This is a genomic window from Methylobacterium sp. M6A4_1b (assembly GCF_053345175.1).
The window spans coordinates 1-113,275 of sequence record NZ_JBKEZQ010000010.1 but is presented as its reverse complement, the minus strand read 5'-3'; the positions used below and the strand labels follow the sequence as shown (position 1 = coordinate 113,275).

The following is a 113,275-nucleotide window of genomic DNA, read 5'->3' as shown; positions in this document are numbered from 1 at the left end:
CACGGCCGGCGGGCTCATGTGGAGCTGGCGCGCCGCGCCGGCGAAGCCCCCGCTCTCCGCCACCCGGACGAAGACCCGCATCGCCTGCCACCGATCCATGCCGCCTCCCGCCGGGTCTCGATTGTTCCATTCTGCGGAACAGTGGCTTGCGGGGAAAGCGCATTCTCGCCGCGCGGGTGATGATCTTGACTGCGGATGTCGCCGGCGCCCCGGCCCTGTCCCGAGGAGACCCCCATGAAGCTGTTCCACGTCGCCCTGTCCGGCCACGCCCACCGGGCCCGCCTGTTCCTGTCCCTGGTCGGCGAACCCTGCGCGATCGTCGAGCTCGACCTCGCCCGGGGCGAGCACAAGGCACCGGATTTCCTGAAACTGAATCCCTTCGGACAGGTGCCGGTGCTCGTCGACGGCGAGACGGTCGTCCCGGATTCCAATGCCATCCTGGTCTACCTGGCCAAGCGCCTCGGCCGCGCCGACTGGCTGCCGGAGGACGCGGCCGGCGCGGCGCGGGTCCAGCGCTGGCTCTCGGTCGCGGCCGGCCCCATCGCCTCCGGCCCGGCCGCCGCCCGCCTGATCACGGTGTTCGGCGCCACCTTCGACGCGGCCGAGGTCATCGCCCGGGCCCATGCCATCCTCGGACGTCTCGAGGCCGAACTCGCCGGCCGGTCCTGGCTCGCCGCCGATCACCCAACCCTCGCGGACGTGGCCCTCTACAGCTACGTCGCCGCCGCGCCCGAGGGGAACGTCGACCTCGCCCCCTACGGCGCCGTCCGCGCCTGGCTCGCCCGCATCGAGGCCCTGCCGGGCTTCGTGCCCTTCCCGCAGACGCGCGCGGGCCTGCGCGCCGCCTGAGCCCCACCCCGACCCGAGGAGAACCCCCATGTCCCTCCCAGAATCTCGGTCCCTCCCAGAATCTCGGTCCCTCCCAGAATCTCGGTCCCTCCCAGAATCTCGGTCCCTCTCCGAACCGCGCGCCGCGTCCCACCCCACCGCGCCCTGGCATGCGGGGGAGGTCGCGATCCAGGCGCATCTCGGCGTGGCCGAGCGGATGGCCGAACTCGGCCCCCGCGTGATCCGCGACCACCTGATCGATCAGCACCGCGCCTTCTATGGCCAGCTGCCCTTCGTGGTGCTGGGGGCGGTCGACCCGGACGGCGAGGCCTGGGCGACGGTGCGGACCGGGGCGCCGGGTTTCCTCGAGGCACCCGATCCCGGGCACCTCCGGGTCCGGGTCGCGCCCGAGCCCGACGATCCCGCCGAGGCGGGGCTGGCGGACGGCGCCGCCATCGGCCTCCTCGGGATCGACCTCGACACGCGGCGGCGCAACCGCCTGAACGGCACGGTGGCGCGGGACCGGCCGGACGGCTTCGCGATCCGCGTGACGCAGAGCTTCGGCAATTGCCCGCAATACATCCGGGTCCGGACGGATCCGGCGCCGGTCCCGGCGGCGGGCGCCGCCTCGCAGGTGTCGCACCACCTCGACGCGTGGGCCCGCGCCCTGGTGGCCGGCGCGGAGACGTTGTTCGTCGCCAGCTACGCGGTCGGCCCGGACGGCACCCGGCAGGTCGACGTCTCGCATCGCGGCGGCCCCGCCGGCTTCGTCCGGGTTGGCGCCGACGGGGTCCTGACGGTGCCGGATTATTCCGGCAACCGGTTCTTCAACACGCTGGGCAACATGCTCGCCAACCCGCGCGCCGGGCTGCTCTTCCTCGATTTCGCCACCGGCGACCTGCTGCAGATGACCGGGCGGCCCGAGGTCGTCCTCGACGCCCCCGAGCTTGCGGATTTCCCCGGTGCCGAGCGGCTCTGGCGCTTCGCGCCCCGCACCGTGGTCCGGCGTCCGGGTGCCTGGCCGCTGCGCTTCGCGTCCCCTACGGCACGATCTCGATGAGCGGCACCCGCGGGATCTCCCCCGCGGCGAAGGCCGACAGGTCGATCGTGAGGTCGTCGGTGTCGAAGCGGACCGGCACGTCGAAGCCGAAGCCCGCCGTCACGCGGGAGCCCGCCCCCGGCACGGCATCGGCCGCGAAGGTGAGGCGGCCGGTGGCGGCATCGCAGGCGACCTTGGCGGCCGGCACCGCGACGCCGTTCACCGCCACCCGCACGCTCTCGGCCACCGGCTTGGCGATGGTCCGGCGATAGGGCGCGGGTCCGGTGCCGTAGGTCTTGGTGAGCTGGAACACCCGGGTGGCCCCGTCGCCGAGGCCGAGGAACTGGTCGGTGGCCGCGATCGGGCGCGAGGGCGGGCCGGAACTCGCATCGACCCGGTCGCGGTAGCGGAAGCCGTAGAGCCGGCCCCGCCGCTCCTCGAAGAAGCTCAGCACCGCGTGCAGGGCGTCGAGGGTGCGGATGCCGAAGCCGGCATCGTAGCGCCGGCGCGAATCGGCCCAGCGGCTGTTGCGGTGCTCACGGCCCGAGGCCAGGGTGACGATCTCGGTGCGGCGGCTCGGGCCGCCGCTGCCGCGCAGGGCGACGTCGAGGGGAAAGCGGACGTCGTGGAAGTCGCCGGGCGGGTCGCTGGCCATGGTGCGCTCCTCTCCCCCCGCTCACAGGCCGCGCCGGCCCCGGGCCACGGCCCGGGCGAGACCGGCGGCCACCTGCGCCTCCGAGCGGCGGAAACTCTCCAGGTCGGGCGTCGCGATGTGGATGGTCACCGGGGCGGAGGCCTGGCCGCCCGTCGCGACGCCGAGGCGTCCGTCGCTGCCGCGCTTCAGCGGCAGGATCGCCTCCGGCCCGGCCTCGCCCATCAGGCCGAGGCCGTCGCGCATCGGGAAGTAGGTCGGCGCGGCCACCACGCCGCCGGCCGCGAAGGGGCGCACGCGGCCCTGCTGCAGCACGCCGCCACGGGCGAAGGCCGTGCCGGCGCCGCCCGCCCCCGCCCCGATCAGCCCGTTCACCAGCCCGGTGATCCCGGCCTTGACCGGGTTGAGGGCCGCCTTGATCGCCACGCTGGAAAGCTTCGTCGCCAGGGTGCCGAGCACGCTGTCGAGCTGGCGCCCGGCCCCGACATTGACGCTGAGCGCCTTCGACAGGCTCTGGCCGAAGCGCTGGGCGAGCTTGTCCAGGGTCTCCAGCTGCCGGGCGCGGGCGGCGTCGGCGCGGTCGGGTTCGGTCTCGGCCATGGCGGGGTCCCTCGGTCAGGTCGGGTCGGGGTAACGGGCGATCAGGTCCCGCAGGGCCGGCCCGTCGAGGGCGGAGCGGGACCCGGTCAGGCCGGCGGCGGCCATCAGTTCGCGCGGCGTGGCGCGCCAGAAATCGCGCGGGCGCCAGCGCAGGCGCGCGAGGCCCAGCGTCAGCGCCTCGTCCCACGGGAAGGCGGAGGATGCCTCCGGCGCGGTCCCGCCCGTGGGGCTCAAGGGCTTTCGGAGGCCTCGCCGAAGGCCGCGGCGAGCACGGCGCCGATCGCCGTCGCGATGGTCTCGAGCTCGCCGGCCAGCGGCAGGGCCGCGACGGCGCCATCGTCGAGGTCGTGGCCGCCGCCGCGCAGGGCCGCACCGAGGAGCGCGATGAGGTCGCGGCTCTTCAGCCGCCCGCCGGCGAAGCGGCCGCCGAGGTCGCCGAGGTCGGCGGCCCCGAGGGCATCCTCGAGTTCGGCCAGCGCCCCGAGGGTGAGGCAGAGGGTGTAGCGCTCGGAGCCCAGGGCCAGGGCCACCTCGCCGCGCCTGCGGTTGGCCATCAGGCGGCCGTGAAGGCGAGGGGGCCGGCCGAGTCGAGGGCCATGTCGAAGGTCACCTCGCCGGCGTGATCCCCCCGGTATTCGAGGCTGGTGATCTGGAACGCGCCCTCCAGGGTGCCGAAGCCCGGCACCACAATCTGGTAGGTCTCCAGGGTGCCGTCGAAGAACACCTGCCGCAGGCGGATATCGGAGGCCTCGTCGCGGAACACGCCGGAGCCCGAGAGCGCGGCGCGGCGCACCCCCGCACCGGCCAGGAGTTCGCGCCAGCGCCCGGCGGAATCGGCGTTCGTCACGTCCACCGTCTCGGCGTTGAAGGCGATCTGGCGGGCGCGCAGGCCCGCCACCGCGAGGAATCCGCCGCCGTTGGCGATGCGGATGAGCAGGTCCTTGCCGCGTTGCGCTGCCATGGGTGGGCTCCGGTGTTCGGGGACATCAGGCGGTCAGGCGCTCGGTGATCGCCCGCAGGGACAGGATGGCGCGGGCCTCGCCGCTGGCGGGGTCGCGCCGCACGGCGATGGCCTCCAGGTCGAGCCGCACCAGGGCGTGGCCCGAGAGGACGAGCGGCGCATCGTGCAGGAGGTCGGCGATGCGCTCGGCGGCATCGACCGCGCTGCGGATCGCGCCCGGCCGGGCGAAGACCGTCAGGCCGAGGGCGTGCCGGTGGCGCCGGGCGCCGTCGACGGAATCGTCGCGGATCTCGGCGTCGCCGAACAGGGCGTAGACCGGCGCGCTGCCCCGGGGCGGCTCGTCGGTGAGGCGCAGCGACCCGCCCATCAGCCGCGCCAGGGCGGCGTCGGTGGCGAGGTAGGTCAGGATGGCGGCGCGCAGCGCCAGGAGCGGGCTGGTGGGCGAGGGGGCCGGGCTCATGCGGCCGCCTCGGCGAGGAGTTCCTCGACCTGGCAGACGAGGTCGCGCCGGCGCCCGTCCGGATCGCCGGCGCTGCGCACGGCGAAGCGGCGCGGGCCGCTGGCGAGGCGCATGCCCGCCGTGATCTCGGGCCCGAAGCGGAACCGGACCCGGTGGGTGGGAACCGTCTCGCTTTGGCCGAACCGGACCCGGTCCATCGGGCGCAGGGGCTCGATCGCGCCCCAGAGCAGGGGGCCGGCCTCAAACCGGCGCACAACGCCGCCGAAGCCGTCCGGCGTCTCCAGGGGACGTTCGAGCACGAAGCGGCGGCGCCGCGCGCCGATCGGCGCGCGGGTCAGGGGCTGGAGCATGGCGGGGTCTCCCGGGAGAAGGGCGCTAGAGGCGCATCCGCCGCAGCGGCGTGACCAGGGCGGCGAGCGCGGGCGGGGGGACGTCGTCGCCCGACCCGTCGCCGCGATGCTCGAAGGCGTGGGCGACGAGGAGGCGGATCGCCTGGGCGAGCGGCGGCGGAAGCGGCGGGCCGGCCCCGCCATAGCCCGCGTCGACCTCGATCAGGGCGGCGCGCCGGTGGAGCGCCGGCACCGCCGGATCGATCACGAGGGCGGGCGCCTCGAGGCCGTCCTCGCCCAGGCGAACGAGCCCGGCGGCGAGATCGGTGACGGTGCCGCCGGCATCGACGAGGCCCGCCCGCGCCACCGCCACCAGGGGGCTAAGCGGCAGGGGCAGCCGGCCGTCGCCGGGCCAGGCGGTGAGCGTCAGGCGATAGCGGCCGGGCACCAGGATGCGCCGGGCGGCCACCTCCACCTGCGTCCGGGCCGCTGCGATGAGGCGCTCCACCAGGGCGTTCTCGGCCCCGCCATCGTCCGGGTCGAGGCGCAGGTATCCGCGCATCTCCGCCAGCGTGACCGGCTCGACGATGGCGCTGTCGACGCGTATCGGGGTCATCGTCGTCTCCGTGTGGGGGCCGTCCAGGAAAGGAATCGCGATGGCGCGCAACTCCGGCCGGACCCGCCGCGCGGCGCGGCGCGGCGCCGCGGCGCTGCTGGGACCCCTGCTGGGCCTGGGGCTGCCGGCCTCCGGGCCGGCCGGTGCGGTGGTGGGCGGCCGGTCCGCTCCCGAGGCGGCGGGCTCGGCCGTGATGGTGCTGTCCTCGAACGGCGGCGTCTGCACCGGCATCGTCGTGGCGGCCGACGCGGTGCTCACCGCCGGCCATTGCGTGGCGGCCCGCGCCGAGCACCGGGTGCACTACAAGGACGAGGCGGGCGCGCCGGTGCTGGCCGAGATCGCCGCCCGCGCGCTCCACCCGGGCTACGATGCCGGCGCGGTGGCCGGGCGCCGCCGCTCGGTCGACCTCGCCCTAGTGCGCCTGGCGAGCCCCCTGCCGGCCCGCTTCGTGCCGGCGGCCCTCGGCGCCGCGATGCCGAGGGCGGGCGAGCGCCTGACCCTGTCGGGCTACGGCGTCGCCGCCGCAGGCGATGCCCGCAGCACCGGGACCTACCGCAGCGTGGAACTCGACGTGGTCGAGCCCTACGGCCCGAGCCGAATCCTGGTCTGGCTCGGAGCCGGTCCCGGCGGCGCCAGCGCCTGCCAGGGCGATTCCGGCGGACCGATCGGCCCAGGGTCCGCCGTCCTCGCCGTCTCCGCCTGGGCCGCCGGCAAGGCCTGCGGCGGCGTCTCCCAGGGCGTCCTGCTCGGGCCGCAGCGCGACTGGATCGACCGCACCCTGTCGGGGTGGCGCACCGCCGCCCGCTGGTCCGGGACCTGAGCGGATCCAGGGATGACGAAGGGGCCGCGGAACCAGAGCTTGGCCGAGCCATTGCCTTCCGATACGCTTCAGTCGGTTCTCGTCCAGAACATCGCCGGACGCGGGAGAGACACGATGTTGCCGACCGCGCTGCGCCAGGCCGCCCCCAGCACGACCCCTGACCGCCGGAGCGCGCGGATCGGGGCCGCGTTCCTGGCCGTCGGTGCTCTGGCCCTCGGCGTCGTTGCCGTCCTGGCGCCGCTTCCGGCCCTGGCGGTGATCAACGGCGAGGTCTCGCGCGACCCCGACGGCCTGCGCGCCTCGGTGGTGCGGATCGAGAGCACCCAGGGCGAGATCTGCTCGGGCACCCTCATCGCGCGGGATCTCGTGCTCACCGCCGCCCACTGCGTCATGCACCAGGCCGGCTACAGCGTGGTGGTGGTCGACCGGGCTTTCCGGCAGCGCCGCATCAATGCGATCGCCGCCGCCATGCATCCCGATTTCGTGCCCGGCACCACGCCGGAGGACCAGCCGGGCATCGACCTCGCGCTGATTAAGCTCGCCGAGCCCCTGAGCGGCGACTTCCAGCCCCTCGATCCCCGCGGCGGCGCCATCAACACCGGCGACGCCGTCGACATCGCGGGCTTCGGCGTGGTCGCCGAGAACCGGCGCAACACCGCCCGCACCCTGCGCCAGGCCCATCTCGTCTCGATCGGCTCGCTCCAGGTCGCCAACCGGGTCACCGTGGTGACCGACCGCCGCCGCATGGCCGAGACGGCCGGCGCCGGCGCCTGCCTCGGCGATTCCGGCGGCCCGATCCTGCGCGGCGGCCCCGGCGGCTACCAGATCGTCGGCGTGGTGAGCTGGTCCAGCGGCGCCATGCGCCAGGACAAGAAGGCCCGCACCGCCTGCGGCGGCTTCACCGCCGTCACGCCCACCGGCGAGCATGCCGGCTGGATCAACGCCCGGGCCGCCGAATTCGCCCGCATGCCTTCCGGCGCCGCCATCGGCGCGACCCGGTCGGACTGGATGGCCAAGCCCGGCCGGAGATAAGCCCGGCCGGAGACAGGCCCGGCCTCAGGCCGGCCGGCTGAAGGTCTGCGCCGCGGCCGGGAAGGCGGCGACCTCCGGCTCGCTGAGGCCGAGATTGGCGGCGAGCAGGTGGCGGGGCGCCTGCGCCAGCCACGCCGAGAGCGAGGTCTCGGTATAGGTGGCGCTGTCGTGCACGCCGACGATCTCGGCGGTCTCCGCTCCGATGTTCTCCACCGAATGCCCGCAGGAGCGGGGGAGGTAGGCGCAATCGCCGGGGCCGAGATCCGCCACGGCCAGGCGCTTGTCCTGGCCGAACAGGGTCACGCGCGTCCGTCCCCGCACGACGTAGTGCCACTCGTTGGCGGCGGGATGCCAGTGCGGCGCGTGGATCGCCCCGGGGACGAGGGTGAGCAGAAGCCCGGTCATGCCCGACGAGACCGGGAAGGCGCTCGCCGGGGCCACCCGCAGGGCGCTGCCGCCCGCCTCGGCCACCGCACCGGCCTCGGCGATGGCGAAGCGATGCGAGCGCACCGGCGGCAGCGGCCGCGCCGCGAGGGCGGCCGGGCCGTCGCGGGACACGACGGGTCCCTGCATGATGTAGGTCTCGCCCGCGGGCATGGCGGCTAGGGTCGCGTCCGGCACGCCGAGGGCGTGGCCCAGCATGGCCGGATCGAAGCGGCTCATCCAGTCGGTCAGCCCGAAGGTGCCGTGCTCGCCGTAGAGGCCGTCGTCGAAGGCCAGGATGGCGTGGCACGGCTCGGCCCCGAGCGTCTGGATCGCGTGCGCGTGCCCGGCGGGAAAGTACCAGGTGTCCCCGGGCGCGAAATTGACGATCTCCATCGCGCCCGCGCCGTCGATCACCGTCGCCTGGCAATGCCCGGCGACGATGTAGCCCCACTCGGAGGAGGCGTGCCAGTGCATCTCGCGCACCCCACCCGGATTGAGGAACAGGTGCGCGCCCGCGATCCCCGTGGCGATGGGGAGCTGCCGGGTGGTGACGTCGCGGGCCCAGCCGCCGGAGGTCGCCTTGATCGGGCCGGCATCGAGCGAGGCCGTGAAGGCGGGCGCCGCCCCGGGCTTGCGCGGAATCGTGCGCAGGAAGCTGGAGGCCGGGGCGACGTCGGCTCCGGCGGCATGGCCGTCGTCCAGGGCGAAGGCCGGGCTCGCCGCGAGGCCGCCCCCGGCCGCGAGAACCCCGAGGAAGAAACGGCGATTGGTCTGGTCCATCGAGGTCCCCTGCGCTGACGGGCGCCGCATCGCGGCCGGCTGACGTCCACCGGTGCGCCCCGCTGCGAGGTCAGCACTCCGGTCCGGCCGGGGCATCATGCATTTGGTGGACGCACCGGCGGGTTTGCCGTCATGCACAGACGCCGGCGCCCGCCCGCATCGACACCCGCCCCCGAGGCGGGTGCCCCGGGCCCGGAGGCCCGGAGGCCGTCCGCTCACGCCGCGAAGGACAGGAGCTTGATCGCGTCGAAGTCCTGCACGCCGCCGCCGACCCGCTTGGTGGTGTAGAACAGCACGTAGGGCTTGGCCGAGTAGGGGTCGCGCAGCACCCGCAGGCCGGCGCGGTCCACCACGAGGTAGCCGCGCCGGAAGTCGCCGAAGGCGACCGAGAGGCTGTTCGCCGCCGCGTTCGGCATCGCCTCCGCCTCGGCCACCGGGAAGCCCATCAGGGTCGCGGCTTGCCCGGCGGCCAGGGGCGGCTGCCACAGGTAGTTGCCGTCCGCGTCCTTGAACTTGCGGATCGTGCTCTGCAGGCGCCGGTTCATCACGAAGGCGGCGTTCTGGCGGTAGCCCGCCCGCAGGCCGTAGACGAGGTCGAACAGCACGTCCGAGGGGTTGGCCGCCGGGAAGGCGCCGGCGGCGCCCGTCGACACGGTCCCGATCTTGCCCGGTACCCAGGCGGTGTTCGCCACCAGGTCGTAGGTGAGGAACCCGCGCGGGCGGCTCGAGCCGTTGCCGGTGACGAAGGCGATGCCCTCCTGCTCGGCGAAGGTCGTCTCGACCTCGTCGGCGAGCCAGGAATCGATGTCCACGATGGCGTCGTCGAGGAGCGTCTGCGTCGCCGCCGGCATGGCGTAGAGTTCCATCGCCGGGAAGGTCAGCTCGGACAGGACCGGCGAGTCGGTCTGCGCCCGCGGCGCGGTCTCGGCGACCCAGCCCGCGACGGCGTCGCGCACCGAGACCGCGCGCTTGTACTGCCCGCCGGAGATGACCCGCACGGTGGCGAGAGCCCGGATCGGCGACAGGTTGGCGAGCCGCGTCAGCACCATGCGCTCGACCTCGGCCGGCACGAGGTAGCCGCCGTCCGGCCCGGAGCCGGCCGAGAGGGCCTTCTCCTCCAGCCGCTTGAGGCCGCCGCTCTCGCCGGCCCGGACATAGAGGTCGAAGGCGGCCTTGTGCTCGTGGCTGGCGCCGTCGCGCGGGGCCGCGTCCCGTCCCGAGAAGCCGCCGGCCCCCAAGGGCGGGCGGCGGCCGTCGAGGGTGAGGCGGTCGAGGCGTGTGCGCGCCGTGTCGAGGGCGGCGTCGATGCGGGCGAGCTTTTCCTCGGTCAGCACGTCGCCGGGGGCGCGGCCCTCGATCGCGGCCAGTCGCGCGTCGTTGGTCTCCTTGAACGCCTCGAAGGCGCGGGCGAGTTCGGCCATGGCGGTGCCCACCGCCGGGTCGTTCGGCGCCGGGTCGTGCGGGGCGCGGCCGGCGGCCTTGTCCTCCAGGGGCGGCAGGGCGCCCTTCACCTCGGGGGCGCGCGGTGCGGTGGCGTGGGTCTCGAACGGGACGGGGACGGTCATGCGAACCTCGCGGAGCGGGCGGGACGAATGGCGGCGGGCCGGAACCCGGGCCGGGTGGAGGGGAAAGCCGCGCGCCGGGGCGGCGCCATGCGGTGGGCCAGGGCCCGGATGTCCTGCGCCAGGGCGGTGCTCGCCTGGGAGGCCGCTGCCGGGGCCTGGGAGGCCGCTGCCGGAGCCCTGGAGAAAGCCTGTGCCGGGGCGGCGATCCGCGCGCCCGTCTGGAGCGGGAAGGTGACCAGGGAGATCTCCCACAGGTCGATCGCATCCAGCCGGCGCAGACCGCCGCGCTGGGGCTGCGCCCGCACCGTGCGGAAGCCGATGGAGAGTCCGTCGAGCCCGCCCTCGCCGAGGAGGGCATCGAGCTCGCGGGCGCGACGGACGGCGAGGTTGAGCTGGCCCGCCACGCGCAGGCCGCGGGCATCCTCGCGCAGGGAGAGCCAGCGCCCCACCGGCTCGGCCGGATCGTGCTGCCAGAGCATCCGCACCCCCGCGACGCCCCGCGCCGCGAGGCTCGCCGCGAAGGCGCCCGGCGCCACCACGTCGCGCCCGAGGTCGGGCACGCCGAACAGGCTGGCATAGCCGCTGAAATGGCCGTCCATGGGAGACTCCGCCGCGTGGGTTGAGGTTCGAACGGCTTCTCGCCCGGCTCGTCGTTCGAGCCGCTTCGGTCGGGCACCCGCGAAGTGCCGGGTGCGGGCGGTGTGCAAGGCCGACGGCTTCGTCAGGCTTGGCGTTGACCGCCCGGACCCCTATGCGTACACATCTTGTGTACACATCCGAGGCGGGTCATGATCGAGGACGAGAAGGCTTTGCCCCGCGCGCCGCGGAAAGTCGGCGTGCGCGAATTTCGCGGGAATTTCGCCGGCTTCATGCGGCAGGTGCGTCATGGCGCTTCCTTCGCGGTGACAGCCCGCAACGAGGTGATCGCGCTCGTTCATCCTCCCCAGCCCGCACCGCGGCGCCGGCCCGGCGCTTTGCGCGGACAGATCGAGATGGCGCCGGATTTCGATGTCCTGTCGCCCGAGTTGCTGGCCGCCATGGAAGGCGAGGAGGGGTGAGACTCCTCCTCGACACACATGCCCTGCTCTGGTGGCTGCTCGCGGACACGAGGCTCGGCCGGGCCGCCCAGGACCTGATCGCGGACCCCGCCAACGACGTTCTCGTCTCGGTCGCCTCCCTCTGGGAAATCCAGGTGAAGGTCCGGGTCGGGAAGCTGAAGGCCGATCTCGGCACCATCCTCGACGCGGTGGGGGACCAGGGCTTCGAACTCGTCGGGATCACTCCGGCGCATCTGCTGGCCCTCGCCGACCTCCCGCGGCACCACGGGGACCCGTGGGATCACCTGCTCATCGCTCAGGCCAATGTCGAGGGCGCCGTCTTCGTCACCGAAGACCGGCACGTTCCGGCCTATCCCGTCGCTTTCGTGAGCTGCTCGGGATCCGGGCCGGCGCGGCTGCCGGGTCGGTCCGGACGGGAACCGCCGGGGTCCGGCGAACCCTGAGGCAGCGGACCCGCGGTCCGGGCCTGCGGTCCGTCCGACCCTAACGTGGCCCGTAGCCCACCGCCGCGCGCTTCTCCGCCTCGGTGAGGAAATCCGCGGCCTGGACCCGGCGCCACAGGCTCTCGCGCTCGGGGGCCAGGGCCTCGATGGCGTCGAGGTCGGGCTCCAGGCGTGCGGGGCCGAAGGCCGGCTCCAGCCACTGGGCCAGGGCCTCGGCGGTGCGCCGCACCAGGGGGATCACGGTCTGGCGGTAGAAGGCCCGGTTGGCCTCGGCGTAGTTGGCGTGGGTGTTGTCGCCGGGCAGGCCCAGCAGCAGGGGCGGCACCCCGAAGGCCAGCGCGATCTCGCGGGCGGCCCCGCTCTTGGCCTCGACGAAATCCATGTCCTTGGGCGAGAGCGCCAGGGGCTTCCAGTCGAGACCGCCCTCCAGCAGCAGGGGCCGCCCGGCATTGCCGGCGCCCTGGTAGTTCGCCTCGAGCTCGCCCTTGAGCCGGGTGAACTGCGCATCGCTCAGGGTGGAGCCGCTCTGGGTCGCGAAGACCAGGGCGCCGGAGGGGCGCGCCGCGTTGTCGAGCAGCGCCTTGTTCCAGGCGCCGGCCGCGTTGTGGATGTCGAGGGCCACGGCCGCCGCCTCCATCGGCGAGAGGCCGTAATGGTCGTCGGTGGGGTGGAACAGGGTGAGGTGGAGGATCGGCGGCACGCCGTCCCCGCCCTGGTCGAAGCGCAGGGTGCGGCCGCCCACCGCGTAGTCGTAGGCCGCCGGCCAGCCGTCGGGGCCGGGCACCACCCGCATCCGGTCGGGCCGCAGGGCGTGGAGCTCGCGGGGCACGCCGTCGAGGCCCGTCGCCTGGAGGTAGGCGTTCCCCGAGACCATCAGGTGCCCGTAGAGCGCTTCGAGCAGCGCCGCCCCGCCCTGGCGGGGGTTCGGCCGGGCCAGCAGCGCCTCCAGGGGATGCGGTCCGGCGGCGCCCGTCCCCACCAGCCCGAGCGGCAGGGCGGCGGCGGCCTCGGCCACCAGCCGCACGGCCCGGTGCACGATGGCGTTGCGCTGGAAGCCCTCGCGCGCCAGCGCCCCGATGTCGCGCGGGGTCCAGGTGGCCCGGCCCTCGCCGTAGAAGGCGACGCCGACGCCCGCGAGGGGCGCCGCCTTGGTGTCGGGGGCCGCGGGCGCGGCCCGGCGCACGAGCCGGGAGAGGAGGTTCGCCATCGGGGCCTCGCGGGAGGAACGGATCGGGGGAGCGCCTAGAGGCGCCGGATGCGCGGCTCGGGGCCGCCGCGCAGGAGGAGGTGCGTCAGCGCCCAGACCAGGGCGTCGAGGCGGTCCGGCGAGGCGCCGGAGGAGAGGCCGTCCGGCCCGAAGTCGCAGAGTTCGTCCTCCAGCGCCGGCAGGGCGCCGACATGGTGGACGCGCCCCTTCGCGTAGAGCATCGAGACCGGCTCGGCCCGCAGATACTTGCCGCGCGTGGCCCGCACGGGGGTCACCGGCACCGCGGCATCGACCTGGTGCAGGACGGCGCTGGCCATCTCGCCGCCCTGGTTGACCTCGACCACGAGGCTGTCGGCGGCCAGGCGGTGGTAGAGCGCCAGCGCCGCCGAGGCCCAGGCCTCGGGGGCGGCGCGGGCCAGAGTGGCGTCGGCCAGCACGTAGGCGTGGCCGGCGGCGTCGAGGCCGGCGGCGACGATCCCGCAGGCATCCGCCCCGGCCTTCGAGGAGGCCGGCGGGTCCACCGCCACGACGATGCGGCGCAGGTCCGCCGGCGCCGCCGGGACGCGGGCCGCCTCCAGGCGGTCGCGGGTCCAGAGGGCGTCGGCGCGGTCCTCGATCAGCTCGCCGTCGAGCTCCTGGCGCCCGAGGCGGGTGCCGCTGTAGCGCCCCACCACCGCCTCGAGGAAGGCCGGCGCGAGGTTGGCGGCGTTGTCGGCGGTGCGCGCCCGGCTGACCACCGTCCGCGGATCGGCCAGGATCCGCCGCAGCAGCGGGATCGGCCGGGGCGTGGTGGTGACGAGGCCGCGCGGCCGGTGCCCGAGGCGCAGGCCGAACTGGATCATGTCGTAGGCGGCCTCCGCGTAGCGCCACTTGGCGATCTCGTCCGACCAGACCGCGCCGAATTGCGGTCCGCGCAGGGAATCCGGCTCCTCGGCCGAGAAGGCGAGGCCGACCGCGCCGTTGTCCCATTCGAGGCGCCGGCGCGAGGGCGACCAGCGCGGCCGCCGCCCGGGCAGGCCGAGGAGGCCGGAGGGCCCCTCCACCATGACGTCGCGCACATCCGCGAAGGTCTCGCCCACGAGGGCGATGCGCCCGACCGGCCGGGTCGTGAAGGCCGGGTCGCCCAGCGCCAGCGCGCGGACCCACTCGGCCCCCGTGCGGGTCTTGCCCGCGCCGCGCCCGCCGATCACCGCCCAGGTGGTCCAGTTCGCCAGGGCCGGGCAGGGCGGAAGCTGGTCGGCCCGGGCCGTCAGGAGCCAGTCAGTCGCCAGGGTCCGGATCTGGGAGGGCGGCAGGCTCGCCAGCAGGGCCGGCATCCGCCCGCTCGCCGCCGAGCGCCTCAGCGCGGCGCGCGATCTCCGCGCGCAGGGCGGGCAGATCGTCGGCGGGCAGATCGTCGGCCGGCTGGCCGCTCCCGTCGTCGTCGCCGCTGCGGGAATCCCACCCATCGCGTCCTCCTCGCCCGTCATCCGTGGTCTCGTCGAGGAGGCGCTTCAGCCCGCCGAGGTCGCGCAGGACGCGGGCGCTGTCGAAGGCCGGGGCGCCCGCCGCTCCGTTCAGCGCGGCGTCGAAATGCAGGATCTGCCGGGCGATCTGCGCCCGGAGCGCCGCCCGCATCCGGCGGGGATCGGCGTCCAGCCCCAGGGCGCGCCCGACCTCGCCGGGCCGGCGTCCGTCCAGACCGCATTGGGCGAACAGGGCCTCGGCCCTGTGCCGGGCCACGCCCAGCGCCACGGCCAGGTCGCCGATGTCGATCCAATCCTCCCGGTAGAGCCGGGCCACCGCCGCCCGCCGCGCCGGCTTCCAGCGCTCGGGGGTGAAGGCCGTCGAGGCCGTCGCCGCGGCGGGGCGCCAGCCGAAGCGCTTGTTCCAGGTCCGGATGGTGGTGACCCGCACGCCGGTCTCGGCCGCGATCGCGGTGACGGGCCGCTGGGTGTCGCGCATGGCCGTCGCGACGGCATCCCGGATCGACGCGACGATCGGCACGAGCTTCGCCAAGGCCGCCTCCCTCGCCACTCACACTTCTTGAGCGTGCCGTATGGATACCTCAGGAGCGTCGCGCTGTCAAACATAAAATCCTATTAGGTGATTTTATTCGTAGGTCGCACGGGGCTGCCGCCCTCGCTCGATCCGGAGTCCCGGGAGCCGGGATCGCCGCCGCAGGGTGTTTGCGGGCCGCCCGCGCGGGCCGGTCGACGGCTCCGGAGAACCCGCATCGCAACCGGTGAACCTCCGAAGACGGCGACCTCGCAGCGCCGTGCCCCGACGCGGATCCAAGGGTCTTTCCGAGAACAGAGAAGGTATTCGCTGGTCTCGGTACGCTATCCGGCCCACCTTTCCGCCCGGGAGATCTTGGGCGGAAGTCTTCCGATGGCTGCCTGCGATGGCAACGCGATCTTAGCACTTTGTCTGCACGATCCCGGTTCCGATCGGCCGCTTCTCGTCTGGGTATTCCGGTGTCACGCCCGCGCACGTCGAACATGGAGAGCCCGACCCACCTCTCGCGCGTGATCACTGTTTTCAGTGTGGCGGTCGTGGTGGTTCTCTGCGCCATGACCGGCGGCGTCGTCCTGAACATGCGCGCGCATGCCTGGAGCCAAGCCACTCTCACCTCGGAGACCCTCCTCCGCAGCGCCGAGCGCACCCTCGACCGCGACATCGAACTCTACGATCTCTCGCTCCAGGCCGTCGTCGACAGGCTCCAGACGCCGGAGCTGGAGGGCATTTCCCCGGAGGTCCGGCGGCTCGCGCTCTTCGACCGGGCCTCCACGGCACCGGGTTTCGGCTCCATCTTCGTCCTGGACGCGCACGGACAAGCCTACGTCGATTCCAACTCGGTCGTTCCGCGCCCCCTGAACGCGTCGGACCGCGGCTACTTCCAGGTCCATCGGGACCGTGCGGATCTCGGCCTGCATATCGGCCGACCGATGCTGTCCAATGTGAGCGGCCGGTTCGTGCTCCCGCTGAGCCGCCGCGTCGGCTACGCGGACGGGTCGTTCGCCGGGGTCGTCATCGGAACCATCGAGGTCGCCTACTTCACGGAGATCTTCCGCCGCCTCAACACCGAGGCGACGGCCGCCATCAACCTCTTCCACGACGACGGGATCCTGATCGTCCGAACGCCGGCCGATTCCCTCGTGCCCGGCCGCGACATGTCCGCCGTGGCGAGTGTCCAGCGCTTCATCCGGGAGGAGGCGGGTCAGCTGATCGCGTCGTCGGCCATGGACGGCGTCGAACGCCTGTACACCTTCAAGCGCGTCGGACGCTGGCCGCTGCGCGTCAACGTGGCCCTCAGCATCGCCGCGATCACCGAGGCCTGGCGGCCCAAGGCCCTCGCCCTCGCCCTCGTCCTGGTCTCGATGTGTGCCGGCACGAGCATCCTGGCGATCTTCCTCCACCGGGAGCTTCGCCGCCGGATGAGCGCGGAGGACGCCGCGGAGGGGACGCGCCTCGAACTCGTCCGCCTCGCGAGCACCGATGCCCTGACGGGGCTGGCGAACCGCCGGCGGTTCGACGAGGCGCTGGCGGCGGGGCGCGCGGATGCCCGGCCGGACGCCCTGGCGCTGCTGCTGTTCGATACCGACCGATTCAAGCGCTACAACGATCTGTACGGTCACCTGGCGGGCGACCGGGTGCTGAAGGCCATCGCCGCCACCCTGATGCGCGAGGCCCGCGCCACGGGCGGCCTCGCCTGCCGGATTGGCGGTGAGGAATTCGCGCTGATCCTCTCCCCCGCGACCCAGGCGGAGGCCGTCGCCTGCGCCGACCGCGTCCGCCGGGCCATCGAATCGGAGGGGATTGCGCATGCCGGCCAGGATCACGGCGTCGTCACCGTCAGCTGCGGCGTCGTGCACGCCGCGCACGGCCCCGGCCTGACGACGGAAGCGTGGTTCGAGGCCGCGGACGTCGCCCTCTACGAGGCCAAGCGGCAGGGCCGCAACCGGGTGCTGGTCGCGGGCGCGCCGGGCGAGGGGAGTCCGTCGGGCGAGCCGGCCTCTCCGGTGCCCGGAGGGTCCTGCGGGCGCCTCGCGGGAGGCGATGCCGAGGGCGAATTGCAGCGGATCCTGAAGCGCTACACCGCCCTGATCGATGCCAGCGCCTCGACGGTCTGGCGGGCCTGCCCGGATGGCCGCATCATCGACAGCGGGGACTGGGAGCGTCAGACGGGCCAGGTCCAGGGGGCCGCCGGGGGCGACGGGTGGCTCGACGTCGTCCATCCCGAGGACCGCGCCCACGCCCTGTCGGCGTGGCGCAGGATCACGGCATCGGCGGAGACCGGCGTCGTCGAGTACCGGGCCCGCCACGCGGCCGGCGGCTACCGCTGGATCTCGGCCCGCGCCGTCCCGCTGAAGGACGAAACCGGCCGGATCGTCGAGTGGGTCGGCGTCGCGACGGACATCCACGAGGCGCGCCTGGCCACGGACGCTCTGCGCATCCAGGAGGAGCGCCATCGCCTCGCCGTGCTCGCGACGCGCGACGCCATCTGGGACTGGGACCTGGCGACCGACGCGACCCAGTGGAGCGAGACCGCCCCGCATCTGTTCGGGGAAGGCGATTCCGGAACCGATCAGGGCGGCGAATGGTGGGCCGGCCGGATCCACCCGGATGACCGGGCCCGCGTCCTGGCCTCCGTCCGGGACGCCGTCGGGGGACCGGACAGCCGGTGGGACGAGGCGTACCGCTTCCTGCGCGTCGACGACACCTACGCGGAGGTGATCGACCGGGGCTTCATCATCCGGGACGAGGCCGGGCGGGCCCTGCGCATGGTGGGGGCGATGCACGACGTCACCCAGCAGCGCGAGGCCAACTCCGCCCTGCGAAGCAGCGAGGAGCGCCTGCGCCTGGCGCTCCAGGCGGGGCGCATGGTCGCCTGGGAGCGGGACATGACGACGGGGTTGGCCACCCGCTCCGCCAACTCGGTCGCCCTCCTCGGGATCGGCTCGGGGTCGATCGCGCTGCTGATCGACCAGGTCCACCCGGCCGATCGGCCGCAGGTCGAGAATTTCGTCGCCTATGGCGGGACCGCGCACGCGGTCGAGTTCCGGTATCGGCATCCCGCGGGGCCGATGATGTGGCTCATCATGCGGGCCGATCGGGTCACGGACGACCGGATCGTGGGCATCACCTTCGACATCACGGACCGCAAGCGCGCCGAGGAGCATGCCTGGGCGGTCGCCCATCACGACGGCCTCACGGGCCTCGCCAACCGCGGCTTCTTCCTGCAGCAGCTCGAGGCGGCGCTGACGGAGGCGGAGCGGGCGGGGTCGTGCGTCAGCCTGCTGCTGATCGACCTCGACGGGTTCAAGGACGTGAACGAGACCCTGGGCCACGACGTGGGGGACGCCGTGCTCGTCGAGGTCGCCGAGCGCCTGCGGGCCGGTCTCGGCCCTCGGGATGCGGTGGCGCGCCTCGGCGGCGACGAGTTCGCGCTGCTCCTGACCGAGCCGTCGGAGCTGGCGCAGACGGTCCGGCTGGCATCGACGCTGCTGGAGCGCCTCCACGAGCCCCTGACCTATCGGGGGCAGACGCTCACCTGCAAGGCCAGCATCGGGATCACCGCGTTTCCCGACCACCACCGCGATGGCCTCGAACTGCTCAAGGACGCGGATATCGCGCTCTACCGCGCCAAGGCGTCGGGGCGGAACCGGGCCGTGCTGTTCGATCCGTCCATGCGGGCCGAAACCGAACGACGCGTCGGCCTCATCGCGGAAATCCGCGCCGGGATCGAGGCCGGCGAGTTCCTGCCCTTCTATCAGCCCAAGGTCTGCCTGCGGACCGGGGCCGTCGTCGGCTTGGAGGCTCTGGCGCGCTGGCAGCATCCGACCCGGGGCCTGGTGACGCCGGGTTATTTCGGGGCCGTCTTCGAAGATCCCGAACTCGCGACGGCCCTGGGGGATTGCCTGCTCCGGCAGATCGCCGCCGACATGCGGGCCTGGCTCGGGGACGCCCTCGCCTTCGGTCGCGTCGCGGTGAACTTCGCCTCAGCCGAGTTCCGGAGGGCGGACCTCGCCGGGCATGTCCTCGACGTCCTGGCTCAGTTCCAGGTCCCGGCCGCGTCCTTCGAGCTGGAGATCACCGAGACCGTCTTCCTGGGGCAGGGCTCCCAGTGCGTGCCGCAGACGCTCCAGCGCCTGCGCGACGCGGGCGTGCTGGTGACCCTCGACGATTTCGGCACGGGCTTCGCGTCCCTGACCCATCTGAAGCAGTTCCCGGTGGGCCACATCAAGGTGGACCAGAGCTTCGTGCGTGACATGGAGAAGGACCGGGACGACGCCGCCATCGTGGCGGCGGTGATCGGCCTCGGGCACAGCCTGGGTCTCCAGGTCACGGCGGAAGGCATCGAGACCCGGGGACAGGCGGAGCAGCTGGTCCGGATGGGATGCGACTACGCGCAGGGCTATCTCTACGCGAAGCCGATGATCGGCGCGCGCATCCCCTGGTTCGTGCGGAACGGGAGCGGCGCCGCGCCAGCGTGTCACGAGGCGCAGCGGGCCTCCGCGTGAGGCCGGCCCGCTTTCCTGACCATCCGGGCGGCGGCCCGCTCCCTCCCGCCGCGTTTTCGGCTAGGTTGCCGGAATCGGGCGAGGAACGGGAAGGACATGCGGGCGATGAGTAGGGACAGCCTGACGGCGCACGGCGTCTTCGACGTGGCGGAGCAGGCCGCGCGCCTGCCCGAGACCTCCGACACCCTGGTGGCGGATCACCGCTTCACCGACGATCCGGCGGCGAGCGCCCGGGTGTTCCGGGTCTACCACCCGACGCCGCCGCACAGCCACGCCTCCTGCGACGAGTATCTCTACGTCCTGTCCGGGCGCTGCCTGATGAAGTTCGGCGACGAGACCCCCGTGGAGGTCGGCCCCGGCAAGCTCGTGTTCTTCAAGCGCGGGGTCGTGCACTCGGTGCCGGAGATCCTCGAGCAGCCGATGGTGTTCCTCTCCGTCGACACCCCGCGGCGCGAGCCCCGCGACATCCGCTTCGTCGCCGACGGCACGGGCACGCCCGACACCTTCATCCGGCAATCGTGAGCGGCGGGCGCTCGGAAGGCGCCGGGCCTACTCGACCTTCTCGTTGGGGTAGACGCCCCAGAGCCGGTCCTGCCGGATGTAGCCGTCCACGTCGCCACGCCGCTGGGGCATCGCCACGATGATCCGGCACCAGGCGCCGGTGCAGGTCTTGACGCTGCCGATGACGCCGGCCTGGAGGCGCGCCTCCTCGCCGGAGGCCTCGTCGGCCCTGGCGTAGAGCGGCACCGGGACCTTGTCGCCCCCCTTGTCACCCCCCTTGCCGGCGGTGACGATGGAGGTGCGCCGGCCCGAGAGCAGTGAGTGCAGCACCCAGCCCTCGGTGCCCTCCGAATCGCGGATGCGGCGCCAGGTCTCGAACTCGGCCACGATCTCCACCGGCAGGCCGGCGCGCTGGAACACCCAGAGGGTTCGGTGGTCCTTGGACGGGCCTTCGCGCAGGTTGACCCGGTCGGTCTTCAGGCTGGCGTAGCGCGGCAGCGGCAGCTTCGTCACCGGCCCCAGGGCCACGTCCGGCCCAGCTCCCGGCGCCGGGGCGGCCGCGGCGGCGCCGGCCGACAGGAGGGTCGCGAGGGTGAGGAGCAGGGCAGGCGCGCGCATCGTCCGATGATCCTTCACGCTGTCCGGAGCGGTCGTCGCCGAAGGCTGGCGGGCGGCCCCGGCGTGCATTGTGTTCCGCGGCCTCTCTGGTAGAGAGGCCTTGAGGGTCGAGAGGACCCCGGGATCGCGGCCTTCCGGCCGACGGCCCGGTCGTCTCGAATGTCTTGACCGGTGCGTGGTTAACGCACGGTAAGCCTGCGGCGTCGCCCCGCATCGCCGATCGCGCCGGAGACCGGCCGGGTCGGATGCGGGCAGGCGGTGCCGTTCGCGGGGAGGGTGCATGTCGTCGTTGAAGCGCAAGCCGCTCGTGGTCGTCACGCGGCGCCTGCCCGAGGTCGTCGAGACGCGCATGCGCGAGCTCTTCGAGATCCGACTCAACACCGACGATGCCGCGATGGCGCCCGACGCCCTGATGGCGGCCCTGCGCGAGGCCGACGTCCTGGTCCCGACGGTGACCGACGAGATCGATTCGGGCCTCCTCGCCCAGGCCGGGCCGAACCTGCGGCTGATCGCCAACTTCGGCAACGGCGTCGATCACATCGACGTCGCCGCGGCTCTGGAGCGCGGCATCACCGTCACCAACACCCCCGGCGTCCTCACCGAGGACACCGCCGACATGACCATGGCGCTGATCCTCGCCGTGGCCCGCCGCGTCACCGAGGGCGCCCGGATCATCCCGGACGACGCCTGGACCACCGGCTGGTCGCCGACCTGGATGCTCGGCCGCCGAATCACGGGCAAGCGCCTCGGCATCGTCGGCATGGGCCGGATCGGCCAGGCCCTGGCCCGCCGGGCCAAGGCCTTCGGCCTGCAGATCCATTATCACAATCGCCGGCGCGTGCCGGCCCAGATCGAGCGCGACCTCGACGCGACCTACTGGGAATCCCTCGACCAGATGCTGGCGCGCGTCGACATCGTGTCGGTGAACTGCCCGCATACGCCGGCGACGTACCACCTGCTCTCGGCCCGCCGCCTCAAGCTGCTGAAGCCCGAGGCGGTGGTGGTGAACACCGCCCGCGGCGAGGTCATCGACGAGACCGCCCTCGCCCGCCTCCTGGAGGCCGGCGACATTTCCGGCGCCGGCCTCGACGTGTTCGAGCAGGAGCCGGCGGTGAGCCCGCGCCTCGTCAAGCTCGCCCGCGCCGGCAAGGTCGTTCTTCTCCCCCATATGGGCTCGGCCACCCACGAGAGCCGCGTCGACATGGGCGAGAAGGTGATCATCAACATCAAAACCTTCATGGACGGGCACCGCCCGCCCGATCGCATCCTGCCGAGCATGCTCTGAGGTTCCCACCGTTCGACGGCATCCCAGTCGGCTGAGGATAAGGCCCCTCATCACAACGTAGGATCGGAACGGGCCCATGCCCGGCACGTTGACCGGCGCTGGCTAAGGCGGGGCCGGTGCTTGGAACGGGTGGATCGAAACATCATGGCCGCGGACACACCGTCGACCGAGGCGGCATCGGTGAATGTTATGGGGTACGGCGAGTTCCGGCATTTCGCCGATTTCGTACCCCTGATGATGTGGCGTGCCGATCCCCAGGGAGCTGCCGTCCACCACAACGAATCCTGGCTCGCCTTCACGGGACGGTCGGTTGAGGAGGAACTCGGGCACGGCTGGCGCCGTGGTCTCCATCCCGACGACCTCGAGCGTCACGCCGCCATCGTGGCCAAGGCCTTCGCCGCGCAGGAACCCTTCACCTCCGAATTCCGCCTGCGCCGTCACGACGGTGCCTACCGGTGGCTCCTCGATACTGCCAAGCCCTTGCGCGAGAACGGGGATTTCGTCGGATTCCTCGGCACGTGCTTCGACATCACCGACCGCAAGCATGCCGAGGAGCATTCCGAGCGGGCACTGGTGGAGAAGGAGGCGCTCCTCGCCGAGGTCTACCATCGGGTTCGCAACAACCTCCAGGTCATGGTCAGCCTGATCGGGCTCTACGGCCGCGCCGCGCCCGCGCCCTGCCGGGGTAGCTTCGAAGCCCTGGGCCAGCGGGTGCGCGCCATCGCCCTGGTGCAGCAACACCTGCACGAGGCCCCTCACATCGCCTCGATCGACCTGCGCGACTACCTGCACCGTCTCGCCTCCGGCCTCGGCCAATTGCGCCGGGCCGGGCGGATCGGCGTCACCGTCGGCGGCCAAGGCACCAGCCTGGTCGAGCCGCGCACCGCCAACGCACTCGGAATGATCGTCGCCGAGGTGGTGTCGGAATGCCTCGACACCACGGCCGAGACGGTCGCCTGCACCATCGCGATCCAGATCGATGCGGCGGCCGGAGGCCCCGTGCGTCTGAGCATCGTCTCCGGAGCGGGCGAGGGTGCCGCGCCCGGCAAGCTCGAGGTGCCGAACCTCGGTCCCCGTCTGATCGCCGCCTATGCCTCGCAGGCCGAGATCGCGGTGCGGGGCATCGGCACCGCCGCCGAGCCGCTGGAACTGCAACTGCCGGAGGTGCTGGCACCAGCCCCTTGAGGATCGCTTTGGTGCAGGTATGGACTATATGCGTGGGGTGCCGCCGCACAGGAGCCGCTCCCCCGATCATGCTTCCAGAAATCGAGACGATCATCGACAATTTCGGCATCCTCGATGAGGGACCGGACCGTTACGAGTACCTGATCGAACTCGGGCGCGCCCTGCCGCCGTTTCCGGAAGAATTGTTGACCGAGGCAAATCGGGTCCATGGCTGTGAGAGCCAGGTCTGGGTCGAATCCCACATCGACTGTTCCGAGACCCCGCCGCGCCTCCATCTGCGCGGGACCAGTGATTCGGTGATCACCAAGGGGCTGATCGCCCTCGTCATGGCCCTGCACGATGGAAAGGCGCCGGAGGACATCGCCAAGGTCGACGTCTTCCAGACTTTCAAGGAGATCGGCCTCGGCGCCCATTTGACTTCGAAGCGTTCCAATGGCGTCCGCGCCATGGCGGAGCGTATCCATCGGGATGCAATCCGCCTCACGGCCGCTTGAACTCGGTCGCAGGCGGCGCCTGTCAGCCCCGCTGCCTCGTCGGGCTGGCCGACTCCCGCCATAGGCGGAGACGGCTCCGATCCGGCCCCACCGCCTCGCGCTCCAGTCCGTAATGCTCGGCAAGCCGCGCCAGAGCGCTGCGGGCGACCACCTTGGCCGAGCGTGGCGGCCAGCGCCGCTCCGCCTCGATCCGTTCGAGGCCCTTGAGGAAGCCGCACAGGTCGATCAGCAGGCCGGAGAGATCGCTGCCGACGGCGTCGAGCGCCGATCGGACTCTCTGGCGGGCGGACAGCATTGCGTCGGAGCCGGCCGCTGGATCGCGCGGCCCGGACCCATCGACCTTCACCCCGCTCCAATCCTGGCCCATCCGAGGCATCAGGGCCGCCCCGGTCAGATCGCGGCGCAGGCGTTCGCCCGCCTCGAAGCAGGCTGCGTCGATGAGGGGCGCGCCGTCGCGGTTCCGCCGTCGCGCCATCCACGCCAGGGGGCTCTCGGAGGCATCCCTGACCGGCCGGCCCGGTTCGGTTGAACTGACGACGAGGTCGAGATGCTGTGCGAGGTAGGGCGTCTGCGGGCCGGCCATCTCCCGTCGCAGCCGAGCCCGTCCAGCCGGGCTGATTGTCAGCCGGGCTCGGCGTCCTGCTCCCTGTTCCGCCAGATCCTGTGCGAGCAGTTCGGTGCCTGCACTCCGGTTGAAGCGGCCACCCCCAACGGAGATGCCGTTGCCGCCTTCCCGAACGATCCAACCCTCGTCCTTGGTCGGATCGGGGATGGCGTAGGCGCTCTCCTTCGCCAGGGCATCGAGCAGCCGCCGCGCTTCGGCCGTCATCGTCTCGATCTCACGGCGGGGATGCGCGGATGTCGCGGCCGGGGAGCCGTACTCCCGAGCCGGACGCAGAACACCAGCCAACGGAAAGGTCCGATTTATGTTCATGTTTCGTTCCAGTACTCAGGACAGCGACGGGGAGGGTCGTCGGCGCTACCGTACGGGAAAAATATCCTATATCAAGTCTTGACGGCTGTTTTCCGAAACGCCCACCGCCTCAGGCCATCAAGTCTTCGGCGCGGCAGGCAGGAGTTGTTCGCCGGGAAGGCAGGCTCCGGAGACCGTAGGTGCTCCGGAGCGGTCGCAGACTCAGGCGGCTTCGTCGTAGTTCCCGTTGCGGGTCTGGCCGAGGCCGATCGCCTTCGCGAGATCGGAGCGAGCTTTGGCGTAGTTCGGGGCGACCATGGGGTAGTCGGGTGGCAGACCCCACTTGGCGCGGTATTGCTCGGGGCTCATATCGTACTTGGCGCGCAGGTGACGCTTCAACGACTTGAAGGTCCGACCGTCTTCGAGGCAGATGATGTGATCGGCGGTCACTGATTTCTTGACGGAGATCGCAGGTTGGAGCGGCGCTGCGGGCGCCTTCGACTCGATTTGGCCGCTGGCAATCTGCGACAGCGCCCCATGGATGCGCGTGATCAACTGAGCCAGTTCGCCGGGAGGCACCGGGTTGTTGCTCACGTAGGCCGACACGATGTCGACGGTCAGTTCGACATAATCCGTGGAGTGTTCGATATCGTTCATAATTAGAAGAGCTCTCCTGACGCGATGCAGTGAATAAGGCACGCAAGCAATTCGACCGCCTTCGCGTCGATGCCCGCTCGTTCCCCGGACCGATCCCGCAGCGTTACCGTCTGCTCTGCATGCGCTATAGAATGCGCAGCAACTTCACCCGCTACGATTTCTTGATATGCTATTCTCCGTCACGTCGCAAGATGGGCAAGCCCGCCTCGATAACGTCAAGCAACTGTCGCGAACAATATTTCAGCCGTGCCGATGTCGTGGGATTTCCATCCTGGTGAGATGAGGTCGGCTCCGTATCCAAGCTGAGGGCAGATTGCCGCAGAAGCGGTGTCAGTCCGTTCGCTCCTCCGCCGTCTTCCCGCTTGCTTGCCGCCCGTGCCCGCGCCACATGGCACGGCCATAGGGAGCAACGCGGCTCCGCGTCTCGACCCTGCGCCAGGATTTTTTGCAATGGCCTCCCAGTCAACCAGCATTTCGGTGTCTGCCGCCGCTCCGGTCGCGGAAGTGCGCCCTCACACCTATGAAGTCCACGGCCGTGTCATCCAAGACGACTATGCTTGGCTGAAGGCTGAAAACTGGCGGGATGTCCTAAAGGATCCGACTGCGTTGCCCGCCGATATCCGGGAACATCTGAAAGGCGAGAATGCCTATTCCGAAGCCGCGCTCGCGAGCACGGCAACGCTTCGCAAGACTCTCGTCGCCGAGATGCGCGCTCGTATCCGCGAAGACGACAGCAGCGTGCCAGAACCCGATGGGCCGTTCGCCTACTACACCCGGCATCGCGAGGGCGGACAGCATCCGCTCGTCTGCCGACGGCCCCGCACTGTCGTGGTGATTCCCGGGCAGGGGGCCGAGACCGCAGCGGATGGCGGTCGGGAGGAAGGGGAGGTCATCCTCATCGACGGCGACCGCGAAGGCGAGGGGTTGGCCTTCTTCGAGATCGCTGCAGCGGTCCATTCCGACGACCACCGGCTTCTCGCCTGGAGCGCCGATACCAAGGGCTCGGAGTTGCACAGCATCCGGGTCCGCGACCTCGATGCTGGTGCGGATGTGCCGGATTGCGTCGAGGCGACGACCGGCGAGGTGGTGTGGACCGCCGACGGTCGGGCTTTCTTCTACGTCGCCGTGGACGACAACCATCGCCCCGCACGGGTCATGCGCCACCGCCTCGGCACCCCGCAGGATGCCGACACCCTGGTGTACGAGGAAGCCGATTCCGGCTTCTTCGTCCATATCGAAGAGACGCAATCGGGCGACTACCTCGCGGTCACCGCCAGCGATCACGAGACGTCCGAGGTCCATCTCCTTGACCGCCGCTCGGGGGAAGGCGCGCTCACCGTAGTGCAGCCGCGCGAGCCGCTGCTGATCTACTCTGTCGAGAATTGGGCCAATCATCTCTTCATCCTCACCAATGCCGACGGGGCCGAGGACTTCAAGATCGTGACCGCCCGGGTGGAGGCACCTGGGCGCGAGAATTGGACCGATGTCATCGCTCACCGCCCCGGCGTGATGATCCGCCACCAGCACGTGATCGCGGATCACCTCGTGCGTCTTGAGATCGAGAACGCGCGTCCCCGCATCGTCGTCCGCGACACCAAGGGCAACGAGCACGTGGTGGCCTTCGCCGAGGAGGCCTATTCTCTCGGACTGCAGCCGGGGCATGAGTTCGAGACGGCGGTGATCCGCTTCACCTACTCGTCGATGACTACGCCTGCTGAGACCTACGATTACGATTGCGTCACCCGAGCCCGTCAGTTGCGCAAGCGACAGACCGTGCCGAGCGGGCACAATCCAGAGGATTACGTCACCCGGCGCCTGTTCGCGACGGCGCCGGACGGCGAGACCGTGCCGATCTCCCTGCTGCACCGGCGCGATTGCCTCCTCGACGGATCGGCGCCGTTGCTCCTCTACGGCTACGGGTCCTACGGCACGCTGACGCCGGCGGCCTTTCGCACCAACCTGCTCTCCCTCGTCGACCGCGGCTTCGTCTACGCCATCGCCCACGTGCGGGGCGGGACCGAGAAGGGCTGGCGCTGGTACCTCGACGGCAAGCGCGAGAAGAAGCCCAACACCTTCTCCGACTTCGTCGCCTGCGCCCGGGCGCTGATCGACGCGCACTACACGGCGCAGGGCCGGATCGTCGCCCATGGCGGCTCCGCCGGCGGCATGCTGATGGGCGCGGTGGCCAACCTCGCGCCGGAACTGTTCGCGGGCATCGTCGCCGACGTGCCCTTCGTCGACGTGCTCAATACGATGCTCGACGGCGAACTCCCGCTGACGCCGCCGGAATGGCCGGAATGGGGAAACCCCGGCGAGAGCCTCGCGGCTTTCGAGACAATCCTGGCCTACTCGCCCTACGACAACGTGGCGGCCAAGGCCTATCCGGCGATCCTGGCGCTCGGCGGACTGACCGACCCCCGTGTCACCTACTGGGAGCCGGCGAAGTGGGTCGCACGCCTGCGCGCCACGATGACGGGGGGCGGGCCGATCCTTCTGCGCATCAACATGGAGGCGGGCCACGGAGGAGCCGCCGGGCGCTTCGACCGACTGGAGGAAGTCGGCCTGATCCAGGCCTTCGCTCTTCAGGCCGTCGGTAAGGCGTGAGGCCGCCTCAGGGCTGCGGCGCCCCCTCCTGGCGCGTCTGAGCTTCGCGTGCGGCTTCGTCGGCCGCCTGCTGAGCGCGCAGGCGCGCTTGGCGGGCCGCTTCCTCGGCCGCCAGCTTGTCGTCCGCGGCCTTGATGGCGAGGGTGCGGGCCTTGTCCATCTCGATGCGGGCGCGGCGGCGCAGGCGCTCGCTCTGGTCGGCCTCGAACACCTCGATCGTCTCGAGTTCGCGCTGAAGCACCAAGGCGGCGAGCCCATTGGTCGCCGGCCCGGCATCGATGCTACGCTCGGGGTTGCGGATCGGGCCGCCGAACCCGAGCTGGATCGACGGGTGCGCTCCGCTCCAGCCCTTCGGCGCCTGACCGGCCAGGAGGGTTCCGCGTGCCTCGATGCGCGCGTCCCGCAGGTCGATGCCGAGCGTGCCGTTCCAGCGTGCGGAGCCGAGGGGAAGCATGAGCGGACCCACCCGCAGGCGGCCTCCGACGAGGCTCGCGGAGGCCGTGACAGGACCCTTCATGAGGAGCGGTCCTGCACCGAGTTCCTCGACAACGAGGGTCTGCAGCCGGCCCTCCCGCAGGGGATCGTCCTCCACCAGAGCCCGCGACAGGGCGCGGTCGAGGCCGGCCGGATCGGCCCCCGGTAATTTCAGGTCGGCGAGCGTGAGGGTGCCGCTGCCGCCGAGGTTGTTCGTCAGTCCGGTCAGGCTCTCGCCCGAGCTGCCGAACCGCAGCTGGGCCGTGACCCGACCCTCGACCGGTCCAGGGCCGACCAGGCCGGGGATCGCCGCGTCGGTGATCTGGCCCTCGCCGGAGAGCGCGGCTGCGCCGCCCTGACGTGTCAAGGTCGCGCGTCCCGCGACGCGTCCGCCGGCGAGGGTCGCGTCGAGGTCACGCAGGGTCAGGGTCTCCTCGTCGAGGGCGACACCGAGGGTCGCGCCGGTGGCGGTGAGCCCGCGGCCAAGATCGAGGCTGTCGACCCGGAGGCTGAGTGAAACCGGCGGACGGCCCGTCGGAACCGGCGCGAAGCGGGCGCTCGCCGGGCTCTGTCCCGGTCCGCGCGGGGCCTCGGTGGGCAGGATCGTAGCGCCGGCGAGCAGCGGCAGGGACAGCCGGGTCAGGGTCGCGCTGCCACCGATCGCCCCATCCGGCGCGGCGGTGAGGTCGGCCGAGACGGGCTCGCCGGCGACCCGGCCGATCAGACCGAGGCGTGCCTCGCCTCCGCTGCGCGACAGACGCAGGCCGAGCTCGGCCGGCAGGGGACCGGGGACCGCCACGGCGCTGCCGGCGAGGCTGAGGAACGGAGCGAGGTCGGGCAGGCCCAGCTGGAGCTCGCCGGCTCGCGGCAAGGCTTCGGCGGCGTCGAGGAGGACCGGCTGCACCGTCGCGACGGTGATGTCGGCGACCGTCCCGCTCAGGTGCAGGGCGAGGCCGGGGCCTTGCGCGGACCCGTCGGCCGGGGCGGGGCTTCCGGAGATGCGCAGGCGGCCGGGCCGGCGCAGGGCCGGGATGTCGGTGCGCCCGAACCAGACGGCGGCGTTCGCCGTCGCGAGGGTGAGGTCGAGGGCGTCGATGCGGCCCGCCCGGCTCCGGAGGTCGAGGTCGAGGGTGCCGCCGGCCGCTTTGCCCCGCGCGCCGACCCGCAGGGTGTCGGCGGCGCCCGCGTCCCGCTCCAGGCTGACGGCGACGTCGAGAGCACCCGCCCGGAGGAAGGCCGGGACGCGGCGGGCCTCCGCCACCCAGACCCGATCGAGGAGGGCGAACAGGGGTGCGGCCACCGCTGCCGCGACCTGGCCGGCGATCCGCCCCGTGCCGTCCGGGCTGATCCGGCCCGAGAGCTTGGCGTTGGCGCCGGCGAGATCGGTGATGTCGAGGCTGTCGACCACGAGGCTCGGGCCGTCCGACTGGATGCTCGCCGCGATCGTGCCGTTGCCCGAATGTGCGCCGGCGGGTCCGTAGCGGACGTCCCGGGCCTGAAGGGTGATCCCGACATCGTGGCCGCGCAGGTCGGCGAGGGTGCCGCCGAGCACCGGCAGGGCGGCGATGTCGATGCCCTGCGCGGCGAGCTGCGCGTCGAAGCGCCCCCGGTCCGTGCCCTCGGCCGCCGTGTAGCGGGCGTTGCCGGTGATGCGGGCCTCGCCGAGGCCGAGGCGCAGGGTGCGCAGGGAGACGGTGCCGGCCGCCACCGACAGGTCGGTGGTCAGCTGCACCGGGCGTCCGTCCATCACCGTCACGGCCGGGCCCTCGAGACCGAGGCGGCGCAGGTACCGGCCGAGCCCGTCTGAGGCCGGCGTGTCGAGCGACAGGTGCCCCGTGAAGCGCGCGCCGGCCTCGGTGTCGATCTCGCCGCTGGCGCCCAGGGCGGCGGCGCCCGGGGCGGTCACGTCGAGGCGACGCAGGGTCACGCCGCCCGTGCGGTCGAGGGTACCGCTGGCGGCAAGGCCCGTCCATGCGTCGAGGCCGAGGGCCAGACTCTCCACCGCGAGGTCGAGGTCGACCATGATCGGCAGGCCGAAGCCATTGCGGCCGCCGGTGGTCGGCATGCCGCGGGCGATCAGGGCCTGCCCGGCCGCCGAAGTCAGGAAGGCGTCGAGGTCGAGGCGCCGGGCGGAGAGCGCCAGGGCGCCGCGCCATTGCCTGAGGTCGAGCTGGCCGGTGCCACCGAGCCGCAGGGCCTGCCCACCGGGGTCGATCTCCAGGGCGACGTCGGTGAACCGGGCCGTCAGGCCGCGCCCCTTGAACGTGCCGGCGAGGGAGAAAGGCAGGTAGGCGCCCGCCGCCTGGACGGGCGGGCCGACGACGATCCGGGCATTGCCCTCGGCGACGGCCGCCATCAGGCGTCGGCCGGCCGTGCCGGTGCCGGCGGGGGCGAGGCCGATGCGGGCATCCGCCTCGAAGCGGGGCTGCGTATCGCCGCCGCCCGCGATCTTCACGCTGACGCCTTCGGAGCTGAGCTCGCCGGTCGAGACCCGGAAAGGCACGCCCCGGCTGGTTCCCTCGGCCCGCCAGGGTCCGACGAGGGCGGGTGCCGAGACCTGCAGGGCCTCGGCGTAGAACTGCTCGGTCCGGCCCGTCGCCGGGACCTGGGTCGTCAGCACGAACTGCCGGATCGACAGGTCCTCGATGGCGAGGTCGCGCCGCAGGGCGGCCGAGAGTCCGCGCGCGGGCAGCAGGATCGCCTCGCCGTCGGTGACGGGGAGCTTGACCTCGGCCCGGCCGACCCGCGTCTCGGTGAAACGGATCTCGCCCTTCAGGAGGGGCGCCAGGGCGACCTCGGCCTTGATACCCTGGAGGTCGATCTGAGGCTGGTCGAGAGACGGGTTCGGGGCGGTGCCGGGTCCGAGACGCAGCCGGTCGAGCTTGAGGCGCGGGGAGGGCAGGAGCCGCAGGCCGATGCGGCCCTCGGTCTGCGCCTCGATCCCGAGGGAGCGCGCGATCGTCCGGTCGACCGTGCCGCGATAGCCCTCCCAGGCCACGAAGGGCGGAACGGCGAGTGCCGCGACGAGGAGCAGGATGACGGCGCCCGCCAGCGCGGTCAGGATGTCACGCACCGTCTCTGTTCCGCCTCGTCATCCGGGCCGGGACCCGCTTGCCGGCGGGCATAGCACAGGGAACGCCGGAGCGCGCCAGTGCCCCGCCTGACGCGTCCGCTACCCGGAGGGCGAGGCTTCAGCGACGGCCCGGAACGATGATCGGGGCCACTGGCGCGCTCGGCCGGAACAGGTCGCTCCGCTGGATCTGCATCCGGGACTGGTTGGTGTCGAACTGCTGCCGCTGCTCGATGCCGCGCAGTTCGCTGCGGTTCGACAGGCGCTCGTTGGTGGCGTTGAGGCTGTCGACGCCCCGCGACGAGACCTGGGCGAGGGCCGGACCCGCGGCGAGAACGCCGAGGCCGGCGAGGATAAGGGCGGGGGAGCGATGCATGGCGGCGTCCTTGTCGGGTGCAGTGTGATGGCATGATCTGGTGAGACGACTCGCCGGTGGGAAGGCGGGTTCCCGAAGCTGGATCTCCTCCGAGCCTGCGTGAGACCGCCGCATCGATTATCGGCAGAGAGGCCGGGGCGACAGAGGGTTGCCGGTTTCGGTTCCCGCCTGCCGAAGTCTGTGCCTGCGAAAGTCTGTGCCTGCGAAAGTCCGTACCTGGCGGACCGCGCTGCCCGAGGCCAAGGCATGGCGTGCCAGGGGCGTCCGAAATTGGGTCTCCGATATCATCCAAGCCGGGGCCGGGCGTCAGCGGGAACGCCCGCGACCCTCGACGCCGTTCGCGTTTTGGTCCAGGGATGCGCGATGACTCAACGCTTCGACGCGGCCGGCCCCACCGCCTCCGACGCCGCCCCGACCTCCATCGCCGCCCGTGCCATGGCCTCCCTGCGGCCACAGGGCTCGCCCTACCTCGAAGGGCTGAACGCCGAGCAGCGCCGCGCCGTCGAGGCGACGGACGGGCCGGTCCTCGTGCTGGCCGGGGCCGGGACCGGCAAGACCCGGGTGCTGACGACGCGCATCGCTCACCTGATCGCCACCGGCAAGGCGCGGCCCTTCGACATCCTCTCGGTGACCTTCACCAACAAGGCCGCCCGCGAGATGAAGCACCGCATCGGCGGGCTCATCGGGCCGGCCGGCGAGGGCATGCCCTGGCTCGGCACCTTCCATTCCATCGGCACCAAGATCCTGCGCCGCCACGCCGAACTCGTCGGCCTGCGCTCGGACTTCACCATCCTCGGCATGGACGACCAACTGCGCCTGATGAAGCAGGTCATCGTCGACCAGAACATCGACGAGAAGCGCTGGCCGGCGCGCGCCCTGTCCTCGGCCATCGACGGCTGGAAGAATCGCGGCCTCCTGCCCGAGCAGGTGCCGCCGGGCGAGGCGCAGGCCTTCGCCTTCGGCAAGGGCGGTGCCCTCTACGCCGCCTACCAGGCCCGGCTCCTGACCCTCAACGCCGCCGATTTCGGCGATCTCCTGCTGCTCTGCCTGAAGCTCTGGCGGGAGAACCCGGACGTGCTGGAGAACTACCAGCAGCGCTTCCGCTACATCCTCGTGGACGAGTACCAGGACACGAACGTCGCCCAGTACCTCTGGCTGCGGCTGCTGGCCCAGGGCCACCGCAACGTCGCCTGCGTCGGCGACGACGACCAGTCGATCTACGGCTGGCGCGGCGCCGAGGTCGACAACATCCTGCGCTTCGAGCACGACTTCCCCGGTGCCGTAGTGGTCCGCCTGGAGCGGAACTACCGCTCCACCGGCCACATCCTCGCCGCCGCCTCCGGCCTGATCGCGAAGAACGAGGGGCGGCTCGGCAAGACGCTCCGGACGGAGGACGTGCCCGGCGAGAAGGTGACCGTGTCGGGCGCCTGGGATTCCGAGGAGGAAGCGCGTCAGGTCGCCGAGGCGATCGAGAGCCTCCAGGCCAAGCAGCATCCCCTGTCGGAGATCGCCGTGCTCGTGCGCATCTCGGCCCAGATGCGCGAGATCGAGGACCGCTTCGTCCAGCTCGGCCTGCCCTACCGGGTCATCGGCGGCCCGCGCTTCTACGAGCGCGCCGAGATCCGCGACGCGCTCGCCTACCTGCGCGTCACCGCCAACCCCTCGGACGACCTCGCCTTCGAGCGGATCTTCAACACGCCGAAGCGGGGTCTCGGCGACGCCACCCTGCAGGCCCTGCACGCCTACGCCCGGGCCGAGCGGGTGCCCCTGCTCCAGGCGGCCCGCCTCGTCGTGGAGACCGACGAGCTGAAGCCCCGCGCCCGCTCCGGCGTGCGCGCCCTCGTCGAGAGTTTTTCGCGGTGGTCCCGGCTGGTCGGCACCCAGCCGCATCCCGAGGTGGCCCAGACCATCCTGGAGGAATCCGGCTACACCGAGATGTGGCAGAAGGAGAAGTCGGCCGACGCCGCCGGGCGCCTGGAGAACCTCAAGGAGTTCGTGCGCTCCATGGAGGAGTTCCCGGACCTCGCCGCCTTCCTCGAGCACGTCTCGCTCGTCATGGAGGCCAGCGAGCAGGAGGGGGCCGACCGGGTCTCGCTGATGACGCTCCACGCCGCCAAGGGGCTGGAATTCGACACCGTGTTCCTGCCGGGCTGGGAGGACGGCCTGTTCCCGAACCAGCGGGCGCTCGACGAGAGCGGCCGCGCCGGCCTGGAGGAGGAGCGCCGCCTCGCCCATGTGGGCTTGACCCGGGCCCGCAAGCGCGCCAAGCTGTCCTTCGCGGTCAACCGGCGCATCCACGGCCTCTGGTCCTCCACGGTGCCGAGCCGCTTCATCGACGAGTTGCCCGAGGGCAGCGTCGACGTGATCGACGCGCCTGCCCACTTCTCGGCCGGGGCCTCGCGCTTCGACCGCAACCCGACGCCCTTCGGCTCGTCCTACGGCACGCCCGGCTGGCAGCGGGCCCAGGCCAACACCGCCCAGTCCGGCAACGCCAACGGCTACGGGGTCGGCAATCGGTCGCCCGCCAGCCGGGGCGGCCCGCGCCAGATCGAGGGCGAGCTCATCGCCAAGTCGACGGGCGCGCCGTCCGCCTTCAGCGTCGACATGCGGGTGTTCCACACCAAGTTCGGCCCCGGCACCGTCGCGGGTGTGGACGGCAACAAGCTGACCGTTGATTTCGACAAGGCCGGCCGGAAGATGGTCCTCGACAGCTTCATCCAGGCGGCCTGATCGCGGGGCGCCGGAGGCTGCGGAGGGCGTCGCGCGAATGCGGACTGCGTCTTCTACGACACAGCGCCCGACAATCGGTCGCGCCGACGGATTCGCTCCCGCAGCGCAGCATCCGCGCAGACTTTTTACATCATTCCCAAGAATAGTTGCTGTCACGCCCCTGTCGCGCCCGGCGCGGCATGGTGCGTGCAACGCGAATTCCTGCGGTCAATCTGGATCGCGTCGGGAATCCACAGGCTTGATGGACCCGCCCGGAACTCGAAGGCGGTCTCCGGATTGGCTGTGGAGCGGGCGAGGCAGAAAGGTTCGCCGGAACGAGATCGGTCAAAGAATGATGCGAAGCAAGTTCAGCAAGTCAGGCTCAGATTAAATCCAGGTTGGCAAGTCCGGTTGGAGTGTTGATCGATGAAGAGACGCCGCGCACGACTTGAACTCGTTGAGGACCGTCCGGTCCGACTGCACAAGACCCGCTTCGACGAAGAACGCAATCTCAGTCCGATCCAGCCCCTCACCGACCGGCAAGCGCAATATCTCGACGCCCTCGCGCTTCACAAACAGGTCATCGTCCTCGGACCCGCCGGTACCGGCAAGACCTTCATCGCCGGGACCCGCGCCGCCGATCAGCTCCGCCAGCGCCGCATCGGCAAGGTGATCATCACCCGGCCGAACGTACCCTCGGGCCGGTCCCTGGGCTTCTTCCCCGGTACGCTGGAAGAGAAGATCGCTCCCTGGGTCGCGCCGCTGACCGAGACCATGAAGGAGCGCATGGGCGAGGCCGCCTTCGAGATCGCGGTGAAGACCGGCGACATCGAGGTCGTGCCCTTCGAGGTGATGCGCGGGCGCACCTTCAAGAATTGCCTCGTGATCCTCGACGAGGCGCAGAATACCACTACCGCCGAGATCAAGATGTTCCTCACCCGCATCGGCGACGACTGCCAGGTGATCATTAACGGCGACGTGTCCCAGACGGATCTTCGCGAGACGTCGGGGCTGCGCACCGTGATCCATCTGATCAAGAGCCGGATGATGCCGATCCCGGTAGTAGAATTTACCCTCGACGACATCGTCCGCTCGGGAATTTGTGCTGAGTGGGTGCGGGCTTTCGAGGAAACGAATCTCTGACTTGCGGGTTGTCTGCGGCGGGCCGGAACGGGGCCTGCCGCTCACTCCGGTGCGCGACCTCAGTTTCTCGGCATCCTGTGCGAGAGATCCAACCGGGTGCCGCGCTCGGACAAATGAAAATGGGAGTCTTCACGTGAGGAAACTGACCCTTGCCTTCGCCGTGCTCGCCTCGCTCGGCGGTGCCAGCCTCGCCACCTCCGCCTCGGCCGCGCCCATCGCGCCGATGGGCGTCACCGCCCCCGAGACCGTGTCCACCGTGCAGATGCGCATGGAGCGCCGGATGGAGCGTCGCATGATGCACCGTCGCATGGAGCGCCGCATGATGCGCCGGAACATGGAGCGCCGCATGATGCACCGTCGTATGGACCGTCGGATGATGCACCGGATGTGATCGGTCGCCCGATCTGACCACTCTGGAGAAGGGTCCCTCGTGGGACCCTTTTTCGTTGGGCGCCGGGCTGCCCTGCGTCGCGGCCGAGCAGCGCCTCGGGCCGCGGTCTGCTAGACAGCCTCTCCGTCGTGCCGGCGCGCGATCGAGCGGGGACCGCCGACCGTGACCTTTCAGACCTGGTGGCTGTTCCTCAGTGCCGTCTTCGTCCTGTCCGGGACGCCCGGACCGAACATGCTGCACATCCTGGCCCGCAGCGTCCGCGTCGGCCTGCGCCGCAGCCTGGCCGCCATGGCCGGGTGCCTGAGCGCGGTGATCCTGGTGCTGATCGCCTCGGCGGCCGGCCTAAGCGCCGTCCTCCAGGCTTCGCCGGTCCTGTTCGATGGCCTGCGCTATACCGGCGTCGCCTACCTGATCGTTCTCGGCATCCGGGCCTGGCGTGGGCAGGACGGGGCGCTGGGCATGCCGGGCGCGGAGGGGGCGCAGGCGCCGGTCGTCGGGCCGGCGCGCCTCTATCGCGACGGCCTGCTGATCGGCCTGAGCAACCCCAAACTCCTCCTCTTCGCCAGCGCCTTCCTACCGCAATTCGTCGAGCCGACGCGGCCGCAGGTTCCGCAATTCGCGATCCTCGTCGTCACCTTCGCCGGAGCGGAACTGTTCTGGTGCGCGGTCTACGCGCTGGGCGGGCGCCGGCTCGCCGCATCCCTGAGCCGCCCGGCGCTGCGGCGCGCCTTCGACCGGATCACCGGCGGGATCTTCCTCGGCTTCGGAGTCATGCTCCTCGGCACGCGCTGAACCGGGGCGCCTCAGTTCTTGGGCGTGGTGGAACCGGTGGTCTTCGGCGAGGCGGTCGCCGCCGCGGCGGCCTTCTGCACGGGCTTCGCAGCCTTCTCGTCGTTCGCCTTGCCGGCCTTGGCCGGGGCCAGCGCGGCGTGGGCCGCCTTCGCGGGGACGTGCTTCACGGGCGCCTTCGATGCGACGGGCTCCGGCTCGGCCGCGGCGATGGCCGGGACGGTGGCGGCGTCTGTCGCCGGGGTCGCCGGCGTGCCGTTGCTGAACAGGTTGCCCAGGAGCTTCCTGTAGGCGGCCGGGTCGCCCTCGGCATCGGCCACCATCACGCGGGCGGGCTTGGCCGGTTCGGCCACCACGGGCTCGGGCTTGGGCGCGGAGACGGCTCCCTTCCGGGCGAGGTTGGCGGCGGCCGCTTTGGTGGGGATCGGCGCGGCCGCCGCCATCATCACCGGGCGGCCCTTGGCGTCGACCTCGATCTCGCGCTCGCCGGCGGCCAGGCTCTCGGGACGGCTGACGTCGCCGAGCTTGTGCTGGGCGTAATCCTTCGGATCGTAGGGCAGTTCGGGCTCGGGCGTCGGCTTGCCGAGGCTCGCGAAGGTCAGAGTGTTGGCGGGCGTCTGCGGACCCCGGAACACCGGGTTCTGACTGCCGTCGTCGTAGACGAGGCGGGTGGCCGGGGTGCCCTTGGCGATCAACTCGGCGATCTCGCGGTTGTCGCGCTCGCGCTTCTCCGCCACCTGGGGCTCGACCTTCGGCGTGCAGGAGCCGGCCGCCGCATCGGCGCCGCCGAAGACGTACTTCGTCCCGCACAGGCCGACGCGCGGTTCATCGCGCAGGGCCTCGAAGTAGTCCGAGCCCTCCTTGAGGTTCTTCCAGAACGGGGCGTTGGGATCGTTGCGGAACTTGGCGATGTTGGAGGCCGTCATCCGGAACGGGTAGGACTGGAACTGGAACGCGCGCTGACCGCCCGCGAAGGAATCGCGCGCCAGGGCGTAGATCTCGCCCATCGACTCGTCGGTCATGGCAAAGCAGCCCGACGACGAGCAGGTGCCGTGCACCATGATGTAGTTGCCGGTGCGCCCGTTCGCCCGGTCGTAAGCGTTCGGATAGCCGGTGTCGAAGGACAGGTAGTAGGACGAGTTCGGGTTCATCTGACCCGGCGTGACCGTGTAGAAGCCTTCCGGTGCCTGCCGGTCGCCCTGCTTGGTCTTCGGGCCGAGCTGGCCCGACCAGCGGCAGATCGGAAAGGTCTTGAGGAGGGCGTACTGGCCGTTGGTGCCGCGCTTCCACACCTCCATCTCCGCTTCCCGCTTGTAGGCGCGGATCAGGATGGGGTCGTTCTGCGACATGCCCTTCTGCGCCATCAGCGCGAGGGTCTTGGGGGGCACCGGTGCAAGGGCCCGCAGCGGAACGCCACCGCCCGTCGATCCGTCCTGGCAGGCGCCGAGCGACAGGGCGATCAGAGCGAAACCGGCGGCCACGAATGGGCGCATAGCCATGGGGAACCTATCCTCAGTCACGCAGTCCCGGGCTCGCGCCCTGGCATGCCACTCCCCAACCCCTTAGCGTCGTTAAACTTACCCGGTTGTTACCGCAAGGCGACGCCATCCACGGCCCGGGCGGGATGTGGATTGCGGACATCACTGCCCCGACGGCCCGATCTCGCCGCATTTGGCGCCACGCCGGACGCGTTCGCGGAGAGTGGATTGATTCCGCAGGTTTTTCCCCGGCCACGTGCCGAGCGTGGGTATGGCGAAACCTTGGCAGAGCCCTCTGAACGAAAGTGCCGTTGGTTCCGTTGCCGAAATGCGACATAATGTCGCGGATTCAGAGCTTGCGACCGATCTCCAGGAACTTCGCCGCACGCCGATCGCGAATCTCGTCGGAACCGAGCCCCTGGAACTCGACCAGGGCGGTTTCGATGGCGGCTCCCGTCGCCGCGATGGCGGCCTCGCGTCCGCGATGGGCGCCGCCCGTGGCCTCGGGAATGATGCCGTCGATGATGCCGAGGCGCAGCAGATCCTGGGCGGTGATCTTCATGGCGGTCGCGGCATCCGAGGCCCGGCCCTGGTCGCGCCACAGGATCGAGGCCGCTCCCTCCGGAGAGATCACGCCGTAGATGGCGTGCTCCAGCATGAGCACCCGGTTGGCGGTGGCGAGGGCGATGGCGCCTCCCGAGCCGCCCTCGCCGATGACCACGGCGACGTTGGGCACGCCGAGGGCGAGGCAGGCCTCCGTCGAGCGGGCGATGGCCTCGGCCTGCCCGCGCTCCTCCGCCTCGATGCCCGGGAAGGCACCCGCGGTGTCGACGAAGGCGAGCACGGGCAGGCCGAAGCGGTCAGCGAGCTCCATCAGGCGGACGGCCTTGCGGTAGCCCTCGGGCTTGGCCATCCCGAAATTGTGCCGCAGGCGGGTCTCGGTGGTGGAGCCCTTCTCCTGGCCCAGGACGCAGACCGGCCGGCCGCGGAAGCGCCCGAACCCGCCGACGATGGCCTGGTCCTCGCCGAAGGCGCGGTCGCCGGCGAGGGGGCTGAAGTCGGTGATCAGCCCGGCGCAATAGTCGATGAAGTGCGGCCGCTGCGGATGCCGGGCGACCTGGGTCTTCTGCCAGGGCGTCAGGGCGGCATAGATGTCCGACAGGGCGGCGGCGGCCTTGGCCTCCAGGCGCCCGACCTCCTCGCTGATCGAGACCGCGCCGTCGCGGGCGGCCATGGCCCGGAGCTCCTCCAGCTTGGATTCGAGCTCGGCCACCGGCTTCTCGAAATCGAGATAGGAGCGCGTCACCGACATGGGTCAGGGATCCTTGTTCGTCGCCATCGCGCGCGCGGCGGCCGGGTCAGGGACGATCGCGGCGGAGAGCGTGCGGGAAAAGCCGCGACTGGGCGGGGGGTGTTGGCGAAGGAACTCCGCCTGTCAACCATCGAAGGGGTCCGGCCGGTCGGTCCCGACGGTGCGATGCCTGACAACGGACCCGCTTCGTCCGGTCCGCCGGATGGCGATCACCCCGGCCTTCGGTCATGGTGGCGTCACCCGCATCGGGCAACCATCGGTTGGGCGTTCGCCGGCCGGCGGGTCGGCCCCCGCGACGCGCGCAGGATGGAGTGTCCCGGCCGATGAGAGAGTTCCGCTCGTGACGACCTCTTCCGGCGGCACCAACGTCCTCGTACTCCAGGGCGGCGGGGCGCTCGGCTCCTATCAGGCCGGGATCTACGAGGCGCTGGCGGCCGACGGCCTCGGGCTCGACTGGGTGGCCGGCATCTCCATCGGCGCCATCAACGCGGCTCTCCTCGCCGGCAATCCGCCGGAGCGCCGGCTCGACCGCCTGAAGGCTTTCTGGGAGCTGGTCTCCTCCGGGGTGCCCGGAACTCCGTGGCTCCCGGGCGAGCGGGCGCGGGCGGCCTTCAACGAGGCGAGCGCCGGCTGGATCGCCGCCTTCGGCGTGCCCGGCTTCTTCAAGCCCAGATTCCCGCCCGCGACTTTCTTCCCCGCCGACGCGCCGGAGGCCCTCAGCTACTACGATACGGCGCCGCTCAGGACGACGCTGGAGCGCTTCGTCGACTTCGACCGCATCAATGCCGGCCCGGTCCGCCTGAGTGTGGGCGCGGTCAATGTCCGCACGGGCAACTTCGCCTACTTCGACAATCGCCGCGATCGCATCACCCCGGAACACATCATGGCCTCCGGGGCCCTGCCTCCGGGCTTCCCGCCGGTGACGATCGAAGGCGAGTCCTACTGGGACGGCGGCATCGTCTCGAACACGCCGCTGCAATACGTCCTCGACGTGGAGCGTGGGCGCGATCTCACCGTGTTCCAGGTGGACCTGTTCCCGGCGCGCGGAGTCATGCCGCGGTCGCTGGTCGATGCCGCCGAGCGCGAGAAGGACATCCGCTTCTCCAGCCGGACCCGGCTCAACACCGACATGAGCCTCGAGATCCGCAAGGCCAAGGCGGCCACGCGCAACCTCCTGGCCAAGCTGCCGCCGGAACTGGCCGACGATCCCGACGTCGCGTTCCTGAGGGACATCAGCCACGACAACGTCGTGACGATCCTGCAGCTGATCTACCGGCGCAAGGCCTACGAGCGGAACTCGAAGGACTACGAGTTCTCGCGCACGACCATGCTGGAGCATTGGAGCGCCGGGCTCGACGACATGCGGCGCTCCCTGCGGGCGCCCACCTGGCGCGACCGCCGGGCGGATACCGGCGGCATCGCCGTGTTCGACCTCACCCGCGACGGGGCGCACTGAACGGCCCCACCTTCCGAAGGGAGACACGCCCGTGACCCGCGACGAGATCCTTCAAGTCCCCTCGATGCCGGCCTTCAGCCCGAGCTATCCGCGCGGGCCGTATCGCTTCCTCCGGCGCGAATACCTCATCGTCACCTACGAGACCGATGCGGATGCCCTGCGCCGGGCGCTGCCCGAGCCCCTGGAGCCGCACCCGGACAACTTCGTCTACTACGAGTGGATGAAGATGCCGGATTCCTCCGGCTTCGGCGATTACGAGGAGAGCGGCTCGGGCGCCCTGGCCACCTTCGACGGCGAGCCCTGCAACTTCTCGATCCAGATGTATCTCGACGACGAGCCGCCGATCACGGCCGGCCGCGAGATCTGGGGCTTTCCGAAGAAGTGGGGCGTGCCCCGCCTCAAGCTGACCAAGGACACCCTCACGGGCACCCTGCACTACGACGACGAGCGGGTCGCGATGGGCACCATGACTTACAAGCACCGCAGCCTGGAACATGACCTGCCCGCCGTGAGGCAGGGCCTGGGCAAGCTCAACGTCAACCTCAAGCTGATCCCGGATGTCGGCGGCGGCCCGAAGATCGCGCAGCTCGTCGGCTATCGCCTGGAGGACATCACCGTCCACGGCGCCTGGGAGGGCGAGGCCCGCCTCCACCTGATTCCGCACGTGAACTGCCGGGTGGCCGACCTGCCGGTGCGCCGCATCGTCGGCGGCCGGCACATGGTTGTCGACTTCACATTGCCCTACGGGCAGGTGCTGCACGATTATCTCGCCTGACCGAACAGACTGTCCGCGTCGCGCTTCACCGGTCAGCCGGGCACGGCTCACGGATGGTGTTCGACCCCCCGAACGTCCGACGAACCCCCGCGTCGGACGAGCGCTTCCAAGGAGGCTTCCATGATCCTGAAATCCAAGACCGCCGTCGTCACCGGCTCCACCAGCGGCATCGGCCTCGCCTGCGCCCGGGCCTTTGCCAAGGAGGGGGCCAACATCGTTCTCAACGGCTTCGGCAAGGCGGAGGACATCGAGGCGGCGCGAGCCGGAATCGAGTCCGAGTTCGGCGTGAAGGCCGCCTATTCGCCGGCCGACCTGACCAAGCCGGGCGAGATCGAAGGGCTGATCCGCCTCGCGGAGGAGACCTACGGCTCCGTCGACGTGCTCGTGAACAATGCCGGCGTCCAGTACGTCTCGCCGATCGAGGACTTCCCGCCGGAGAAGTGGGAGCAGATCATCGGCCTGAACCTGTCCTCGGCCTTCTACACCATGCGGGCGGCGATCCCGGGCATGAAGCAGCGCGGCTGGGGGCGGATCATCAACACGGCCTCGGCGCACTCCATGGTCGCCTCGCCCTTCAAGTCGGCCTACGTGGCCGCCAAGCACGGGCTCGTCGGTCTGTCGAAGGCCGCGGCGCTCGAGGTTGCAACCCACGGCATCACGGTCAACTGCATCTCGCCGGGCTACGTCTGGACGCCCCTGGTCGAGAGCCAGATTCCCGACACCATGAAGGCGCGGGGAATGACCAAGGACGAGGTCATCAACGAGGTGCTGCTGAAGGCGCAGCCGACCAAGGCGTTCGTGACCATCGACCAGGTGGCGGCCCTGGCGGTGTTCCTCGCCTCCGACGCGGCGAGCCAGATCACCGGCGCGAACATGGCGATGGATGGCGGCTGGACCGCGCAGTAGGGCGGTCCCAGGGCGTCCCCGCCCCATCCGGGCGGGGACGCGGATCGGCTTAGCGGCGCCCGTGCAGCAGCAGGGCGAGGCCGTAGCCGACGGCCCCCGCAATCACGAGGGCGATGAACGGATTCTCCTCGACGCGATGGCCGACCACCCGGCCGCCGTCCCGCAGGTAGCCGCCGCCACGCTCGTAGGCGTCACCGGCGTAGTCCGAGACGTTGTCGGCGACGTCGCGCAGGGTGTCCTTGGCCTGCCCGTAGATGTCCTGCGCGCGGCCCTCAACCTCGCGATAGCGGCCCTCGGCCGAGCTGCGCGACGACCCCGCGAGGTCTCCCGCGGCGCTCTGAACCTTGCCGCCGAGCTCCTTGGCGGTGCCGACGATGCGATCCGTATCGACCATGGTCTCTCTCCTGAACGCGGATGATGCGGGCCACCCGTCCGGGGTCGGGGGTGCCCGCATCCGACGTTCACAGAACGCCCGACGGCGCGAAGGGGACCCATGCGGCGGGTGAAATTCTTCCGGTGTCGGCGAAGGATCGCGCGGCGTCCCGCTCAGCGGCCTGCGCGGCTGCGCACCACGAGACGGCGCGCCACCTCGGCGCAGCCCTGGGCGAGAGCCTCCTCGGGGGCTTGGCGTCGCGGCCGCACGGGCGCCTTCGCCGGCCGCCGTGTCCGGGGCGGCAGCGGGATGTGCACGAACAGCGCCGGTGGACCTTCGCGCAGGACGCGGAAATAGGCGGCGTTGCAGAGGTAGCGTCCCGCATTCCGCGAGGGGGTCGCGGCGATCCCGTGCCTGCGCAGCGCCGCGAGCGCGGGAATCGCCGCGGACGAGCGGCGCGCGGGCGGACCCTCCGTCTCGAGGGTCAGGCGCGACGCGATCCGTCCGGAGGCATCGGGGAAGAGCCGGCTGGTGCGGTTGCGGCCCTGCAATTCCACCCGAACCCGCTTGGCGCGGGTCGCGACGCCGAGCATCAGGATCGCGGCCGGTGCCCGGGCGAGCACCGGCTCCAGCAAGTCGGGAATCGCCGCGTAGGTGGTGCGCAGGATCAGCACGCGCACCGGGGTGCCGCCGAGCTTCGGGCGAACGAGCGCGCCGATCCGTCGGGCCAGGGCCGCGCTCGGATTGCGGGGCACGCCGGGAAACGGACCGAAGCCGGTGATCAGCAGCGGCCCCGCCATGCAGGTCAGAGACCGATCAGCGTGGCGATGGCCTCCGCCCCGGCGGCCGGCGAGGCTTCCCCGCGCCCGACCGCGGCCTCGGCCTCGGCCGTCTGCCGGCGGACGTCGGCCGAGCCGACGAGGCGCTGGTGAAGGCGCTCGTGCACGAGGGCCCACATCCACTTCACGTCCTGGGCCCGGCGCTTCGTGGCGATCTCGCCCGTGGCGGTGAGCTTGTTGCGGTGGTCGACGATCCGCTCCCACAGGCCGTCGAGACCCTTGTTGTTCAGGCCCGAGATCGTGACCACCGGCGGCGTCCAGGTCGCGCTCGGCGCGGAGAGGATGTGCAGCGCCGCGCGGTACTCGGAGGCGGCGGCGCTGGCCCGGCGCTCGCCCTCGCCGTCGTCGGCCTTGTTCACCGCGATCATGTCGGCGAGTTCGAGGATGCCCTTCTTGATGCCCTGGAGCTCGTCGCCGGCCCCCGGCAGCATCAGGACGAGGAAGAAATCGGTCAGGTCCGCCACCGCCGTCTCGGACTGGCCGACGCCGACGGTCTCCACCAGGATCACGTCGAAGCCCGCCGCCTCGCAGAGCAGCATGGTCTCGCGGGTCTTGGCCGCGACGCCGCCCAGGGTGCCAGAGGAGGGGGAGGGCCGGATGAAGGCGTTGGGATCGAGGGCGAGACGCGCCATCCGGGTCTTGTCGCCGAGGATCGAGCCGCCGGTGCGGGTGGAGGAGGGGTCGACGGCGAGGACCGCCACCTTGTGCCCCGCCGCCGTCAGGTTGGCGCCGAGCGCATCGATGGTGGTCGACTTGCCGACGCCGGGCACGCCGGTGATGCCGACGCGGATCGCCGTGCCGGTCTGGGGCAACACCGCGTCGATGAGGCCGCGCGCCGCCGCCCGGTGGTCGGGCCGCTTCGATTCGGCAAGCGTTATCGCCCGCGCCAGGGCGGCGCGGTCTCCGGCGAGCAGCCGCTCGCGCAGGGCATCGATGTCGAGGACGGGAGCGGGGGAGGCGGCCATGGCTGTCTTCTTTGCCGGTCCGGCCGGGGTTCGTCGAGGGGGGCGGCCCTGTGTGCGGGCGCTTCCCCCGCAAACCGGCGTGATCCGGGGCGCGTCCCGCCATGTGGGCTAAGGGCCACAGGGCCGCCTCTGCCCGCAATCCACATCGCTACGGCCACGCTCCCGCCCCGCCATGGTCACGATCCTGATCGACAGGGTACTGACGCGTTGCGCCCGTCCCGGGGCCACCACGTTCAGGGCCGCCTTGCACGACATGATCCGACCCATGATCCGACCTCAGCCTCCCACCCGTCGCGCGCTGCTGCGCTTGGCCGCCCTCTCGGGGGTGGCCGGGCTCGCGCCGGGCCTGGCCGGCTGCGTCGCCGACGGCCTCGTCACCGATGCCGCGGGCGGGGGCGCGCCGGAGCGGCAATCCGCCCTCGACGTCAGCCCGGTCCTGCTCGTGGCCACCACGCGCAAGCCCGCCGGCTCGCCGCCGAAGAGCCCGTACTTCACCTCCGAGCGCGGCCGCGGCCTCAGCTTCGCCGAGGTGCGCCTGTCGGCGCCCGACCGCTCGCTGATCGGCAAGGTCTCCTCCGTGGTGACCGGCGACTGGGCCGTGACGGCGGTGCCGCAGGTCGAGACGGGAGCGGGGGCCGCCGGCGCCTTCGCCCAGGCCGCCCTGGGGCGCGACGTGCTGATCTACGTTCACGGCTACCGCGAGAGCTTCCAGTCGGCGGCGGTGAGCGCGGCCAAGCTCTCCGACGGCATCCGCTTCCGCGGGGCCTCGGCCCTGTTCACCTGGCCCTCGGCCGCCGCGACCTTCGACTACGGCTACGACCGCGAGAGCGCCCTGTGGTCGCGCGACGGCTTCGAGGACCTCCTGAAGGCCCTGGCGAACTCCTCCTCGGGCGGGCGCATCAACATCGTCGCGCATTCCATGGGCACCCTGCTGACCCTGGAGACCCTGCGCATGCTGCGGGCCGAGGCCGGCGAGGCCGCCATGGCCCGCATCGGCGCCGTGGTGCTCGCCGCGCCCGACATCGACATCGACCTCTTCACCAGCGCGGTGGAGCGGATGGGGCCGGACGTGCACAAGATCACGGTGATCTCGTCGACGAACGACCGGGCACTGGAACTCTCCGGTGCCATCGCGGGCGGCATTGTCCGGGCCGGCGCGGCCGACCGCGAGCGCCTCGAAGCCCTCGGCGTGCGCGTGGCCGACGCCTCCGATTACGGCGGCGGCCTGATCAACCACGACCTGTTCCTGTCGAATCCCGACGTGCAGGGCGTGGTCAAGCGGGCGATCGCCCGGGCGAGCGGCGGGGCCTGAGGCCCGGCCACCCACGGCGAACCGGCCGCCCCGCGCCCGGGCCTTGGCCTGCGCCCCGTTCGCCCCTACACGGACGGCGGCCCCGAGGCCGCAGACAACAAGGATTCGCGATGTTCACACTCGAGATCGATGGCGTGGCCATCGCGGTCATCAACGGCTCCGAGGAGGTCGCCAACGACCTCTTCACCTGCGATGGCTTCAAGGACGACATCCAGACCATGAAGAGCGACGGCAAGGTGCTGTGGAACGGCACCTCCCCGCTCAAGGTCCGGGCGGCCACCGAGGAGGAGATCGAGATCTTCGAGGACGCCCTCGCCGAGGACGACTCCGAGGAGGACGAGCCCTACGAGCCGGATGCCCGCCATGCCGAGGCCTCGAACGACGACGAGGCGGACGACGAGGACGATGCCGACATCGTGTTCCTGGTCGACATCGACGAGGATGGCGGCCTCGATTCCTGATCGGCTGCGCGGAAGCCCCGGCCCGGGATCTCAGCCCCGGGGCGGGGTCGCGCCCGGCGCCGGCCGCACCCCCTTGATGGGGATCAGCCCCGGCGGAACCGGTCCTTCGCTCGCCGACCGGGCCGGAGCGGCACGCGCCGGTTCCGGCCTGACGGCCTCGGGCTTCGAAACATCCGGCTTGGAGACATCGGGCCTGGCCGCTTCCGGCTTCTGGGCCGGGCTCCGGCCGGTCTCGGGCCGGGCTGGGCTGGGCGGGCTCGGGGCCGCCTTCGGCTTCGGAGGCACGATCGTCCCCGTCGCCGCCACGTCCGGCATCGGCACCGCCGGGCTGTCGATGCCGTAGATGTCGTCGCGAAAATGGGCGCGGCCGTCCGGGGTCGCGTAGCCGGTGAGGTACACGAAGGTCACCGGGATCTGCTTGGGCAGCTTGATGTCGAGGCGCTCGTTGGTGGCGATGCTGGTCTCGATCTCGATCGGACCCCAGGTCGAGCCGGGACCGTTGGGGCCGGGCGTTCCCTCGAGCAACCAGCCGGCGAGTTCCTTGACCTGCGCGACGCGCACGCAGCCATGCGAGTGGAACCGCACTTCGCGGGCGAACAGCGACTTCGACGGCGTGTCGTGCATGTAGACCGCCTGCTTGTTCGGCATGTCGATGCGCACCTGGCCCAGGGAGTTCTCCAGGCCGGAATCCTGCCGCAAGGTGTAGTTGGCCGCCTTCTCGCTCGACCAGTCGATGGCGGTGGGGTCCACCTCCACGCCGCCGGGGCCGAGGATGCGGATGCGCTCCCGGGCGAGATAGCCGGGGTCCTTGCGCATCTTGGGGATGATCTCCTTCTTGATGATGGAGACCGGCAGGGTCCAGGTCGGGTTGAGGTTCACGTCGGTGATGCGGGCCTCGATCCGCGGCGTCGCCTTATCGGGCTTGCCCACCACCGCCACGTAGCGGCGCACCACGACCCCGCGGTCCACCGCCTCCACCGTGGCCGAGGGAATGTTCACCACCACGTAGCGGTCGCCGTAGGCGAAGTTCGAGCCGATCTGGCGCGCGGCCGAGGCTGCGAGCTGGCGCTGGCGGGTCGCCGCCGGCACGTTGAGGGCCGCCACCGTCTGGCGCCCGATCAGCCCGGTCTCCGGCAGGCCGTGGCGAGCCTGGAACGCCTTCACCGCCGCCACCAGGGGGGCGTCGAACTGGTCGCTCATCGGGGCATCGGCGGCCAGGTCGCCGACGAGCGCGAGGTGCTTGCGCAGGGCCGGGATGGATGGGTGGCCGGCCCCCGGCTTGAGCACGAGATCGACGGGCAGGGCGCTCCAGCCGCCGGCATCGACCATGGCCTGGTAGCGGTCGGCCATCCGCAGGGTGTCGAGGAAGGTCGAGGGACTCAAGGTCGGTACCGGGTCGGCGGAGACCCGGGCCACCACCAGCGGCGGCAGCTCGCGCGACTTCTTGGCCGGGGCGGCCGGGGCGGGCGTCGCGTCGGCCGCGCTCGGGGCGATGGCCTGCAGGGCGGGGGTCGCCGGAGCGGTGGTCGTGAGACTCTCGACCTTCGGGGGCTTCGCGGGCGCCGGGTTGTCCGGCGCGCCGGAGACCTGCGCCGTCGCGGCCCCGCCCAGAGCCAGGAGGAGGGCCAGGGGCGACAGGCCCGCGCGGAGGCGGTGCGGGCGGAGAGCGACGGTCCTGTGGCGCGAAAGCATCGCGAACCTTTCGAGTGGAATATCTCCCCGACCATGCGCACAGAGGGTTACCAATCTCCTGCCGTGCGGTGACGGCGGCCGGCGCACGCCCTAACTCCCGCCGCGAAGCGGCAGAGGAGCAGCGGCCATGACCAACCATCCGGCAATTCAGGCGGGGCGGACTGCCGTCGTCACCGGGGCCGCGAGCGGCATCGGCCGCGCGGCCGCCCGGCGCCTCGCGGCGGCCGGGATGCGGGTCTGGCTCGCCGACCTGCCCGGCGAGGCGCTGGAGGCCGCGCGTGCCGAGGTCGCGCGGAGCGGAACGGCGGCATCCGTCCACGCGATGGCCACGGACGTGTCGCGCCCCGAGGCCTTCGCGGCCCTGAGCGCGGCGGCCTGCGCCGAGGGGCCGCCGGCCTTGGTCCTTCTGAATGCCGGGATCGAGGCCGGGGGGCGGCTGTTCTCCGATGCCGAGACCTGGCACCGCATCCTCGACACCAACCTCTGGGGCGTGATCAACGGCATCCAGGCCTTCGCGCCGGCGATGATCGCAGGCACGGAGCCCGGCGCCATCGTGGTCACGGGCTCGAAGCAGGGCATCACCACGCCGCCCGGCAACACGCCCTACAACGTCTCGAAGGCGGGGGTGAAGGTCGTCGCCGAAGCCCTCGCCCACGACCTGCGCGCGCGTGACGGCTCCCGGGTCTCCGTCCACCTGCTCATCCCGGGGTTCGTCTATACCGGCCTGACGCGGGCGCGCGGCGTCACCGAGAAACCCGCCGGCGCCTGGACGCCCGACGAGACGGTGGATTTCCTGCTCGACGGGATGGAGCGGGGCGACTTCTACATCCTCTGCCCCGACAACGAGACCACCCGGGCCCAGGACGAGAAGCGCATCGCCTGGGCTGCCGGCGACATCATCGAGAACCGCCCGGCGCTGTCGCGCTGGCACCCGGACCATTCCGAGGCGTTCAAGCGCTTCACCGGTTCGTAATAGGGTGCCGTCCCGCACGCCGCGCAGGTGGCGGATGCCTTGCATAGCGCTGCGGGGAAGCCGACACAGCGGTGGCGATTCTTCGCGGTCGGCTTCTTGCCGCACAGCCGCGTGCAGCATGACCCGCGGACCGACCGCGAACCGAACGACTTGCAAACCGAACGGGAGCCACCCTTGGCCACCATCATCCCCGTCGCCTCCTTCGACTGCGTCGTGTTCGGCGCCACCGGCGACCTGACGACGCGCAAGCTGCTTCCGGCCCTCTACTATCGCTTCAAGGATGGGCAGATTCCGGGAACGAGCCGGATCATCGGCGCCTCGCGCTCGGAAATGAGCGCCGAGGCGTTTCGCGAGCGCGCCCGCGACGCGGTCAAGCGCTTCGTGCCGGCCGGGGACATCAGCGAGGACAAGCTCGCCGCCTTCCTCGACCATCTCGACTACGTCGCGGTGGACGGGGCCGGCGATGACGGCTGGGAGGACCTGGCCGCCAAGCTCGCCGAGCGCCCGGATCAGGTGCGGCCCTACTACCTCGCCACCTCGCCCGACCTCTACGGCTCGATCTGCCAGAACCTGTCGAAACACGGCCTGATCGGCGACAAGTCCCGCGTCGTGCTGGAGAAGCCGATCGGCAAGGACCTGAAATCCGCCCGCGCGATCAACGACGCCGTCGGCAAGGTGTTTCCGGAAGAGCAGATCTTCCGCATCGACCACTATCTCGGCAAGGAGACGGTGCAGAACCTGCTGGCCCTGCGCTTCGCCAACACCATCTTCGAGCGCCTCTGGACGGCGGACGTCATCGACCACGTCCAGATCACGGTCGGCGAGACCGTGGGCGTCGAGGGCCGCGCCGGATACTACGACACCTCGGGCGCCCTGCGCGACATGGTGCAGAACCACATGCTGCAGCTCCTCTGCCTGATGGCGATGGAGAGCCCGCTCTCGCTGGAGGCCAACTCGGTGCGCGACGAGAAGCTGAAGGTCCTGCGCGCCCTCAAGCCCATCACTCCGCACGATGTGCAGACCGTGACGGTGCGCGGGCAGTACGCGGCCGGCGCCATCGGCGGCAAGCCGGTGGACGGTTACCGCACCGATCTCGGCAACGGCGCCGACAGCCGGACCGAGACCTTCGTCGCCCTGAAGCTCGAGGTGCAGTCCTGGCGCTGGGCCGGGGTGCCCTTCTACCTGCGCACCGGCAAGCGGCTGCCCCAGAAGCTCTCCGAGATCGTGGTGCAGTTCCGCGCCTCGCCGTTCTCGATCTTTCCGGCCGAGTCCTTCGGGCGCGAGCCCAACCGCCTCGTCATCCGGCTCCAGCCGGAGGAAGGGATCAAGCTGGAGGTCATGACGAAGGACCCGGGACCCGGCGGCATGCGCCTGCGGCCGACCAACCTCGACATCTCCTTCGAGGAGACCTTCAAGCAACGCTACCCAGACGCCTACGAACGCCTGCTCATGGACGTGGTGCGCGGCAACGCCACCCTGTTCATGCGCCGCGACGAGGTCGAGGTGGCCTGGGCCTGGGCCGACTCCCTGCTCAAGGCCTGGGCCGACAGGCCCGAACCGCCGCGCCCCTACGCCGCCGGCAGCTGGGGACCCACCGCCGCCATCGCGCTGATCGAGCGCGATGGCCGGACCTGGCACGAGGAGATCCGCTGAGCGGCCCCCGCCCGATCGACGCGAAGGGGCGGCTCGGGCAGATCCATGCGGCGCCTGAGCGCCGGCCCCGCGCCGCTACCCCGAAGGGATCGAGCGCCGAAGGGATCGTGCGGATCTGCCAGGAGGCCTGTGCGCAGAACAGGGGTATAGTTCCGAACTCCCTCGACAGGTTCCAGTCGAGGGATTACCAAAGGGGAGTATTTTTCATTCCTGCTGCAGACGTCGCGGACCCATGAACAAGATCGAGACGGGCCTCGGCATCAACCGGCGCTATCTCCACGATGAAGTCGTCGATCGAATGCGCGACCTCATCCGCTCGGGTGAGCTGGAACCTCGCGCGCGGATCAACGAGAGCGAGCTGACCGAGCGCTTCGGCATTTCCAGAACGCCCCTGCGCGAGGCGATCAAGATCCTCGCCACCGAGGGCCTGCTGGAACTGCTGCCGAACCGCGGGGCGCGGGTCGCGAGCCTGTCGCAATCCGAGATCGAGGAGATGATCGAGGTCATCGCCGGTCTGGAGGCGACGGCGGCCGACCTCGCCTGCCGCATCATCACAGATGCGGAGATCGACCGGATCTCGCGCGATCACGACGCGATGGTTGCGGCCTGGCGCGCCGGCGAGGAGGGGGTCTACTTCGCTCTCAACCGGGAAATCCACGAGGCCATCATGCGGGCCAGCCGCAACGCCACGCTCGGGAGCATCTACGACAGCCTCTCGGGCCGTATCCAGCGCTCACGCTACGCCGTGCACCAGACGGCGGAGCAATGGGAGCAATCAGTGGCCGAGCACGAGCGGATGATCACCCTGCTGCGCGCCCGCGACGGTGAGGCGCTGGCTCCGCTCATGCGCGCCCACATCCGCGCCCGGACCCCGGTGATCGCCGAGAATTTCGGTGCCTCCAGCCCCGAGGCCTCCGGCTCGGCGGCCTGAGACCGTCCATCCTGAGCCGTTTGCGGGCCGATCGGTCCGGACCGAGGGTAGGAGCCGGGGCGGTGCCATGCTCCGGCCCGGCCCTCCGCCGCGAGGCGAGGCCCCTAGTTCCAGGTGTGCAGCACGGTGCGCCAGCCCTCGGGACCGCGCTCCATCACGTTGACCCAGTTGCCCTCGACCTTCTTCTTGGCCCCACCCTCGCCGGGTCCGTTCATCTCCCAGCGCCCGGACAGCACGAGGACGTCGCCCTTTTCCCGCGCGGATTGGACGGTGATCTTGTGATCGTCGAAGCCCTTGGCCTTCACGCCGGAGAAGAATTTCCTGATGTCGGCCGGTCCCGAAACCGCCGCGCCCTTCGGGATCACCTGCGCGTCCGGTGCATAGAGCGTTGCCAGGGTGTCCATGTCGCCGCTGTTGTAGGTCCTGTCCCAGGTGTCGGCGGCGCTGCGTCCTGCCGAGGCGGCGGTCTCGGCGCGGGCCGCTACGGGCAGAACGAGACACACGGTCAAAGCCGCACCGAGAAGTTGTCCGGTTGTCAGCATAGATACCTCCCCCGCGAGATCAGGTCGACGCGAATCGCGCGAGAGATTTGGCAACTCAAATCTTCGCAAGTAAAGAAGTTTTGCGAAGACTTTCGTGTTTTGGCCTTTCGCTCGGGGAATCGGTTCAGGCGGCCCGGACCGTGCCGAGGAATCGCGTCAATTCCTGCGTCAGATGCTCGGCTTCGCGGGAGAGTTCCGAGGCCGAGGCCAGAACTTGGGACGCGGCCGCGCCGGTTTCCTCGGCCGCTCCGGCGACTCCGGAGATATTGGCCGTGACCTCCCCGGTCCCGGTGGCCGCCTCGCTCACGTTGCGCACGATCTCCTGGGTCGCCGCGCCCTGCTCCTCCACCGCCGCCGCGATCGAGGTCGCCACGTCGCTGATCTCGCGGATGCGCCCGCTGATGCTCTCGATCGCGGTGACGGCCTGGCCGGTGGAGCCCTGGATGCGGCCGATCTGGCCGCTGATCTCCTCGGTGGCCCGCGCCGTCTGGTTGGCGAGTTCCTTGACCTCGGCCGCGACCACGGCGAAGCCGCGGCCGGCCTCGCCGGCGCGGGCCGCCTCGATGGTGGCGTTGAGGGCGAGCAGGTTGGTTTGGCCGGCGATGCTCGCGATCATGGCGACCACGTCGCCGATCCGCGCCGCGGCCGCGCTCAGTTCCTGAACCTGTGCGGCGGTCCGGGCGGCTTCGTCCACCGCCCGCTGGGCGAGCTGGGTCGAGCCGTCGACCTGACGGCCGATCTCCTGGACGGAGGCGCCGAGCTGCTCGGCGGCCGCCGCCACCATGCCCACGTTGGAGGCCGCCTGGTCCGCTGCCGCCGCGACGGTGCTCGATTGGTGTGCCGTCTCGGAGGCGGTGCTCGCCATGCTCTGAGCCGTGCCGCGCAACTGGCCCGCCGCCGTGGTCACCCGGCCGAGAATGCCGCCGACGGCGCCCTCGAAACCGTCCGCCATCTCGCGCATCGCGACCTTGCGCTGCGCCTCGGCGCCGGCGCGGGCGAGGTGGGTCTCCTCCTCCAGGGCGCGGCTGCGCAGGAGATTGGCCCGGAAGGTCTCGAGGGTGTCGGCCATGGCGCCGATCTCGTCCTGGCGGCCGACGCTGGGGATCTCGGTCCGCGCGTCGCCATCGGCCACGCGCCGCATCGCCGCCGTCATCGCGCCCAGCGGCCGGGTGATGCCGCGGATCGTGTAGGCCATGGCGGCGAGTGCCATCAGGACGGACAGCCCGAGCATGATCTGGGTGGTCCGCACGGCGCTCGCCTGCTCGTCGCGCGCCGCAGCCTTGGCGGCCTCGCCGGCCTCGCCGTTGAGGGTGACGAGCTTGCGCATGGTGGCGCTGGTGGCGAGGTAATTGGCGTTCATCGAACCCCGGAACAGGGTCAGGACGTCGTCGCGCCGGGCCGGGTCGATGGCCTGGAGCTGGGTCCAGTCCTGGCCCATCTGGGCGAGCTTGGCGCTCACCTCGTCGTAGAGGGCGGTTTCCTCGCGCGAGTTCACCAGTGCCTTGTAGGCGACGCGCCGGGACTCGAGTTCCTTGGCCAGGGTCGCGGCCTGGGCGACGCTGTTGGTGCGCTCCTCGGCGGTGTCGGCGACGACGTAGCGGAACTGCCAGAGGCGGATCCGCATCACCAGGGCGTTCATCGCGTGTGCGGCATCGACTGAGGGGAGGGCGTTGTCGGACAGCACCGCCATGCGGTCTCCGATGGCATCCATCTTCGACAGGGACAGCAGGCCCTGTCCCGCGGTGATGATGGCCAGCATGCCGAAGAGGCCGATCAGTGTCGATTTGAGCGAAAAGCGCATGGGAAGGACCGCGTGGCGAAGAGGTGCGTCGTCGAATAATCGACCTCCCTTAAGATTGACTTGCGCGCCACGTCAGTACAACCAATGATTGCTCTACCGTTTCTCGTAATGACTTTGATGGCAAGCCCGCTCGGCCGTCAGGCCGCCGCATTGATCGAGCGCAGACCGGCCACGAGATCCGAGAAACGGTCGCCCTGGACGATGACGTGCGCCCGCAACCGGTCGGAGGCACCCGCCTCGTCGCCCGATACGATGGCGGCGACGATGGCCTCGTGTTCGGCCAGCGACTGGCCGAGACGGTTGCGGGCCCGCAACTGGAGGCGGCGGAAGGGAGCGAGCCGGCGATGCAGCTGGCGCGCCTGCTCCTCCAGGAAGCTGTTCCGGCAGGCCCGATAGACCACCGTATGGAAGATGTAGTTCTCCGCATAATAGGTCTCGGGATCGGCGGCGGCGGCCGAGGCGGCGCAGGCCGCCAGGGCCGCCTTGAGAGCGGCCTCGTCGTCGGGAACGAGCCGGCGCGCAGCCAGCCGGCCGCAGGAGGCCTCGATCTCCGCCATCGTCTCGAACATCGCGATCAGGAGCTGCGGATCGGGGGCGCTGACGATCGCTCCACGGCGGGGTTTGATCTCGACGAGGCCGGTCATCGCCAGTTGCAGCAGCGCTTCGCGGATCGGCGTACGCGAGACCCCGAAGCGCTCGGCGAGCTCCGTCTCGTCGAGCCGTGCGCCGATCGAGAGGCGTCCGTCCACGATCTCGGTCTCGATGGTCTGCCTGAGGCGGCGCGACTGGTTCATGCGCTGAGGTCCCGGCTCGTTTTTAATCCCGCCGACTCGCAAAAATCAGGCGTCCACTATTATTCGATCGCATTGACAAAATATACAAGACGTCGTCTCATGTATATCGAAACGGCAGCGCAGTATAAATGGTGCGCCGCAAAACGATGCGGCCGGGCACCGGCCCAGGGAGAGACACGCCATGATGCTGACACGCCGTGCCCTCGTCGCCGGCGGCCTCGCCGCCCCCGCCATCCTGTCCCTGGGCTCGCGCGCCCGGGCCGCCACCACCCTGAAGCTCTCGCACCAATTTCCCGGCGGCACCATCGACGAGGGTGATTTCCGCGACCGCATGTGCCGCAAGTTCGCGATGGCGCTGGCCGAGCGTTCGAAGGGCGCCCTGGAAGTACAGGTCTATCCCGGCTCGTCGCTGATGAAGACGAACGCCCAGTTCGCGGCCATGCGCAAGGGCGCCCTCGACCTGTCGCTCTACCCCTCGCCCTACGCCGGCGGCGAGGTGCCGGAGCTGAACATCGGCCTGATGCCGGCGCTGGTGAGCTCCTACGAGCAGGCCATCGCCTGGAAGAAGGCGCCGGTGGGCCGAAAGCTCACCGAGATCCTGGATTCCAAGGGCATCATCCTCGTCTCCTGGGTCTGGCAGGCCGGCGGCGTCGCCAGCCGCGAGCGTCCCCTCTACGCGCCGGCCGACGCGAAGGGCCTCAAGGTCCGGGGCGGGTCGCGCGAGATGGACCTGATGATGAAGCAGGCCGGCGCAGCGACCCTGTCGATTCCCTCCAGCGAATCCTACGCCGCCATGCAGACGGGCGCCTGCGATGCGGTCATCACCTCGTCCACCAGCCTGATCTCGTTCCGCCTGGAGGAACTCGGCAAGGCCCTGACCTCGGGTCGCGAGCGCTCCTACTGGTTCATGCTCGAGCCGCTCATGATGTCGAAGCTCGCCTTCGAGCGCCTTCCCAAGGACCAGCAGGACCTCATCATGGCCATCGGCGCCGAGCTCGAGCCGTTCGGGCAGGCCGGCGCCAAGGCGGACGACACCAAGGTTGAGGAGATCTTTTCCAAGGCCGGCGCCAAGGTCCAGAACCTCGACGAGAAGACTCTGGGCCAGTGGCGCGACATCGCACGGGACACGGCCTGGAAGGACTTCGCGGGCAAGTCCGCCGGCTGCGCCGAGCTCCTCAAGCTGGCGGAGCAGGTGTCGTGAGCCACGCTTTCGACGCGGCTTCGGCCGCCGCCGAGACGCACGCCGTGTCCGAGCCCCGGGTTCCGGGGCTCCTCGGCACCATCGACCGGGCCCTGAAGGGGGTCAACCAGGTCATCATGCTGCTGGGGGGCATCGCCCTCGTCTGCGCCTGCCTGGTGCTCAGCTACAGCGTCGTGATCCGCTACGTCCTGCACGAGCCCACCGACTGGCAGGACGAGATGGCGGTGTTCCTCATCGTCGGCGCCACCTTCTTCTCGGCCGCGGCCGTGCAGGCCAAGCGCGGCCACGTGGCGATCGAGGCCCTCACCGGCCTGCTCTCGCCGCGCGTCAACCGCGCCCGCCTGCTGATGGCGGACGTCATCAGCTTCGTCTTCGTGGCGTTCTTCGCCTGGAAGAGCTGGACCCTGCTCCACGAGGCCTGGGTCGACGGCCAGGTCTCGCAGTCGAGCTGGGGGCCGCCGCTCTGGATCCCCTATGTCCTGATGGCGATCGGCATGACCCTGCTCGGCATCCAGTTCGCCCTGCAGATCGCCGAGGAGATCCTCTACGGCGCCGAGAAGGCCGGCTGGGCGAACCCGAAGATCGGCCTCGGGGCCGATCTGAACCGCGACACGCCGGCGCGCGCCGGCCTCACGCCGGAAGGCACCCGGCCCCTGGCCGATCCCCTCGCCAACACCGTGCCGGACACGAAGGTCACCGGGAGGCACCCATGAGCGTCGCGGCCATCGGCTTCCTCTACGCGGGCGCAACCCTGAGCGCGATGCTCGCCGGCATCCCCATCGCCTTCGCCCTGGGCTTCGTCGCCCTGGCCTTCATGTACGTCTTCATGCCCGGCGCCTCCCTCGATACGGTGGCGCAGAACGTCTACGAGGAGATGGCCTCGATCACCCTGCTGTCGATCCCCCTCTTCATCCTGAAGGGCGCGGCGATCGGGCGGTCCAAGGCCGGCCAGGACCTCTACTCGGCCATGCATGCCTGGATGCACCGCATCCCCGGCGGTCTCGGCATCGCCAACGTCTTCGCCTGCGCGCTCTTCGCCGCCATGGCGGGCTCGAGCCCGGCGACCTGCTCGGCCATCGGTTCGGCCGGCATCCCGGAAATGCGCAAGCGCGGCTACTCGCCGGGATTCGCCGCCGGCATCATCGCGGCGGGCGGCACCCTCGGCATCCTGCTGCCGCCCTCGATCACCATGATCCTCTACGCGGTGGCGGCCGAGCAGTCGCTGGGCCGCCTGTTCCTGGCCGGCATCGGGCCGGGTCTGCTGCTGGTCGGCCTGTTCGCGACGTGGTCGGTCTACCGCTTCCGCTCGGAATACGCCGCCGCCAAGGTGGCCTACGAGCGCCACGGCACGCCTTCCGCCATCCTGGCGGAGGACACCTACAGCATGCGCCAGCGCTTCTCGACGCTGCCGCGGGTGCTGCCCTTCGTCATCCTGCTGACCGGCGTGATGGTGGCGCTCTACGGCGGCTACGCCACCCCGTCCGAGACGGCGGGCCTCGGCGGCCTCCTGGCGCTGGGTCTGATCGCGGTCATCTATGGCGTCTGGCGGCCGCGCGACGTCAGCCCGATCCTGACCGCGACCCTACGGGAATCGACCATGCTGATGCTCATCATCGGCATGTCGCTCCTCTACGCCTACGTGATGAGCTACCTGCACATCTCGCAATCGGCGGCGGCCGCCATCGTGGCGATGCAGCTCTCGCCCTGGGTGCTGCTGGTGACGATCCTCGGCCTCGTGATCCTGCTCGGTTTCTTCCTGCCGCCGGTCTCGATCATCCTGATGACGGCGCCGATCATCCTGCCGCCGCTCAAGACCGCCGGGTTCGACCTCGTCTGGTTCGGCGTCGTGATGACCATCACCATGGAGATGGGCCTGATCCACCCGCCGGTGGGCCTCAACATCTTCGTCATCAAGAACATCGCCCCCGACATCCCGCTGAAGGACATCATCTGGGGCACGCTGCCCTTCGTGATCCTGATGGCGGTGGCGATCCTGATCCTCTGCCTCGTGCCCGGCATCGCCATGTGGCTGCCGAACTGGCTCCTGCCCACCACGCGGTGAGGGCCGGCGACCCTGCGGAACGAACCCGCCCTCGGACGGGGCGCGCGACAGGCCGAGGCCGTCGCGCGCCCCGTCCGGGGGCGCTGCGTTTGGTGGACCCGAAGCGTCCCTGGATCACCGGATCAGAGGAAAATGTGCGCCTTTAATCCTTTGAACACGGGTTGTTAACGAAGCGGTAACCATACCGGGCATCAATGGTCTGGTAAGGAATCGCGAGAGCCCGTGACTGACACAAGCCCTCCCCGCAGACCCGTTCAGCTTCGCGGCCGCGCCTTCAAGTCCTTGGTGCTGGCCCCGGAGACTCCGCTTCCCGATTGGTTCGCCGATCTGGACGAAGCGCTCAAGCGCTCGCCGACTCTGTTCGACGGGCGCGCCCTGATCCTCGACGTGGCGGGCCTGGCGCCCGCCGCGCCGGACCTCGACGGCCTGCTCGCCGAACTCGGCAGCCGGCAGATCCGCATCCTCGGCATCGAGGGCACGGACCTGCCGCTCCTCGGACCCGGGCGCCCGCCGCTCCTCGTCCAGGGACGGCCCTCGAGCACGATCGAGATCCCGGCCCAGCCGGAGCCGGAGCCCGAGGTGCCCCCGGCGCCGCCCGAGCCGGCCACGACCTCCCTCACCATCGAGGGGTCGGTCCGGTCCGGGCAATCCATCGTCCACCCCACCGGCGACGTCACCGTCATGGGGTCGGTCTCCTCCGGCGCGGAGATCCTCGCCGGCGGTTCCATCCACGTCTACGGCGCTCTGCGCGGCCGGGCCATCGCCGGCGCCGCCCGCAACCCCCGCGCCCGCATCTGCTGCCGCAAGTTCGAGCCCGAGCTTCTCGGCATCGACCGCCTCGTCCGCACGGCCGAGGAGATGGGCAACCACCTGCGCGGCAAAGCCGTGCAAATCTGGCTCGATGGCGGCGCCATCAAATTCGCATCCTTGGATTGAGGAGACAGCTCATATGGCCAAAGTTCTGGTCGTGACATCAGGCAAGGGCGGCGTCGGCAAGACGACGACGACCGCAGCCCTCGGCGCGGCGCTCGCGCAGGCCGGCAAGAGCGTGGCGGTGGTCGACTTCGACGTCGGCCTGCGCAACCTCGACCTCGTGATGGGCGCCGAGCGGCGCGTCGTCTACGACCTCATCAACGTGGTCAACGGCGACGCCAAGCTCAACCAGGCCCTCATCCGCGACAAGCGCCTCGAGAAGCTCCACCTGTTGCCCGCCTCGCAGACCCGCGACAAGGATGCGCTCACCGACGAGGGCGTCGCCCGCGTCATGGACGAGCTTCGCGAGAAGTTCGACTGGGTGATCTGCGACTCGCCCGCCGGCATCGAGCGCGGCGCCACGCTGGCCATGCGTCACGCCGACGTCGCCGTGGTGGTGACCAACCCCGAGGTCTCCTCGGTGCGCGATTCCGACCGGATCATCGGCCTGCTCGACTCCAAGACCCTCAAGGCCGAGCGCGGCGAGACCATGGAGAAGCACCTCATCCTCACCCGCTACGACCCTGCCCGGGCCGATCGCGGCGACATGCTCAAGATCGAGGACGTGCTCGAGATCCTTTCGATCCCGCTGCTCGCCATCATCCCGGAGAGCATGGAGGTCCTGCGCGCCTCCAACGTCGGCTGCCCGGTGACCCTGAACAACCCGCTCTGCGCCCCGGCCCGCGCCTATACCGACGCCGTGCGCCGCCTCAACGGCGATGCGGTTCCGATGTCGGTCCCCACCGACAAGAAGTCCTTCCTCGACAAACTCTTCACCCGGAGGGCAGCATGAGCCTCCTCAACATGTTCAACCGGCGCGGTTCGGCGCCGGTCGCCCGCGACCGCCTGCAGCTCATCCTCGCCCATGAACGGGCGGGGGTCGGCGGCTCCGATCTCGTGATGGTGCTGCGCGAGGAAATCCTCGCGGTCATCGCCAAGCACGTCGAGGTCAACAGCGACAAGGTCCAGATCCGCCTCGACCGCGGCCAGGACATGTCGACCCTCGACATCGACATCGAGCTGCCGCTCACGGCCATCACCAAGGCCGGTCCAGCGAAGGTCAAGGCGGCGAAGCTCGCCGCCGCATGAGCCTCCCCACGCCAATTCCGGCCGGCACAGCCGTCAGGCACCGATGAACAACCCGGCGAGCGTCGCGCTCGTCAGGTTGGACAGGGTGCCGGCCAGGATCGCGCGCAGGCCGAACCGGGCGATCTCCGCCCTGCGCTCCGGCGCGAGGCTCGCCAAGCTTGCGAGCTGGATCGCCACCGAGGTCAGGTTGGCGAAGCCGCAGAGCGCGAAGCACAGGATCGCGGCCGTCCGCGGGTCCAGGGTGCCGCCCTTCAGGACCGGCGAGAGCTGCGCGTAGGCCAGGAACTCGTTGAAGGCGATCTTCTGACCCAGTGCCCCGCCGACGAGGCCGGCCTGCTCCCAGGGCACGCCCATCAGCCAGGCCAGGGGCGCGAACACCGTTCCGAGGATGCCTTCCAGGCTCAGGGCGGGATGGCCGGCGAGACCCCCGGCCCAGCCCGTGAGCCCGTTCAGAAGGGCGATCAGGCCCGTGAATGCGATCAGCATCGCCCCGACCGACACCGCCACGGCCAGCCCCTTCTGGGTGCCGTCGGCCGCCGCCTCGATGACGTTGACCGCCCGCGTCTCCGCGAAGGTGACCCGCGTGGAGATGACCCGGCTCGGTTCCGTCGTCGGCACGAGGATCTTCGCGAAGAGCAGCCCGCCCGGCACCGCCATGGCGCTGGCCGCCAGGAGGTATTCCATCGGTACGCCGAGGGCCGCGTAGCCGGCGAGAATCGTGCCCGCCGTGGACGCGGCCCCGCTCGACATCACGGCGAACAGCTCGGCCGAGGTCAGGGCCATCAGGAACGGACGCAGGGCGATGGCGATCTCGCTCTGGCCGATGGCGATGGTGATCACCGCCGAGAAGGTCTCGATCCGCGACGTGCCGATCACCCGCTGCAGCACAGCGCCGATGGCCCGCGCCGCCGCCTGCATCACGCCGAAATGGTAGAGCACCGCGATCAGCGCCGAGACGTAGAGGATCTGCGGCAGGATGCGGAGCGCCAGGATGAAGCCGCTGCCGCCGAACAGTTCGAACATGCGCGGCTCGACGAGGCCGCCGAACAGGAAGGCGGTGCCCCGGTCGCCGTAGTTCAGCACGGTCTGGACGAAGGCGGCCGCCGCGGCCAGGCCCACGCGGCCCGCCGGGATGAACAGCACCAGGGCGCCGAGCGCCACCTGCAGCGCCAGGGCCGAGAGCACCACCCGAGGCGAGATCGCCCGCCGATTCGTCGAGAAGAGCACCGCGACGGCCAGCAGCAGGGCTAGGCTCGCGCCCGCGTGGAAAAGCTTCTCGACCATGCCGCCCCGCTGTTTTGGCTCACGCGGAGCAAGCCCGATGCCGGGCCGCTTGTCGCGGGGGAAGTGGCGGCATCCACTGCTGCGCGCCGCGGACGGAACGCCCACGGCGGCATTGCTCCCGTCGCCTGCTTTGTCGCGAGACCAGAAGGCGGGCGGTCGCCTCCTCGTCTCCCGTGCCGGCCACCGTCATGACAGTGTCGCCCGCACTTGCGATCCAGCGCGGCGACCGTCGGCGGTTTGCCGGCAACAGGGCCGCCCGCATGCAGCGCCTCCTTACCGACGCCACCGCCCTACCGTGCCTGCTCTTCGCGATAACGTTCGACGCCGAGGGGCGCGGGCGCCTGCTGGAGGCGGCTGGCGGCCTGCCCGAGCCCGTCGCCGAGGGATTCCTCTGGCTGCATCTCGACCTCGTCGATGCACGCCTCGACGGGCTGATCGCCGCCGGGCGGCTCGGCCCGCCCACTCTCGCCGCCGCCACCTTCGCCCGCGACGGGCATCAGCGCGTGGTGATCGAGGGCGCCGATCTCGGCCTCGTGATCGCCGATCGGGAGCGCGAATTCGGTGGCCGGATCGGGGATGAACCGGCCGGGCGCCTGCACTGCGTGCTGGGCGAGCGCCTCCTCGTGAGCGGGCGACGGCACGCGACCGCCGCAGCGGAAGCCGCCCGCGACGCGGTGCTGGCCGGGCGGCGCGTGGCCACACCGGCGGCGCTGCTCGAGATCTTCGTCACCGGGGTCGCCGCCGCCCTCGACGCCTCGGCCCGCCGCTTCTCGGACGAACTCGATGCCATCGAGGACCGGATACTCGACGAGGATCAGCCCGACGATCCCAGGCCCCTGGCGCCGATCCGCCGGCAGGCCGTGCGCCAGCACCGTCAACTCGCCGGCCTCAGCGCGGTCTTTCACCGCCTCGAGGCGGAGACCGAGGAAGAGGACGACGCCCTGCCGGAGGCGGTGGTGACCATGGCCGCCCGCGTGGTCCAGCGCCTCGACTCGCTTCACCGCGACATGCTTGTCCTGTCCGAGCGCAGCCGCCTGCTGCAGGACGAGATCGCCGGGCGAAACGCGGCCGAGACCAACCGCCAGCTCTTCACCCTCTCGATCCTCACCGCCCTGTTCCTGCCGCCGACCCTGGTGACCGGTGTGTTCGGCATGAACACCAAGGGGCTCTTCCTCGGCGATTTCGAGAACGGCTCGTTCCTCGCCCTGGTCATCTGTGCGGTGGCGGCCGTGGCGGTCTACGGCGTGATCCGCCGCCTTGGGCTCGTCAAACGCCGCGCCTGATCGTAAGTCGGCTCTCCGTCGTGCCGCGCGAGGCCTGAAAACACCGCGACCGCCGCAAGATCGTCATCGAAGCGTCACGTCCCGTCGCGAACGGTGCGCCAAACGCCCCTGGGAGCCTTTTCCGCATGGATTTCTTTCGCCGCTTCACCGTCCTGATGTGCGCGCCGAACTTCGACCCGGACGATCTCGAGGGCGTGCGCGTCCAGCAGATCATCGGCTCCGTGGAGAAGCTCGGCTTCGAGGTGGTGCGGGCCCGGCGCGTCGAGGACGCGGCCATCGCGGTCCAGACAGATTCGGCCATCGGCTGCATGGTGGTGGATTGGGGCAAGCGCGGCCTCGACGGCAAGGCGGCGGCCCTCATCAACCTGATGCGCAAGCGCGGGCTGGAGATGCCCATCGTCATCATGGTTCGCCGCAAGCGCCTGGAGGACATCCCCGTCGAGGTGCTGGACTTCATCGACGGCTACATCTTCCTCGCCGAGGAGACCCCGGACTACATCGCCCGCGGCTTGGTGAGCCGCGTGAAGCAGTACGCCGAGACCCTGAAGACGCCGTTCTTCGGCGCGCTGGTCGACTATGCCGAGCAGGGCAACCAGCTCTGGACCTGCCCCGGCCACAACGGCGGCATCTTCTACAACCGTTCGCCGATCGGGCGCATCTTCGTCGAGCATCTCGGTGAGGCGGTGTTCCGCGACGACCTCGACAACTCGGTGCTCGATCTCGGCGACCTCCTCGTCCACGAGGGCCCGGCCCTGAAGGCGCAGAAGGAGGCGGCCGTCATCTTCGGGGCGGAGAAGACCTACTTCGTCCTCAACGGCACCTCGGCCTCCAACAAGATCGTGCTCTCGGCCCTGGTGGCCGAGGGCGACCTCGTGCTGTTCGACCGAAACAACCACAAGGCCGCGCATCACGGCGCACTGTTCCTCGGCGGAGCGATTCCCGTCTTCCTGGAAACCGACCGCAACGCCTACGGTCTGATCGGCCCGATGTACCACGAGGCCCTCGACGAGACCGTCATCCGCCAGAAGATCCGCGACAATCCGCTGATCACCGACAAGGAGGCCTGGCGGCGCGAGCGCCCGTTCCGCGTCGCGGTGGTCGAGCAGTGCACCTACGACGGCACGATCTACAACGCACAGATGATTCTCGATAAGATCGGGCATCTTTGCGACTACATCCTCTTCGACGAGGCCTGGGCGGGCTTCATGAAGTTCCACCCGCTCTTCGCCGGCCGCTTCGCCATGGGGCTCAAAGGTCTCGACGAGACCTCGCCCGGCATCATCGCCACCCAGTCGACCCACAAGCAGCTTGCGAGCTTCTCCCAGGCCTCGCAGATCCACACCAAGGACAGCCATATCCGCGGCCAGACCCGGCGCATCGAGCACCGGCGCTTCAACGAGACCTTCCTGGTCCACGCCTCGACCTCGCCGTTCTATCCCCTGTTCGCCTCCCTCGACGTCGGCGCCCAGATGATGAAGGGCCGCTCCGGCGTCGTGCTGTGGGACGACACCATTCGTCTGGGCATCGAGTGGCGCAAGAAGGTCCGCGCCATCCGCCGCGAGTTCGAGGAGAAGGAGGGCGATCCCCTGCGGCGCTGGTTCTTCGACCCCTTCGTGCCGGACACGGTCAAGGGACCCGACGGCAAGGTGCCGTGGGAGAGCCTCTCCACCGACGAGCTCGCCGGCAACGCGAAGTACTGGGAGCTGACGCCGGGGGCCGACTGGCACGGCTTCACGCACGTGGCGCCCGACTACGCCATGACGGACCCCAACAAGCTCACCGTGCTCACCCCCGGCTTCAACCGGCACACGGGCGAGTATGCCGAGCACGGCGTGCCGGCGCCCATCGTGGCGCAGTACCTGCGCGAAAACCGCATCGTGCCGGAGAAGAACGACCTCAATTCGCTGCTCTTCCTGCTGACGCCGGGCGTCGAGTCCTCCAAGGCCGGCACGCTGATCTCCGGCCTCGTGGCCTTCAAGCGCCTGCACGACGACAACGTGCCCCTGGAGGAGGCGATGCCGGAGTTCGTGCGGCGCCGGCCCAATCGCTACAAGGGCGTGCGCCTGCGCGACCTCTGCGCCGACTTCCATGCCTTCCACCGCGAGCACGGCACCAGCACGCTCCAGCGCAAGCAGTTCGAGCCGGGGCACCTGCCCGAGATGGTGATGACCCCCAAGGAGGCGGTGCAGCAACTCACCCGCAACAACGTCGATTACGTGCCGATCGCGGAGGCCGAGGGGCGCGTGGCGACGACCTTGCTTCTGGTCTACCCGCCGGGCATCGGCACGGTGCTTCCGGGCGAGCGATTGGACGAGCGGGCCAAACCCATGCTGGACTACTTCAAGATGTTCGAGCGCTCCGCGAACCTGTTCCCGGGCTTCGAAGCCGAGATCCAGGGCGTGTTCCGTGATGTCGATCCGGACGGGACCATCCGGTTCTACACCTATGTCATGCGAGAGCCCCGCGTCCTGCGCGAGGCACGCTGATGGCGGGCTCGTCCGAGAGCGACCCCGACCTCGTCATCCGGCCCTCGTCGGATGCCGACGTGCCGGACATGGTCGACATCTACGCCCATCACATCCGGCGCGGCGTCGGCGATGTCGGGGATTTCGAAGCGGACCCGCTCCATCCCGACGACCTGAAGAAGCGGCGGAAAGCCATGCGCAAGAAGCGCCTGCCGCACCTCGTGGCGGATCGCGACGGCATCGTGGCGGGCTACGCCTACGCGGTGCCGTTCCGCAAGCGCCCGGCCTACCGCTACACCCTGAAGCACTCGATCTACGTCCATCACGAGCACCTGCATGCGGGCATCGGCCGGCGTCTGCTGCCGGCGCTGATCGAGGCCTGCGCGGCGGGCGGCTACCGTCAGATGATCGGCTACATCGACGCGCGGAACGAGGCCAGTTTACGCCTCCACGAGGCCTGCGGCTTCGTGCGCGTCGGGCTGCTGCCGGCGGTGGGCTACAAGTACGGGCGCTGGAGCGACAGCGTCATGGTTCAGTGCGCCCTCGGAACCGGGGCCACCGACCAGCCCGGCACCTGGACGCGCCCGGTCGAGGCGGTGGTGGCCGGCCACGACTGGATCGGGAAGTAGGGATCGACGGAATCGGTCCGGCCGCGCAGGGCACCGGACCGGAGACCCTATTGCTGCGACCGGTTGATCAGAGCCTGCAGTGCCCGGGCCACCGCCTCGCTGACGTTCTTGCGGTACTTGCGGTGGACCAGCTGGCCGTTGTGGTAGATGTCGTGCTCCACGTAGAGCTTCTCGCCGTCCCATCGGACGATGTTGTCGGTCTCGGTGGTCTCCTCGACGCCGAGATCCTCGCGAAAGGTAACGCCCCCGGCTTGCGCAAACATGGCTCGTTCCTGGTGATCGAAGCGACTTTCCGGCTTCCCGGAGCCGCATCTTAGGCAGGCGGCGCGCGCCGCGCTACCCGAAACGGGCTTCAGCGCACCGTGACCTGATCCTTGATCCGCTCGTAGACCGCCCGGCTGAGGACGCGCTTCGACAGGAGCTCGCCGACGGATGCGTAGGGGCGCTTCTGAGCGATGGCCCGCCCGATCATGCCGCCGCCCCGCAGGCCGTTCAATTCGGCGACGCTCCCGGTATTGAGGTCGACGATCGCGACGCCGCGCGGACCGGCGGTTTCGGCGGCGTTGTCGATGTCCCGCTCGCCGACCGACGGGGCCGCTGGGCGAGCCGCATCGACGAAGCTCCGGTCAGGGGGCGGGGGCGTCTGGGTCGCCGCCGAAAGGCTTGGCGGCAGGGGCACGTTCGGGGAAGGCGAAGGCACGGTCGGCGAAGACACGGTCGGCGAAGGCACGGCGGGGGGGATGGCGGCCTGTGGGGCCGGAGCAGGGCTCGGCTGCGGCGCCACCGGAGAGACCGGGCGCGTGACGGCCGGCGGCATCGCCGCCTGGGTTCCGGCCCTTCCGGTCTCGGGGGCCGTCCGGACGGCGGGGGCGTCCGCCGGTCCGCCGTCGTGCGGACGCAGGACCTGGACGATCACGGCGAGGATGGCCGCCACCACGATGAGAACGCCGACCCGCAGGACCGCTGAACCGCTGAGCATTGAGGGCGGCCTCGCGCCTGTGGACATGATGGACGCCTAACATAGGCGATAAAGTGAAGTCTCGCCGTCGAATCGGCTGTCCTCAAGAGCTTGAACACTTCGGCCGGTCGCCCACTGACATCTGCGCGACCGCGCAGGTGCGGCGTCTGCGGCATCGACGGGGATGCCGGTCCCGGTCATGGTCCCGGCCGATGCCCGACCGCCTCTCCCCCCTGACGGCCCTATCCGCGCGCCTCGGCGCCCTGCGTCACCTGCCGGCCCTGGCCCGCCTCGTCTATGCCGCCAGTCCGCGCCTTCTCGTGGCGAGCCTCGGGCTGCGCCTCGCGCGGGCGAGCCTGCCGGTCCTGATGCTCTACCTCGCCAAGCTCATCCTCGACGCGATCGTGGCCGAGCATGCCCGGCCGCATCCGGTCGGCCTCGGGGTCGAGGCGTGGCTCGCGGAACCCGCCCTGCGGCACCTCGCCCTGCTGGTGGCGGCGGAGTTCGGCCTCGCCATCCTGTCCGACCTCCTCGGCCGTGCCAGCACCTTGGTCGACGGTCTCGTGGCCGACCTCTACGGCAACGCCGCCACCCTGAAGCTGATGCGGCACGCCGCCGACCTCGACCTCGAGCAGTTCGAGGACAGCGCGCAGCAGGACCGCCTGGAGAGGGCGCGGCGTCAGGTTACGGGCCGCTCCAACCTCCTGTTCCAGCTCTTCGGCCAGGGGCAGGACCTCATCACCCTGGTGGCCTTCGCCCTCGGCCTCGTGGCCTTCGCGCCCTGGCTGATCCTGCTCCTCGTGGCGGCCCTGGTGCCGGCCTTTCTCAACGAGACCTACTTCAACCGCGAGGGCTACCGGCTCGCCTGGACCCGGACGCCGGAGCGACGCGAGATCGACTATCTGCGCTTCCTCGGCGCCAGCGTCGAATCCGCCAAGGAGGTCAAGCTGTTCGGGCTGAACGGCTACATCGCCGAGCGCTATCGCGGGCTCGCGGCCAGGATCGTGGCCGACAACCGCGCCCTGGCCCTGCGCCGGGCCGGCTGGGGCGGCGCCTTCGCGGCTCTCGGCACGCTGGCCTACTACCTCGCCTACGCCACCATCGTCTGGCGCACCGCCGCGGGCCAGTTCTCCATCGGCGACCTCGCCTTCCTGGCGGGCTCCTTCCAGCGCCTGCGCGGCCTGATCGAGGGCCTGCTGCTCGGCTTCTCGCAGATCGCCTCGCAGGCGCAGTATCTCGACGACCTGTTCTCGTTCTTCGCCGTGGTGCCGGCGATCCGCTCGCCGAAGGACCCCGTTCCCCTGTCACGCCCCATCCGGAGCGGGATCGTGTTCGAGGATGTGGGCTTCCGTTATCCGGGCACCGAATCCTGGGCGGTGCGACACCTGAGCTTCCACCTCGCGGCCGGCGAGGTGCTGGCCCTGGTGGGCGAGAACGGTGCGGGCAAGACGACCATCGTCAAGCTTCTCACCCGCCTCTACGACCCGACCGAGGGACGCGTGCTCCTCGACGGCCTGCCTCTCTCCGCCTACGATCTCGACGATCTTCGCGGCCGCATCGGCGTGATCTTCCAGGATTTCGTGCGCTTCAGCTTCACCGCCCGCGAGAACGTGGCCGTGGGTCGGATCGAGGCGTGCGGCGATGCCGACCGGGTCGCCCGGGCGGCGGGGCGCAGCCTCGCCGACGGGGTCATCGGACGCCTGCCGCTCGGGTACGACCAGCCCCTGGGCAAGCGCTTCGCCGAGGGCGTGGATCTGTCGGGGGGCGAGTGGCAGAAGATCGCCATCGCCCGGGCCTACATGCGCGAGGCCGAGATCCTGATCCTCGACGAGCCCACCGCCGCCCTCGACGCCCGGGCCGAGTTCGAGGTGTTCCAGCGTTTCCGCGAGCTGAGTCACGGGCGCACGGCGGTGTTGATCTCGCACCGCTTCTCCACCGTGCGCATGGCGGATCGCATCCTGGTGCTCTCCGGCGGACGCGTGATCGAGTCGGGCAGCCATGCCGAGCTGCAGGCGCAGGGCGGGCGCTACGCCGAACTGTTCGAGCTGCAGGCGGCCGGCTACCGCTGAGCGCGCCTACCCGCCGAGGGCGTCGCGATAGGCCGGCGCGAGGCGCAGGCCGAGGGGCACGGAGGAGCGTGGCGGCGGTTCGCGCACGCACTCGCGGAAAAACGCCATCGTGTCGAAGATGACGACCTCGGTGAAGGGCTTGGCGATCACGCCGGCGGCCCCTTCGAACCCCTCCGGCAGGTGCTGGGCATTGGCGGTGACGAAGACCAGCACCATCGCGGCCTCGGCCCGCAGCGCCCGGACGATGTCGATGCCGGACGAGCCGCCGCGCAGCTGGAGGTCGACGAAGACGAGGTCCGGCCGCACGTCACGGGCGATTCCGATCGCCTCGTCCGCCGTCGCCGCCGTGCCGACGACGACATGGCCGGCATCCTCGACCAGGAGTTCCAGCTGCAGGAGGATGAGAGCTTCGTCTTCCGCGATCAGGACCCGGAGAGGTTCGCTCACGGGCTGTCCTTCACGCCTGGCGCTTCGCGCGGGAGGCGAATGTCGATCGAGGTCCCGGGATGTCCCGGCTGCCAAGCGATACTGGCATTCAGCTGGCGGGCCAAGCTTTCGATCAGGCGCTTGCCGAAGGACCGCGTACCCACGACTTCCTGGGGCATGCCGACGCCGTCGTCGATGATCCGGATGCCGAAGTAGCGCCCGTCGGGCTGGACCCGGATCGAGAGGCGGCCGGCGCGGTTGTCGGGAAAGGCGTGCTTCAGGGCGTTGGTGATCAGTTCGTTCATCATCAGCGCCACCGGGGGCGCCTTCTCCACCGGCACCTCCACGGGTTCGAGGTCGAGGTGCAGGCTGATCCCCGAGCGGCCGGAGCCGCGCACGAGGTCGGTGGCGAGTTCGCGGGCGAACTCGGCGACGTCGAAGCGCTCCACGTCGTGGGACTGGTAGAGCCGCTTGTGCACCGTCCCGAGCGCCTCGACCCGGGTCAGCATCGATTTCATCGCGTCCCGCGCCGTCGGATCTGAGATGCTCCGGGTCTGCATGGTGAGGAGGGAGGCCACCATCTGGAGATTGTTCTTCACCCGGTGGTCGACCTCATGCACAAGCATGGTCTTGGCCGCCAGGGCATCGGAGAGTTCGCGCGTCCGCCTGGCGACTTCGCGCTCGAAATGCTCCTTCTCGTTCTGCGTCCGCATCTGCGCGTCGACCCGGTCGGTGACGTCGAGCTGCGAGGCGAAGAAGTAGTGCAGGTCGCCGCCCTTGGTGACGACCGGGCTCATGTAGAGGGCGTTCCAGAACGGACTGCCATTCTTGCGATAGTTCAGGATGTCGACGGCAATGTCGCGCCGGGCGTCCACGGCCTCGCGGAGCTGCTGGACCGCGTTCGGATCCGTGTCCGGGCCCTGCAGGAAGCGGCAGTTGCGACCCATGACCTCGTCGCGCTCGTACCCGGTGAGGCGCAGGAAGGCGTCGTTGACGAAGACGATCGGGTTGTCGTCCCTACGCGGATCCGTGACGATCATGGCCATGCGCGTCGCCCGGATGGCGGCGGCGAAGGGGTCGCCCTTGCCGTCCTCGACCATCAGGTCGTCCGTCATGTGCCACGCGTCGTCTCGTTCCATCGCCTCTGCCTCCTCCTCGTGCCGCCGACCTGCGGGGCCGCTCCGCCCGCGCCGACATCGTCAGAACCATCGGCGGCACGTGCGGCCGGCGCGGCTGGCCCGCGCGGGCGCGACCGGTCGGCGGGAGCAGATGTCGTGAGGGAAGTGGAATGTCGGACCATGACCGTGACGGTCAACCGTCACCGTATGGTGCCCCAACGGACGTGTGCCCGGGAAGTTCAATTGATGCCGCAACCGACCGCGGAGCGCCGCGATTCCGACACGCGCGCTCGCGAGTCCGGGCGGGATGCGCCGTATTGCTGCCCGAATGCCACACCGCTGCGGCATCAGGGAGCGTAGCCGGAACACGGGAACGGCCAAGCTCGTTTTCGTGCTAGGGTCGCGTCGGGGTCGGGCTCCGGAATCTTGGCTGTGAACATGTCGAACATGCGTCGTCTCCGATGGAGCCGGGGGCTCCTGGCCCTGCTCGCCGTCGGCCAGCTCGCGGCTTGCGGCACCACCCCGCGCACGCCCTACACGGCGAGCGAGGCCGCCGCCGCGGTCCTGCCCGGGCTGGATCCGAATGTCCGCGCCTACGCGGATGCCTCGGAGAAGACCTTCACGGAGATGTCGGCGCGGCCTCAGAACGGCAAGGTGCCGTTCGCCTACCTCGCCCTGTCCGGCGGTGGCGGCGACGGGGCCTACGGCGCCGGCCTGCTGAATGGCTGGACTGAATCCGGCAAGCGCCCGGAATTCTCCCTGGTCTCCGGCGTCTCCACGGGCGCCCTCATCGCGCCCTTCGCCTTCGTGGGCCCGGAATACGACGCCTACCTGAAGGACATCTACACCAGCGGCGTCGCCTCGACGCTGGTGCAATCCCCGAGCTTCGCCAACGTGCTGTTCGGCTCGGGCCTGTTCGGGGACGGGCGCCTGCGTGATCTCGTACGCCGCTACGTGACGCCGGACCTCCTGGCCGCGGTCGCCGCCCAGCATGCCAAGGGCCGTCGTCTCCTCGTGGTGACGACGAACCTCGACGCTCAGCGCGCCGTGATCTGGAACATGGGCGCCATCGCCACCAGCGGCGGCCAGGCCGCGCTCGACCTGTTTACCGACGTGCTCACCGCCTCGGCCAGCATCCCGGCGGTGTTCCCGCCGCAGCTCATCGACGTCCAGGCGGCGCAGCGCACCTTCCAGGAGATGCATGTCGACGGCTCGGTGGTGACGCCGGTCTTCACCCTTCCGCAGTCGTTCCTCCTGCGCGACGGCCGGTTCAAGGCGGGCGCCAAGTCGGATATCTACGTCATCATCAACGGGCGTCTGGAACCGGAATTCGACCTCGCGCAGAACAACACGCTCTCGATCGTCGAGCGCTCGTTCACGACGGCCAGCCGCGCCCGCAGCCGTGCCACTTTGGCCTCGACCTACGCCTTCACGCGCTCCAACGGCATCGGCTTCAACCTCGCCTATATCGACGAATCCGCGCCCAACACTTCCACGGCCCGCGGATTCGACACGGCCTACATGCGCAGCCTGTACGAGACCGGCTACCAGACCGGCCGCACCGGCAGCTTCTGGCAAAAGAACGTGCCGGTGGCGCCGCTGGTGAAGGCCTCCGTGGTCGCCGCGCAGTAGGGCCGCACCCGGCCGGCGTGTCCGGACGATTGGAAGGGCGCGTGAAGCGAGGGGGCCGGTTGCACCGGGCGCCCCTCGCGCCGGATGGTGCGGTGCGGTAGGGTCCGGGACGCGTCCGGGTCCGTCCGGTGTCCGCACCCCCAACGAGCCCCCACATGATCCAGATCGAAGACCTCACATTCAGCGCCTGGGGCCGGCGCTTCTTCGATCGCGCCAGTGTCGCGGTTCCGCCGGGCTCGAAGGTCGGGCTCGTCGGCCGCAACGGCGTCGGCAAGTCGACCCTGTTCAAGATCATCCTCGGCGAATTGCAGCCGGACGGCGGCGCCATCCTGCTGCCCAAGACCGCCCGCGTCGCCTCCGTCGACCAGGAGCATCCCGCGACACCCGTCAGCCTGATCGACACGATCCTGGCCGCCGACGAGGAGCGCGAGGCCCTGAGCGCCGAACTCGAGACCGCCGCACCCGAGCGCATGGGCGAGATCTACGGCCGCCTCATCGAGATCGACGCCGACCGCGCCCCGGCACGGGCCGGCGAGATCCTGGCCGGTCTCGGTTTCTCGGTGGAGGACCTGACCCGGCCGATGGCGGAGTTCTCCGGCGGCTGGCGCATGCGCGTGGCGCTCGCCGCCGCGCTCTTCGCCGAACCCGACATGCTGCTCCTCGACGAGCCGACCAACTACCTCGACCTTGAGGGCGCTCTCTGGCTGGAGGCCCGGCTCAAGCGCTATCCCCATTCGGCCCTGATCATCAGCCACGACCGCGAGTTGCTGAACAACTCGGTGGACGCGATCCTGCACGTGGCCGGGGGCAAGCTCGAACTCTACACGGGCGGCTACGACGATTTCGAGAAGCGCCGGGCCGAGAAGGCCCGTCTGCAAGCCTCGACCAAGCAGAAGCAGGAGGCCGAGCGGGCGCATCTGCAGAGCTTCATCGACCGGTTCAAGGCCAAGGCCTCGAAGGCCGCACAGGCCCAGTCCCGCGTCAAGCGCCTCGCCAAGCTGGAGCCGATCGCCACGACCATCGAGGAGCACGTGGCCCCGTTCCACCTGCCTTCGCCGAAGCGCCCGCTCGCCCCGCCCCTGATGCACCTCACCGATGCCACCATCGCGTATGGCGACGACGCGCCGGTGCTGCGCGACCTCAACCTGACTCTCGACGTCGACGACCGCATCGGATTGCTGGGCGTCAACGGCGCGGGCAAGTCGACCTTCGCCAAGATGGCGGCGGGCGCGCTTCAGGTACGCGACGGTCGGATGGTGCGGGAAGGCCGGGTGCAGGTGGGCTGGTTCCACCAGCATCAGATCGAGGCCCTCGATCCCAAGGACACGCCGCTGGCGATCATCCGGCGCGAGCGGCCCGACGACAGCGAATCGGCCCGGCGCGCCAAGCTCGCGAGCTTCGGGCTGTCCTTCGACAAGCAAGAGACGACGGTGGACGCGCTCTCGGGCGGCGAGCGGGCGCGGCTGCTCCTCAACCTCGTTGCGATGCAGGCGCCGCACCTGCTGATCCTCGACGAGCCGACCAACCACCTCGACATCGACAGCCGGCGGGCGCTCCTCGACGCGCTGAACGATTACGGCGGGGCGGTGATCCTTATAACCCACGACCGCTCGCTGATGGAGTTGGTGGCGGATCGCCTGTGGCTGGCCGCCGACAACACGGTCAAGCCCTTCGCCGGGGACATGGACGACTACGCGAGATTCGTGCTCGACCGGACCCGTGCCGGCCAGCGTGCGCCCGGACAGGGACGCGAGAAGAAACAGAAGCGCCGGGCGGCCTGAGCCGCCCAGCCGGCAGGACTTACTAACGCAGAATCTTGCCTTACCTGCGCAGGATCTTGGTCACGAGGCGACCGAGCGGCGTGCCGGAATCGTAGTTGCGGTCGTCGCGGACCACGGGACGGTCCTCGTTGCCGAGGAGCTTGGTGACGATGCGTCCGATCAGGCTCATGGGTGGACCCTCTGGGTGTGTGGGGCGCCGGGCGAGCCGGGCTCGCGGCCCGCGAAATGGCGCAGCTTGTCCTTCAACCCGCAGGGGTCCGTCCCCGTTCCCTCGCCCGACGCCCTGTGTGCGGTGCCGTATCAAGCCTGTCATGAATCCGTGATCTAAGCCGGGCGGTATTTCGGCAGGGACGGGGCTTCCACATGGACAGCGCGCAGCGGGCAGCGGAGGTCGAGGCGATCCGCCGGGAAGTCGCCGACGACTTCGACGAGGAACTCGAACTCGAGATGGAGGACGAGCGCCTGGAGCGCCTCGCCGACGAACTCGGTCAGCCCGCCCGTCCGCCCGGTCTCGACCGCAAGGTCTATTTTCGTGAGCTGTTCCGCCTGCAGCACGAACTGGTGCGCCTCCAGGACTGGGTTCAGGCCCACAAGCTGCGCGTCGTGGTGATCTTCGAAGGCCGCGACTCCGCCGGCAAGGGCGGCGTGATCAAGCGCATCACCCAGCGGCTCAACCCGCGCGTCTGCCGGGTCGCGGCGCTGCCGGCGCCCAGCGAGCGCGAGCGCACGCAATGGTACTTCCAGCGCTACGTCACCCACCTGCCGGCCGGCGGCGAGATCGTGCTCTTCGACCGCTCATGGTACAACCGCGCCGGCGTCGAGCGGGTGATGGGCTTCTGTTCGCCCGACGAGGTCGAGGAGTTCTTCCGCTCGGTGCCCGAGTTCGAGCGCATGCTGACCCGCTCCGGGATCATCGTGTTGAAGTACTGGTTCTCCATCACCGACGAGGAGCAGGAATTCCGCTTCAACATGCGCATCCACGATCCCCTGAAGCAGTGGAAGCTCTCGCCGATGGACGTGCAGTCCCGCCGCCGGTGGGAGGACTACACCAAGGCCAAGGAGGACATGCTCGCCCGGACCCACATCCCGGAGGCGCCCTGGTGGGTGGTCGAGGCCGTGGACAAGAAGCGCGCCCGCCTCAATTGCATCAGCCACCTCCTGACGCAGATTCCTTACGGCGACGTCGAGCATCCGCCGGTGCACCTGCCGGACCGCGAGCGCCACGAGGACTATACCCGCCACCCGGTACCGCCCGAGATGTTCGTTCCCTCGGTGTTCTGATTTCGGGAAGGGCGTACGCCGGCCGCTTGCTCCGGCGGCCCCCGATGGGCGAGAGGGTGGGGTACGCTTCCGCGCCTCGCGCCCAGGGACCTTGCATGACCCAGACTGACGAGCTCCTGTTCACGGCCGAGGGCAGCATCGCCCGCCTCACCCTCAACCGGCCGCAGGCGCGCAACGCGCTCACCTTCGGCATGTATCAGGGCCTGATCGATGCCTGCGCGCGCATCGAGGCGGACGAGAACATCAAGGCCCTCATCATCGCGGGAGCGGGGACCAAGGCCTTCGCGGCGGGCACCGACATCGCTCAGTTCCGGAGCTTCGCGAGCGCTCAGGACGCGATCGACTACGAGCGCTTCATGGACCGGGTGATGGGCGCGCTGGAGCGCCTGCGGGTGCCGACCATCGCGGCGATCGCCGGTGCCTGTACGGGCGGAGGCGCGGCCATTGCCGCCGCCTGCGACCTGCGGATCGCAACGCGCGACGCCAAGCTCGGATTTCCGATCGCCCGGACCCTAGGCAACTGTCTTTCCCTCGGCAACCTGCGCCGCCTCTCGGGCCTGATCGGCCAGGCACGGGTCAAGGACATGATCTTCACCGCCCGCCTCGTCGGGGCCGAGGAGGCCCTGGCCATCGGCCTCGTCGGCGAGGTGGTGGCCGACGCGGAGGCGCTGGCCTTCCGTGCCACGGAACTCGCGACCCTGGTCGCCGGTCACGCGCCGCTCACCCTGCGGGCGACCAAGGAGGGCCTGCGCCGCCTCCAGGGCGAGGACGCGGCGGGCGACGAGCGTCCCGGCGACGACCTCATCCGCCTTTGCTACACCAGCGCCGATTTTCGCGAGGGCATGGAGGCGTTCCTCGCCAAGCGCCCGCCCAACTGGACGGGCCGGTAGGACCTATTCCAACGCCGCTACCTTGATCGCGTCGCCCTCGAGCCGAACCTGCGCCGGCAAGCCGCGCTGGACCGGACCGAGATCGTCGGCGGTGCGGTAGAGCCCGTCGATGGCGATGAGTTCGGGCTCGAACCGGCGGCAGGTGATGCGCGCCTCCGGATTGCCCGCCGCTCCCGCGATCGCGCGGCCGCGCAGGGCGCCGTAGACGTGGAGCGAGCCCCCCGCGATCACCTCGGCCCCGGAGGCCACAGAGCCCATCACGATGATGTCGCCCTCGAGATGCAGGATGGTCTGGCCGGAGCGCACCGGCGCGTCGAGGATCAGCGAGCGGAAAGGAGCCGGCGCGGACGGTACGACGGGCGCATCCGGCCCGGCGTCCGGCGTCGCCTCCGGCGCCGGGACCGCGTCGACCGGGCGCCCGCCCGCAGGAGGCGGCGGCAGACCGGGGCCGAGCTGCCCCGGATCCGCGCCCTCGATGCCCATCACGGCGACGTCGCGGGCGGCGAGATCGGCCACGAGGGCGACGAGGTCCTCCCGCTCGAGCCCGAGCCCGGCCACGTCGAGAATGACGGGCCGCCCGACGAAGAAGGCCGGCGAGCGCCGGGCCAGCGCGTCGAGGTCGTCGAGCCAGTCCGAAACGGGCAGCACCGGGGCGAGCACCAGAGCCATGAACGAGCGGCCGCGGAAGCGGATCGGGGGACGTGGGGAGCTGGAGGTCACGATCGGGTGTCTTGTTCTCGGGCGATGTTCGCGGGAAGCGGGCGCTGGCCGTCACCTTATCCTAACCCGCGTTGCGGGTGCACAGGGCGCGACCTGCGGCTCGTCAACACGATTTCCGCCGGATCACCGGCATGGTGGGCCATCCACAGTGTGTCCGGGTCTTCGACGAAAGCGCAGGCAATCCGCAGCATGCCACAATCGAATTGGAATGATTCCATAACATAGCGTTTGCGAGCCCAAGACCAGGATCGCTATAGCGGGGCGATCCCCGTGAGATCGGGAGCCGGTCCGGCAGGTTGTCCCGGTCTGGAAAGCCGATTCTGCCTGCCGTTGCGGGACCCATCTCCGCCCGCGTCTCGCCCGCGCTCGTCTCGAAGGTGTTGCCCGTGACGGATGTTTCCAGTCCCCCCGACGGGGTCCGCCTGCGACGAGGCTGGCGCTACCGCTCGGCGGTGGCCGCGCGCGTGGGTCTGGCGGCTTTCGGCGGTTACGCGCTGGCGGCGCTCGCGACGGCCTTCCTGTCGCTGACCCTGCCGATGGTGCGCTCGGAAGCGGTGGCCACCGCGACCCTGATCAGCTTCGCCATCCTGGCCGGCGCCGTGATCTGGGTCTTCGCCGCCCGCACCGTGCTGCGTGCCGCCTTGGGCCTCGGGCTCCCGATCGTGCTGCTGGGCCTCGGCCTCTGGCTCGCCCTCGACGGCGCTGCGATGGGCCCGCCCGCATGAGGCAGGGTTTTCGCCAGTCCATGGCCTGGCTTCACTCCTGGGCTGGGCTCGTCACCGGATGGGTGATGTTCGCCGTGTTTCTCACCGGCACCGCCACCTATTACCGCACCGACATCTCGCTCTGGATGCGCCCGGAACTCCGCGCCGGCCCCACCGATCCGGTCCCGGCGGCCGAGCGCGGCGTCGCCTACCTGAAAGCCCACGCGCCGAAGGCCATGGCCTGGTACGTCTCGGTGCCGCAGCCGGACCGGCCGTTGATCGGCGTCTACTGGATGGACAGCCTGGAGGCGCCCCTCGGCCAAGCCCGGCTCGACGTCGAGTCGGGCGCGCCCACCCGGGCGCGGGACACCCAGGGCGGCGATTTCTTCTACCGCTTCCACTACGAACTCCAGATGATGCCGATGCTCGGCCGCTGGATCGTCGGTGCCGCCGCGCTGATCCTCTTCGTCGCCCTGATCTCCGGCATCGTCACGCACCGGCGCATCTTCGCCGACTTCTTCACCTTCCGGCGGGACAAGTCGGCCCAGCGCGGCTGGCTCGATGCGCACAACGTCACCGGCGTGCTCGCCCTGCCGTTCCACCTGATGATCACCTATACGGGCATCGTGACCCTCGGCGTGATGTACATGCCCTGGGGCGTGACGGCGGCCTACAAGGGGGACGAGCTGCGCTTCTACGTCGAGGCGGCCCAGACCACGGCCTGGCGTGCGGCCGCCGGCCGGTCCGCGGAGGCGCTGCCGCTGGCGCCGCTCCTGGTCAGGGCGCAGGGCGAGGTGGCCGAGCCCCTCGAGATGGTCATCGTGAACAACCCGGGCGACGCCAACGCCACGGTGGTCGCCGTGTTCGAGGAGCCCCACGGGCTGGCTCACCAGCACCCGCAGATCGCCTTCGATGCGGTCTCCGGTGCGATCGTCGAACGGGTGGGGACGCTGAAGCCGGCGGCGCACGTCTTCACCAGCTTCATGGGCCTGCACGAGGCGCATTTCGCCAGCACGGCCCTCCGGGCGCTGTTCTTCCTCTGCGGCCTGCTCGGCTCGGCCACCATCGCCACGGGCCTCGTGCTCTGGACCGTCGCCCGCGCCCCCAAAGCGGGGGGCGTGCCGGGCTTCGGCCTGCGCCTCGTCCGCGGCCTCAACATCGGCACGATCCTCGGCCTGCCCATCGGCATGGCGGCGTTCTTCCTCAGCAACCGGCTGCTGCCCGCCGATCTCGCCCACCGGGCGACTTGGGAGGGAACCGTGTTCTTCGGCGCCTGGACGCTCGCCGCACTCGTGCCCCTGGTTCGCCCGCACCGACGGGTCTGGACCGAGATGGGCCTCGCCGCAGGCCTCCTGTTCGGTGCCGTTCCGGTGGTCAGCGCCCTGACGACGGATCGCGGGCTCGACTTCCTGGCCTTCGACACCGCCATGCTGGGGCTCGGTCTCGTGCTGGCCCTCGGTTCCCGCAAGGTCGCCCGATACGAGGAGCGCCGCCAGGTCGCGAAGGCGGCGCGCTCCGTCCAGGGCCGGTCGCCCAAAGGTCTCGTCGAAGCATGACGCCGCTCTCCATCGCCCTCAACCTCGCCCTGAGCTTCGCCGGGCTCGCCGCCCTCTGCCTCGCCATGGACCGGCACCACCGGGCCATCGCGGGGCACGGCCAGAGCCGGGGGGGCGCCCGGGCGCTGCGCCTGGCCGGCTGGGCCGCCATCGCCGCGTCCTTCGCGGCGGCCGTCGTGACTGCGGATTGGAACTTCGGCCCGGTGCAGTGGATCGGCTCGCTCACGGGCGCGGCCCTCCTCGTGGTCGCACTGGTCTCCTACCGCCCGGCCTGGATCCGCCCGGCAGCCCTCCTCGCCCTGCCGCTGGCCCTCGCGGCGGCGCTGCTCGCCTGAACGCCCCGGCATCGCTATCCTGGCCGCACACGCTGCCCGCGCAGGAGATCCGATGCCCCTCGATCCCGCCCTTGCCGCCCGCATCGCCGAGGCCGTCGCGGCGGGGTTCCCCGAGCAGGTCGCCCATACCCAGGCCCTGGTGCGGTTCGGTTCGACGCGGGGTGCCGAGCACGCGATCCAGGATTTCGTCTTCCGCGCCTTCCGCGCGCGCGGCTACGCGCTCGACCGCTTCACCATGGACGGGGCCGCCCTGTCGGCTCACCCCGGCGGGGCCGCGATGTCCGAGACGCATTCGCAGGCGCCCCTCGTCGTCGGCATCCACCGGCCGCGGATCGAGACGGGGCGCTCGCTGATCCTCCAGGCCCATGTCGACGTGGTGCCGCCTGGCCCCGCCGACCTCTGGACCCACCCGCCCTTCGAGCCCGTCATCGACGGCGACTGGATGTACGGACGAGGCGCCGCCGACATGAAGGCGGGCCACGCCGCCAACCTGTTCGCCCTCGACGCGCTGGCCAGGATCGGGCTTCAGCCGGCCGCCACCGTCACCCTGCAATCCGTGGTCGAAGAGGAGTCCACCGGCAACGGCGCCCTGATGACCCACCTGCGCGGCTACCGCGCCGACGCCGTGCTGATCCCCGAGCCCGAGGAGGAGAAACTCGTGCGCGCCAATGTCGGCGTGCTCTGGTTTACCGTCGAGGTCCGCGGCCGCCCGGTCCATGTCCGCGAGATGGGAGCGGGGGCCAACGCCATCGACGCCAGCTACCGGGTGATCGGCGCCCTCAGGGCGCTCGAGGCGCGATGGAACGCCGAGAAGGCGGCCCATCCCCACTTCGCCGACCAGCCCGACGCCATCAACCTCAATGTCGGTCGGATCGAGGGCGGCGATTGGGCCTCTTCGGTGCCGGCCTGGTGCCGGATCGACTGCCGGATCGCTCTCTATCCTGGCCTCTCGGCCGGGGAGGCCGCCCGCGCGGTGGAGCAGGCGATCACCGATTTCGCTCGGGACGACGCCTTCCTGTCGAACACGCCGCCTCGCATCGCCTTCGACGGCTTCTTCTCCGAAGGCTACGTGCTGCCGGAGGGGTCGGAGGCCGAGGCGGTGCTCGGCCGCGCGCACCGGGTCGCGACGGGCTCGGAGTTGCAGAGCTTCATGTCGCCGAGCTACCTCGATACCCGGGTCTACGCCCTCTACGACCAGGTGCCGGCGCTGTGCTACGGACCGATCAGCCAGAACATCCACGGCTTCGACGAGCGCGTCAGCCTCGCCTCCGTGCAGCGGACCACCACCGCGATGGCGCTGTTCATCGCCGAATGGTGCGGGACGGAGAGCCGGGACGCCGGCTGACCCGGCGGCCATCCGCGACATTGTGAGGACCGGTGGTGTGGATGGCGCCACGGCGAAGCCTTGCCGAACCGTGGGGCTACGCTAACCCTCTCTCCCGTGACACATTCGCGTAACCGCCCCCCCGCCACGCCGCCCGGCGTCCTCCGCAAGCGGCTGCTCCCGTCGGCGTTTGTTGCGCTCCTCCCTGGGCTCGCGGCCGGCGGTGCGGGCGCGCAGACAACCGATACGAGCTGCTACGTCACCGGTGGCGGCACCCTGGAGATCTGCCGCGGAAGCGAGGCCGAGGGAGTGTTCTTCGCGCCCCGACCCTGTGAATCCGCCAGCGGCGTGCAGGTCGTCCGAACGACGCCCGGCACCGGTCCGCTCCAGGCGGTGTATCAGGCCGAGACCCCGTTGGCGGCCGGGAAACCCCGGCGCGGCGAGGCGGCCGAGTCCTGTGCGCCGCGCCGAGCCACCGACCCCCTCGACGGCGGCTCGGTCCGCTCCGGTGCGATGCCGGAGCAACTCGCCACCACAATGCCGCCGACCCAGGGACGCCTATGGGAGATGGCCCGCGAGGTCACCCGCAGCCAGGAGGGTCGCCGAGAGCGTGGACGTCGCGGCCGTCGCCGTGCCGAGGTGTCGCCGCCCCCCGAACCGGTCACAGAGGGCACGGCCGCCCGCCACCCGATGATGGTGTCGGGACGCGCCTGGGGCGGCGACGCCTACAGCTACGTGTTCTTCCTCGCGGCGGTGCCCACGGAGGTGGGCAACCGGCACGCGCTGCTCCAGGCTCGCACGCTGGACTTCACCAGCTTCGACATCCGCGGCCGCACCGAGGCGGGGACGGTCTGGACGCCCTTCGGCGGGGACCGGCCGGAGGGGCGCTCCCGCCGGGGCCGGTCCCGGCCGCAAGAGGCACCGAGCCCCAGCGCCGTCCTCGACGAGACCGGAGCGGCGATCATCGGCAACTGCGCCGGCCAGGGCTTCGACCGCACCGATCTGGTCGGCGCGATCAGCGTGGTCGATCAAGTCTACCACTACCATTACACTGACGTGCTGCCCTCCGACTGCAACGAGCCGGTGGCGACGCGGCGCATGGGCCTCTACCTGCGCACCAGCCGCGACCTCGCCGCCGACCGCGTCTGGTCGCCGGCCCGTACCATCGTCGAGCCGCTGCCGGCCCAGAGCCTGGTGCGGGTGGCCAAGGCGCGGGACATGGACCGGTGGGTCGCGGCCTATCGCTGCAACCGCCCCGCCAACACCATGGACGGGCCCGTCGCCGATATCTGCGTGCAATACACCGCCGACCTCGCGCCCGGCTCCCTCGCGGCCCTGACCTGGTTCTCGGAGCCGCAGGCGATCATGCGCTCCACCGCCTATCTCGGCCTGCGCTCGGGCGGCGACGGATCGGGACGATTCGGCCGCAGCCAGCACTTCTGGATGACCGACCGCTTCGGCAACCTCGCGACCCCCACGAACTACCGCGCCAAGGCCGGCTTCCTGACCTGGCTCGACCGGCTCGCGCCGGGACCAGGCGGCGCGAGCGCGTCCAGCGTGTTCGGCCGCCCGGTCTACTGGGCGACCTGGTCCGTGCGGCCGGTGGCGGTAAAGTAGCGCCTCAGGCCCGGGCCGGGGCGAGCACCGCCCCCGCCTGCGCGGGCGCGTCGGTTCCCGTTTTCCCCTCGGCATCCATTTCACCCTGCCACTGGGCGACGGCCGCCGTGGCGAGGCCGTTGCCGAGAACGTTGGTGACGGTGCGGCCCATGTCGAGGATCTGGTCGACGCCCATGATCAGCAGGATGCCGGCGGCCGGCAGCCCGAACATCGGCACGGTCGCGGCCACCACAACGAGGGAGGCGCGCGGCACGCCGGCGATGCCCTTGCTCGTCACCATCATGACGAGGAGCATGGTGAACTGCTCGGCGACGCCGAGATGGATGCCGAAGGCCTGGGCGATGAAGAGCGCCGCCATCGCCTGGTACATCATCGAGCCGTCGAGATTGAACGAGTAGCCGAGCGGCAGCACGAAGCCGGTGACGCGGGGACGCACGCCGAACTTTTCCAGCACCTCGACGGTGCGGGGGAAGGCGGCCTCGCTCGAGGCGGTGGAGAAGGCGAGGATCATCGGCGCACGCAGGAGATCCAGGAGGCGCACCACCCGGTTGCCGAGGACGAGCCAGCCGGCGCCGATCAGGATCACCCAGAGGACCGCCAGGCCGAGGTAGAACGCGCCGATGAACTTGCCGTAGTCGATGAGGACGCCGAGGCCCTGGACCGTGATCACCGCCGCGATCGCGGCGAAGACCGCCAGCGGTGCCAGCCGCATCACCGCGTCCGTGACGGCGAACATCACGCGGGCGAGGCCGTCGATCATGTGCACCATCGGATCGGCGTAGCGCCGGTCGATCACGCTGAGGCCGGAGCCGAAGAAGATCGAGAACACCAGGATCTGCAGCACCTCGTTGGTGGCCATGGCCGAGACGATGCTGGTCGGGAAAACGTGGGTGAGGAAGTCGCGCAGATTGAGCGAGGCGCCCTTCAGCCCGGTCTGCGCGCCGGTATCCGGCAGCGGCAGGTCGAGCCCGGCGCCGGGCTGGAACAGGTTGGCCACGAGAAACCCGAGGGTCAGCGACACCACGGAGGCGGTCAGGAACCAGCCCATGGCCATGGCGGCGACCCGCCCGACGGAGCGGGTGTCGCCGAAACTCGCAATGCCCGACACGATGGTGGCGAAGACCAGGGGCGCGATGATCATCTTGATCAGGCGCAGGAAGATGTCGGTGCAGAGGGTGAGGTATCCGGCGATCTCCTTGGCTTCCGCCGGCCCCGCCGCCATTCCGTGCAGGATCGCCCCGACAAGGATGCCGAGGACGAGGCCGATCCCCGTGTAGAGGGTCAGACGGCCGGGTTTCTTGCCGTCCGCCTTGGTGTCGCCGTGGGTCATGGTGTTCCTCCCGAGTATTGATCGGTGCGCGTCAGCGAGGCGCTTGGGTTCGAGACCTCGTCGCAGGTCATGGCGTGACCCGAAGTGTCGAGCTTGGCGGTGCACGGCTCTCCTCACAGCGGATCTCGGACCTGTCCGACATCCGTCGAGCGTGTGGAGGGAGCGGTTGGAGGCGAGGGCGGTCGGGCGGCCCCGACTGTGAGGAAGATGGCTGACCATCCCCACCTCCTGCCCCTCCCCGCGAGGGGGGAGGGGAGGTCCGAACTGTGACCGAAGGCGCCTGCCTCAGGCCCCTGCGAAGGCCTGCGGCCGCGTCAGGCGGTCCGGCTGGAGCACGGCGTCGAGCTGCGCCTGGGCCATCAGGCCCTTCTCGAGGACGAGTTCGTACACCCCGCGCCCGGTGGCATGGGCCTCCAGGGCCACTTCGGTGGCGTTCCGGTAGCCGATATAGGGGTTGAGGGCGGTGACGATGCCGATCGATTGCTCGACGCTGGCACGCAGGCGCTCGCGGTTGGCGGTGATGCCCTGGATGCAGTGGACGTCGAGGGTGATGCAGGCCGCGCGCAGGTGCGTGAGGCTGTTGAACAGACTGTAGCCGATGACCGGTTCGAAGGCGTTGAGCTGGAGCTGGCCGGCCTCGGCCGCGAAGGTGATGGTCACGTCGTTGCCGATGACCTCGAAGGCGACCTGGTTGACCACCTCGGGGATCACCGGATTGACCTTGCCGGGCATGATCGAAGAGCCCGCCTGGCGCGCCGGCAGGTTGATCTCGTTGAAGCCGGCCCGCGGGCCGCTGGAGAGGAGCCGCAGGTCGTTGCAGGTCTTCGACATCTTGACGGCCACCCGCTTGAGCACGCCCGAAAGCTGCACGAAGGCGCCGCAATCCTGGGTCGCCTCGACGAGATCCTCGGCGGTCTGCAGGGGGATGCCAGTGATCTCGGAGAGACGTGCGCAGACGAGCGCGGCGTAGAGCGGATGCGCGGTGATGCCGGTGCCGATGGCGGTGGCGCCCATGTTGATCTCGCGGATCAGCAAGGCCGCCTCCCCCAGCCGTGCCTCGTCCTCGCGCAGCATCAGCGCGTAGGTGCCGAATTCCTGGCCCAGCGTCATCGGCACCGCGTCCTGCAGTTGGGTGCGGCCCATCTTCAGGATGTCGGCAAACTCGGTCGCCTTGGCGGCGAAGCTGCCGCGTAAGGCCGCCATCGCCTCGATCAGCCGACGGATTGCGCCGGTGGCGGCGATCTTCAGGGCGGTCGGATACACGTCGTTGGTGCTCTGGCCCATGTTGACGTGCTCGTTCGGGTGCAGGTGTTCGTAGGCGCCGCGTCCGTGGCCGAGGATCTCCAGCGCCCGGTTGGCGATGACCTCGTTGGCATTCATGTTGGTGGAGGTGCCCGCCCCGCCCTGGATCAGGTCCACCACGAACTGGTCGTGCAGGGCGCCGGCGCGGATCTCCTCGCAGGCCGCCACGATGGCGTCCGTGCGGGCCGCGTCGAGGAGGCCGAGCTCGCGGTTGGCCAGCGCCGCCGCCTGCTTGATCGCCGCGAGCGCGTTGATGAGGTCGGGGCAGTCGGCCAGGGTCCGGCCGGTGATCGCGAAGTTCTCGACCGCCCGGAGGGTGTGGACGCCGTAATAGGCCCCCTGCGGCACCTCCCGGTCGCCCAGGAGGTCGTGCTCGGTGCGGGTCGGATGGTCGGTCACGGTTCTCTCCTGGTGTCCGGGGGCGATCGGCGTGCGGATGCGATCGGGCACGGTGTGCCCGGCGGGAAACGGCCACGCGGACGCGTCGGCGCAGCCGCGCGGGCGGCCTCGCCTGGGGTCTTCGTGGAGGGTCGGGATGGTGTCGCGCCCGAGGTTCGTAGGCGGGGCGGCTGCGGCTCTGAGCGCCGCTGATGAGGGCAGTAGTCCCGTGCCTTGGCAGACGCCAATGCTAGTTTCGACCGAGTTTATTCCTGCAGTGCATAGTTCGGTTCATCAAGGGCGGCAGCGGCCCAGACTGCGTCGAGGAAGGGCCGGGCGCGCTCGGCGCTGCGGTAGAGCCGGATCTCCATCAGCATCTCGGAGCTGACGACCTCAAGGGCACCGGAGGCGATCTCGCCCGCCACCAGACTGACGGGGAGCCAGGCCACGCCGTGGCCGGCCAGCGCCATGGAGCGCAGGGCCTCGGCCATGGAATTCTCGTTCGTATGGATGGGGTAGGTGACCGGTGCGCCCTCCCTGGACTGGGCGATGGCGGCCAGGAGACCGAGGAAGGAGCCGCGCGAATATTGCAGCAGCGGCAGCCGGCCCGCCCGGTCGGGGGGCAAGCCGTTCGGGGCGGCCACCGCCACGAGGCTGTCGCGCCCGATGACCCGGTGGGGATAGCGCTCCGGATCGAGCGGCATCGGGATACCTGGATGGTGATAGGTCAGCAGCAGGTCATAGCCGCCTTCCACCAGGGCCTGGACGCAGATGTTGAAGTTGTCGGGTAGGACCCGGCTCGCCATCGGCCCCACCGCCTCGCGGATGCCGTTCAGCCAGCGGGGCAGGACGGACAGGCAGAGGGAGTGGAGCGCCGCGATCGTCACCACCGGCAGGCTGGAGCGCTCGCTGCGGTTGCGGAAGTCGGTGCGGCTGAGGGTGAGGAGGCGGAGGACCTCCTCGGCGGTCTCGAGGAACTGGCGGCCATCCGCCGTGAGGGTGATCGGGTAGGTGCTGCGGTCGAGGAGCACGGTGCCGAGCCAGACTTCCAGGGAGCGGATGCGCCGGCTGAAGGCCGATTGGGTGACGAAGCGTGCCTCTGCCGAGCGCGAGAAGCTGCGGGTCTCGGCGAGGCTGATGAAGTCCTCGATCCACTTGAGTTCCATCGTCGTCCTTCGTCGCCGCCCGCTGCCGCTCCGGAAACCGGCCGCGAACTCTCGCATCCGGGCGCGCGAACCGGCAAGGTGGAGGCCGCTTCGATGCCGTCCGGTCGATCGGTCCGTCCCTTGCTGGGTGCCACGGCCTTGATGCCCCGAGAGAAACGCGCATGCGTCCGACCCCGATGACAGACCCTGCGCCGCGCCAGCCCGCGCGGGCCGCCATCGCCGCCTTCGTCGGCACCACCATCGAGTGGTACGACTTCTTCATCTACGGCACCGCCGCCGCCCTGGTGTTCGGACCGCTGTTCTTTGCCGAGGCGACGCCCTTCGTGGCGACGCTGGCCGCCTTCGGCACCTTCGCGGTGGGCTTCCTCGCCCGACCCCTCGGCGGGCTGGTGTTCGGCCATGTCGGCGACCGGCTCGGCCGCAAGAAGGCGCTCGTCGTCACCCTGGTGATGATGGGGCTGGCCACCACCGGCATCGGCTTGCTGCCGACCTATGCCAGCATCGGGATATGGGCGCCGATCGCGCTGGTCTGCCTGCGCATCCTCCAGGGCATCGCGGTGGGCGGCGAATGGGGCGGGGCGGTGCTGCTGGCCGCCGAACACGCGCCGAAGGGGCGCTCGACCTTCTTCGCCTCCTTCGCGCAACTCGGCAGCCCGGCGGGGCAGATCCTGTCGCTGCTGGCCTTCCGCCTCGCGGGGCTGATGGACAAGGAGAGCTTTCTCGCCTGGGGCTGGCGGCTACCCTTCCTCGTCAGCATCGTGCTGCTCTTGGTCGGCCTGTTCATCCGCCTCGGCGTCGGTGAATCACCGGACTTCCAGGATGATCGAAAGGCGGGGAGCCGGAGGGCGGAGCCGGCTCCCATCCGAGAGGTCCTGGCCACCAGCCTGACGCCGCTGGCGCTGGCCGCGGGGGCCAACACCTTCGCGATCGGCTCGGTCTACCTCTTCAACACCTTCATGATCACCTACACCACGCAATATCTCGGCCTGCCCCGGGCGACGATCCTCGACGCGCTGCTGGTGGCGGCCTGCGTCCAGCTGGTGATGACGCCGGTGGGCGCGCGCATCGCCGAAGCCATCCGCAACGAGCGGCTGTTCCTTCAGGGCACCCTGATCTGGGCGATGCTGGCGCCCTATCCGCTGTTCCTCCTCGTGGACCTCGGTTCGGTGCCCGCCCTGATGCTGGGTCTCGCCCTCAACGTGGTGGGCAGCGCCACTTTCTACGCGGTCATCGCCGGCTACGTGGCCGGCGCCTTCCCGACGCGGGTGCGCTACACCGCGATCTCGGTGGCCTATCAGGTCTGTGGCGCGGTGGCGGGCGGGCTCACCCCGATCATCGGCACCGTCCTGGCCGAGCGCTTCCAGGGGCATTGGTGGCCCATCGCCGTCTTCGGCACCACGCTCGCGGCGATCTCGTTCGTCTGCGTCACGGCACTCGGCCGCTACCGGGCGCGCACCCCGCTCCCGGAGGTCGCCCGCACCTGACGAGGGTGGGGCATGTCCGGCCTTACGGCGCTCGCCCCTTGCCCCGGAGCCCCACACCTTATATTGCGACGCGATAGCTCGATCCCGTGACCCGGCGCTGCCGGCCGCATTCCTGCGGCCCGTCGCGTGACGGGCTCTTCTCGCTTCCGGATACCCTATGAAGCTTCGCAACATCGCCATCATCGCCCACGTCGACCACGGCAAGACGACGCTCGTCGACAAGCTGCTGTCGCAATCCGGATCGTTCCGCGAGAACCAGCGCGTCGAAGAGCGCGCCATGGACTCGAACGATCTCGAGAAGGAGCGCGGCATCACCATCCTGGCCAAGGCGACGTCGGTCGTCTGGAAGGACACCCGCGTCAACGTCGTCGACACCCCCGGCCACGCCGATTTCGGCGGCGAGGTGGAGCGCATCCTCTCGATGGTGGACGGCGTGATCGTGCTCGTGGATGCCGCCGAAGGCCCGATGCCCCAGACCAAGTTCGTGGTCGGCAAGGCCCTCAAGATCGGCCTCAAGCCGATCGTGGCCATCAACAAGGTCGACCGTCCGGACGCCCGCATCACCGAGGTGGTGAACGAGGTGTTCGACCTCTTCGCGGCGCTCGACGCCACCGACGACCAGCTCGACTTCCCGATCCTCTACGGCTCGGGCCGCGCCGGCTGGATGGCGACCTCGCCGGACGGCTCGCAGGAGGATGGTCTCGCGCCGCTGTTCGACCTCGTGCTCGCACACGTGCCCCAGGCCAGGGTCGAGGACGGCCCGTTCCGGATGCTCGGCACCCTTCTCGAGGCCAACCCGTTCCTCGGCCGCATCATCACCGGCCGCATCGCGTCGGGAACCGTGAAGCCGAACCAGGCCATCAAGGTCATGGACCGCACCGGCAAGCTCGTGGAGACCGGCCGCGTCTCGAAGATCCTGGCCTTCCGCGGCCTCGAGCGCGCGCCCATCGACATCGGCGAGGCCGGCGACATCGTCTCCATCGCGGGCCTCGTGAAGGGCACCGTGGCCGACACGTTCTGCGACCCGCAGGTCGACACGCCGATCCAGGCCCAGCCGATCGATCCGCCCACCGTCACCATGTCCTTCATCGTCAACGATTCGCCGCTGGCCGGCACCGAGGGCGACAAGGTCACGAGCCGCATGATCCGCGACCGCCTGTTCAAGGAGGCCGAGGGCAACGTCACGCTTAAGATCGAGGAGGCGGCCGACAAGGATTCGTTCTTCGTCTCGGGCCGCGGCGAACTCCAGCTCGCCATTCTGATCGAGACCATGCGCCGCGAGGGCTTCGAGATCGCCGTCTCGCGTCCCCGCGTGGTGCTCTCCAAGGACGAGAACGACAACGTTCTCGAGCCGGTCGAGGAGGTCGTGGTCGACGTCGACGAGGAGTATTCCGGCGTCGTCGTGCAGAAGATGTCCGAGCGCAAGGCCGAGATGATCGAGATGAAGCCATCGGGCGGCTCCCGCCTGCGCCTCGTCTTCCATGCGCCCACCCGCGGCCTCATCGGCTACCAGGGTGAGCTCATGACCGACACCCGCGGCACCGCGATCATGAACCGCCTGTTCAAGGCCTACGAGCCCTACAAGGGCGAGATGCCCGGCCGACGCAACGGTGTGCTGATCTCGAACGACAAGGGCGAGGCCGTCGCCTACGCCATGTGGAACCTCGAGGACCGCGGCCCGATGATGATCGAGCCCGGCGCCAAGGTCTACCAGGGCATGATCATCGGCGAGCACAACCGTGAGAACGATCTTGAGGTGAACGTGCTCAAGGGCAAGAAGCTCACCAACATCCGCACCACCTCGAAGGACGAGGCCGTGCGCCTCACCCCGCCGATCCGCATGACCCTGGAGCGTTCGCTCGCCTGGATTCAGGACGACGAGCTGATGGAGGTCACGCCGAAGTCCATCCGTCTGCGCAAGACCTACCTCGACCCCAACGAGCGCAAGCGCTTCGAGCGCTCGGGCGGTGCCGCGTAAGCAAGGCTCTTCAAATCTAACGTGACGAAAGGCCGGGCCCAGTGCCCGGCCTTTTTCGTTCTGGTGCTGCCGGTGAGAGGGGCGGTTTCGCAGGGGCGAAGCGATGCATCGGGCACCAGGAGAAATAAACCTAGAATTTAGATAAAACAAACGTTAGGTTGGATCATGCGCACCGTGTTCGTGATCATTGGTCCCGGATCCCCAAGCTTCACAGGCCTGGAACCGCATCGGCACGGGTCGTCTGCCAGATGCAGTGGCATGGATCCGCGGTCGCCCGAAGCGCGCGATCCAGATTGGGCCTGTATCGGAAGGAACCGTCGCCGACCCGGCACCGCGGGTTCGGGCGACGGCGCGCCATCGGCCGTCAATCGCCGGGTTACGAATTTCGTCATGCCAGCCCCTTTGGATTGTCCGAGAATCCGGTCGGTGCCGGCGCCGCGTCGTGCTGCGTAGTCCATCGAGCGACGAGGCCTGAGAAACACGGCTCTGCTTCGTCCCTTCGGACCGTCATCCGGTCGGCATCCATAGCGCTACCGGACCATCGAGACAGGGCGTCAACGGAAACGAAGCGAATGGACCTGCAGCGCGGACCCGACTTCGATCATTTCTTCGATGTCCTGCGCCGGTTATGCCAGCGCTTCGAGAAGTATCGTCCGGAGTACCGCAGGGGACTCGATGAGTATTCCTTGCGGAACGAATACCTCGATCCGTTCTTCGAGGCTCTGGGCTGGGATGTACGAAATACGAAGGACGACCCGCCCTTCATGCGGGACGTGCGGGTCGAGTACAGAGCCTATGACGGGATTATCAATGGAAAGGCCGACTATGTTTTTCGAGTCGGCGGGTTCGACAGATTCGTCTGTGAAGCGAAGAAGTTTCCCGAGAAGCTGGAGAACCATCGGTTCCAGGTTCAGAACTACGTCTACAACCTACGTCTCTGGATCGGTCTGACGACGAACTTCGACGAATTGAATCTGTTCGTCGTCGGAGGAAAGCCGAGCCGCGAGAAACCGTTCAGCGTCGTCCCGGGCTGGCGCCTCTGCTATCAGGACTATCTGGCTGCGGCTCCGAAGATCTGGGACCTACTCTCCCGCCAGGCAGTCGCCGCCGGGTCCCTCGAAGCGTTCATCCAGGACCTTCCCAAGGTCACCTCCCGAACCGAGCGGCAACTCTGGCTGATTAAGCCGGACCGTAACAGGGCCGTCGACACCGATTTTTTGCAGTACCTCGAAGGCGAGCGCGCTCGGCTCGCCAAGTCGCTGATAAAGAACAACGCTGCTTTGCGCTGGGACGTCGACTCCATCAACGAAGCCGTCCAAGTCATCCTCGACCGCCTCATCTTCCAGCGGGTCTGCGAGGACCGCGACATCGACACCTTCCAGCCGCTGCGGCAGGCCCTGCTTCTCTGGGAACGGCACGGACGCCGGAAGGGCGATCTCTGGACCCGCATCGTCGGCAACCAAACGAACATGCGAGCCGCCTTCAATGGCGGGCTCTACGGGCGGACTGGGGCGCCATCGCACTTCGTCGAGGCTTGCTTCGTCGACGACCGGTGGCTCGCCGACTTCATCGAACACCTAGGAGCCCGTCCGAGTAATTCTCTCGACGGCGAGGCGGGAGGGTGATTCACTTGGCTCATGGCCAAGGTGTTTCGCGCGTGGGATGTTGATCAGGGTTGGCTTTTGCCGCCCTCGCTGTACGAGTTCGTGCCGCCCGGGCACATGGCACACTTCGTACGCGACACAGTGCGGGAAGCGCTCGACCTATCGGCCATCCTCGGCACCTATAGTGAGGAGCGCGGCTACCCGCCCTACCATCCGGGTATGATGGTGGCGCTCCTTCTCTACGGCTACAGCCGGGGCCTGTACTCGTTGCGTCAACTCGCCAGGGCCTGCGAGGAGCGGGTCGACGTCATGGCGGTGACGGGCCTGAACCGCCCGGACTTCCGCACCATCGCCGACTTCCGCAAGCGCCACCTCGTGGCCTTGTCCGACCTGTTCGTGCAGGTTCTGCGCCTGTGTCGGGCCGCCGGTCTGGTGCAGTTCGCGCATGTGGCAGTGGACGGCACCAAGGTGAAGGCCAACGCCTCCCGTCATAAGGCGATGAGCTACGGACGCATGAAGACGGCCGAGCCCGCGCTGGCTGCCGAGGTCGACGCGTGGTTGGAGCGGGCGCGTGAGGCCGATGCGGCCGAGGATGAGGCCCAGGGCCCGGACCGGCGCGGGGACGAGACGCCGGACTGGATGGCCGACAAGCAGCGACGCCTGGAGACGATCCGCGCCGCTAAAGCCGCCCTGGAAGTGGAAGCGATCGATCCGCCCGACCCCGAGGACGAGAGCGGGCCGGGTGCATCCTCGGGCATGCGCTGGCAGGGGCGGCCCCTGCGCGGGGAGGACGGCGGTCCACCCGACCGGGCGCAGCGCAACTTCACCGACCCAGACAGCCGCATCCTGCCGACCCGCGACGGGTTCGTGCAGGGCTACAACGGTCAGATCGCCGTTGATGCCGCGCATCAGATCATCGTGGCGCATCGCCTTGTGACGAACGCCTCCGACGCTCGCGCCCTCGTGCCCCTCATCGACGACGCCCGCGCTCATCTCGGGCGCAAGCCGTACGAGGTCTCGGGGGATTCCGGTTTTGCCAACGAGGCGAACATGACCGCCCTGAAGCAGCGCCGGATTGCCGCTTATCTTGCTCCCGGTCGGGTCCGCCATGGCCAAGCGAATGCGGCCGGTCGTCGGACGCTGACGAAGACGCCCCTGATGCACGCGATGGCCGCGCGCCTGAAACGGGCTGGCCGCCGCAGCCGCTACCGCCTCAGGAAGCAGGTCGTCGAGCCGGTGTTCGGGCAGATCAAGCAGGCCCGAGGCTTCCGCCAGTTCTTACTCCGGGGCCTCGATCAGGTCCGGGGCGAATGGGCGATGGTCTGCACCGCCCACAACCTTCTCAAGCTGGCCAAAGCAGGGCGATGAGCTCAAAGCCGACACACCCCTCTGACCAGCCCTCGACGCTCAAACCATCCCATAAACTCGTTACTCGGACGGGCTCCTAGCCGGAGACGAGTCTCCCTATCTCTTCAGCACCCTGCCGATCGAGATCCTCGGATCGGTGTACGAGCGCTTTCTCGGCTCGATCATCGACGACAAGGGGAACGTCACCCCGAAGCCCGAGATCCGCAGGCAGGGCGGCGTCTTCTACACGCCCGAACACATCGTCGCACACATCGTCGACGCTGCCCTGACGCCGCTCCTCGAAGGCAGGACGCCGGAACAGATGCGTCGGATCCGGGTCCTCGACCCGGCGTGCGGATCCGGAACCTTCCTGATCCGGGCGCTGGAGAAGCTGTTCCAGGCGCACATTCATTATTACCATCTCAACGCTGACAAGCGTGACAGAAAGTTCGTCTATATCGACCCACACGGCGACCTAAAGCTCACGAGCGAACTCAAGAAGCGCATCGCGAGGGAGTGCATCTTCGGCGTCGACATTGATCGTCAGGCGGTCGAAGTCTCGGAAATGTCGATCTATCTCAAGATCCTTGAGGGCGAGACGCAATCCACGTTGGGCCGGCAGCGGGTGCTCTTCCCGAACGAGACGTTCCTCCCGGATCTGTCTGGCAACATTCACGTCGGGAACAGCCTCATCGGAACGGATGCCTACGCACTTCTGCCGGCAGGCCTTCGGACCGTTGAGGCGAAGCCGTTCTCCTGGGAGACGGCGTTCCCGGAGGTGCACGCGCGGGGCTGGTTCGACGCCGTCATCGGCAACCCGCCCTACGACGTCATCGAGAAGGAACGCGGGGCAGCGTCCTGGCCGCACGATGTTTTTCGCGCCTATCTCGCGAAGACGGACCGGCTGGATGCCGCTAAGGGCGGCAAGCTGAACCTGTTCCGGTTCTTCCTGATCCAAAGCCTGCAGCGCGTCAGGCCGAACGGTTACCTGGGCATGATCGTGCCCCTGGCGCTTCTGGCGGATTTCAGCTGCAAGAAGACCCGCCTCTCCGTCCTGGATCAACTCGAGGACCTGAACGCGCGCGCCTTTCCGCAGAAGGATATCCGCCAGCATCGCGTTTTCTACGATGCCAAGCTGTCGACCGTGGTCGTGGGCGGCCGCAAGCGCCCGTCGTCGCGGCGCAGGCACAATGCACGCATCGGGCTTCACCTCTATCCCCGGGCATCCTTCGACGATCCATCCCAGAACGTCGCGATGCGGCGCTCCGAGTTGGCCGCCATCGATCCGCTCGGACTACCGATCCCGATCACCGATCAGGACTCATGGGAGCTCGCGAAGAAGCTCCACCAGTCGAACTCGGTCGCGCGGCTCGATGGCATTCGGATCACTCGCGGCGAGATCAATCAGACGACCTACCGCGACTACATTACGGACAATCCCGGACACAGCAGGCTCCTGAAGGGCGTCGAGGTCTCCGCCTATGGGATTCACCGCACCTTGAGCCAGGGCCGGGTCGAGTGGTTCGATCGTGCCCGGTACGAGCGCAGCCGCGTCACGCCGGACGCGGTCGACGTCCGGCGCATCGCCACGCAGAGGATCACCGGCGTCGACGAGCGGCACCGGATCGTCGCGACCCTCTCAGAGCCGGGCTGGTACTTCGCCGATTCGACCAACTCGGTGGTGGTCGCACCGACCTGTCGCCTGTCGCTGGAATACATCCTCGCCTGTCTGAACAGCCGGCTACTGCAGTGGCGCTTTCAGCTGACCAGTTCGAACAACAATGTCGGGACGAACGAACTCGCCGCCCTGCCGATCCGATTGCTCGATCTTGGGGATGCCAGCGAGGCGCGAACCCATGCCGCGATCGTCGCGCAGGTCGGTCACCTGATGCAGCTTCGCGACCGTCTCAACACCACTCCGAGCGTGAAGGTCCGGGCGGAGGCAATTCAGCGCTTCAAGGAGGTCCGGTCCGGTCTCGATCGGACGCTCGGGACGCTCTACAACCTCACCGCGAACGAAGCGGCCCTGGTCGATCGCCGGTTCGGAGTGCCTTAGCGATGCGCCACGGAGACGCCTTCCGTCCGCTCATTCCTCCTTCGCCCGCTCCCTGAGTAGATACTTCTGCACCTTCCCCGTCGAAGTCTTCGGCAGTTCCCCGAACACGATGTGGCGCGGGAGCTTGTAGCCGGCCAAGCGTTCGCGGCACCAGGCGATAAGGGCGTCGGCCTCCACCGCGGCGTCGGCTTTGAGTTCGACGAAGGCCATCGGGGTCTCGCCCCATTTCTCGTCGGGACGGGCGACGACCGCGGCGGCGGAGACGGCGGGGTGGCGGAACAGGGCGTCCTCGACCTCGATGGAGGAGATGTTCTCGCCGCCCGAGATGATGATGTCCTTCGAGCGATCTTTCAGCTGGATGTAGCCGTCGGGATGCTTGACCCCGAGGTCGCCGGAGCGGAACCAGCCGCCCGCGAAGGCCGCCTGCGTCGCCTTCGGATTCTTCAGGTAGCCGCGCATCACCACGTTGCCGCGGAACATCGCCTCGCCCATCGTCTCGCCGTCGGCCGGCACGGATTCGCAGGTTTCCGGATCGCGGATGTCGAAGCCTTCCAGAACTGGGTAGCGCACACCCTGGCGCGCCATCTTGGCGGCCCGCTCCTCGTCGGCGAGGGCATCCCAGTCCCGGTGCCAGGCATTCACCACGGCTGGGCCATAGGTTTCGGTGAGGCCGTAGAGGTGGGTGACGTCGAAGCCCGCGGCGCCCATGGCACCGAGGACCGCCTGGGGCGGGGGGGCTGCCGCCGTTAGGAAGGCGACGCGCCGGGGCAGGGGGCGTCGCTCGGCGTCCGATGCGTTGAGGAGCAACTGCATCACGATCGGCGCGCCGCAGAGATGGGTGACGCCGTGCTCGGCGAGGGCTTGGTAGAGCGCGCCGGCGCGGACCTGGCGCAGGCACACATGCGTGCCGGCCACCACCGACAGGGTCCAAGGGAAGCACCAGCCGTTGCAGTGGAACATCGGCAGGGTCCAGAGATAGATCGGGTGCTGTCCGAGGGCGCCCGTGATGACGTTGCCGAGGCAGAGCAGGGCGGCACCGCGATGGTGGTACACCACCCCCTTCGGATCGCCGGTGGTGCCCGACGTGTAGTTCAGGGAGATCGCGTCCCACTCGTCGCCGGGCATTGCCCAATCCCAGGCCGGGTCCCCCTCTGCCAGCAGGGCTTCGTAGCCGAGACTGCCCAGCGACTCGCCGGAGCCGGTGAATTCGGGGTCGTCGACGTCGATCACCAGGGGCTTCACCCGCGCCCGGGCGAGGGCCGGAGCGACGATCTTCGAGAACTCACGGTCGGTGATCAGCACCTTGGCCTCGCCGTGGTCGAGGCAGAAGGCGAGTCCGGCGGCGTCGAGGCGGGTGTTCAAGGTGTTGAGGACGGCGCCGGTCATCGGCACTCCGTAATGGACCTCGATCATCTCGGGTGTGTTGGCGAGGATGACCGCGACGGTGTCGCCGCGCCCGATGCCCCGCGCCGCGAGTGCGGCGCCGAGGCGGCGGCAGCGCGCGTACAGCTCGGCGTAGCTGCGCCGCAGGGGGCCGTGGATGACGGCGCCATGGTCGGGAAACACCCGCGCCGCCCGGTCGAGGTAGCTCAGGGGCGTCAGCGGCTGGTAGTTCGCCGGATTCCGGTCGAGATCCCGGTCATAGATCGATGGCGCGGCCGTGTCGGCCGTCGTTGAGGTGGTCATCGGCGTATCTCCCTGGAAAGAAGAGTACTCCGCTGGGACGATCCGACAAATCGTTCCGGACGACCACCCACAGCGAGCGTCGCCAGGCGGAAGGATTCAGGATTTGGCGGCGGCGCGGCGCCAGATCAGGTGGTAGGTCACCTCTCGGCCGCCGGACCGGATAGGTGCTGCAGTGCTCAAGCGAAGAACATCTCCTTCGATGGAGACGAGGCGCGGCTGGGTCTGCCCAAGCCAGTTCGGGAACAGCGACACGGCCATTGTGTGGGTGAGCTGCCCGGTATTCGCCTCCGTCCCGAACGGTCCGGAATAGGCGATGTAGCCTGTCGCCTCCGCGGCGAACTCCTCCGGCGTACCCACGAACCAATCGCCCGATGCGAAGTCCGGCCGGCCCGGCCGCATCAACTGGGCCGACATGTATCCGTCCGGCGTGTACAGGATCAGCCCCTGCGGATTCTCGCCCATCGGATAGGACGGCGCCGAGCCGTCGGCGGGCTTCTCGACATAGGACTCCAGCGTCCAGGCTCCGATCAACTGCTCGCGCAAGGTCTTGGTCATCCCACTCCCCATGCCGGTCTTGCCGGTTCCGTCATGAGCGGATGTCCGGCGGCCGCGCCGGCGGTCATCGACACGCGTTATCGAAGAACCTGCTCCGCTCGGCAGGAGTCGTATCGCTTCCGGCCCAGCTTGGAGCCGCGATGGTGCCGGCGATGATGTTAGGCCCGACAGGTCAGGCGCGCGAGAACGCGAATCCCGACCGTCATCGCTTTCGCGTGACAGCCTTGTATCATTGCAGACTAATTGATAGGATTATAATATATCAATGTACTAGGAATTTTAACGTCGAACGCGAAGGGGCTGACATCGCGATCGCGATCCTCCGTCCATTCCCGACGATCGACCGGCGGACCGATGCGACATCCTGGAAGGCGGCTGCATGACCTTTCCGGAATGGCGCGACTGGCCTTTTCCCCAAAACCGAGATCCCGCTCCGTTGAGAGATCCGCACGACGCACCCCGCATCGCGGGCGAATGAATCGAATTCGGCCTCGTCTGCGCACCGTGTCGGTGCCGGGGCCATGGTCTCGCGCGGTCCGGCGTTGCCCGCCCTGCGGGGACGCGGGCCAAACTCGGTCGAGTCCGGCGACGCGTTCGTCCTGCGGGACCTTCCGGGGACCCGCCTGCACCTGAGGTGCGCCATGGAACGGGATGCGGGGCCCTCACCGAAAGCCGCCGACCTCGCCCCATCGGCATGGTCGGATCGCGATGCGGACCATCGCACCGCCGATCCGCGATCCGGCCTAGTTGGCCATCGGACTCCCGTTGGCGGTCAGGGTCATCTTCACTTCCACCACGTCACCGGGTTCGAGGGGTGTGTCCGCATCCGCGGAAAGCGATTTGGCGGAGCCCGAGACCTGTCGGACGACGGAGATCTGCGGGGAGTTTACCCCGGACCCGAGCAGTTGCGACCGGAGGGCGCTCGTATAGACGAGCTTCTCGGTCAAGGCATCGATGCGGGACTGCGTCTTCGAAATCAGGTCGATGGTTTCCTTGAGATCCTTCAGGACCTGCTCGGATCGATCGCTGATGAGCTTCTGAAGTGCCTGCTGCGCGTCGCTGCGCACCCTCCGGTCCGCCTCGTACTGGGAGTTGACCTGGAGTAAGCGGGTCGCCGACAACAAAGCCAGGCGGCGCGCATCGGCCACTCGGTTCGCAGGCAAAGTCCCCTTCGCGAAGAGATCGTTGATCCGGGCGGCTTCCGAGTTGTCGAGCTTCGCGTTCTCGTCCTCGTTCTTTTTCTGCTTTTCGAGCGCGTCGAGACCATCGTTGAGGAGCGTGATCTTGCGCTCGAAGGCGACGCGCTCCGCGTTGAAGGCATCGAGGCTCGCTCGCAACTGGTCTGTTTCGGCCTTCGCGGCCTGGTCACGCAGGCCTTTGGCCAGGGGAGATCTCAGGGCGAAGGGTTGAGCGGGTTCCTTGGAACGATCGAGGAGTTTCTGCAGGAAGTCCCGACGCGCATAGGCGTGCTCGAGATCCATCCACTTCGTCCTGAGCTCGTCCTCCAAGTCGACATTCGCCAACATAGGATTTTCGACGCGGAATCTCACGACGTCGTAGCCCCCTGCGAGCGAGACCGATTGACGAACGGTCATGCCGGGCCGGAACTTCTGTTCGCCCGGACGGCTCACATCGCCGTTGACGTAGACCGGGACATAGTCGGCGATCGAGAGAGAGATCTCCTGGGGATCGATGATCGTGATCTGGTCTCGTCCCTCGGGAGTCCTCAGGTTCAGCGACTTCTTGGGCAGTTCGCGCCGAAGGTAGGTGAGGATTTCCGTCAGGGTCTTTCCCTTCGCGTCCAATGGGCCGACGAGCGGAAGCGACACGCGGCCATCCGTGTCGACGGTCGCGGTTCGCTGGAGCGATACGCCGGCCACCGAGAAATCGAGGGTGTCACCGATGTGCAGGCGATACTCGTCCGCCCGGACTGCCGATTGCAGGCACAAGGCAACCGAAACACATAGGACGAAGCTCCAGCATCTCATCGAAGTCTCTCTGTTCATGCGTTTCCGCCCGAACCTGGATGCACGCGCGCCGAGCCCAGAAGCAAGGGGTCCGAAACGGTGATCGGCTAGCGGCGGATCCCGGCATCGATTGGAACGATATTTACATAATACAGGCGCAGCCTGCCTTATCTTTCATTGTCGAGATCGCTTGTATCATGTATCCTAGATCTCGCTTGCTTGGGATATAAAGCCGGCTTCTACGGCCACATCGCCCGGAGCATTGAAACGACGCTCACGCTCACATGGAACTCCGTGCACATCAAGCTGCCGGAGGGTCGTCGTCGATCATGTGTCCGGAGGGAAGGCGTATGGCCGCTCGCCTCCGATGGCGGAACTTGGCCGCCCATGGTTCAATCGTGCCCGACCCGGGCGCCGTTCGCTCGGGACTGGACCTTCGCGCGGCCGCAAGGCCTTCGGGATCGGCTGCCGTGCGCGCACGAATTTCACAGAGAGCGACCAAGCGATGTCGGCGCCACCGATCCCGCCACACCAGCGACCTGCACTCAGCGCGGACTCGCGATCCCCCTACCCGGGTCACGCCGGTTCGCATGAGGCAGGCGCATTCGATGCGAGCGGAGTGGTTCCACCGATACCCATCGCTTCGACGTCGGACGCCGTCCCGAACCTTCGGCCATCGTCCCGGCATCCTCGACCCCTCGGGCTCGGGTCAGCCAGGACGGTGATCGAGCACGGTTGAGGGGGTCTGAGCGCCGTGGAAGAGATCGGCCTGACCCGGCTGCTCAGCCGCCAGCGATCGGGCGTGCCGGGCGCGCCGGCGCGGAGCCATGTTGAGGACCAGCGCGAGGATATCGACCTGAGCGGCCTCGAAATGGGCGGAGAGATCGCCGAAGACGCGCCGCTGAGTAACCCCGGACCGGGCAACCAGGATCACGCCGTCGAGCATGGGGCCGAGGATGAGCGCATCGGCAACGTGATTCGTGGGTGGAAGGTCCAGGATCACCGTGTCGTAAGTCCTGCGCGCCTCTTCCAGAACCTGCTGCATCTGGCTGGACCCCAGCAGATCACTGGAATGGGCGATCAGGGTGCGCTTGGGCGCTGGAAGGATATCGAGCTTCGGAATCTGCGTCCGCTGGACCACGCCGGCGAGACCTTCGCCGCCCAGGAGCACCTCGACGAGCCCCGCATCCGCCTTCGGAGCGAAGCGGTGCGTCAGTGCACTGTCACGGATGTCGGCGTCGATGACGAGTGTGCGCGCGCCTGAATAGGCGAACAGGGCAGCGAGATTGCTGACGATCGTACTGCGGCCCTCACCCTCCGCGCAGGACACGACGCCGATGATCTGTGCCGTTCCGCGGGACCTGCGATGCATCGCGAAGGCCTTGACCCGGCGAAGTTCGTCGCTGAATTCCGAGAAGGGGGCGATCAAAACCTCGATGAAGGCGGCGCCCGCCTTGCGCCGCAGCTTGCGCAACCGAGACGGGTCCCCGGAGACGGAGCCGATCTGAGGCAACTCGACCGTTCCGATATGACCCGAATTCGCCGTCATCTGTCGCGCGTTCGAAATGCTCGAGTCGCGACCCTGCCGAACGATCGCGCAAATGATTCCGCACACGCCACCGAGGAGGATCGCGAGGGCGAGGATGAGGATCGTCCGCGGGTGACTGGGCATCAGCGGACGGGTCGCCTGCGTGATCACGCGGGCGCCGGCAATCGGAAAGCTCTGACGCTGCACCGAATCGGCAAAGGCCTGAAGGAAGCTCTCGTAGATGCGCCGCGAAGTCTGCGACGCGGTCTCCAACTCCTCCAATGTGATCGACTCGTCCGGATCGAGCAGATTTGCGGGCTTGGTGCCGTTCGAGGCGTCGGATGATTTCCGCGTGGGGATCCTGTAATCGTGACTGGCCTTGAATTCCTGGACGAGCCGGGACGCCGCATTCATCTCGCGCCGAAGCTGTTGAATTCGCCCCTCGAGCCACGCACTGCCCTGACGAGCGGCTTCGGACCGGCTGTCGAGCTGGTCCCGGACATAGGCATCGGCAATCGCGTTCACGATCTGGGCCGAACGCTCCGCACTGGGGGACGTGAAGGCGATCTCGAAGGCGTAGGAGGTCCCGAGCCGCCTGACACTCAAGCCGTTCTCGATCATCCCGATGGCGTCGCGCATCCGCTCATAGGGGGTAGGCGGGGGCGGGGGCGGGTAGTCCAGCCAGCGAAGCACGTGCTCCTTCAGCTTCGCACGCAGGCCCACTTCCTTGGGGAGCTCTTCGATGCGCAGGGTCTCGACCACGGCCGTCGCGATCGTTTCGGACCGCATGACGATCATCTGGCTCTCGACGAGCGCGGCGTCCATGGAGGCTGCGATCTCCGGAGTCTGATCCCGAGTCGGGATCTGCGGCATTCGCGGATCAACGATGATCTGTGCTCGGGCCTGATAGAGCACGGTGGTTTGATGGACGTAGATCGCAGCCGCGACGACGGCGAGAAGCACGAAGCCGAGGATCGTCCAGCGGTAACGCTGGAGGAAGGCGACCATGTCGACCTCCCTGGCGGCGATCGCGTCGCTCATCGCTCCGGCGCGTCGATCGTCGAGCAGTTCGGTCGGTGTTAGCTTCAGCACGGTCTGCTATCCTCAGCTGCGTCGAGCAAGGAGCGTCGGCATCGCTTCGGTCGAGATCCGTGACCGGCCGGTGAAGGGAGCCGCGTCGACGACGACCGGGTAACCACCGCGCTGCGATCGCTCCGCCGCCCGCACCAGACGAGCCGAGCCGTCCGGGCCAAGATGCGCGGCCAGGAGCAAGGCGGAGGCGTCGGCGGCTGCGTTCGGCAGGCCCGCCGTCGATCCGGTGATCAGGTCTGCCAAGGGTTCCGCCAGGCAGGGCGGAAGGAGGGCGGGGCGCCCGCGAAGCAGATGGCCCATCCAGGCGCCGACGGCGAGGGTCTCCTGCAGGGGCGCGAGGTCCTCATAGACATAGGCCGCGTTGATCCCCGAATGGATCGACCGGAACATGGCCTGGGCGCCGGTCGTCGGACCCCGTCGTTCCGCCGCGAGGCATGCGTCTTCGTGGAACCGGTCGAGTTCGGCCATCACCAAGCGGGCGAATGGATCCGCGCCGGCGCGGACGATGACACCGGTCGGCCATTCGGACACCCGGCTCTCGGCAGACGGCACTGTCAGGTGCGCAGCGTCGATGCGCCGGTTTACACGCGCCGCCGGCGGCCGAACCTGAGTTCCGGAGCGCGCGCGGGAGTCCAGGACGCGCCGAATGCGGGCGGCGGCGCCGTCCAGGCTATTCGCCTCGGCACGGACCACGCCCGGAATGAGGAAGACGAGTTCATCGTCGGATACGTCGCTCCAGCCCCGCGCCGACCAGAGTCCCGCCAAGCCGCCCTCGACGATGCCGTCGCCCCAGAGATCGGGCTTGGCCGACTCGGGATGTTCGTCCCGCATCGGCCAAAGCATCTTGGATCTGCCATGCCAGGCGGTCAGCGTTGTTCTGAATATGCCAGCGAATGTCATCGGCTCACACTTCTGCGACACCCGACCATCAATCGTTGAGACGAGCGCGTGAACTGCACCAATTGAGGTAGCGATCCTCCTTCCGGATGAGGCCGGCGGTCCTCGGTGATCCAAGGCTCCGCAGTCATCCGCATCGGGTCAGCTTGCCCGATCGCGAGCGAAGATCAGCTTTGCTCAGGACTAGGTCGGGTACAGGCGTTCGTAAAATGCACCCTTACGCCTAAGGCAGTAGTCACAAGACCCCAATTCCACCCTTTGAGATTTTGACGCTGTGCAGCTAGATGCAGTGAATTGACGTCTGAGACAGTTTAATTTCGGAAATCGCGTGAACAGCAATGAAAACGCTCAGTTTCCCTCTTTTCGGTTTTCGTGGGCAGTCACGGCGTGACCAGGTGGCCTCTGTGGCCGTCGAAAGCGATCTGGAAGGCCGGTTTTCCACACCTCTACCGATGGAGGCGCTCACGATCACGGCGCCGCGCGATCCTGCATTCTTGTCGAAGTTGCTGACGCAACCGGTTCCAAGTTCCGGTTCCGGCCAAGCCCGTTCCCGGATCGCTCCGCTCGGAGGCTTGCGGAAGCGCTACGTCGACTTCGCTATCGCGGTTGGGGTTCTAATCCTCGTCCTGCCGCTGCTCCTGATGATCGCCCTCGCGATCAAGGTATCCATGGGTGGACCCGTCATCTATCGGCACCGCCGGATCGGGTGTTACGGACGCGAGTTCGACTGTCTCAAGTTCCGAACGATGGTGACCAACGCCGATGCCGTGCTCGAGGCCCTGCTACGCACGGATCCGGCGGCTGCGGCGGAATGGCGTCGGACGCAGAAGCTCGTTCGCGATCCGCGAATTACGTGGATCGGCCGCACGTTGCGGCGCACGAGCCTCGACGAGTTGCCGCAGATCTTCAACGTTCTGCGCGGTGACATGAGCTGCGTCGGCCCGCGTCCGATCGTGCGCGCCGAGCTGATCCGGTACGGTGCCCACAGCGATCTTTTTCAAAGCGTGAGACCCGGCATGACGGGCCTGTGGCAGGTCAGTGGGCGCAGCTCCCTCGATTATGAGGACCGGGTCATGCTCGATTGCCAGTACGTCAAGGACTGGTCCGTCTGGAGTGACTTGAATATCTTGATCCGCACGATTCCTGCCGTCCTCAACACGCGACAGACCTGTTGAGCGGATCCCGGCTCAATGCGTGAAGTCAACGTGCGGAGTTTATCAGCAGAGCCATCGCGAAATAGGACAGCTGGAGCGTAATGACACAGACCAACAGCTGCCACCACGTCAGTCCCAGCCCCATTCCCGCAACAACCACGAAGGCTGACCCGGCGATCGCCGCGGGTGCCTTGTACCGCAAGCTTCCGAGGAGGCTCGCGACCACCGAGAAAGCAAGTAGCCAGATCATTCCGCCGCCTTCGTTCAGAGACGCGATTGGCCACGTAGATCGGTGCCCGCCGATCGAGGATCGCATCGGCCCCCGCCTCGGTCAACGCGACGGGTGCTGTCCGTCGGGGGCGAAGGCCCGTGGCGCGTGGCAGCGCCGACATGAGCCGCCGGTGCCCGTCCCACGCTCGTAGCAGCAGGTCCTGACCTCCATGGATCTCTCCCTGATCGGCATCGTCGTCGCAGCGATCCTCATTTGCGTGTCGGCGTTTTTCGGCCCACCGCTCGTCGTTGCCACCATCGCGTCCTTCGCATTTGGCGCGACTGCGATCGGCTCACTTCCGGCGCTCGGCGGATCTTCGCCTCTCATCTACGTCGTTCCCGGGTGCATATTGATCGCGACGCTCGCGGTTCGGCGCGGAACCATTCCAAAGCTTGGCATCGTCCTCATGCGGGATCAGACGACCTGGGCGGTTCTGCTTCTGGCGGTGTACGCCGCCGCCGGAGCCGTGATCCTGCCACGGCTCTTCGAGGGCTCGACAACGTCCTTCGTCACGTCGCGGCTGGTCGGCGTCTTCGAAAGCCCTCTGGCGCCTGGGCCAGGAAATATTTCTCAGACGGCATATTTTCTCTTCGGCGCGTTGTCTTTCGCAGCCTTCTCCATCCTGCTCCTACGGTCCGAAGCGATCAGGCCCGTCGCCCGGGGCTTCTTCCTGTGGGCTGGCCTGACGGCCGCCTTCGGCGTGATCGACCGCGTGGGTAAGTTCATCGGCGCGGGCGACGTGCTCGAGCCGATCCGGACGGCCTCCTACGCGATGCTGACGGGTGCCGATCTGACGCTCGGGAACGTGACGCGCATCTCGGGTGCGTTCTCCGAGGCGTCCGCCTTCGGCGGTGCCGCGCTGGCGAGCTTCGGACTCAGCTTCGCTTACTGGAGAAGGACCGGTTCGTCCCGCGCCCTCGGCCTCGCCATCGCGCTTCTGATTCTCGTCCTGCTCTCGACATCGACGACCGCTTATGCGGGCTTCGCCTTCCTCGCGAGCATCCAGATCGCCATGCTCGCCCGGACCGCGGTCACGAACCGTCTGATGCGCAGGGATCTGGTGGTCCTGATGGCATTGGCGATCGGCGGAGCTCTGGTTCTGCTTCTCTATCTCGCCACTCCGGGCATCTTCGACCCTGTGTACGAGCTGTTCCGCGTGACGATTCTGGAGAAGGACGAGTCGCAATCCGGGATCGAACGGAGCTATTGGAATTCCCGCAGCCTCGGCAGCTTCGTCGATACCTTCGGTTTCGGGATCGGGATGGGAAGTTCCCGCGCTTCGAGCTGGGTGATCGCGATCCTGTCGCAGCTGGGCTTCGTCGGCACCGTGCTCATGACGGCGATCGTCGTCAGCCTTCTGAGGCGATGTCCGCCCATTCCCTCAGATCCGTCGATGCAGAGGATCGCCGGGCTCCACGACGGGGCGCGCCTCGCCGCGCTGACTCAACTCTTCACGGCGACGATCTCCGGCGGTCAGGCGGATCCGGGCTCCCAGTTCTTCATTGCGCTGGCGACAGTGCTCGCCTGCCGCGCGCATCTGCGTGCAGCGCTCCACCTACGGAACGAAGTGATCGCGGCCGTGCCGCCCGATCTCAGCCGGTACGCAGGCGCATTCACCTACGCCACGAGGTCATGATGCTTGCGGGACGGGTCGTTACGGGAGCCATGCTGCTCGTTGGAGCCCGTCTGATGGGGCGCCTCATCGACTTCTGTGCTCTCCTCGTCTTCGCTCGGCTGCTGACCCCAAACGATTTCGGAGTCGTCGCCGCAGCCATGACGTTGATCTCGCTGATGGAGGCCATCTTCGAATTGCCGGTCGGGCTTGTCCTCGTCCGGACCCCGAATGTCGAGCCCGACCATTACGATACGGCCTTCACGCTCTCCATGCTGCGCGGCGTGATGCTCGGCCTTCTGATCGCCGGCATCGCTTGGCCCTATGCCTGGGCCTTCGACGACTTCCGCCTCGTTCCGATCATCCTCTGCCTCGGATGGGCGCCGATGATTCGCGGATGCGTGAGTCCCCATCTCTGGATCAATCTGCGCCAGCTCCAGATGGGTCCCGACTGTCTCGCGCAGACCGTGGGCAAGGTCGGCGCCTTCGTGGTCGCGATGCTGGCACTCGCCTTGGAGCGGAACTATTGGGCGCTGGTCGTCGCGACGGTGAGCAGTCCGGCCATCATGGTCGCGACCTCCTATTACCTGGCGCCCTACCGACCGAGACTTTCGCTCAGGCAATGGCGGATCTTCTGGGATTTCCTCTGCTGGCTCGGCGGAGCGCAGTTTCTCGCAGCACTGTCCTGGCAGTGTGATCGCTTCGTCCTCGGCCAATTGTCCAGCCGTGCGGAGCTCGGCCGATACACCATGGCGGATTCTCTGGCCGCGCTGCCGATCCAGGCCCTCGCCGCTCCCGCCGCCGCGATGCTCTTCCCGGCACTCGGCGCGATCCACGTCCAGCACGAGCGCCTCAGGCGCGCCTTCCTGATCGGCCTCGGCGGCGTCTACACCCTCTGCCTCCCGATCATGGTCGGTCTCATCGTGCTGGCTGAACCCTTCTGCCGAACGGTCCTCGGACCACAATGGGGCGAAGTCGTCCTGCCCATGCAGATGCTGACCGCTGCGGGCGCGCTGAGCCTCATCGCGCAACCGCTCGGGGCTCTCTACAACGCGTTGGGTCAAACGAAGGCCGGGATGGTCCGCAGCATCCTGGGCTTGTCGATCAAGCTCCCGCTGGTTCTCGTGGGCTGCTTTGCCGGCGGCCTTGCCGGTGTCGCTCTGGCACGGCTGGTGACCGAGTTCATCATGTTTGTCGTGTCCGCTCACAGCATTCGTCAGTTGACCGGCGCATCAACCAGAAACATCCTGTCGGTCCTCCTCAGGCCCGCCGGCGCCTCAGGTGCGATGATATTAGCGTTGCTGGTCCTCCAGCCCTTGATCGAATCGTCCGATGACCAGACGATCCGCGGGCTCATTCTCGCAGCCCTCGTCCTGGCAGGTGCGCTCGTCTATTCCGCGACGATCCTGACGCTGTGGGTCCTCGCCGGGCGTCCCGCCGGTTTGGAAGCGAGGCTGACCGCCATCGTGCACGAGACGCTGCGACGCATAGCGAGCAGGCAGGTCGGCCTTTCCCTTGGTTCCAAGGTAATCGTGCCGGTCGAAGTGCACGGCCGTCCCAACCAGCCCGGATGACGCTGCCCATCGTCGACCTGACCGACCGGCATTGACCGGGCTCATGGAGAGGATCAGCGCGGACCGGAAGTGCCGAACATCAAGCGCGGTCATGGAGAGCCGGGAACAGGTCGTGTCGAAGCTAGGCCACATCGAGAGGCAGGCAGCCCGGGTCACGATGCTGGGACTGATGGGCCAGGAGGCGGAAATCGTCGTGCGGAGCGATGACCGCCGACGCAGGATTCACGGCAGTCTCAGGTCGATCAGACGCGGGAAAGGAAGGAACCTGAGGGCGGGAAGGCTCGATTGCGCCATTCCGTGGCCGACCTGCCTCCAGACCTTGATCACCGATTGAATCGGTGCCTGCAGGGTCGGTACGTCCTCGATCGAGCCGCATGGATCTGACCGGTATCGCGGACCGGGCCGCGTGAGGGGCACCTGCGTGGTGGTGGCCATGGGTCGCTGGTTGGCCGGAGCCAGGACGGGGACGGGTGCGGGCGGGAGGTTGCCCGGGGATGAGTGTGGCCGGCATGGCCTGTCGACACCTCGATCCTGCGCCGCTTGGGCGCCCCCCTGTTCCGCGCTCGTCTTCTGACCCTGCCGGCATCCCCGACTACTTCGGTCCTGGCTAACCTTCCCGATCAGCCCGGTCGAAAGTCGGACGGCTAGGTTAGGGCCTCGCTGCGTTCTCCTGGTATATTGAATTATATTTGTCTATTTTCGATATACGAATGGAATCAGGCTATAATCCATAACAATAATGTCAACTTTTTCGGGGAACATCACCGTCTTTTCAGGCTTACAGCCGCACTGTGCCGCTCGTGAGCACATGATCGGAAGTCTAACATGAAGACCCTCGCACTGGTTCTGGCCACTGGCGTAATGTTCGCCAGCTTTTCCATCGGCTCAGCCTCGGCCGCTCCCGGAATGACGCATGCTGAGCGGATGCGTGCCAGTTCATCGATCGGCTATGCCGGCAATTACAAGGCTCGCAAGCATCACATGCGCCACCACGGCAATCGCCACGACGCGAGCCACCACTCCCGTGCCAGCCGGACCCATCACACCCGCAATCGCCTGATGCATGGCGACCCCAACGCCCGGAACCCGATGCTGCCCGGCTACGCGCAGCAGCGCGGCACCACCTCGGGCGGCCCGCGCTACTGATCCGGTTCGACAGATTCGAGGGCGGTGGTCCCATCACGGCACCGCCGCCCGATACCAAGTTTCCTGTGTGAGCTCGCTGAGCGGCGCTCCACGCCACGCCCAAGGCCAAGCTGCGCCACCGGGCTTATTGAAGGCGCGATGCTTTCGAGCCTTCAGAAGATCAGACGACGGGCCTCCCAGAAGCTCTGTTCTGGTTCGAGAAAGCGTCGCGTTCCATCCGCTCACCGCAAGACGTCATCGACAAAACAAGACGTCATCGACAAGATTAGCGGCCGCCGCGGGATGCGTCCGCAACTGATCGGTGGCGGCATCAACCGCCCGTACAGCGTCCGCTCGAACCTGTATCGACATGCCGGTACCCTTTCGGCCCAGCCAATCGCTCAATGCTTCGCTGGCGGCAGCGTTGGCTTCAGGTAGAGAAAGCTCCGCTCTCCTGTGGCAGCCTCGGTGATATGATCGATCGCGTTCAACAATTCACCGAGATTCTGGTCGACCGTGGGCTGAAGCAGAACACGGCGGGCGCTTGTGCGCCCGGCGATGAGTTGCGCTTCGGTCAGGGGATCGAAATCGGGCCGAACCCGTCGCTTGTGACTCATCGGTCTTCCGGTTCGCTGATTGCTCCGGCTGCCGCAGCGCTGAGGGCAGCTGTCAGCGCTACGAGCAAGGCCACCTCGATCATGATTGAGCCCTCCTTTTCACTCCTCCCCCGAGCTGACCGAAGGATCCATCTAGGACTGCCTGTCGCATGGTTAACGAAACGTTAGCCAGTACATCCGCGCGGTCACCCGGCCCACATCTGAGACAGTCTCGCTTCTGGCGTGCCCCCGAAAATTGGTCCTCCCCGAAGTATGGCTCCGAGCCATGGTGACCCTGACCCAGCAAACTGGTCCGCACTCAGCGCAAGTTTTTCGGGCATCCTGAACCCTGAAGGAGGGTGGATGCCATGCCTCGCAAACGCTTCACGAACGAACAGATCGCCTTCGCTCTGCGGCAGGCGGAGAACGGTGCGACGGTGGACGAGGTCTGCCGGAAGATGGGCGTATCCGAGCCGACCTTTTATCGCTGGAAGAAGCAGTTCGTCGGCATGGGCGTGCCGGAGATCCGACGGCTCAAGCAGTTGGAGGACGAGAACGGCGAGCTCAAGCGGCTGGTCGCCGACCTGACACTGGACCGCTCCATGCTGCAGGATATCCTGAAGCGAAAGTGGTAAGGCCCGCCGCTCGCCGCGAGGTCGCTGGTCACCTGCAGGTGGCCTACGAGATCAGCGAGCGTCGGGCCTGTCTGGCTACCGGCTTCGGCCGTTCGTCCCAGCGCTACAGGAAGCGTTCGGACCCGCAGGTCGCGCTGCGGATGCGATTGAAGGAACTGGCCGCGGCGCGGGTGCGCTACGGCTATCGGCGGCTGCACATCCTGCTGCGACGGGAGGGCTGGGAGGTGAACCATAAGCGCACCTACCGGATCTACCGGGATGAGGGCCTGTCGATCCGGTCCAAGCTACCCAAACGCAAGCGGGCGTGGCGCTACCGTCAGGGGCGACCGGCGATCGGCGGACCCAACGAGGTCTGGGCCATGGATTTCATGTCCGACCGCCTCTTCGATGGTCGTCCGTTCCGGATCCTAACCGTCGTCGATTGCCACACGCGAGAGGCGCTCTCACTGACACCGAGAGCCAACTTCCGCGCCTTCCAGGTGACCGAGGCTCTGGACGCCTTGGTCCGGCTGCGAGGTCGGCCCAAGAGCCTGCGGGTGGACAACGGACCGGAGTTCGCCGGGCGCATGCTCGACCAGTGGGCCTACCTGAACGGGGTCGAGATCGACTTCTCACGACCGGGCAAGCCGACCGACAACGCCTACATCGAGTCGTTCAACGGTCGTCTACGGGCGGAGTGCCTGAACGCCTCATGGTTCCTGTCACTGGCCGATGCCCGCGAGCGCAGCGAGGACTGGAGGTGCCACTACAACGACGATCGCCCCAAACGGCCCTGGGCGGCTTGACGCCCCGGGCCTTCGCCAACCAAGCTGTCACAGCCCGAGAACTTGCATAGGCCGTGGACCACAAAGCGGGTCAACTCCAAACATGGCTCGAAGCCATACCTCAGGGAGGACCACTTTTCAGGGGGCAGGCCAGACACAAAGATAAAATGGAAAGAGTAACCCTGACTCAGCAACTACCGCGCAGATGAATTTTACTTCTGCACGACAGTTCTGAACGGGTGGCGCTGCGCATCGGATGGGCCGCTCCGAAGGGCAGCAGCAGGAATCACACTCTCACGTCCACGCCGGACGCTTCGACGCCCTGCTGGCGATCGAAGAGCTGCTGTGCTTGCTTGTACTGCGGCATGTCCTCGATCCGCTTGGAGGGATCGTTCAGAGCTTTCAGGCCGTCGAGCGCTGCCTTGATCAATTTTACGGCCGGGTTCGTCGAGTCGATCTTCTCGGGTTCCTTGCCTTCATCTCGACTGCTAAGCTCGTAATTGAACTGAAACTCTGCGCGCTGCTTAGCCCAATCGAAGCTTCCCTTTTCCTCGTTGCTGACGTTGTCGAGATAAGTCACAGCCTTCTTCCAGGTCGGTGAGAAGGTGCTAAACGAATTCAGCGCATCGAGCCCAGCATCGGCAGAAAGACGATCACGCATCTCCGTTTGTCAAACAGCGTTGAACGTTGACCCTGGATCGGCGTCGAACTTTGACCCCCCGGATGGGTATAGCGGGACGCCCCTGATCAGCCCGGCGAAGCGGGTCGGGGTGGCGCAGCCGGGCTGATCAGGGATCCAGCAGGCGCGACGTGTGCCGGCCTCAGGCGCGGTTCTTGAAGCGCCAGCTCTCGTTGCCGGTCTCGACGATCTCGCAGTGGTGGGTGAGCCGGTCGAGCAGCGCCGTGGTCATCTTGGCATCGCCGGCGAACACGCTCGGCCATTCCCCGAAGGCGAGATTGGTGGTGACCACGATCGAGGTGGTCTCGTAGAGCTTGCTGATCAGGTGGAACAGGAGCTGGCCGCCCGACTGCGCGAACGGCAGGTAGCCGAGTTCGTCGAGCACCACGATGTCGAGCCGGGCGAGATGGTCGGCGATGCGGCCCTGGCGGCCGGCACGTGCCTCGGCTTCGAGCCGGTTGACGAGGTCGACGACGTTGTAGAACCGGCCCCGCGCCCCGTCTCGGATGCAGGCTCGCGCGATGGCGATGGCGAGGTGGGTCTTGCCGGTCCCGGTCCCGCCGACGAGTACGACGTTGCGCTGGTGAGCCAGGAACTCGCCGCCGGAGAGCGCGCGTACCAAACCCTCGTTAATCGGGGTGCCGTCGAAGGCGAACTCGGTGATGTCCTTGGCCAGGGGCAGCTTGGCGATCGTCATCTGGTAGCGGATCGAGCGTGCCTGCTTCTCGGAGATCTCGGCCTGGAGCAGGTCGCCGACGATCTGCTGCGGCTCGTGGGTGCGCTTGAGCGCGACCTTGATGATCTCGTCGTAGGCCGCCTTCATGCCGAAGAGCTTCAGCTCGCCCATGGTGGCGAGGATGTTCTGGCGTTCCATCATGGGGGGCTCCTCAGGGTATCGTAGCGGGCGCAATCCGCGACCGGCTCGTGGCGCAGCCGCAGGCTCTCGGGGGTCAGGATGGTGACGGGCGCGGTCGGCTCGCGCTGCCGGGCGAGGATGTTGAGGACGACGTCGGCCGAGTGGACGCCCTCGCGCAGCGCCTCGGCACACGCCGCCTCGACGGCCGGCAAGCCGTCGCCGAGCACGGCGGTGAGGATCTCCACCATCTGCCGGTTCCCTCCGGCACTGCCGGCGAGCTTGCGTCGGACCCGGTCAAGGGCGGGAGGCAGGACCCAGTCCTTGAACGGTGCGCCGTTGCGGAGCGCGCCGGGCTTGCGGGCCAGCACGGGGACATAGTGCCAGGGATCGAACACGGTCTGATCCCGCCCGAAGGCGCGCTCGTGCTCGGCAACAACGCGCCCGTCCTGCCGGATCTCGACGCGCTCGGCGTAGGCCCGCACCTCGATCGGGCGGCCGATGGCGGAGGCCATGACCGAGTAGCGATTGTTGTCGAAGCGCACGAGGCAGGTCGTGGACACCGAAGCGGTGACGGCGTGGAAGCCGTCGAAGCGACCGGCATAGGGAACGAGGGCTGCTCGCTCGGCCTCGAACCGCTCCCAGACGGTGCGCTCGCGCTCCTCGGGATGGGGATGGGCCTTGGCGTAGGCGATCACCCCATCGAGCAGGAGCGCGTTCAGCTCCTCGTAACTCTTCACTCGGACACGCGGGGTGAAGAAGCGCTCGCGCACCAGCCCAACCTGGTTCTCGACCTGCCCCTTCTCCCAGCCCGAGGCCGGGGTGCAGGCGACCGGATCGACGAGGTAGTGCGAGCACATCTGCAGGAAGCGACGGTTGTAGGCGCGCTCGCGCCCGACGAAGATCGTCTCCACCGCGGTCTTCATGTTGTCGTAGATGCCGCGCTGGCAGGTGCCTTGGAAGAACGCGAACGCCCGGTCGTGAGCGTCGAACACCATCTCCTGGCTCTCGCGCGGATAGGCCCGCACGAACAGCATGCGCGAGTGGCAGAGCCGGACGTGGGCGACCTTGACCGTGACGGTCGTGCCGCCGATCAGCACGATCTCGTGGCTCCAGTCGAACTGGTAGGCCTCGCCCGGGGCGAAGATGAGCGGCACGAAGGCCTGGGCCGTCACCGAGGCGCGCTCACGCTTCCAGGTTTTGGCATAGCGCCGAACGGCATCGTAGCCGCCCTCGTAGCCGAGCCCGCGCAGCGCTTCGTAGATCCGGATCAGCGTCAGCCGCTCGCGGGCGGACTTGCCGGCGTTGGTGGTCAGCATCCGATTGAGATCGTCGCGCCACGGCCCGAGCTTGGGCAACGGCTGCACTTCGCGCTCGTAGGCGAAGGCGGTGGCCCCCGACCGGATGACCTTCCGGACCGTGTTGCGGGAGACGTGCAGGTCGCGGACGATGTCC

99 protein-coding genes and 2 pseudogenes (1 of these 101 cut by a window edge) are annotated in these 113,275 nt (G+C 69.3%); 53 read left to right on the top strand and 48 right to left on the bottom strand.

The features are described from left to right. A protein-coding gene (locus ACLBWX_RS12360) for a LysR family transcriptional regulator (RefSeq protein WP_447677360.1) crosses the window boundary here: on the bottom strand, positions 1 to 99 show its 5' end (the start). Its footprint begins 810 nt before the window's first position; only the first 99 of its 909 coding nucleotides appear in the window; the start codon lies at positions 97 to 99; its stop codon lies off the left edge, out of view. Positions 100 to 234: 135 nt separating this feature from the next. On the opposite strand from ACLBWX_RS12360, the gene ACLBWX_RS12355 reads away from it, so the two are divergent. Together ACLBWX_RS12355 and ACLBWX_RS12350 are read left to right on the top strand one after the other, a co-directional pair. After that, complete coding sequence (locus tag ACLBWX_RS12355; protein ID WP_447677359.1) at positions 235 to 849, top strand: glutathione S-transferase family protein; 615 nt, start codon at positions 235 to 237, stop codon at positions 847 to 849. 196 nt (positions 850 to 1,045) lie between these two features. Next, entirely contained in the window at positions 1,046 to 1,888 is an 843-nt protein-coding gene (locus tag ACLBWX_RS12350) for a pyridoxamine 5'-phosphate oxidase family protein (protein ID WP_447677413.1), read from the top strand. On the opposite strand, the gene ACLBWX_RS12345 is transcribed toward ACLBWX_RS12350, so the two are convergent. Genes ACLBWX_RS12345 through ACLBWX_RS12310 form a run of 8 tightly spaced genes read right to left on the bottom strand, consistent with a single transcriptional unit; the run spans position 1,869 to position 5,485 of the window. Continuing rightward, positions 1,869 to 2,522, bottom strand: a complete 654-nt coding sequence (locus tag ACLBWX_RS12345) for a phage distal tail protein, Rcc01695 family (protein WP_447677358.1) — start codon at positions 2,520 to 2,522, stop codon at positions 1,869 to 1,871. The two genes, ACLBWX_RS12350 and ACLBWX_RS12345, sit on opposite strands and share 20 nt — an antisense overlap. A gap of 21 nt (positions 2,523 to 2,543) precedes the next feature. After that, a complete protein-coding gene (locus ACLBWX_RS12340; RefSeq protein WP_447677357.1) occupies positions 2,544 to 3,119 on the bottom strand; it encodes a phage tail tape measure protein in 576 nt (191 codons plus the stop codon). A gap of 15 nt (positions 3,120 to 3,134) precedes the next feature. Continuing rightward, positions 3,135 to 3,353 carry a phage tail assembly chaperone gene (locus ACLBWX_RS12335; RefSeq protein ID WP_447677356.1) on the bottom strand — a complete coding sequence of 73 codons (219 nt, stop codon included), beginning with the start codon at positions 3,351 to 3,353 and terminating at the stop codon, positions 3,135 to 3,137. Next, entirely contained in the window at positions 3,350 to 3,673 is a 324-nt protein-coding gene (locus tag ACLBWX_RS12330; RefSeq protein WP_447677355.1) for a gene transfer agent family protein, read from the bottom strand. The genes ACLBWX_RS12335 and ACLBWX_RS12330 overlap by 4 nt, the downstream gene beginning before the upstream one ends. After that, entirely contained in the window at positions 3,673 to 4,080 is a 408-nt protein-coding gene (locus ACLBWX_RS12325; protein WP_447677354.1) for a phage major tail protein, TP901-1 family, read from the bottom strand. The genes ACLBWX_RS12330 and ACLBWX_RS12325 overlap by 1 nt, the downstream gene beginning before the upstream one ends. 25 nt (positions 4,081 to 4,105) lie before the next feature. Continuing rightward, positions 4,106 to 4,540, bottom strand: a complete 435-nt coding sequence (locus ACLBWX_RS12320) for a DUF3168 domain-containing protein (protein WP_447677353.1) — start codon at positions 4,538 to 4,540, stop codon at positions 4,106 to 4,108. Continuing rightward, complete coding sequence (locus ACLBWX_RS12315) at positions 4,537 to 4,890, bottom strand: phage head closure protein (protein ID WP_447677352.1); 354 nt, start codon at positions 4,888 to 4,890, stop codon at positions 4,537 to 4,539. The genes ACLBWX_RS12320 and ACLBWX_RS12315 overlap by 4 nt, the downstream gene beginning before the upstream one ends. A gap of 25 nt (positions 4,891 to 4,915) precedes the next feature. Beyond that, positions 4,916 to 5,485, bottom strand: a complete 570-nt coding sequence (locus tag ACLBWX_RS12310) for a head-tail connector protein (RefSeq protein ID WP_447677351.1) — start codon at positions 5,483 to 5,485, stop codon at positions 4,916 to 4,918. Positions 5,486 to 5,525: 40 nt separating this feature from the next. Between ACLBWX_RS12310 and ACLBWX_RS12305 the strand changes: the two genes are divergently transcribed. Then, complete coding sequence (locus ACLBWX_RS12305) at positions 5,526 to 6,305, top strand: S1 family peptidase (RefSeq protein ID WP_447677350.1); 780 nt, start codon at positions 5,526 to 5,528, stop codon at positions 6,303 to 6,305. A 114-nt stretch (positions 6,306 to 6,419) separates the two neighbouring features. After that, positions 6,420 to 7,337: a S1 family peptidase gene (locus tag ACLBWX_RS12300; protein WP_447677349.1), complete on the top strand. Its 918-nt coding sequence runs from the start codon at positions 6,420 to 6,422 to the stop codon at positions 7,335 to 7,337. Between the two features lie 24 nt (positions 7,338 to 7,361). On the opposite strand, the gene ACLBWX_RS12295 is transcribed toward ACLBWX_RS12300, so the two are convergent. The 3 genes from ACLBWX_RS12295 to ACLBWX_RS12285 form a co-directional block, all read right to left on the bottom strand. Continuing rightward, positions 7,362 to 8,543, bottom strand: a complete 1,182-nt coding sequence (locus ACLBWX_RS12295; RefSeq protein WP_447677348.1) for a cupin domain-containing protein — start codon at positions 8,541 to 8,543, stop codon at positions 7,362 to 7,364. A 215-nt stretch (positions 8,544 to 8,758) separates the two neighbouring features. Next, on the bottom strand, positions 8,759 to 10,108 hold the full coding sequence (locus ACLBWX_RS12290; protein WP_447677347.1) for a phage major capsid protein: 1,350 nt from the start codon (positions 10,106 to 10,108) through the stop codon (positions 8,759 to 8,761). Continuing rightward, entirely contained in the window at positions 10,105 to 10,707 is a 603-nt protein-coding gene (locus ACLBWX_RS12285; RefSeq protein ID WP_447677346.1) for an HK97 family phage prohead protease, read from the bottom strand. The genes ACLBWX_RS12290 and ACLBWX_RS12285 overlap by 4 nt, the downstream gene beginning before the upstream one ends. A gap of 189 nt (positions 10,708 to 10,896) precedes the next feature. On the opposite strand from ACLBWX_RS12285, the gene ACLBWX_RS12280 reads away from it, so the two are divergent. Further along, entirely contained in the window at positions 10,897 to 11,166 is a 270-nt protein-coding gene (locus ACLBWX_RS12280) for a prevent-host-death protein (RefSeq protein ID WP_447677345.1), read from the top strand. Next, complete coding sequence (locus ACLBWX_RS12275; protein ID WP_447677344.1) at positions 11,163 to 11,609, top strand: type II toxin-antitoxin system VapC family toxin; 447 nt, start codon at positions 11,163 to 11,165, stop codon at positions 11,607 to 11,609. The genes ACLBWX_RS12280 and ACLBWX_RS12275 overlap by 4 nt, the downstream gene beginning before the upstream one ends. A gap of 40 nt (positions 11,610 to 11,649) precedes the next feature. Here ACLBWX_RS12275 and ACLBWX_RS12270 read toward each other — a convergent pair whose 3' ends face one another. From ACLBWX_RS12270 to ACLBWX_RS12260, 3 genes are read right to left on the bottom strand one after another with little or no spacing between them, the layout of a single operon-like run. Beyond that, on the bottom strand, positions 11,650 to 12,816 hold the full coding sequence (locus tag ACLBWX_RS12270) for a phage portal protein (protein ID WP_447677343.1): 1,167 nt from the start codon (positions 12,814 to 12,816) through the stop codon (positions 11,650 to 11,652). A 35-nt stretch (positions 12,817 to 12,851) separates the two neighbouring features. Next, positions 12,852 to 14,132 carry a DNA-packaging protein gene (locus tag ACLBWX_RS12265; protein WP_447677342.1) on the bottom strand — a complete coding sequence of 427 codons (1,281 nt, stop codon included), beginning with the start codon at positions 14,130 to 14,132 and terminating at the stop codon, positions 12,852 to 12,854. Next, entirely contained in the window at positions 14,077 to 14,814 is a 738-nt protein-coding gene (locus ACLBWX_RS12260) for a hypothetical protein (protein ID WP_447677341.1), read from the bottom strand. Before ACLBWX_RS12260 ends, ACLBWX_RS12265 begins: the two co-directional genes overlap by 56 nt. A gap of 458 nt (positions 14,815 to 15,272) precedes the next feature. Here ACLBWX_RS12260 and ACLBWX_RS12255 point away from each other — a divergent pair, with 458 nt between their 5' ends. Then, entirely contained in the window at positions 15,273 to 19,319 is a 4,047-nt protein-coding gene (locus ACLBWX_RS12255) for a diguanylate cyclase domain-containing protein (RefSeq protein ID WP_447677340.1), read from the top strand. Between the two features lie 105 nt (positions 19,320 to 19,424). Beyond that, on the top strand, positions 19,425 to 19,841 hold the full coding sequence (locus tag ACLBWX_RS12250; RefSeq protein WP_447677339.1) for a cupin domain-containing protein: 417 nt from the start codon (positions 19,425 to 19,427) through the stop codon (positions 19,839 to 19,841). A 27-nt stretch (positions 19,842 to 19,868) separates the two neighbouring features. Here ACLBWX_RS12250 and ACLBWX_RS12245 read toward each other — a convergent pair whose 3' ends face one another. After that, complete coding sequence (locus ACLBWX_RS12245) at positions 19,869 to 20,438, bottom strand: SH3 domain-containing protein (RefSeq protein WP_447677338.1); 570 nt, start codon at positions 20,436 to 20,438, stop codon at positions 19,869 to 19,871. 280 nt (positions 20,439 to 20,718) lie between these two features. On the opposite strand from ACLBWX_RS12245, the gene ACLBWX_RS12240 reads away from it, so the two are divergent. The 3 genes from ACLBWX_RS12240 (at position 20,719) to ACLBWX_RS12230 (ending at position 23,402) form a co-directional block, all read left to right on the top strand. Next, complete coding sequence (locus ACLBWX_RS12240; RefSeq protein WP_447677337.1) at positions 20,719 to 21,723, top strand: 2-hydroxyacid dehydrogenase; 1,005 nt, start codon at positions 20,719 to 20,721, stop codon at positions 21,721 to 21,723. A 144-nt stretch (positions 21,724 to 21,867) separates the two neighbouring features. Next, positions 21,868 to 22,908: a sensor histidine kinase gene (locus tag ACLBWX_RS12235; protein ID WP_447677336.1), complete on the top strand. Its 1,041-nt coding sequence runs from the start codon at positions 21,868 to 21,870 to the stop codon at positions 22,906 to 22,908. A gap of 68 nt (positions 22,909 to 22,976) precedes the next feature. Beyond that, positions 22,977 to 23,402: a SufE family protein gene (locus ACLBWX_RS12230; RefSeq protein ID WP_447677335.1), complete on the top strand. Its 426-nt coding sequence runs from the start codon at positions 22,977 to 22,979 to the stop codon at positions 23,400 to 23,402. 22 nt (positions 23,403 to 23,424) lie between these two features. Here the strand turns inward: ACLBWX_RS12230 and ACLBWX_RS12225 are convergent, their stop codons facing one another. Both ACLBWX_RS12225 and ACLBWX_RS12220 read right to left on the bottom strand, forming a co-directional pair. After that, a complete protein-coding gene (locus tag ACLBWX_RS12225; RefSeq protein ID WP_447677334.1) occupies positions 23,425 to 24,231 on the bottom strand; it encodes a DUF6456 domain-containing protein in 807 nt (268 codons plus the stop codon). A 306-nt stretch (positions 24,232 to 24,537) separates the two neighbouring features. After that, on the bottom strand, positions 24,538 to 24,972 hold the full coding sequence (locus ACLBWX_RS12220; protein ID WP_447677333.1) for a MucR family transcriptional regulator: 435 nt from the start codon (positions 24,970 to 24,972) through the stop codon (positions 24,538 to 24,540). A gap of 450 nt (positions 24,973 to 25,422) precedes the next feature. On the opposite strand from ACLBWX_RS12220, the gene ACLBWX_RS12215 reads away from it, so the two are divergent. After that, complete coding sequence (locus tag ACLBWX_RS12215; RefSeq protein WP_447677332.1) at positions 25,423 to 27,576, top strand: S9 family peptidase; 2,154 nt, start codon at positions 25,423 to 25,425, stop codon at positions 27,574 to 27,576. A 7-nt stretch (positions 27,577 to 27,583) separates the two neighbouring features. Here ACLBWX_RS12215 and ACLBWX_RS12210 read toward each other — a convergent pair whose 3' ends face one another. Then, a complete protein-coding gene (locus ACLBWX_RS12210; RefSeq protein WP_447677331.1) occupies positions 27,584 to 31,123 on the bottom strand; it encodes an AsmA family protein in 3,540 nt (1,179 codons plus the stop codon). Positions 31,124 to 31,241: 118 nt separating this feature from the next. Then, positions 31,242 to 31,496, bottom strand: coding sequence for a hypothetical protein (locus tag ACLBWX_RS12205; protein WP_447677330.1), 255 nt, complete (start codon positions 31,494 to 31,496; stop codon positions 31,242 to 31,244). Positions 31,497 to 31,859: 363 nt separating this feature from the next. On the opposite strand from ACLBWX_RS12205, the gene ACLBWX_RS12200 reads away from it, so the two are divergent. From ACLBWX_RS12200 to ACLBWX_RS12185, 4 genes are all read left to right on the top strand, one after another. Next, the gene (locus tag ACLBWX_RS12200) at positions 31,860 to 34,226 is read left to right on the top strand and encodes an ATP-dependent helicase (RefSeq protein WP_447677329.1); all 2,367 of its coding nucleotides are present in this window, start codon (positions 31,860 to 31,862) and stop codon (positions 34,224 to 34,226) included. Between the two features lie 405 nt (positions 34,227 to 34,631). Further along, entirely contained in the window at positions 34,632 to 35,348 is a 717-nt protein-coding gene (locus ACLBWX_RS12195) for a PhoH family protein (protein WP_447677328.1), read from the top strand. Between the two features lie 133 nt (positions 35,349 to 35,481). After that, on the top strand, positions 35,482 to 35,739 hold the full coding sequence (locus ACLBWX_RS12190; RefSeq protein ID WP_447677327.1) for a hypothetical protein: 258 nt from the start codon (positions 35,482 to 35,484) through the stop codon (positions 35,737 to 35,739). 162 nt (positions 35,740 to 35,901) lie between these two features. Beyond that, positions 35,902 to 36,531: a LysE family translocator gene (locus tag ACLBWX_RS12185; protein ID WP_447677326.1), complete on the top strand. Its 630-nt coding sequence runs from the start codon at positions 35,902 to 35,904 to the stop codon at positions 36,529 to 36,531. Between the two features lie 11 nt (positions 36,532 to 36,542). On the opposite strand, the gene ACLBWX_RS12180 is transcribed toward ACLBWX_RS12185, so the two are convergent. Continuing rightward, complete coding sequence (locus ACLBWX_RS12180) at positions 36,543 to 38,027, bottom strand: L,D-transpeptidase family protein (protein WP_447677325.1); 1,485 nt, start codon at positions 38,025 to 38,027, stop codon at positions 36,543 to 36,545. 328 nt (positions 38,028 to 38,355) lie between these two features. Next, positions 38,356 to 39,318 (bottom strand): acetyl-CoA carboxylase carboxyltransferase subunit alpha, encoded by a 963-nt coding sequence (locus tag ACLBWX_RS12175; protein WP_447677324.1) that lies wholly within the window; start codon positions 39,316 to 39,318, stop codon positions 38,356 to 38,358. A gap of 340 nt (positions 39,319 to 39,658) precedes the next feature. On the opposite strand from ACLBWX_RS12175, the gene ACLBWX_RS12170 reads away from it, so the two are divergent. The 3 genes from ACLBWX_RS12170 (at position 39,659) to ACLBWX_RS12160 (ending at position 42,455) form a co-directional block, all read left to right on the top strand. After that, on the top strand, positions 39,659 to 40,774 hold the full coding sequence (locus ACLBWX_RS12170; protein WP_447677323.1) for a DUF3734 domain-containing protein: 1,116 nt from the start codon (positions 39,659 to 39,661) through the stop codon (positions 40,772 to 40,774). A 31-nt stretch (positions 40,775 to 40,805) separates the two neighbouring features. Beyond that, complete coding sequence (locus ACLBWX_RS12165) at positions 40,806 to 41,549, top strand: acetoacetate decarboxylase (RefSeq protein ID WP_447677322.1); 744 nt, start codon at positions 40,806 to 40,808, stop codon at positions 41,547 to 41,549. A gap of 120 nt (positions 41,550 to 41,669) precedes the next feature. Continuing rightward, complete coding sequence (locus ACLBWX_RS12160; RefSeq protein WP_447677321.1) at positions 41,670 to 42,455, top strand: 3-hydroxybutyrate dehydrogenase; 786 nt, start codon at positions 41,670 to 41,672, stop codon at positions 42,453 to 42,455. A 49-nt stretch (positions 42,456 to 42,504) separates the two neighbouring features. Here ACLBWX_RS12160 and ACLBWX_RS12155 read toward each other — a convergent pair whose 3' ends face one another. The 3 genes from ACLBWX_RS12155 to meaB all read right to left on the bottom strand — a co-directional run bounded on the left by ACLBWX_RS12155 (position 42,505) and on the right by meaB (position 44,632). After that, positions 42,505 to 42,849: a CsbD family protein gene (locus tag ACLBWX_RS12155; protein ID WP_447677320.1), complete on the bottom strand. Its 345-nt coding sequence runs from the start codon at positions 42,847 to 42,849 to the stop codon at positions 42,505 to 42,507. Between the two features lie 152 nt (positions 42,850 to 43,001). Beyond that, entirely contained in the window at positions 43,002 to 43,628 is a 627-nt protein-coding gene (locus ACLBWX_RS12150) for a pyroglutamyl-peptidase I family protein (RefSeq protein WP_447677319.1), read from the bottom strand. Positions 43,629 to 43,633: 5 nt separating this feature from the next. Beyond that, positions 43,634 to 44,632, bottom strand: a complete 999-nt coding sequence (gene meaB, locus ACLBWX_RS12145) for a methylmalonyl Co-A mutase-associated GTPase MeaB (RefSeq protein ID WP_447677318.1) — start codon at positions 44,630 to 44,632, stop codon at positions 43,634 to 43,636. A 265-nt stretch (positions 44,633 to 44,897) separates the two neighbouring features. Here meaB and ACLBWX_RS12140 point away from each other — a divergent pair, with 265 nt between their 5' ends. Both ACLBWX_RS12140 and ACLBWX_RS12135 read left to right on the top strand, forming a co-directional pair. After that, the gene (locus ACLBWX_RS12140; protein WP_447677317.1) at positions 44,898 to 45,944 is read left to right on the top strand and encodes an alpha/beta hydrolase; all 1,047 of its coding nucleotides are present in this window, start codon (positions 44,898 to 44,900) and stop codon (positions 45,942 to 45,944) included. 110 nt (positions 45,945 to 46,054) lie between these two features. Then, positions 46,055 to 46,405, top strand: coding sequence for a hypothetical protein (locus tag ACLBWX_RS12135; RefSeq protein ID WP_447677316.1), 351 nt, complete (start codon positions 46,055 to 46,057; stop codon positions 46,403 to 46,405). Positions 46,406 to 46,435: 30 nt separating this feature from the next. Here ACLBWX_RS12135 and ACLBWX_RS12130 read toward each other — a convergent pair whose 3' ends face one another. After that, the gene (locus ACLBWX_RS12130; RefSeq protein WP_447677315.1) at positions 46,436 to 48,097 is read right to left on the bottom strand and encodes a L,D-transpeptidase family protein; all 1,662 of its coding nucleotides are present in this window, start codon (positions 48,095 to 48,097) and stop codon (positions 46,436 to 46,438) included. Between the two features lie 127 nt (positions 48,098 to 48,224). Here ACLBWX_RS12130 and ACLBWX_RS12125 point away from each other — a divergent pair, with 127 nt between their 5' ends. From ACLBWX_RS12125 to ACLBWX_RS12115, 3 genes are all read left to right on the top strand, one after another. Beyond that, positions 48,225 to 49,070, top strand: coding sequence for an SDR family NAD(P)-dependent oxidoreductase (locus ACLBWX_RS12125; protein WP_447677314.1), 846 nt, complete (start codon positions 48,225 to 48,227; stop codon positions 49,068 to 49,070). A gap of 174 nt (positions 49,071 to 49,244) precedes the next feature. Beyond that, complete coding sequence (zwf, locus tag ACLBWX_RS12120; protein WP_447677313.1) at positions 49,245 to 50,723, top strand: glucose-6-phosphate dehydrogenase; 1,479 nt, start codon at positions 49,245 to 49,247, stop codon at positions 50,721 to 50,723. 232 nt (positions 50,724 to 50,955) lie between these two features. Further along, positions 50,956 to 51,654: a GntR family transcriptional regulator gene (locus ACLBWX_RS12115; RefSeq protein WP_447677312.1), complete on the top strand. Its 699-nt coding sequence runs from the start codon at positions 50,956 to 50,958 to the stop codon at positions 51,652 to 51,654. Between the two features lie 104 nt (positions 51,655 to 51,758). On the opposite strand, the gene ACLBWX_RS12110 is transcribed toward ACLBWX_RS12115, so the two are convergent. The 3 genes from ACLBWX_RS12110 to ACLBWX_RS12100 all read right to left on the bottom strand — a co-directional run bounded on the left by ACLBWX_RS12110 (position 51,759) and on the right by ACLBWX_RS12100 (position 54,791). After that, the gene (locus ACLBWX_RS12110) at positions 51,759 to 52,196 is read right to left on the bottom strand and encodes a YybH family protein (RefSeq protein WP_447677311.1); all 438 of its coding nucleotides are present in this window, start codon (positions 52,194 to 52,196) and stop codon (positions 51,759 to 51,761) included. A 124-nt stretch (positions 52,197 to 52,320) separates the two neighbouring features. Further along, a complete protein-coding gene (locus ACLBWX_RS12105; protein WP_447677310.1) occupies positions 52,321 to 53,997 on the bottom strand; it encodes a methyl-accepting chemotaxis protein in 1,677 nt (558 codons plus the stop codon). A gap of 137 nt (positions 53,998 to 54,134) precedes the next feature. Next, positions 54,135 to 54,791, bottom strand: a complete 657-nt coding sequence (locus ACLBWX_RS12100; protein ID WP_447677309.1) for a GntR family transcriptional regulator — start codon at positions 54,789 to 54,791, stop codon at positions 54,135 to 54,137. A gap of 181 nt (positions 54,792 to 54,972) precedes the next feature. Here ACLBWX_RS12100 and dctP point away from each other — a divergent pair, with 181 nt between their 5' ends. The 6 genes from dctP (at position 54,973) to minE (ending at position 60,115) form a co-directional block, all read left to right on the top strand. Beyond that, the gene (gene dctP, locus ACLBWX_RS12095) at positions 54,973 to 55,992 is read left to right on the top strand and encodes a TRAP transporter substrate-binding protein DctP (RefSeq protein WP_447677308.1); all 1,020 of its coding nucleotides are present in this window, start codon (positions 54,973 to 54,975) and stop codon (positions 55,990 to 55,992) included. Then, entirely contained in the window at positions 55,989 to 56,705 is a 717-nt protein-coding gene (locus ACLBWX_RS12090; RefSeq protein WP_447677307.1) for a TRAP transporter small permease, read from the top strand. The genes dctP and ACLBWX_RS12090 overlap by 4 nt, the downstream gene beginning before the upstream one ends. Beyond that, positions 56,702 to 58,054, top strand: a complete 1,353-nt coding sequence (locus ACLBWX_RS12085) for a TRAP transporter large permease (protein WP_447677306.1) — start codon at positions 56,702 to 56,704, stop codon at positions 58,052 to 58,054. The genes ACLBWX_RS12090 and ACLBWX_RS12085 overlap by 4 nt, the downstream gene beginning before the upstream one ends. Positions 58,055 to 58,276: 222 nt before the next feature. Further along, on the top strand, positions 58,277 to 58,990 hold the full coding sequence (gene minC, locus ACLBWX_RS12080) for a septum site-determining protein MinC (protein WP_447677305.1): 714 nt from the start codon (positions 58,277 to 58,279) through the stop codon (positions 58,988 to 58,990). 13 nt (positions 58,991 to 59,003) lie between these two features. Then, positions 59,004 to 59,819, top strand: a complete 816-nt coding sequence (minD, locus tag ACLBWX_RS12075; protein WP_056178720.1) for a septum site-determining protein MinD — start codon at positions 59,004 to 59,006, stop codon at positions 59,817 to 59,819. Beyond that, complete coding sequence (gene minE, locus ACLBWX_RS12070; protein ID WP_056471360.1) at positions 59,816 to 60,115, top strand: cell division topological specificity factor MinE; 300 nt, start codon at positions 59,816 to 59,818, stop codon at positions 60,113 to 60,115. Before minD ends, minE begins: the two co-directional genes overlap by 4 nt. Before the next feature lie 33 nt (positions 60,116 to 60,148). Here minE and ACLBWX_RS12065 read toward each other — a convergent pair whose 3' ends face one another. Next, on the bottom strand, positions 60,149 to 61,399 hold the full coding sequence (locus ACLBWX_RS12065) for a NupC/NupG family nucleoside CNT transporter (protein WP_447677304.1): 1,251 nt from the start codon (positions 61,397 to 61,399) through the stop codon (positions 60,149 to 60,151). Positions 61,400 to 61,659: 260 nt separating this feature from the next. On the opposite strand from ACLBWX_RS12065, the gene ACLBWX_RS12060 reads away from it, so the two are divergent. From ACLBWX_RS12060 to ACLBWX_RS12050, 3 genes are all read left to right on the top strand, one after another. After that, entirely contained in the window at positions 61,660 to 62,682 is a 1,023-nt protein-coding gene (locus ACLBWX_RS12060) for a CorA family divalent cation transporter (RefSeq protein WP_447677303.1), read from the top strand. A 125-nt stretch (positions 62,683 to 62,807) separates the two neighbouring features. Further along, positions 62,808 to 65,168 (top strand): Orn/Lys/Arg family decarboxylase, encoded by a 2,361-nt coding sequence (locus ACLBWX_RS12055; RefSeq protein WP_447677302.1) that lies wholly within the window; start codon positions 62,808 to 62,810, stop codon positions 65,166 to 65,168. Beyond that, a complete protein-coding gene (locus ACLBWX_RS12050) occupies positions 65,168 to 65,776 on the top strand; it encodes an N-acetyltransferase family protein (protein ID WP_447677301.1) in 609 nt (202 codons plus the stop codon). The genes ACLBWX_RS12055 and ACLBWX_RS12050 overlap by 1 nt, the downstream gene beginning before the upstream one ends. Before the next feature lie 47 nt (positions 65,777 to 65,823). Here ACLBWX_RS12050 and ACLBWX_RS12045 read toward each other — a convergent pair whose 3' ends face one another. Both ACLBWX_RS12045 and ACLBWX_RS12040 read right to left on the bottom strand, forming a co-directional pair. After that, positions 65,824 to 66,039 (bottom strand): hypothetical protein, encoded by a 216-nt coding sequence (locus tag ACLBWX_RS12045; protein ID WP_447677300.1) that lies wholly within the window; start codon positions 66,037 to 66,039, stop codon positions 65,824 to 65,826. A gap of 89 nt (positions 66,040 to 66,128) precedes the next feature. Then, on the bottom strand, positions 66,129 to 66,755 hold the full coding sequence (locus ACLBWX_RS12040) for a helix-hairpin-helix domain-containing protein (protein WP_447677299.1): 627 nt from the start codon (positions 66,753 to 66,755) through the stop codon (positions 66,129 to 66,131). A gap of 191 nt (positions 66,756 to 66,946) precedes the next feature. Between ACLBWX_RS12040 and ACLBWX_RS12035 the strand changes: the two genes are divergently transcribed. Beyond that, on the top strand, positions 66,947 to 68,803 hold the full coding sequence (locus ACLBWX_RS12035) for an ABC transporter ATP-binding protein (RefSeq protein ID WP_447677298.1): 1,857 nt from the start codon (positions 66,947 to 66,949) through the stop codon (positions 68,801 to 68,803). A gap of 6 nt (positions 68,804 to 68,809) precedes the next feature. Here the strand turns inward: ACLBWX_RS12035 and ACLBWX_RS12030 are convergent, their stop codons facing one another. Together ACLBWX_RS12030 and ACLBWX_RS12025 are read right to left on the bottom strand one after the other, a co-directional pair. Further along, positions 68,810 to 69,250: a response regulator gene (locus tag ACLBWX_RS12030; protein WP_447677297.1), complete on the bottom strand. Its 441-nt coding sequence runs from the start codon at positions 69,248 to 69,250 to the stop codon at positions 68,810 to 68,812. Next, on the bottom strand, positions 69,247 to 70,368 hold the full coding sequence (locus ACLBWX_RS12025) for a histidine kinase dimerization/phosphoacceptor domain -containing protein (RefSeq protein WP_447677296.1): 1,122 nt from the start codon (positions 70,366 to 70,368) through the stop codon (positions 69,247 to 69,249). Before ACLBWX_RS12025 ends, ACLBWX_RS12030 begins: the two co-directional genes overlap by 4 nt. 417 nt (positions 70,369 to 70,785) lie before the next feature. Here ACLBWX_RS12025 and ACLBWX_RS12020 point away from each other — a divergent pair, with 417 nt between their 5' ends. Together ACLBWX_RS12020 and ACLBWX_RS12015 are read left to right on the top strand one after the other, a co-directional pair. Continuing rightward, the gene (locus ACLBWX_RS12020; RefSeq protein WP_447677295.1) at positions 70,786 to 71,979 is read left to right on the top strand and encodes a patatin-like phospholipase family protein; all 1,194 of its coding nucleotides are present in this window, start codon (positions 70,786 to 70,788) and stop codon (positions 71,977 to 71,979) included. Between the two features lie 155 nt (positions 71,980 to 72,134). Then, on the top strand, positions 72,135 to 73,760 hold the full coding sequence (locus ACLBWX_RS12015) for an ABC-F family ATP-binding cassette domain-containing protein (RefSeq protein WP_447677294.1): 1,626 nt from the start codon (positions 72,135 to 72,137) through the stop codon (positions 73,758 to 73,760). 40 nt (positions 73,761 to 73,800) lie between these two features. Here the strand turns inward: ACLBWX_RS12015 and ACLBWX_RS12010 are convergent, their stop codons facing one another. Beyond that, on the bottom strand, positions 73,801 to 73,929 hold the full coding sequence (locus ACLBWX_RS12010) for a TFIIS helical bundle-like domain containing protein (RefSeq protein ID WP_447677293.1): 129 nt from the start codon (positions 73,927 to 73,929) through the stop codon (positions 73,801 to 73,803). 194 nt (positions 73,930 to 74,123) lie between these two features. Here ACLBWX_RS12010 and ppk2 point away from each other — a divergent pair, with 194 nt between their 5' ends. Then, positions 74,124 to 75,041, top strand: a complete 918-nt coding sequence (gene ppk2 / locus ACLBWX_RS12005) for a polyphosphate kinase 2 (protein WP_447677292.1) — start codon at positions 74,124 to 74,126, stop codon at positions 75,039 to 75,041. Between the two features lie 95 nt (positions 75,042 to 75,136). Continuing rightward, a complete protein-coding gene (locus ACLBWX_RS12000) occupies positions 75,137 to 75,931 on the top strand; it encodes an enoyl-CoA hydratase/isomerase family protein (protein WP_447677291.1) in 795 nt (264 codons plus the stop codon). Positions 75,932 to 75,934: 3 nt separating this feature from the next. On the opposite strand, the gene minC (ACLBWX_RS11995) is transcribed toward ACLBWX_RS12000, so the two are convergent. After that, positions 75,935 to 76,600: a septum site-determining protein MinC gene (gene minC / locus ACLBWX_RS11995; RefSeq protein ID WP_447677412.1), complete on the bottom strand. Its 666-nt coding sequence runs from the start codon at positions 76,598 to 76,600 to the stop codon at positions 75,935 to 75,937. A 437-nt stretch (positions 76,601 to 77,037) separates the two neighbouring features. Between minC (ACLBWX_RS11995) and ACLBWX_RS11990 the strand changes: the two genes are divergently transcribed. The 5 genes from ACLBWX_RS11990 (at position 77,038) to ACLBWX_RS11970 (ending at position 82,187) form a co-directional block, all read left to right on the top strand. After that, complete coding sequence (locus tag ACLBWX_RS11990; protein ID WP_447677290.1) at positions 77,038 to 77,376, top strand: iron transporter; 339 nt, start codon at positions 77,038 to 77,040, stop codon at positions 77,374 to 77,376. Continuing rightward, the gene (locus ACLBWX_RS11985) at positions 77,373 to 78,911 is read left to right on the top strand and encodes a PepSY-associated TM helix domain-containing protein (RefSeq protein ID WP_447677289.1); all 1,539 of its coding nucleotides are present in this window, start codon (positions 77,373 to 77,375) and stop codon (positions 78,909 to 78,911) included. Before ACLBWX_RS11990 ends, ACLBWX_RS11985 begins: the two co-directional genes overlap by 4 nt. After that, on the top strand, positions 78,908 to 79,246 hold the full coding sequence (locus tag ACLBWX_RS11980) for a DUF3325 domain-containing protein (RefSeq protein WP_447677288.1): 339 nt from the start codon (positions 78,908 to 78,910) through the stop codon (positions 79,244 to 79,246). The genes ACLBWX_RS11985 and ACLBWX_RS11980 overlap by 4 nt, the downstream gene beginning before the upstream one ends. A gap of 52 nt (positions 79,247 to 79,298) precedes the next feature. Continuing rightward, positions 79,299 to 80,591: an ArgE/DapE family deacylase gene (locus ACLBWX_RS11975; RefSeq protein WP_447677287.1), complete on the top strand. Its 1,293-nt coding sequence runs from the start codon at positions 79,299 to 79,301 to the stop codon at positions 80,589 to 80,591. A 96-nt stretch (positions 80,592 to 80,687) separates the two neighbouring features. Next, positions 80,688 to 82,187: a hypothetical protein gene (locus tag ACLBWX_RS11970; protein WP_447677286.1), complete on the top strand. Its 1,500-nt coding sequence runs from the start codon at positions 80,688 to 80,690 to the stop codon at positions 82,185 to 82,187. 4 nt (positions 82,188 to 82,191) lie between these two features. Here ACLBWX_RS11970 and ACLBWX_RS11965 read toward each other — a convergent pair whose 3' ends face one another. The 3 genes from ACLBWX_RS11965 to ACLBWX_RS11955 all read right to left on the bottom strand — a co-directional run bounded on the left by ACLBWX_RS11965 (position 82,192) and on the right by ACLBWX_RS11955 (position 86,363). Next, positions 82,192 to 83,517 (bottom strand): dicarboxylate/amino acid:cation symporter, encoded by a 1,326-nt coding sequence (locus ACLBWX_RS11965; protein WP_447677285.1) that lies wholly within the window; start codon positions 83,515 to 83,517, stop codon positions 82,192 to 82,194. Positions 83,518 to 83,802: 285 nt separating this feature from the next. Further along, on the bottom strand, positions 83,803 to 85,218 hold the full coding sequence (aspA, locus tag ACLBWX_RS11960) for an aspartate ammonia-lyase (RefSeq protein ID WP_447677284.1): 1,416 nt from the start codon (positions 85,216 to 85,218) through the stop codon (positions 83,803 to 83,805). Positions 85,219 to 85,463: 245 nt separating this feature from the next. After that, a complete protein-coding gene (locus ACLBWX_RS11955; protein ID WP_447677283.1) occupies positions 85,464 to 86,363 on the bottom strand; it encodes a LysR family transcriptional regulator in 900 nt (299 codons plus the stop codon). A 176-nt stretch (positions 86,364 to 86,539) separates the two neighbouring features. Between ACLBWX_RS11955 and ACLBWX_RS11950 the strand changes: the two genes are divergently transcribed. From ACLBWX_RS11950 to ACLBWX_RS11930, 5 genes are all read left to right on the top strand, one after another. Then, positions 86,540 to 87,847, top strand: a complete 1,308-nt coding sequence (locus tag ACLBWX_RS11950) for an MFS transporter (protein WP_447677282.1) — start codon at positions 86,540 to 86,542, stop codon at positions 87,845 to 87,847. 157 nt (positions 87,848 to 88,004) lie between these two features. Further along, a complete protein-coding gene (gene typA / locus ACLBWX_RS11945; RefSeq protein WP_447677281.1) occupies positions 88,005 to 89,825 on the top strand; it encodes a translational GTPase TypA in 1,821 nt (606 codons plus the stop codon). 572 nt (positions 89,826 to 90,397) lie between these two features. Next, positions 90,398 to 91,450: a hypothetical protein gene (locus ACLBWX_RS11940; RefSeq protein ID WP_447677280.1), complete on the top strand. Its 1,053-nt coding sequence runs from the start codon at positions 90,398 to 90,400 to the stop codon at positions 91,448 to 91,450. 12 nt (positions 91,451 to 91,462) lie between these two features. Then, positions 91,463 to 92,797, top strand: coding sequence for an IS1182 family transposase (locus ACLBWX_RS11935; protein ID WP_447677279.1), 1,335 nt, complete (start codon positions 91,463 to 91,465; stop codon positions 92,795 to 92,797). Positions 92,798 to 92,909: 112 nt separating this feature from the next. After that, on the top strand, positions 92,910 to 94,832 hold the full coding sequence (locus ACLBWX_RS11930) for an Eco57I restriction-modification methylase domain-containing protein (protein ID WP_447677411.1): 1,923 nt from the start codon (positions 92,910 to 92,912) through the stop codon (positions 94,830 to 94,832). Between the two features lie 30 nt (positions 94,833 to 94,862). Here ACLBWX_RS11930 and ACLBWX_RS11925 read toward each other — a convergent pair whose 3' ends face one another. From ACLBWX_RS11925 to ACLBWX_RS11905, 5 genes are all read right to left on the bottom strand, one after another. Then, positions 94,863 to 96,518, bottom strand: a complete 1,656-nt coding sequence (locus ACLBWX_RS11925; RefSeq protein ID WP_447677278.1) for an acyl-CoA synthetase — start codon at positions 96,516 to 96,518, stop codon at positions 94,863 to 94,865. Between the two features lie 96 nt (positions 96,519 to 96,614). Beyond that, complete coding sequence (locus ACLBWX_RS11920) at positions 96,615 to 97,073, bottom strand: lipocalin-like domain-containing protein (RefSeq protein WP_447677277.1); 459 nt, start codon at positions 97,071 to 97,073, stop codon at positions 96,615 to 96,617. Between the two features lie 743 nt (positions 97,074 to 97,816). Next, positions 97,817 to 99,079: a polysaccharide biosynthesis/export family protein gene (locus tag ACLBWX_RS11915; protein ID WP_447677276.1), complete on the bottom strand. Its 1,263-nt coding sequence runs from the start codon at positions 99,077 to 99,079 to the stop codon at positions 97,817 to 97,819. 670 nt (positions 99,080 to 99,749) lie between these two features. Continuing rightward, positions 99,750 to 101,660: a polysaccharide biosynthesis tyrosine autokinase gene (locus ACLBWX_RS11910; RefSeq protein ID WP_447677275.1), complete on the bottom strand. Its 1,911-nt coding sequence runs from the start codon at positions 101,658 to 101,660 to the stop codon at positions 99,750 to 99,752. Positions 101,661 to 101,672: 12 nt separating this feature from the next. After that, positions 101,673 to 102,581, bottom strand: a complete 909-nt coding sequence (locus tag ACLBWX_RS11905) for a hypothetical protein (protein WP_447677274.1) — start codon at positions 102,579 to 102,581, stop codon at positions 101,673 to 101,675. Positions 102,582 to 102,895: 314 nt separating this feature from the next. Here ACLBWX_RS11905 and ACLBWX_RS11900 point away from each other — a divergent pair, with 314 nt between their 5' ends. The 4 genes from ACLBWX_RS11900 to ACLBWX_RS11885 all read left to right on the top strand — a co-directional run bounded on the left by ACLBWX_RS11900 (position 102,896) and on the right by ACLBWX_RS11885 (position 108,314). Then, on the top strand, positions 102,896 to 103,732 hold the full coding sequence (locus ACLBWX_RS11900) for a sugar transferase (protein WP_447677273.1): 837 nt from the start codon (positions 102,896 to 102,898) through the stop codon (positions 103,730 to 103,732). Between the two features lie 419 nt (positions 103,733 to 104,151). Then, positions 104,152 to 105,618: a hypothetical protein gene (locus ACLBWX_RS11895; protein WP_447677272.1), complete on the top strand. Its 1,467-nt coding sequence runs from the start codon at positions 104,152 to 104,154 to the stop codon at positions 105,616 to 105,618. Beyond that, a complete protein-coding gene (locus ACLBWX_RS11890; protein WP_447677271.1) occupies positions 105,615 to 107,168 on the top strand; it encodes an oligosaccharide flippase family protein in 1,554 nt (517 codons plus the stop codon). The genes ACLBWX_RS11895 and ACLBWX_RS11890 overlap by 4 nt, the downstream gene beginning before the upstream one ends. Positions 107,169 to 107,993: 825 nt before the next feature. After that, entirely contained in the window at positions 107,994 to 108,314 is a 321-nt protein-coding gene (locus ACLBWX_RS11885) for a hypothetical protein (RefSeq protein ID WP_447677270.1), read from the top strand. 380 nt (positions 108,315 to 108,694) lie between these two features. Here the strand turns inward: ACLBWX_RS11885 and ACLBWX_RS11880 are convergent, their stop codons facing one another. Next, complete coding sequence (locus ACLBWX_RS11880; RefSeq protein WP_447677269.1) at positions 108,695 to 108,910, bottom strand: hypothetical protein; 216 nt, start codon at positions 108,908 to 108,910, stop codon at positions 108,695 to 108,697. 347 nt (positions 108,911 to 109,257) lie between these two features. On the opposite strand from ACLBWX_RS11880, the pseudogene ACLBWX_RS11875 reads away from it, so the two are divergent. Next, a pseudogene (locus ACLBWX_RS11875) lies at positions 109,258 to 110,359 on the top strand (IS3 family transposase). A 215-nt stretch (positions 110,360 to 110,574) separates the two neighbouring features. On the opposite strand, the gene ACLBWX_RS11870 reads toward ACLBWX_RS11875, so the two are convergent. The 3 genes and pseudogenes from ACLBWX_RS11870 to istA form a co-directional block, all read right to left on the bottom strand. Further along, positions 110,575 to 110,949, bottom strand: coding sequence for a hypothetical protein (locus tag ACLBWX_RS11870; RefSeq protein ID WP_447677268.1), 375 nt, complete (start codon positions 110,947 to 110,949; stop codon positions 110,575 to 110,577). A 160-nt stretch (positions 110,950 to 111,109) separates the two neighbouring features. After that, on the bottom strand, positions 111,110 to 111,844 hold the full coding sequence (gene istB, locus ACLBWX_RS11865) for an IS21-like element helper ATPase IstB (protein WP_447677267.1): 735 nt from the start codon (positions 111,842 to 111,844) through the stop codon (positions 111,110 to 111,112). Positions 111,845 to 111,852: 8 nt separating this feature from the next. Then, a pseudogene (gene istA / locus ACLBWX_RS11860) lies at positions 111,853 to 113,275 on the bottom strand (IS21 family transposase); the annotation flags it as partial.

Coding starts and splice junctions, on each gene's coding strand:
- ACLBWX_RS12355 (WP_447677359.1), top strand. CDS start 235: ATGAAGCTGTTCCACGTCGCCCTGTCCGGCCACGCCCACCGGGCCCGC.
- ACLBWX_RS12350 (WP_447677413.1), top strand. CDS start 1,046: ATGGCCGAACTCGGCCCCCGCGTGATCCGCGACCACCTGATCGATCAG.
- ACLBWX_RS12345 (WP_447677358.1), bottom strand. CDS start 2,522: ATGGCCAGCGACCCGCCCGGCGACTTCCACGACGTCCGCTTTCCCCTC.
- ACLBWX_RS12340 (WP_447677357.1), bottom strand. CDS start 3,119: ATGGCCGAGACCGAACCCGACCGCGCCGACGCCGCCCGCGCCCGGCAG.
- ACLBWX_RS12330 (WP_447677355.1), bottom strand. CDS start 3,673: ATGGCCAACCGCAGGCGCGGCGAGGTGGCCCTGGCCCTGGGCTCCGAG.
- ACLBWX_RS12325 (WP_447677354.1), bottom strand. CDS start 4,080: ATGGCAGCGCAACGCGGCAAGGACCTGCTCATCCGCATCGCCAACGGC.
- ACLBWX_RS12320 (WP_447677353.1), bottom strand. CDS start 4,540: ATGAGCCCGGCCCCCTCGCCCACCAGCCCGCTCCTGGCGCTGCGCGCC.
- ACLBWX_RS12315 (WP_447677352.1), bottom strand. CDS start 4,890: ATGCTCCAGCCCCTGACCCGCGCGCCGATCGGCGCGCGGCGCCGCCGC.
- ACLBWX_RS12310 (WP_447677351.1), bottom strand. CDS start 5,485: ATGACCCCGATACGCGTCGACAGCGCCATCGTCGAGCCGGTCACGCTG.
- ACLBWX_RS12305 (WP_447677350.1), top strand. CDS start 5,526: ATGGCGCGCAACTCCGGCCGGACCCGCCGCGCGGCGCGGCGCGGCGCC.
- ACLBWX_RS12300 (WP_447677349.1), top strand. CDS start 6,420: ATGTTGCCGACCGCGCTGCGCCAGGCCGCCCCCAGCACGACCCCTGAC.
- ACLBWX_RS12295 (WP_447677348.1), bottom strand. CDS start 8,543: ATGGACCAGACCAATCGCCGTTTCTTCCTCGGGGTTCTCGCGGCCGGG.
- ACLBWX_RS12290 (WP_447677347.1), bottom strand. CDS start 10,108: ATGACCGTCCCCGTCCCGTTCGAGACCCACGCCACCGCACCGCGCGCC.
- ACLBWX_RS12285 (WP_447677346.1), bottom strand. CDS start 10,707: ATGGACGGCCATTTCAGCGGCTATGCCAGCCTGTTCGGCGTGCCCGAC.
- ACLBWX_RS12280 (WP_447677345.1), top strand. CDS start 10,897: ATGATCGAGGACGAGAAGGCTTTGCCCCGCGCGCCGCGGAAAGTCGGC.
- ACLBWX_RS12270 (WP_447677343.1), bottom strand. CDS start 12,816: ATGGCGAACCTCCTCTCCCGGCTCGTGCGCCGGGCCGCGCCCGCGGCC.
- ACLBWX_RS12265 (WP_447677342.1), bottom strand. CDS start 14,132: ATGCCGGCCCTGCTGGCGAGCCTGCCGCCCTCCCAGATCCGGACCCTG.
- ACLBWX_RS12250 (WP_447677339.1), top strand. CDS start 19,425: ATGAGTAGGGACAGCCTGACGGCGCACGGCGTCTTCGACGTGGCGGAG.
- ACLBWX_RS12245 (WP_447677338.1), bottom strand. CDS start 20,438: ATGCGCGCGCCTGCCCTGCTCCTCACCCTCGCGACCCTCCTGTCGGCC.
- ACLBWX_RS12240 (WP_447677337.1), top strand. CDS start 20,719: ATGTCGTCGTTGAAGCGCAAGCCGCTCGTGGTCGTCACGCGGCGCCTG.
- ACLBWX_RS12235 (WP_447677336.1), top strand. CDS start 21,868: ATGGCCGCGGACACACCGTCGACCGAGGCGGCATCGGTGAATGTTATG.
- ACLBWX_RS12230 (WP_447677335.1), top strand. CDS start 22,977: ATGCTTCCAGAAATCGAGACGATCATCGACAATTTCGGCATCCTCGAT.
- ACLBWX_RS12225 (WP_447677334.1), bottom strand. CDS start 24,231: ATGACGGCCGAAGCGCGGCGGCTGCTCGATGCCCTGGCGAAGGAGAGC.
- ACLBWX_RS12220 (WP_447677333.1), bottom strand. CDS start 24,972: ATGAACGATATCGAACACTCCACGGATTATGTCGAACTGACCGTCGAC.
- ACLBWX_RS12215 (WP_447677332.1), top strand. CDS start 25,423: ATGGCCTCCCAGTCAACCAGCATTTCGGTGTCTGCCGCCGCTCCGGTC.
- ACLBWX_RS12205 (WP_447677330.1), bottom strand. CDS start 31,496: ATGCATCGCTCCCCCGCCCTTATCCTCGCCGGCCTCGGCGTTCTCGCC.
- ACLBWX_RS12200 (WP_447677329.1), top strand. CDS start 31,860: ATGACTCAACGCTTCGACGCGGCCGGCCCCACCGCCTCCGACGCCGCC.
- ACLBWX_RS12195 (WP_447677328.1), top strand. CDS start 34,632: ATGAAGAGACGCCGCGCACGACTTGAACTCGTTGAGGACCGTCCGGTC.
- ACLBWX_RS12180 (WP_447677325.1), bottom strand. CDS start 38,027: ATGGCTATGCGCCCATTCGTGGCCGCCGGTTTCGCTCTGATCGCCCTG.
- ACLBWX_RS12175 (WP_447677324.1), bottom strand. CDS start 39,318: ATGTCGGTGACGCGCTCCTATCTCGATTTCGAGAAGCCGGTGGCCGAG.
- ACLBWX_RS12160 (WP_447677321.1), top strand. CDS start 41,670: ATGATCCTGAAATCCAAGACCGCCGTCGTCACCGGCTCCACCAGCGGC.
- ACLBWX_RS12155 (WP_447677320.1), bottom strand. CDS start 42,849: ATGGTCGATACGGATCGCATCGTCGGCACCGCCAAGGAGCTCGGCGGC.
- ACLBWX_RS12150 (WP_447677319.1), bottom strand. CDS start 43,628: ATGGCGGGGCCGCTGCTGATCACCGGCTTCGGTCCGTTTCCCGGCGTG.
- meaB (WP_447677318.1), bottom strand. CDS start 44,632: ATGGCCGCCTCCCCCGCTCCCGTCCTCGACATCGATGCCCTGCGCGAG.
- ACLBWX_RS12140 (WP_447677317.1), top strand. CDS start 44,898: ATGATCCGACCTCAGCCTCCCACCCGTCGCGCGCTGCTGCGCTTGGCC.
- ACLBWX_RS12135 (WP_447677316.1), top strand. CDS start 46,055: ATGTTCACACTCGAGATCGATGGCGTGGCCATCGCGGTCATCAACGGC.
- ACLBWX_RS12130 (WP_447677315.1), bottom strand. CDS start 48,097: ATGCTTTCGCGCCACAGGACCGTCGCTCTCCGCCCGCACCGCCTCCGC.
- ACLBWX_RS12125 (WP_447677314.1), top strand. CDS start 48,225: ATGACCAACCATCCGGCAATTCAGGCGGGGCGGACTGCCGTCGTCACC.
- ACLBWX_RS12115 (WP_447677312.1), top strand. CDS start 50,956: ATGAACAAGATCGAGACGGGCCTCGGCATCAACCGGCGCTATCTCCAC.
- ACLBWX_RS12110 (WP_447677311.1), bottom strand. CDS start 52,196: ATGCTGACAACCGGACAACTTCTCGGTGCGGCTTTGACCGTGTGTCTC.
- ACLBWX_RS12105 (WP_447677310.1), bottom strand. CDS start 53,997: ATGCGCTTTTCGCTCAAATCGACACTGATCGGCCTCTTCGGCATGCTG.
- ACLBWX_RS12100 (WP_447677309.1), bottom strand. CDS start 54,791: ATGAACCAGTCGCGCCGCCTCAGGCAGACCATCGAGACCGAGATCGTG.
- dctP (WP_447677308.1), top strand. CDS start 54,973: ATGATGCTGACACGCCGTGCCCTCGTCGCCGGCGGCCTCGCCGCCCCC.
- ACLBWX_RS12085 (WP_447677306.1), top strand. CDS start 56,702: ATGAGCGTCGCGGCCATCGGCTTCCTCTACGCGGGCGCAACCCTGAGC.
- minD (WP_056178720.1), top strand. CDS start 59,004: ATGGCCAAAGTTCTGGTCGTGACATCAGGCAAGGGCGGCGTCGGCAAG.
- minE (WP_056471360.1), top strand. CDS start 59,816: ATGAGCCTCCTCAACATGTTCAACCGGCGCGGTTCGGCGCCGGTCGCC.
- ACLBWX_RS12065 (WP_447677304.1), bottom strand. CDS start 61,399: ATGGTCGAGAAGCTTTTCCACGCGGGCGCGAGCCTAGCCCTGCTGCTG.
- ACLBWX_RS12060 (WP_447677303.1), top strand. CDS start 61,660: ATGCAGCGCCTCCTTACCGACGCCACCGCCCTACCGTGCCTGCTCTTC.
- ACLBWX_RS12055 (WP_447677302.1), top strand. CDS start 62,808: ATGGATTTCTTTCGCCGCTTCACCGTCCTGATGTGCGCGCCGAACTTC.
- ACLBWX_RS12050 (WP_447677301.1), top strand. CDS start 65,168: ATGGCGGGCTCGTCCGAGAGCGACCCCGACCTCGTCATCCGGCCCTCG.
- ACLBWX_RS12045 (WP_447677300.1), bottom strand. CDS start 66,039: ATGTTTGCGCAAGCCGGGGGCGTTACCTTTCGCGAGGATCTCGGCGTC.
- ACLBWX_RS12040 (WP_447677299.1), bottom strand. CDS start 66,755: ATGCTCAGCGGTTCAGCGGTCCTGCGGGTCGGCGTTCTCATCGTGGTG.
- ACLBWX_RS12035 (WP_447677298.1), top strand. CDS start 66,947: ATGCCCGACCGCCTCTCCCCCCTGACGGCCCTATCCGCGCGCCTCGGC.
- ACLBWX_RS12025 (WP_447677296.1), bottom strand. CDS start 70,368: ATGGAACGAGACGACGCGTGGCACATGACGGACGACCTGATGGTCGAG.
- ACLBWX_RS12020 (WP_447677295.1), top strand. CDS start 70,786: ATGTCGAACATGCGTCGTCTCCGATGGAGCCGGGGGCTCCTGGCCCTG.
- ACLBWX_RS12015 (WP_447677294.1), top strand. CDS start 72,135: ATGATCCAGATCGAAGACCTCACATTCAGCGCCTGGGGCCGGCGCTTC.
- ACLBWX_RS12010 (WP_447677293.1), bottom strand. CDS start 73,929: ATGAGCCTGATCGGACGCATCGTCACCAAGCTCCTCGGCAACGAGGAC.
- ppk2 (WP_447677292.1), top strand. CDS start 74,124: ATGGACAGCGCGCAGCGGGCAGCGGAGGTCGAGGCGATCCGCCGGGAA.
- ACLBWX_RS12000 (WP_447677291.1), top strand. CDS start 75,137: ATGACCCAGACTGACGAGCTCCTGTTCACGGCCGAGGGCAGCATCGCC.
- minC (WP_447677412.1), bottom strand. CDS start 76,600: ATGGCTCTGGTGCTCGCCCCGGTGCTGCCCGTTTCGGACTGGCTCGAC.
- ACLBWX_RS11985 (WP_447677289.1), top strand. CDS start 77,373: ATGAGGCAGGGTTTTCGCCAGTCCATGGCCTGGCTTCACTCCTGGGCT.
- ACLBWX_RS11980 (WP_447677288.1), top strand. CDS start 78,908: ATGACGCCGCTCTCCATCGCCCTCAACCTCGCCCTGAGCTTCGCCGGG.
- ACLBWX_RS11975 (WP_447677287.1), top strand. CDS start 79,299: ATGCCCCTCGATCCCGCCCTTGCCGCCCGCATCGCCGAGGCCGTCGCG.
- ACLBWX_RS11965 (WP_447677285.1), bottom strand. CDS start 83,517: ATGACCCACGGCGACACCAAGGCGGACGGCAAGAAACCCGGCCGTCTG.
- ACLBWX_RS11955 (WP_447677283.1), bottom strand. CDS start 86,363: ATGGAACTCAAGTGGATCGAGGACTTCATCAGCCTCGCCGAGACCCGC.
- ACLBWX_RS11950 (WP_447677282.1), top strand. CDS start 86,540: ATGACAGACCCTGCGCCGCGCCAGCCCGCGCGGGCCGCCATCGCCGCC.
- typA (WP_447677281.1), top strand. CDS start 88,005: ATGAAGCTTCGCAACATCGCCATCATCGCCCACGTCGACCACGGCAAG.
- ACLBWX_RS11940 (WP_447677280.1), top strand. CDS start 90,398: ATGGACCTGCAGCGCGGACCCGACTTCGATCATTTCTTCGATGTCCTG.
- ACLBWX_RS11935 (WP_447677279.1), top strand. CDS start 91,463: ATGGCCAAGGTGTTTCGCGCGTGGGATGTTGATCAGGGTTGGCTTTTG.
- ACLBWX_RS11925 (WP_447677278.1), bottom strand. CDS start 96,518: ATGACCACCTCAACGACGGCCGACACGGCCGCGCCATCGATCTATGAC.
- ACLBWX_RS11920 (WP_447677277.1), bottom strand. CDS start 97,073: ATGACCAAGACCTTGCGCGAGCAGTTGATCGGAGCCTGGACGCTGGAG.
- ACLBWX_RS11915 (WP_447677276.1), bottom strand. CDS start 99,079: ATGAACAGAGAGACTTCGATGAGATGCTGGAGCTTCGTCCTATGTGTT.
- ACLBWX_RS11900 (WP_447677273.1), top strand. CDS start 102,896: ATGAAAACGCTCAGTTTCCCTCTTTTCGGTTTTCGTGGGCAGTCACGG.
- ACLBWX_RS11895 (WP_447677272.1), top strand. CDS start 104,152: ATGGATCTCTCCCTGATCGGCATCGTCGTCGCAGCGATCCTCATTTGC.
- ACLBWX_RS11890 (WP_447677271.1), top strand. CDS start 105,615: ATGATGCTTGCGGGACGGGTCGTTACGGGAGCCATGCTGCTCGTTGGA.
- ACLBWX_RS11885 (WP_447677270.1), top strand. CDS start 107,994: ATGAAGACCCTCGCACTGGTTCTGGCCACTGGCGTAATGTTCGCCAGC.
- ACLBWX_RS11880 (WP_447677269.1), bottom strand. CDS start 108,910: ATGAGTCACAAGCGACGGGTTCGGCCCGATTTCGATCCCCTGACCGAA.
- ACLBWX_RS11870 (WP_447677268.1), bottom strand. CDS start 110,949: ATGCGTGATCGTCTTTCTGCCGATGCTGGGCTCGATGCGCTGAATTCG.
- istB (WP_447677267.1), bottom strand. CDS start 111,844: ATGATGGAACGCCAGAACATCCTCGCCACCATGGGCGAGCTGAAGCTC.